General features: G+C 73.8%; 106 protein-coding genes, 1 tRNA gene and 1 pseudogene (2 of these 108 cut by a window edge). 35 read left to right on the forward strand and 73 right to left on the reverse strand.

All coding sequences use genetic code 11. The features are described 5' to 3' along the window. The 4 genes in view from ACZ5GH_RS07380 to ACZ5GH_RS07395 are tightly spaced (at most 13 nt apart) and all read right to left on the reverse strand, a layout consistent with a single transcriptional unit that may run on beyond the window. Window positions 1-418, reverse strand: partial view of an ABC transporter ATP-binding protein gene (locus tag ACZ5GH_RS07380; protein WP_387759912.1) — the 5' end (the start) only. The gene continues 581 nt to the left of window position 1, outside the view; the window shows 418 of its 999 coding nt (coding positions 1-418); the start codon lies at window positions 416-418; the stop codon falls past the left edge of the window. Then, window positions 418-1,404: an ABC transporter permease gene (locus tag ACZ5GH_RS07385; protein WP_464333750.1), complete on the reverse strand. Its 987-nt coding sequence runs from the start codon at window positions 1,402-1,404 to the stop codon at window positions 418-420. Before ACZ5GH_RS07385 ends, ACZ5GH_RS07380 begins: the two co-directional genes overlap by 1 nt. Continuing rightward, a complete protein-coding gene (locus tag ACZ5GH_RS07390; RefSeq protein ID WP_387759909.1) occupies window positions 1,401-2,525 on the reverse strand; it encodes an ABC transporter permease in 1,125 nt (374 codons plus the stop codon). The genes ACZ5GH_RS07385 and ACZ5GH_RS07390 overlap by 4 nt, the downstream gene beginning before the upstream one ends. 13 nt (window positions 2,526-2,538) lie before the next feature. Further along, window positions 2,539-4,287: an ABC transporter substrate-binding protein gene (locus ACZ5GH_RS07395; protein WP_464333751.1), complete on the reverse strand. Its 1,749-nt coding sequence runs from the start codon at window positions 4,285-4,287 to the stop codon at window positions 2,539-2,541. A gap of 161 nt (window positions 4,288-4,448) precedes the next feature. On the opposite strand from ACZ5GH_RS07395, the gene ACZ5GH_RS07400 reads away from it, so the two are divergent. Beyond that, window positions 4,449-5,900 carry an aminopeptidase P family protein gene (locus tag ACZ5GH_RS07400; protein WP_464333752.1) on the forward strand — a complete coding sequence of 484 codons (1,452 nt, stop codon included), beginning with the start codon at window positions 4,449-4,451 and terminating at the stop codon, window positions 5,898-5,900. A 16-nt stretch (window positions 5,901-5,916) separates the two neighbouring features. Here ACZ5GH_RS07400 and ACZ5GH_RS07405 read toward each other — a convergent pair whose 3' ends face one another. The 5 genes from ACZ5GH_RS07405 to ACZ5GH_RS07425 form a co-directional block, all read right to left on the reverse strand. Further along, window positions 5,917-6,222, reverse strand: a complete 306-nt coding sequence (locus ACZ5GH_RS07405) for a helix-turn-helix domain-containing protein (protein WP_464333753.1) — start codon at window positions 6,220-6,222, stop codon at window positions 5,917-5,919. 20 nt (window positions 6,223-6,242) lie between these two features. After that, window positions 6,243-6,614 carry a type II toxin-antitoxin system RelE/ParE family toxin gene (locus tag ACZ5GH_RS07410; protein WP_387759903.1) on the reverse strand — a complete coding sequence of 124 codons (372 nt, stop codon included), beginning with the start codon at window positions 6,612-6,614 and terminating at the stop codon, window positions 6,243-6,245. A gap of 100 nt (window positions 6,615-6,714) precedes the next feature. Continuing rightward, window positions 6,715-7,737, reverse strand: coding sequence for a nitronate monooxygenase (locus ACZ5GH_RS07415; RefSeq protein ID WP_464333754.1), 1,023 nt, complete (start codon window positions 7,735-7,737; stop codon window positions 6,715-6,717). Window positions 7,738-7,818: 81 nt separating this feature from the next. Next, window positions 7,819-8,451, reverse strand: coding sequence for a response regulator transcription factor (locus ACZ5GH_RS07420; RefSeq protein WP_464333755.1), 633 nt, complete (start codon window positions 8,449-8,451; stop codon window positions 7,819-7,821). Continuing rightward, window positions 8,448-9,653: a sensor histidine kinase gene (locus tag ACZ5GH_RS07425; RefSeq protein WP_464333756.1), complete on the reverse strand. Its 1,206-nt coding sequence runs from the start codon at window positions 9,651-9,653 to the stop codon at window positions 8,448-8,450. The genes ACZ5GH_RS07420 and ACZ5GH_RS07425 overlap by 4 nt, the downstream gene beginning before the upstream one ends. Window positions 9,654-9,817: 164 nt before the next feature. Here ACZ5GH_RS07425 and ACZ5GH_RS07430 point away from each other — a divergent pair, with 164 nt between their 5' ends. Both ACZ5GH_RS07430 and ACZ5GH_RS07435 read left to right on the forward strand, forming a co-directional pair. Then, entirely contained in the window at window positions 9,818-10,894 is a 1,077-nt protein-coding gene (locus tag ACZ5GH_RS07430) for an ABC transporter permease (protein WP_387759898.1), read from the forward strand. Then, window positions 10,891-11,571 carry an ABC transporter ATP-binding protein gene (locus tag ACZ5GH_RS07435; RefSeq protein WP_387759896.1) on the forward strand — a complete coding sequence of 227 codons (681 nt, stop codon included), beginning with the start codon at window positions 10,891-10,893 and terminating at the stop codon, window positions 11,569-11,571. The genes ACZ5GH_RS07430 and ACZ5GH_RS07435 overlap by 4 nt, the downstream gene beginning before the upstream one ends. 160 nt (window positions 11,572-11,731) lie before the next feature. On the opposite strand, the gene ACZ5GH_RS07440 is transcribed toward ACZ5GH_RS07435, so the two are convergent. Together ACZ5GH_RS07440 and ACZ5GH_RS07445 are read right to left on the reverse strand one after the other, a co-directional pair. Continuing rightward, complete coding sequence (locus tag ACZ5GH_RS07440) at window positions 11,732-12,442, reverse strand: GntR family transcriptional regulator (protein WP_387759894.1); 711 nt, start codon at window positions 12,440-12,442, stop codon at window positions 11,732-11,734. A gap of 181 nt (window positions 12,443-12,623) precedes the next feature. Further along, complete coding sequence (locus tag ACZ5GH_RS07445; RefSeq protein ID WP_387759892.1) at window positions 12,624-13,505, reverse strand: NAD(P)-dependent oxidoreductase; 882 nt, start codon at window positions 13,503-13,505, stop codon at window positions 12,624-12,626. Between the two features lie 227 nt (window positions 13,506-13,732). Here ACZ5GH_RS07445 and ACZ5GH_RS07450 point away from each other — a divergent pair, with 227 nt between their 5' ends. Together ACZ5GH_RS07450 and ACZ5GH_RS07455 are read left to right on the forward strand one after the other, a co-directional pair. Continuing rightward, window positions 13,733-14,290, forward strand: coding sequence for a TetR/AcrR family transcriptional regulator (locus ACZ5GH_RS07450; protein ID WP_464336802.1), 558 nt, complete (start codon window positions 13,733-13,735; stop codon window positions 14,288-14,290). Window positions 14,291-14,438: 148 nt separating this feature from the next. Next, window positions 14,439-14,768: a hypothetical protein gene (locus ACZ5GH_RS07455; RefSeq protein WP_387759890.1), complete on the forward strand. Its 330-nt coding sequence runs from the start codon at window positions 14,439-14,441 to the stop codon at window positions 14,766-14,768. A 4-nt stretch (window positions 14,769-14,772) separates the two neighbouring features. Here the strand turns inward: ACZ5GH_RS07455 and ACZ5GH_RS07460 are convergent, their stop codons facing one another. The 24 genes and pseudogenes from ACZ5GH_RS07460 to arc all read right to left on the reverse strand — a co-directional run bounded on the left by ACZ5GH_RS07460 (window position 14,773) and on the right by arc (window position 37,931). Further along, window positions 14,773-15,705, reverse strand: a complete 933-nt coding sequence (locus tag ACZ5GH_RS07460; protein WP_464333757.1) for an ornithine cyclodeaminase family protein — start codon at window positions 15,703-15,705, stop codon at window positions 14,773-14,775. A 56-nt stretch (window positions 15,706-15,761) separates the two neighbouring features. After that, on the reverse strand, window positions 15,762-16,790 hold the full coding sequence (locus ACZ5GH_RS07465) for a proline racemase family protein (RefSeq protein ID WP_387759888.1): 1,029 nt from the start codon (window positions 16,788-16,790) through the stop codon (window positions 15,762-15,764). After that, window positions 16,790-18,154, reverse strand: a complete 1,365-nt coding sequence (locus tag ACZ5GH_RS07470; RefSeq protein WP_464336803.1) for an aldehyde dehydrogenase family protein — start codon at window positions 18,152-18,154, stop codon at window positions 16,790-16,792. Before ACZ5GH_RS07470 ends, ACZ5GH_RS07465 begins: the two co-directional genes overlap by 1 nt. A 37-nt stretch (window positions 18,155-18,191) precedes the next feature. Then, entirely contained in the window at window positions 18,192-19,196 is a 1,005-nt protein-coding gene (locus tag ACZ5GH_RS07475; protein ID WP_387759886.1) for a proline racemase family protein, read from the reverse strand. 120 nt (window positions 19,197-19,316) lie between these two features. After that, window positions 19,317-20,180, reverse strand: a complete 864-nt coding sequence (locus ACZ5GH_RS07480; RefSeq protein ID WP_387759926.1) for a dihydrodipicolinate synthase family protein — start codon at window positions 20,178-20,180, stop codon at window positions 19,317-19,319. 130 nt (window positions 20,181-20,310) lie between these two features. Further along, window positions 20,311-21,720 (reverse strand): FAD/NAD(P)-dependent oxidoreductase, encoded by a 1,410-nt coding sequence (locus ACZ5GH_RS07485; RefSeq protein ID WP_464333758.1) that lies wholly within the window; start codon window positions 21,718-21,720, stop codon window positions 20,311-20,313. Continuing rightward, window positions 21,701-22,018 (reverse strand): (2Fe-2S)-binding protein, encoded by a 318-nt coding sequence (locus ACZ5GH_RS07490; RefSeq protein WP_355250421.1) that lies wholly within the window; start codon window positions 22,016-22,018, stop codon window positions 21,701-21,703. The genes ACZ5GH_RS07485 and ACZ5GH_RS07490 overlap by 20 nt, the downstream gene beginning before the upstream one ends. A gap of 97 nt (window positions 22,019-22,115) precedes the next feature. Beyond that, window positions 22,116-23,276 (reverse strand): NAD(P)/FAD-dependent oxidoreductase, encoded by a 1,161-nt coding sequence (locus ACZ5GH_RS07495; RefSeq protein WP_387759882.1) that lies wholly within the window; start codon window positions 23,274-23,276, stop codon window positions 22,116-22,118. 155 nt (window positions 23,277-23,431) lie between these two features. Beyond that, the gene (gene tatC, locus ACZ5GH_RS07500) at window positions 23,432-24,325 is read right to left on the reverse strand and encodes a twin-arginine translocase subunit TatC (RefSeq protein WP_464333759.1); all 894 of its coding nucleotides are present in this window, start codon (window positions 24,323-24,325) and stop codon (window positions 23,432-23,434) included. 163 nt (window positions 24,326-24,488) lie between these two features. Beyond that, window positions 24,489-24,788 carry a Sec-independent protein translocase subunit TatA gene (tatA, locus tag ACZ5GH_RS07505; RefSeq protein ID WP_387759879.1) on the reverse strand — a complete coding sequence of 100 codons (300 nt, stop codon included), beginning with the start codon at window positions 24,786-24,788 and terminating at the stop codon, window positions 24,489-24,491. A gap of 191 nt (window positions 24,789-24,979) precedes the next feature. Next, a complete protein-coding gene (locus ACZ5GH_RS07510; RefSeq protein WP_464333760.1) occupies window positions 24,980-25,192 on the reverse strand; it encodes a hypothetical protein in 213 nt (70 codons plus the stop codon). A 21-nt stretch (window positions 25,193-25,213) separates the two neighbouring features. Beyond that, on the reverse strand, window positions 25,214-25,420 hold the full coding sequence (locus tag ACZ5GH_RS07515) for a hypothetical protein (RefSeq protein WP_387759876.1): 207 nt from the start codon (window positions 25,418-25,420) through the stop codon (window positions 25,214-25,216). A gap of 27 nt (window positions 25,421-25,447) precedes the next feature. Next, entirely contained in the window at window positions 25,448-26,404 is a 957-nt protein-coding gene (locus tag ACZ5GH_RS07520) for a helix-turn-helix transcriptional regulator (protein WP_464333761.1), read from the reverse strand. Further along, window positions 26,401-27,375 (reverse strand): helix-turn-helix transcriptional regulator, encoded by a 975-nt coding sequence (locus ACZ5GH_RS07525; RefSeq protein WP_387759873.1) that lies wholly within the window; start codon window positions 27,373-27,375, stop codon window positions 26,401-26,403. Before ACZ5GH_RS07525 ends, ACZ5GH_RS07520 begins: the two co-directional genes overlap by 4 nt. Before the next feature lie 199 nt (window positions 27,376-27,574). Then, window positions 27,575-27,958, reverse strand: coding sequence for an FKBP-type peptidyl-prolyl cis-trans isomerase (locus tag ACZ5GH_RS07530; protein WP_464333762.1), 384 nt, complete (start codon window positions 27,956-27,958; stop codon window positions 27,575-27,577). Between the two features lie 159 nt (window positions 27,959-28,117). Continuing rightward, entirely contained in the window at window positions 28,118-29,428 is a 1,311-nt protein-coding gene (locus tag ACZ5GH_RS07535; RefSeq protein ID WP_387759871.1) for an FKBP-type peptidyl-prolyl cis-trans isomerase, read from the reverse strand. Window positions 29,429-29,642: 214 nt separating this feature from the next. Continuing rightward, window positions 29,643-30,632 (reverse strand): FKBP-type peptidyl-prolyl cis-trans isomerase, encoded by a 990-nt coding sequence (locus ACZ5GH_RS07540; RefSeq protein WP_387759869.1) that lies wholly within the window; start codon window positions 30,630-30,632, stop codon window positions 29,643-29,645. A gap of 124 nt (window positions 30,633-30,756) precedes the next feature. Next, window positions 30,757-32,118 carry a Pup--protein ligase gene (gene pafA / locus ACZ5GH_RS07545; RefSeq protein WP_387759868.1) on the reverse strand — a complete coding sequence of 454 codons (1,362 nt, stop codon included), beginning with the start codon at window positions 32,116-32,118 and terminating at the stop codon, window positions 30,757-30,759. A 121-nt stretch (window positions 32,119-32,239) separates the two neighbouring features. Next, the gene (prcA, locus tag ACZ5GH_RS07550) at window positions 32,240-32,995 is read right to left on the reverse strand and encodes a proteasome subunit alpha (protein WP_359819840.1); all 756 of its coding nucleotides are present in this window, start codon (window positions 32,993-32,995) and stop codon (window positions 32,240-32,242) included. Window positions 32,996-33,026: 31 nt separating this feature from the next. Then, window positions 33,027-33,824 (reverse strand): proteasome subunit beta, encoded by a 798-nt coding sequence (gene prcB / locus ACZ5GH_RS07555; protein ID WP_387759925.1) that lies wholly within the window; start codon window positions 33,822-33,824, stop codon window positions 33,027-33,029. Continuing rightward, a pseudogene (locus ACZ5GH_RS07560) lies at window positions 33,821-33,898 on the reverse strand (endonuclease VII domain-containing protein); the annotation flags it as partial. The pseudogene ACZ5GH_RS07560 and the gene prcB, both read right to left, overlap by 4 nt. 133 nt (window positions 33,899-34,031) lie before the next feature. Then, on the reverse strand, window positions 34,032-34,250 hold the full coding sequence (locus tag ACZ5GH_RS07565) for a ubiquitin-like protein Pup (RefSeq protein ID WP_355250385.1): 219 nt from the start codon (window positions 34,248-34,250) through the stop codon (window positions 34,032-34,034). 174 nt (window positions 34,251-34,424) lie between these two features. Continuing rightward, window positions 34,425-35,936 carry a depupylase/deamidase Dop gene (gene dop / locus ACZ5GH_RS07570; protein WP_387759866.1) on the reverse strand — a complete coding sequence of 504 codons (1,512 nt, stop codon included), beginning with the start codon at window positions 35,934-35,936 and terminating at the stop codon, window positions 34,425-34,427. Between the two features lie 228 nt (window positions 35,937-36,164). Continuing rightward, entirely contained in the window at window positions 36,165-37,931 is a 1,767-nt protein-coding gene (arc, locus tag ACZ5GH_RS07575; RefSeq protein ID WP_387759865.1) for a proteasome ATPase, read from the reverse strand. 286 nt (window positions 37,932-38,217) lie between these two features. Here arc and ACZ5GH_RS07580 point away from each other — a divergent pair, with 286 nt between their 5' ends. Continuing rightward, window positions 38,218-38,520: a ferredoxin gene (locus ACZ5GH_RS07580; protein WP_387759863.1), complete on the forward strand. Its 303-nt coding sequence runs from the start codon at window positions 38,218-38,220 to the stop codon at window positions 38,518-38,520. Window positions 38,521-38,528: 8 nt separating this feature from the next. Here ACZ5GH_RS07580 and ACZ5GH_RS07585 read toward each other — a convergent pair whose 3' ends face one another. The 3 genes from ACZ5GH_RS07585 to ACZ5GH_RS07595 all read right to left on the reverse strand — a co-directional run bounded on the left by ACZ5GH_RS07585 (window position 38,529) and on the right by ACZ5GH_RS07595 (window position 41,502). After that, window positions 38,529-39,143 (reverse strand): hypothetical protein, encoded by a 615-nt coding sequence (locus ACZ5GH_RS07585; protein WP_387759861.1) that lies wholly within the window; start codon window positions 39,141-39,143, stop codon window positions 38,529-38,531. Between the two features lie 128 nt (window positions 39,144-39,271). Beyond that, a complete protein-coding gene (locus ACZ5GH_RS07590; RefSeq protein ID WP_387759860.1) occupies window positions 39,272-40,231 on the reverse strand; it encodes a tRNA (adenine-N1)-methyltransferase in 960 nt (319 codons plus the stop codon). Window positions 40,232-40,290: 59 nt separating this feature from the next. Next, window positions 40,291-41,502, reverse strand: coding sequence for a site-2 protease family protein (locus ACZ5GH_RS07595; protein WP_387759859.1), 1,212 nt, complete (start codon window positions 41,500-41,502; stop codon window positions 40,291-40,293). A gap of 166 nt (window positions 41,503-41,668) precedes the next feature. On the opposite strand from ACZ5GH_RS07595, the gene ACZ5GH_RS07600 reads away from it, so the two are divergent. After that, a complete protein-coding gene (locus tag ACZ5GH_RS07600; RefSeq protein ID WP_387759858.1) occupies window positions 41,669-42,571 on the forward strand; it encodes a RecB family exonuclease in 903 nt (300 codons plus the stop codon). Beyond that, on the forward strand, window positions 42,572-43,243 hold the full coding sequence (locus tag ACZ5GH_RS07605) for a response regulator (RefSeq protein ID WP_188299078.1): 672 nt from the start codon (window positions 42,572-42,574) through the stop codon (window positions 43,241-43,243). It abuts the gene before it with no gap. Between the two features lie 96 nt (window positions 43,244-43,339). On the opposite strand, the gene ACZ5GH_RS07610 is transcribed toward ACZ5GH_RS07605, so the two are convergent. The 3 genes from ACZ5GH_RS07610 to metH all read right to left on the reverse strand — a co-directional run bounded on the left by ACZ5GH_RS07610 (window position 43,340) and on the right by metH (window position 49,522). Then, window positions 43,340-44,944 carry an ABC transporter substrate-binding protein gene (locus ACZ5GH_RS07610; protein WP_387759857.1) on the reverse strand — a complete coding sequence of 535 codons (1,605 nt, stop codon included), beginning with the start codon at window positions 44,942-44,944 and terminating at the stop codon, window positions 43,340-43,342. A 221-nt stretch (window positions 44,945-45,165) separates the two neighbouring features. Further along, on the reverse strand, window positions 45,166-45,870 hold the full coding sequence (locus ACZ5GH_RS07615; RefSeq protein WP_387759856.1) for an HAD family hydrolase: 705 nt from the start codon (window positions 45,868-45,870) through the stop codon (window positions 45,166-45,168). A 139-nt stretch (window positions 45,871-46,009) separates the two neighbouring features. Further along, window positions 46,010-49,522, reverse strand: a complete 3,513-nt coding sequence (gene metH, locus ACZ5GH_RS07620; RefSeq protein ID WP_387759855.1) for a methionine synthase — start codon at window positions 49,520-49,522, stop codon at window positions 46,010-46,012. Window positions 49,523-49,658: 136 nt separating this feature from the next. Here metH and ACZ5GH_RS07625 point away from each other — a divergent pair, with 136 nt between their 5' ends. After that, on the forward strand, window positions 49,659-50,759 hold the full coding sequence (locus tag ACZ5GH_RS07625; RefSeq protein WP_387759853.1) for a glycoside hydrolase family 18 protein: 1,101 nt from the start codon (window positions 49,659-49,661) through the stop codon (window positions 50,757-50,759). Window positions 50,760-51,080: 321 nt separating this feature from the next. Then, entirely contained in the window at window positions 51,081-52,034 is a 954-nt protein-coding gene (locus ACZ5GH_RS07630) for a PAC2 family protein (protein ID WP_387759852.1), read from the forward strand. Between the two features lie 115 nt (window positions 52,035-52,149). Here the strand turns inward: ACZ5GH_RS07630 and mshC are convergent, their stop codons facing one another. The 6 genes from mshC to ACZ5GH_RS07660 form a co-directional block, all read right to left on the reverse strand. Continuing rightward, window positions 52,150-53,379 (reverse strand): cysteine--1-D-myo-inosityl 2-amino-2-deoxy-alpha-D-glucopyranoside ligase, encoded by a 1,230-nt coding sequence (gene mshC / locus ACZ5GH_RS07635; protein ID WP_387759850.1) that lies wholly within the window; start codon window positions 53,377-53,379, stop codon window positions 52,150-52,152. Between the two features lie 242 nt (window positions 53,380-53,621). Then, window positions 53,622-54,458 carry a dioxygenase family protein gene (locus ACZ5GH_RS07640; RefSeq protein WP_387759849.1) on the reverse strand — a complete coding sequence of 279 codons (837 nt, stop codon included), beginning with the start codon at window positions 54,456-54,458 and terminating at the stop codon, window positions 53,622-53,624. Between the two features lie 126 nt (window positions 54,459-54,584). Next, on the reverse strand, window positions 54,585-55,514 hold the full coding sequence (locus ACZ5GH_RS07645) for an AraC family transcriptional regulator (protein ID WP_401104628.1): 930 nt from the start codon (window positions 55,512-55,514) through the stop codon (window positions 54,585-54,587). A 146-nt stretch (window positions 55,515-55,660) separates the two neighbouring features. Continuing rightward, a complete protein-coding gene (locus tag ACZ5GH_RS07650; RefSeq protein WP_387759924.1) occupies window positions 55,661-56,458 on the reverse strand; it encodes an SCO1664 family protein in 798 nt (265 codons plus the stop codon). Window positions 56,459-56,502: 44 nt separating this feature from the next. Beyond that, window positions 56,503-57,072 (reverse strand): DUF3090 domain-containing protein, encoded by a 570-nt coding sequence (locus ACZ5GH_RS07655; protein WP_387759846.1) that lies wholly within the window; start codon window positions 57,070-57,072, stop codon window positions 56,503-56,505. A gap of 196 nt (window positions 57,073-57,268) precedes the next feature. Beyond that, the gene (locus ACZ5GH_RS07660) at window positions 57,269-57,961 is read right to left on the reverse strand and encodes a histidine phosphatase family protein (protein WP_387759845.1); all 693 of its coding nucleotides are present in this window, start codon (window positions 57,959-57,961) and stop codon (window positions 57,269-57,271) included. A 191-nt stretch (window positions 57,962-58,152) separates the two neighbouring features. On the opposite strand from ACZ5GH_RS07660, the gene ACZ5GH_RS07665 reads away from it, so the two are divergent. Beyond that, window positions 58,153-59,133: a magnesium and cobalt transport protein CorA gene (locus ACZ5GH_RS07665; RefSeq protein ID WP_387759843.1), complete on the forward strand. Its 981-nt coding sequence runs from the start codon at window positions 58,153-58,155 to the stop codon at window positions 59,131-59,133. A gap of 34 nt (window positions 59,134-59,167) precedes the next feature. On the opposite strand, the gene ACZ5GH_RS07670 is transcribed toward ACZ5GH_RS07665, so the two are convergent. Continuing rightward, window positions 59,168-60,214 (reverse strand): LLM class F420-dependent oxidoreductase, encoded by a 1,047-nt coding sequence (locus tag ACZ5GH_RS07670; protein WP_387759841.1) that lies wholly within the window; start codon window positions 60,212-60,214, stop codon window positions 59,168-59,170. A 250-nt stretch (window positions 60,215-60,464) separates the two neighbouring features. Between ACZ5GH_RS07670 and ACZ5GH_RS07675 the strand changes: the two genes are divergently transcribed. Together ACZ5GH_RS07675 and ACZ5GH_RS07680 are read left to right on the forward strand one after the other, a co-directional pair. Beyond that, window positions 60,465-61,445 (forward strand): aldo/keto reductase, encoded by a 981-nt coding sequence (locus ACZ5GH_RS07675; RefSeq protein WP_387759839.1) that lies wholly within the window; start codon window positions 60,465-60,467, stop codon window positions 61,443-61,445. Window positions 61,446-61,503: 58 nt separating this feature from the next. Next, complete coding sequence (locus tag ACZ5GH_RS07680) at window positions 61,504-63,711, forward strand: helix-hairpin-helix domain-containing protein (RefSeq protein ID WP_464333763.1); 2,208 nt, start codon at window positions 61,504-61,506, stop codon at window positions 63,709-63,711. 154 nt (window positions 63,712-63,865) lie between these two features. On the opposite strand, the gene ACZ5GH_RS07685 is transcribed toward ACZ5GH_RS07680, so the two are convergent. Continuing rightward, complete coding sequence (locus ACZ5GH_RS07685; RefSeq protein WP_387759836.1) at window positions 63,866-64,471, reverse strand: hypothetical protein; 606 nt, start codon at window positions 64,469-64,471, stop codon at window positions 63,866-63,868. 365 nt (window positions 64,472-64,836) lie between these two features. Between ACZ5GH_RS07685 and ACZ5GH_RS07690 the strand changes: the two genes are divergently transcribed. Further along, a complete protein-coding gene (locus ACZ5GH_RS07690; RefSeq protein WP_360261758.1) occupies window positions 64,837-65,043 on the forward strand; it encodes a DUF5703 family protein in 207 nt (68 codons plus the stop codon). 179 nt (window positions 65,044-65,222) lie between these two features. On the opposite strand, the gene ACZ5GH_RS07695 is transcribed toward ACZ5GH_RS07690, so the two are convergent. The 3 genes from ACZ5GH_RS07695 to ACZ5GH_RS07705 form a co-directional block, all read right to left on the reverse strand. Further along, window positions 65,223-66,110: a chaplin gene (locus tag ACZ5GH_RS07695; protein WP_464333764.1), complete on the reverse strand. Its 888-nt coding sequence runs from the start codon at window positions 66,108-66,110 to the stop codon at window positions 65,223-65,225. 333 nt (window positions 66,111-66,443) lie between these two features. Then, window positions 66,444-66,680 carry a chaplin gene (locus tag ACZ5GH_RS07700; RefSeq protein ID WP_387759832.1) on the reverse strand — a complete coding sequence of 79 codons (237 nt, stop codon included), beginning with the start codon at window positions 66,678-66,680 and terminating at the stop codon, window positions 66,444-66,446. A gap of 258 nt (window positions 66,681-66,938) precedes the next feature. Beyond that, window positions 66,939-68,270 (reverse strand): M20/M25/M40 family metallo-hydrolase, encoded by a 1,332-nt coding sequence (locus ACZ5GH_RS07705; RefSeq protein ID WP_355267768.1) that lies wholly within the window; start codon window positions 68,268-68,270, stop codon window positions 66,939-66,941. 291 nt (window positions 68,271-68,561) lie between these two features. Here ACZ5GH_RS07705 and ACZ5GH_RS07710 point away from each other — a divergent pair. Then, window positions 68,562-68,646 (forward strand) — tRNA-Leu (locus tag ACZ5GH_RS07710). 195 nt (window positions 68,647-68,841) lie between these two features. Here ACZ5GH_RS07710 and ACZ5GH_RS07715 read toward each other — a convergent pair. Then, window positions 68,842-69,111 carry a hypothetical protein gene (locus ACZ5GH_RS07715; protein WP_387759830.1) on the reverse strand — a complete coding sequence of 90 codons (270 nt, stop codon included), beginning with the start codon at window positions 69,109-69,111 and terminating at the stop codon, window positions 68,842-68,844. Window positions 69,112-69,651: 540 nt separating this feature from the next. On the opposite strand from ACZ5GH_RS07715, the gene ACZ5GH_RS07720 reads away from it, so the two are divergent. Next, a complete protein-coding gene (locus ACZ5GH_RS07720) occupies window positions 69,652-70,155 on the forward strand; it encodes a MarR family winged helix-turn-helix transcriptional regulator (RefSeq protein ID WP_387759829.1) in 504 nt (167 codons plus the stop codon). Here ACZ5GH_RS07720 and ACZ5GH_RS07725 read toward each other — a convergent pair. From ACZ5GH_RS07725 to ACZ5GH_RS07735, 3 genes are all read right to left on the reverse strand, one after another. Further along, window positions 70,148-71,488: a chloride channel protein gene (locus ACZ5GH_RS07725; protein WP_464333765.1), complete on the reverse strand. Its 1,341-nt coding sequence runs from the start codon at window positions 71,486-71,488 to the stop codon at window positions 70,148-70,150. The two genes, ACZ5GH_RS07720 and ACZ5GH_RS07725, sit on opposite strands and share 8 nt — an antisense overlap. 145 nt (window positions 71,489-71,633) lie before the next feature. Further along, window positions 71,634-72,317, reverse strand: a complete 684-nt coding sequence (locus ACZ5GH_RS07730; RefSeq protein ID WP_387759922.1) for a TetR family transcriptional regulator — start codon at window positions 72,315-72,317, stop codon at window positions 71,634-71,636. A 145-nt stretch (window positions 72,318-72,462) separates the two neighbouring features. Beyond that, the gene (locus ACZ5GH_RS07735; protein WP_464333766.1) at window positions 72,463-73,614 is read right to left on the reverse strand and encodes an acyl-CoA dehydrogenase family protein; all 1,152 of its coding nucleotides are present in this window, start codon (window positions 73,612-73,614) and stop codon (window positions 72,463-72,465) included. Window positions 73,615-73,797: 183 nt separating this feature from the next. On the opposite strand from ACZ5GH_RS07735, the gene ACZ5GH_RS07740 reads away from it, so the two are divergent. Further along, window positions 73,798-74,238 carry a PhlB family protein gene (locus tag ACZ5GH_RS07740; protein ID WP_387758318.1) on the forward strand — a complete coding sequence of 147 codons (441 nt, stop codon included), beginning with the start codon at window positions 73,798-73,800 and terminating at the stop codon, window positions 74,236-74,238. A 108-nt stretch (window positions 74,239-74,346) separates the two neighbouring features. Here ACZ5GH_RS07740 and ACZ5GH_RS07745 read toward each other — a convergent pair whose 3' ends face one another. Together ACZ5GH_RS07745 and ACZ5GH_RS07750 are read right to left on the reverse strand one after the other, a co-directional pair. Beyond that, on the reverse strand, window positions 74,347-75,309 hold the full coding sequence (locus tag ACZ5GH_RS07745; RefSeq protein WP_464333767.1) for an electron transfer flavoprotein subunit alpha/FixB family protein: 963 nt from the start codon (window positions 75,307-75,309) through the stop codon (window positions 74,347-74,349). Window positions 75,310-75,354: 45 nt separating this feature from the next. Continuing rightward, on the reverse strand, window positions 75,355-76,140 hold the full coding sequence (locus ACZ5GH_RS07750) for an electron transfer flavoprotein subunit beta/FixA family protein (RefSeq protein WP_464333768.1): 786 nt from the start codon (window positions 76,138-76,140) through the stop codon (window positions 75,355-75,357). Window positions 76,141-76,512: 372 nt separating this feature from the next. Between ACZ5GH_RS07750 and ACZ5GH_RS07755 the strand changes: the two genes are divergently transcribed. Together ACZ5GH_RS07755 and ACZ5GH_RS07760 are read left to right on the forward strand one after the other, a co-directional pair. Then, window positions 76,513-77,784: a hypothetical protein gene (locus ACZ5GH_RS07755; protein ID WP_387758314.1), complete on the forward strand. Its 1,272-nt coding sequence runs from the start codon at window positions 76,513-76,515 to the stop codon at window positions 77,782-77,784. Next, window positions 77,781-78,512, forward strand: a complete 732-nt coding sequence (locus tag ACZ5GH_RS07760) for a hypothetical protein (RefSeq protein WP_464333769.1) — start codon at window positions 77,781-77,783, stop codon at window positions 78,510-78,512. Before ACZ5GH_RS07755 ends, ACZ5GH_RS07760 begins: the two co-directional genes overlap by 4 nt. Here ACZ5GH_RS07760 and ACZ5GH_RS07765 read toward each other — a convergent pair. The 4 genes from ACZ5GH_RS07765 to ACZ5GH_RS07780 all read right to left on the reverse strand — a co-directional run bounded on the left by ACZ5GH_RS07765 (window position 78,481) and on the right by ACZ5GH_RS07780 (window position 84,343). Beyond that, window positions 78,481-80,646, reverse strand: coding sequence for an ATP-binding protein (locus tag ACZ5GH_RS07765; protein WP_387758311.1), 2,166 nt, complete (start codon window positions 80,644-80,646; stop codon window positions 78,481-78,483). The genes ACZ5GH_RS07760 and ACZ5GH_RS07765 overlap by 32 nt on opposite strands. A 199-nt stretch (window positions 80,647-80,845) precedes the next feature. After that, window positions 80,846-81,643: a family 1 encapsulin nanocompartment shell protein gene (locus ACZ5GH_RS07770; protein ID WP_387758309.1), complete on the reverse strand. Its 798-nt coding sequence runs from the start codon at window positions 81,641-81,643 to the stop codon at window positions 80,846-80,848. A 26-nt stretch (window positions 81,644-81,669) separates the two neighbouring features. Further along, window positions 81,670-82,746 carry a Dyp-type peroxidase gene (locus ACZ5GH_RS07775; protein ID WP_464333770.1) on the reverse strand — a complete coding sequence of 359 codons (1,077 nt, stop codon included), beginning with the start codon at window positions 82,744-82,746 and terminating at the stop codon, window positions 81,670-81,672. A 142-nt stretch (window positions 82,747-82,888) separates the two neighbouring features. After that, window positions 82,889-84,343 (reverse strand): MFS transporter, encoded by a 1,455-nt coding sequence (locus ACZ5GH_RS07780; RefSeq protein WP_464333771.1) that lies wholly within the window; start codon window positions 84,341-84,343, stop codon window positions 82,889-82,891. Between the two features lie 109 nt (window positions 84,344-84,452). Here ACZ5GH_RS07780 and ACZ5GH_RS07785 point away from each other — a divergent pair, with 109 nt between their 5' ends. Then, complete coding sequence (locus ACZ5GH_RS07785) at window positions 84,453-84,878, forward strand: winged helix-turn-helix transcriptional regulator (RefSeq protein ID WP_387758306.1); 426 nt, start codon at window positions 84,453-84,455, stop codon at window positions 84,876-84,878. Window positions 84,879-85,003: 125 nt separating this feature from the next. Here the strand turns inward: ACZ5GH_RS07785 and ACZ5GH_RS07790 are convergent, their stop codons facing one another. Together ACZ5GH_RS07790 and ACZ5GH_RS07795 are read right to left on the reverse strand one after the other, a co-directional pair. Further along, window positions 85,004-85,627 carry an FMN reductase gene (locus tag ACZ5GH_RS07790; RefSeq protein ID WP_464333772.1) on the reverse strand — a complete coding sequence of 208 codons (624 nt, stop codon included), beginning with the start codon at window positions 85,625-85,627 and terminating at the stop codon, window positions 85,004-85,006. After that, a complete protein-coding gene (locus tag ACZ5GH_RS07795) occupies window positions 85,624-86,730 on the reverse strand; it encodes an LLM class flavin-dependent oxidoreductase (RefSeq protein WP_387758303.1) in 1,107 nt (368 codons plus the stop codon). Before ACZ5GH_RS07795 ends, ACZ5GH_RS07790 begins: the two co-directional genes overlap by 4 nt. A 147-nt stretch (window positions 86,731-86,877) precedes the next feature. On the opposite strand from ACZ5GH_RS07795, the gene ACZ5GH_RS07800 reads away from it, so the two are divergent. Beyond that, window positions 86,878-87,639, forward strand: a complete 762-nt coding sequence (locus ACZ5GH_RS07800) for a PP2C family protein-serine/threonine phosphatase (RefSeq protein WP_464333773.1) — start codon at window positions 86,878-86,880, stop codon at window positions 87,637-87,639. 86 nt (window positions 87,640-87,725) lie between these two features. On the opposite strand, the gene ACZ5GH_RS07805 is transcribed toward ACZ5GH_RS07800, so the two are convergent. Together ACZ5GH_RS07805 and ACZ5GH_RS07810 are read right to left on the reverse strand one after the other, a co-directional pair. Then, entirely contained in the window at window positions 87,726-90,008 is a 2,283-nt protein-coding gene (locus ACZ5GH_RS07805; protein WP_464333774.1) for a M9 family metallopeptidase, read from the reverse strand. Window positions 90,009-90,439: 431 nt separating this feature from the next. Next, entirely contained in the window at window positions 90,440-91,009 is a 570-nt protein-coding gene (locus ACZ5GH_RS07810) for a DoxX family protein (RefSeq protein WP_464333775.1), read from the reverse strand. A 212-nt stretch (window positions 91,010-91,221) separates the two neighbouring features. Here ACZ5GH_RS07810 and ACZ5GH_RS07815 point away from each other — a divergent pair, with 212 nt between their 5' ends. Further along, window positions 91,222-91,818, forward strand: a complete 597-nt coding sequence (locus ACZ5GH_RS07815) for a TIGR03086 family metal-binding protein (RefSeq protein WP_464333776.1) — start codon at window positions 91,222-91,224, stop codon at window positions 91,816-91,818. 128 nt (window positions 91,819-91,946) lie between these two features. Continuing rightward, window positions 91,947-92,426, forward strand: coding sequence for a hemerythrin domain-containing protein (locus tag ACZ5GH_RS07820; RefSeq protein WP_387758295.1), 480 nt, complete (start codon window positions 91,947-91,949; stop codon window positions 92,424-92,426). Between the two features lie 100 nt (window positions 92,427-92,526). Here ACZ5GH_RS07820 and ACZ5GH_RS07825 read toward each other — a convergent pair whose 3' ends face one another. Next, window positions 92,527-93,315, reverse strand: a complete 789-nt coding sequence (locus tag ACZ5GH_RS07825) for a VOC family protein (RefSeq protein ID WP_464333777.1) — start codon at window positions 93,313-93,315, stop codon at window positions 92,527-92,529. A gap of 121 nt (window positions 93,316-93,436) precedes the next feature. Beyond that, window positions 93,437-94,018, reverse strand: coding sequence for a Uma2 family endonuclease (locus tag ACZ5GH_RS07830; protein WP_387758291.1), 582 nt, complete (start codon window positions 94,016-94,018; stop codon window positions 93,437-93,439). A gap of 217 nt (window positions 94,019-94,235) precedes the next feature. Here ACZ5GH_RS07830 and ACZ5GH_RS07835 point away from each other — a divergent pair, with 217 nt between their 5' ends. The 3 genes from ACZ5GH_RS07835 (at window position 94,236) to ACZ5GH_RS07845 (ending at window position 97,304) form a co-directional block, all read left to right on the forward strand. Beyond that, a complete protein-coding gene (locus ACZ5GH_RS07835) occupies window positions 94,236-94,910 on the forward strand; it encodes a TetR/AcrR family transcriptional regulator (RefSeq protein WP_464333778.1) in 675 nt (224 codons plus the stop codon). Window positions 94,911-95,110: 200 nt separating this feature from the next. Beyond that, a complete protein-coding gene (locus ACZ5GH_RS07840; protein WP_464333779.1) occupies window positions 95,111-96,637 on the forward strand; it encodes an MFS transporter in 1,527 nt (508 codons plus the stop codon). A gap of 226 nt (window positions 96,638-96,863) precedes the next feature. After that, the gene (locus ACZ5GH_RS07845; RefSeq protein WP_387758285.1) at window positions 96,864-97,304 is read left to right on the forward strand and encodes a PPOX class F420-dependent oxidoreductase; all 441 of its coding nucleotides are present in this window, start codon (window positions 96,864-96,866) and stop codon (window positions 97,302-97,304) included. A gap of 157 nt (window positions 97,305-97,461) precedes the next feature. Here the strand turns inward: ACZ5GH_RS07845 and ACZ5GH_RS07850 are convergent, their stop codons facing one another. Next, window positions 97,462-97,731 carry a DUF1876 domain-containing protein gene (locus ACZ5GH_RS07850; protein WP_387758283.1) on the reverse strand — a complete coding sequence of 90 codons (270 nt, stop codon included), beginning with the start codon at window positions 97,729-97,731 and terminating at the stop codon, window positions 97,462-97,464. Window positions 97,732-97,909: 178 nt separating this feature from the next. Here ACZ5GH_RS07850 and ACZ5GH_RS07855 point away from each other — a divergent pair, with 178 nt between their 5' ends. From ACZ5GH_RS07855 to ACZ5GH_RS07870, 4 genes are all read left to right on the forward strand, one after another. Next, window positions 97,910-98,797, forward strand: a complete 888-nt coding sequence (locus ACZ5GH_RS07855; protein WP_464333780.1) for a YndJ family protein — start codon at window positions 97,910-97,912, stop codon at window positions 98,795-98,797. Continuing rightward, window positions 98,794-99,306 carry a DUF1990 family protein gene (locus ACZ5GH_RS07860; RefSeq protein WP_464333781.1) on the forward strand — a complete coding sequence of 171 codons (513 nt, stop codon included), beginning with the start codon at window positions 98,794-98,796 and terminating at the stop codon, window positions 99,304-99,306. Before ACZ5GH_RS07855 ends, ACZ5GH_RS07860 begins: the two co-directional genes overlap by 4 nt. A 1,165-nt stretch (window positions 99,307-100,471) precedes the next feature. Next, window positions 100,472-101,125 carry a hypothetical protein gene (locus ACZ5GH_RS07865; RefSeq protein ID WP_464333782.1) on the forward strand — a complete coding sequence of 218 codons (654 nt, stop codon included), beginning with the start codon at window positions 100,472-100,474 and terminating at the stop codon, window positions 101,123-101,125. Further along, window positions 101,122-101,859 (forward strand): hypothetical protein, encoded by a 738-nt coding sequence (locus tag ACZ5GH_RS07870; RefSeq protein WP_464333783.1) that lies wholly within the window; start codon window positions 101,122-101,124, stop codon window positions 101,857-101,859. The genes ACZ5GH_RS07865 and ACZ5GH_RS07870 overlap by 4 nt, the downstream gene beginning before the upstream one ends. On the opposite strand, the gene ACZ5GH_RS07875 is transcribed toward ACZ5GH_RS07870, so the two are convergent. The 3 genes from ACZ5GH_RS07875 to ACZ5GH_RS07885 are packed head-to-tail and all read right to left on the reverse strand — an operon-like array spanning window position 101,827 to window position 103,799. Further along, window positions 101,827-102,636, reverse strand: coding sequence for a zf-HC2 domain-containing protein (locus tag ACZ5GH_RS07875; protein ID WP_464333784.1), 810 nt, complete (start codon window positions 102,634-102,636; stop codon window positions 101,827-101,829). The genes ACZ5GH_RS07870 and ACZ5GH_RS07875 overlap by 33 nt on opposite strands. After that, a complete protein-coding gene (locus ACZ5GH_RS07880) occupies window positions 102,633-103,205 on the reverse strand; it encodes a sigma-70 family RNA polymerase sigma factor (protein WP_464333785.1) in 573 nt (190 codons plus the stop codon). Before ACZ5GH_RS07880 ends, ACZ5GH_RS07875 begins: the two co-directional genes overlap by 4 nt. 33 nt (window positions 103,206-103,238) lie before the next feature. Further along, window positions 103,239-103,799: a hypothetical protein gene (locus ACZ5GH_RS07885; RefSeq protein WP_464333786.1), complete on the reverse strand. Its 561-nt coding sequence runs from the start codon at window positions 103,797-103,799 to the stop codon at window positions 103,239-103,241. 22 nt (window positions 103,800-103,821) lie between these two features. On the opposite strand from ACZ5GH_RS07885, the gene ACZ5GH_RS07890 reads away from it, so the two are divergent. Then, complete coding sequence (locus ACZ5GH_RS07890; protein WP_464333787.1) at window positions 103,822-104,388, forward strand: thioredoxin family protein; 567 nt, start codon at window positions 103,822-103,824, stop codon at window positions 104,386-104,388. Between the two features lie 103 nt (window positions 104,389-104,491). Here the strand turns inward: ACZ5GH_RS07890 and ACZ5GH_RS07895 are convergent, their stop codons facing one another. After that, a complete protein-coding gene (locus tag ACZ5GH_RS07895; RefSeq protein ID WP_387758268.1) occupies window positions 104,492-105,454 on the reverse strand; it encodes a helix-turn-helix transcriptional regulator in 963 nt (320 codons plus the stop codon). A gap of 325 nt (window positions 105,455-105,779) precedes the next feature. Here ACZ5GH_RS07895 and ACZ5GH_RS07900 point away from each other — a divergent pair, with 325 nt between their 5' ends. The 4 genes from ACZ5GH_RS07900 to ACZ5GH_RS07915 form a co-directional block, all read left to right on the forward strand. Next, window positions 105,780-106,514: an alpha/beta fold hydrolase gene (locus ACZ5GH_RS07900; protein ID WP_387758266.1), complete on the forward strand. Its 735-nt coding sequence runs from the start codon at window positions 105,780-105,782 to the stop codon at window positions 106,512-106,514. 567 nt (window positions 106,515-107,081) lie between these two features. Further along, window positions 107,082-108,542 carry a dihydrolipoyl dehydrogenase family protein gene (locus tag ACZ5GH_RS07905; protein WP_387758264.1) on the forward strand — a complete coding sequence of 487 codons (1,461 nt, stop codon included), beginning with the start codon at window positions 107,082-107,084 and terminating at the stop codon, window positions 108,540-108,542. Between the two features lie 183 nt (window positions 108,543-108,725). Continuing rightward, entirely contained in the window at window positions 108,726-109,820 is a 1,095-nt protein-coding gene (locus ACZ5GH_RS07910) for a WD40/YVTN/BNR-like repeat-containing protein (protein ID WP_387758263.1), read from the forward strand. A 228-nt stretch (window positions 109,821-110,048) separates the two neighbouring features. After that, on the forward strand, window positions 110,049-110,666 hold the 5' portion of the coding sequence (locus ACZ5GH_RS07915; protein WP_464333788.1) for a GNAT family N-acetyltransferase. 135 nt of this gene lie beyond the right edge of the window; only the first 618 of its 753 coding nucleotides appear in the window; it begins with the start codon at window positions 110,049-110,051; the stop codon falls past the right edge of the window.

Here is a 110,666-nt window from a genome sequence, read left to right on the forward strand (position 1 = left end):
GGATGCCGACCTCGGCCAGCATCTCCACCGCCCGGGCCCGGCCGGCCCTGCGGCCGGCCCTGAAGTGCACCCGGTAGTGCTCGGCGATCTGCTCCCCGACCGTGTAGAAGGGGTGCAGGCTGGACAGCGGGTCCTGGAAGATCATCGCGATCCGGCGGCCCCGGACGGTGCCGAGCTCCCGCTCCCCCAGGCCGCCCAGCTCCTGTCCGTTCAGCCGGATCGAGCCGGTGACGGTGGCGCCGCGGTGCAGGCCCATGACGGCGAGCGAGGTGACGGACTTCCCGCTGCCCGACTCGCCGACCAGGCCGAGGGTGCGCCCGGCCCGAACGGTGAAGGAGATCCCGTCCACCGCCCGGACGCTGCCGCGCGGGGTGTCGAAGGCGACCTTGAGGTCCTCGACCTCCAACAACTCGGTCATCAGTACCTCACTCTCGGGTCGACGAAGGCGTAGAGCAGGTCGACCAGCAGGTTCGCCGCGACGATGAAGAAGGCCGCGAGCAGGGTGACCCCGAGGATGACCGGCTGGTCCGACCGGGCCAGGCCGTCGTAGAACAGCCGGCCGACGCCGGGCAGGCCGAAGATCGACTCGGTGATGACCGCGCCGGCCAGCAGGCCGCCGAGGTCCATCCCGAAGATGGTCAGGATCGGCGTCATCCCGGAGCGCAGCCCGTGCTTGACGGTGACCGTCCGCGGCGGCAGGCCCTTGGCCCGGGCGGTGCGGATGTACGGTTCGGCCATCGCCTCGATCATCGAGTTGCGGCTCTGCCGGGCGTACATCGCCGCGTACAGCAGGGCCAGCGCGATCCACGGCAACAGCAGGTTGGAGCCCCACCGCAGGGGGTTCTCGGTGAACTCGTGGTACGCGGGGTAGGGCAGCACTCCGGCCGTCCTGACGACGCCCCAGATCAGCATGATCGAGGTGAAGTAGACCGGCAGCGAGGCGGTGCCGACGGACAGCACCATCAGCGCCCTGTCGAGCGGCCGGCCCTTGCGCAGCGCCGAGGTGACGCCCGCGCCGAGGCCGAGGACCAGCCAGAGCACGGCCGCGCCGAGCGCCAGCGAGACGGAGACCGGCAGGCGGTCGGTCAGCAGGTCCCACACCGGCAGCCCGTACTCGTAGGAGTAGCCGAGGCAGGGGAAGCCGCAGTGCACCGCGCTGGGGCCGGAGCCGTACTCGCGGCCGGCGAAGATGCCGCCGAGGTAGGCGAGGAACTGCTCCCAGAGCGGCTTGTCCAGGCCCATCGCCGCCTTGACGTCGGCGAGCCGCTCGGGGCTGCAGGTCTTGCCGCAGGCGGCCGCGGCCGGGTCGTTGGGCAGCAGGTAGAAGATGGTGAAGGTGATGGCGCAGATGGCGAGCAGGATGCCCGCCACGCCGAGCAGCCGGCGGCCGAGGTAGAGGATCACGACCGGCCTCCCCGGGGGTCGAGGATGTCGCGCAGCGCGTCCCCGAGCAGGGTGAAGGCGAGCACGGCGACGAACAGGAAGGCGGTCGGGATCAGGAAGTAGGTCGGGTCGGTCTCGTAGTGCACGATGCTCTCGGCGATCATCTGGCCCCAGGACGCGGTCGGCGGGCGGACGCCCACACCGAGGTAGCTGAGCGCGGCCTCGGTGGCGATCATCCCGGGGATGAGCAGGGTGGTGTAGGCGATGATCGGGCCGGAGACGTTCGGCAGGATCTCGCGGGTGAGGATCCGCCAGGAGCGCGCCCCGCCGACCTTGGCGGCCTCGACGTACTCGCGGTGCTTGAGCGAGAGGGTCTGGCCGCGCACCACCCGGGCGATGCCGGGCCAGGTGAACAGCCCGATCACCAGGGTGATCAGCAGGATCCGGTTGACGTCCTTGGCCACCGACATCATCGCGATCATGAAGATCAGCGAGGGGAAGGACATCGTGAGGTCCATCAGCCGGGACAGCACGGTGTCGGTGCGACCGCCGAAGTAGCCCGCCGCGATGCCGGCCAGGGTCCCGACGACCACGACGACGGCGGTCGCGGTGAACGCGATCAGCAGGGAGACCTGCCCGCCGTGCAGCACCCGGGCGAACAGGTCGCGGCCGGTGATGGGCTCGACGCCCAGCCAGTGGCGGGCGCTGATGCCGCCGAAGTCGCCCCGGGGCAGGCCGCCCAGGTACGGGTCGACGGCGCGCTTGTCGAACTCCTCGGGGGTCCAGCCGCCGAGCGAGCCGAGCGGGCCGGCCAGCGCGGCGGCCAGCAGCAGCACGCCGACGGTGACCAGTCCGAACCGGGCCGGGCCCTTGGCCCACAGCTGGTCCCAGACCAGCCGCCAGGGCCCGCGCCCGGAACTCCTCCCGGCGCCCGGCGCCGTGGACCCGGCCACGGCGCCGGGCTCGGCCACGGCGACGGACTCGGCGACGGTGACGGGCTCGGCCGTCCCCCGCCCGGCTCCGGCCGCTCCCGTTCCGGTGCCGACGCTCCCCGCTCCGGCACCCTCCGCGCTCGCCCGTCGCTCGTCACGCTCGGCACCGGCGCGTCCTTCGGCTCCCGAAGGTGTGGTGGTGTTGCTCATCGCTGCCGGTCCCTCACTTGCCCTTGGCGGGGTCCTTGAGGCCGACCGTGGCCAGGTCGATCATGCCGGCGTAGCCCGAGTTGCCGAACGCGCCGGCCACGTTGGTGCCGACCAGCAGCGGGCGGCGCTGCCAGAGCAGCGGAACGGCCGGGGCCTTCCTCATCAGCTCCTCGTCCAGTTGCTTCCAGGCCTTGTTGGCCTCGTTGACGTCCGTCATGGCCGCGATCTGGTCCATCCGGTCCATCGTGGCCTGGTCCTTGAACTGGCTGTAGTTGCCCTGGTTGCCCTTCTCCTTGATGGTGCGGCCGTCGAAGAGGAACGGCAGGAAGGTCGCACCGGAGGGGTAGTCGGGGCACCAGCCGCTGAGGGTCAGCTCGGGGGCGTTCTTGATGTCGCCGACGGTGTCGGCGAAGGCGGACGCGTCGACGGTGTTCACGGTGACCTGGACGCCGGCCTTGGACAGCGACTGCTGGATCGCCTCGGCGCGGGTCTTGTCGCCGGTCGAGACGGTGAGCGAGACCTTGAGGTCGGTCCTGCCCGCGTCCTTGAGCAGCGACTTGGCCTTCTCCGGGTCGCCGGCCACCGGGATCTTCAGCGGGTCGGACTTGGCGCCGCCGGTCAGCGACGGCGGCAGGAAGGAGGTCGCCGCGTCGGTCACCGCGGGCCCGCCGAAGGCGGTCACCTGGGCCTCGCGGTCGACCGCCCACATCATCGCCTCGCGCACCTTCGGGTCGTCGAAGGGGGCCTTGGCGGTGTTCAGGTAGAGCATGTCGGTGCAGCCGGTCTGCTCGGCGACCATGCGGGCCCTGACATCCGCCTTGGGCAGCACCTTGGCGACGGTCTCGTGCTGCATCCAGGGCATGTTGATGGCGTTGGCGTCGGCGCCGTCGCTGGCGATGATCCGGTCGTCGGCCTGGCCGCCCTTGATGCCCTGGGTGACCACGACCCGGTCCGGGTAGGCCTTGCGGACGGTGTCGGTGGACTGGTCCCAGTTGGTGTTGCGGACCAGCACCAGCTGCTTGCCGCGGTCGTAGCTCTCGATCTTGTACGGGCCGGAGGAGAACGGCCGGGCGTCGTACTGGGTGCCCCTCTCCTGGGACTGCGGCACCGGGGAGAAGGTCGGCAGGGTGACGGTGTCCGAGAACTCGGCGACCGGGCGCTTCAGGTGGAAGACGATGGTGCGGTCGTCCGGGGTCTCGATGCTCGCCAGGTGCTCGCCGTTCAGCGGGCCCTTGTAGTTCTCGCCGCCCTCCATGTACTGGATCGCGTAGTCGGGGCCGCCGGTGAGGTCCGGGGAGAAGGACCGCTCGACGTTGTACTTGATGTCGGCGGACCGGATCGGCGTGCCGTCCTCGTACTTCAGGCCCTCCTTGAGGGTGAAGGTCCACACCTTGCCGCCCTCGGAGGACTTGCCCAGGTCGGTGGCGAGGTCCGGGACGATCTCGCTGCCGGCCGCGCCCGGCTCGGACTTGAAGGTGGTCAGGGTCCGGTAGATCAGCCGGGTGCCGAAGTCCATGTGCGGCACCACCCAGTTGCGGGCCGGGTCCAGGTGCGCGAAGTCCTGGTTGGTCAGGACGGTGAGGGTGCCGCCCTTGGCCGGGGTGCCGCCGACGACCGAGCCGGCCGCCGCGCCCGGGCCCCTGCTGTCGGAGGGGGCGGCGCCGCTGCCGCTGTCGCTCTTGTCGTTCGAGCAGGCCCCGAGGCCGAGAGTGATTGTCGCCGCGAGGGCCGCCGAGAGGGCGGCGTGGGTGCGCCTGGTCATGTGCAACTCCGCTGTGGGGGGCCTGATCGTCCGACCTGGCCGCTGCGCTGTGTGACCCGTAACATAGTAATGTGAAATTGCACTGCACAAGAGGTGACGCCACCCGTTACCGAGCTGTGTCCGTGCCCCGCATCTCCCCAGCCCCGCCTAGGAGTTCACCGGTGACCCTGCCCCCGACCGGCCTCAACACCGGGAGCCACGACCTCCCGGTCTCCCCCGCCCTCGCCTCCTACATGGCCACCCAGTGGGCCGCCACCCCCCTGCCCGCGGACCGGCGCGTGCCCGGCCACGACCGCTTCCCCGGCCGCCGCGCCCGGCTCTCCGCCGCCTTCCCCGGCGAGCGGCTGGTCGTCCCCGCCGGGCGCCTCAAGGTCCGCTGCAACGACCTCGACCACCGCTTCCGCCCGCACAGCGCGTACGTCTGGCTCACCGGCCTCACCGGCGAGGACCAGGCCGACCACGTCCTGGTCCTCGAACCGGCCGGGCCCGACGGCCACGAGCCGGTCCTCTACCTGCGCCCGCGCTCCCCGCGCGACGGCGGCGAGTTCTACCGCGACCGCCGCTACGGCGAGTTCTGGGTCGGCGCCCGGCCCGACCTCGCCGAGGCCGCCCGGCTCACCGGGGTGCGCACCGAACACCTCGACGACCTCGGCAAGCTGCTCACCGGCCCGCAGCCGCCCACCCGGGTGCTGGCCGGCACCGACCCGCTGGTCGACGAGGCCACCGGACGGCCCACCGGGGACCACCGGGACGGCGAACTGGCCGCCGTGCTCTCCGAGTTGCGCCTGGTCAAGGACCAGTGGGAGATCGGCCAGCTGCAACTGGCCGTCGACCACACCGTCACCGGCTTCGAGGACGTCGTCCGCGCCCTGCCCACCGCGCTGCGCCACCACCGCGGCGAGCGCTGGATCGAGGGCGTCTTCGACCTGCGCGCCCGCGCCGAGGGCAACGGCACCAGCTACACCACGATCGCCGCCTCCGGCGCCCACTCCTGCGTGCTGCACTGGATCCGCAACGACGGCGCCCTGGACCCCGGCTCCCTGCTGCTGCTGGACGCCGGCGTCGAGACCGACACGCTCTACGCCGCCGACATCACCCGCACCCTCCCGCTCAGCGGCACCTTCAGCCCGGTCCAGCGCCAGGCCTACGACCTCGTCCTCGCCGCCCAGAGCGCCGGCATCGCCGCCCTGCGCCCGGGGGCCCGGTTCCGCGACTTCCACCGCGCCGCCATGCGGGTCATCGCCGAGGGCCTCGCCGACTGGGGCGTCCTGCCCGTCTCCGCCGAGGAGGCCCTCGCCGAGGACAACGGCCTCTACCGCCGCTACACCCTCTGCGGCAGCGGCCACATGCTCGGCCTCGACTACCACGACTGCGCCAAGGCCCGCGCCGACCGCTACCTCGACGGCACCCTGGAGGAGGGCATGGTCCTCACCGTCGAACCCGGCCTCTACCTCCAGCCCGACGACGAGACCCTCCCCGCCGAACTCCGCGGCCTCGGCATCCGCATCGAGGACGACCTCGTCATCACCCCCGACGGCGCCCACCTGATGTCCGGCGCCCTCCCCCGCGAGGCCGGGGCCGTCGAGTCCTGGATGGCCGACCTGCTGAGCTGAGGCAGCGAGCGGACGATCAGGCCACCTTGATCGTCCGCTCGCCCCGCCGGACCGTCACCTCGACCTCGCCGCCGATCGCCGCGGAATACGCCCGCAGGTTGTCCAGGCTGTCCACCTGCCCGTGCTCGATCTGCGACACCCGCGCCTGGCTCACGCCCATCAGCGCGGCGACCTCCTTCTGGGTCAGCCCAGCCGTCTTCCGCATCTCGGCCAGCTCGTAGCCACGGATCCGAGCAAGCATCTCCTGGCGAACCAGCGCTCGCCTCGTCTCCGCCTCCGGCGTCACCAGCTCGGGAAACCGCTTCACGACCTCGGCTCGCACCTCGGTCCACCTACGCCCCTTCATCGGCGTGCTCCGTTCCGTTGCTCCTCGACGTAATCTGCGTAGCGCATCTCAGCCAACGGGATCGACTCGTCGTACCACTCGGACCAACGACCGGATTTGTCACCGGCCACCAGGATGATGGCCTCCCGTTCCTGGTCGAAGACGAATAGCATGCGCACCTCACTGGCGCCCGACGAACCCGGCCTCAGTTCTTTGAGGTTGTGCAAGCGGCTGCGGTGGATCCGATCCACCGCAGGCCGCCCCAGGGTCGGACCCTCGTCAGCCAACAAGTCCAGCGCCTCAAGAATGTTCTCCGCCGTTTTGGGGTCGTCCTCGCAGACCTGCAAGTACCACTCCTCAACCGGCGCCAGAAGCGTGATCTCCCACATACGGCTACGTTAAGTTGTCTCTTATACGTTACCGCGCGCTTCCCCGCTCAATCCACTCCTGCGAGGGACAACACCCACCGCCCAGCGCGCCCCCGGCGCGCTACCTCCGCGCCGCGTGCCAGAGGTCGGTGACGATGGTCTCCGCCGGGCCCGTGCGGGCGAGCTTGTGGGCGGTGCCGGCCCACAGGTGCATGGCGGACGTGTCGCCGCGGCGGGCGGCGGCGGTGCGCAGGGGGGTGGTGAGGTGGTGGACCTCGGGATAGGCGGGCGGGGCGTACGGGCCGTGGCGGTCGATGAAGGCGTTGCGCAGGCCGCGGGCCGGGCGGCCGGTGAAGGCGCGGGTGACGGCCGTCTCCGGGAGCTCGACGAGCGCCGCCCGGTGGGCGGCCGAGGCGCCGGACTCGTCCGACCGCAGCAGCGCCGTGCCCAGCTGCACCGCCACCGCCCCCGCCCGCAGCGCCGCCGCGACGGCCGCGCCGTCGCCGAGCCCGCCCGCGGCGACCAGCGGCAGCGCCGTCACCTCCCGCACGGCGCCCAGCAGTTCGAGCAGCGGCAGCTCCCCCGGCCGGTCCGCCACCCGGTGGGTGCCCCGGTGGCCGCCCGCCTCCGGGCCCTGCACGCACAGCGCGTCCATCCCGACGGCCTCCGCCGCCCGCGCCTCTTCCGGCGTGGTGACGGTGCCGACCTGGGTGCTGCCGGCCGCCCGCACCGCCGCCGCCTCCTCGGCCGTCGGCAGCCCGAAGGTGTACGAGACCACCGGCACCGGGTCCGCGAGCAGCGCGGCGAGCTTGGCGTCCCAGTCGTCCCGGTCCGGCCCGATCTCCTCCGGCAGCGTCACGCCCCACTGGTCGGCCTCGGGCCGCAGCCGCTCCCGGTACGCCGCGACGGCCGCCGCGTCCCCGGGCGGGCCGGGCACGAAGAGGTTCACCCCGTACGGCCGGTCGGTCGACCCCCGTACCGCGGCGATCTGCTCGGCCATCCCGGCGGCGGTCCTCATCCCGGCCGCCAGGAACCCCAGCCCGCCGGCCCGGTTCACCGCCGCCACCAGCTCGGGCGTCGAGGGGCCGCCCGCCATCGGGGCGGCGATCACGGGTACGGCGAGCCGGTCGAGCCGGACGGTCATCGGGCGCTCCTCACACTGCCGCGGGCACGGAACACTGCTGCGGGTCCGGACCGCTGCCGCGGGTACGGCCCGCTGCCCACCCTACGCTCGGCGGATCAGCCCCCGCCTCCGCGCCTCCCGCACCGCCGCCGTGCGCGAGTCCACCCCCAACTTGTTGTAGATGTGCACCAGGTGGGACTTCACCGTGGCCTGACTCAGGTGCAGCCGCTGGCTGACCTGCTGGTTGGTCAGCCCGTCCGCGACCAGCCCCAGCACCTCGGTCTCCCGGGCGCTGAGCGCCGCCGCCGGCGTCCGCATCCGCTCCAGCAGCCGGTCCGCCACGCTGGGCGCCAGCGCGCTGCGCCCGGCCGCGGCCGCCCGTACCGCCTGGGCCAGCTCCTCCGGCGGCGCGTCCTTCAGCAGGTAGCCGGTGGCGCCCGCCTCCAGGGCCGGCAGGGTGTCCGCGTCGGTGTCGTACGTGGTGACCACCAGCACCCGCGGCGCGCCCGCCCGGGCGGTGATCGCCGCGGTGGCCTGCGCCCCGTTCATCGCCGACCCCGGCCCGAACTGGAGGTCCATCAGCACCACGTCGACGCCCGCCTCGGCGGCCAGCTCGACGGCCCGCTCGGCGGTGGCCGCCTCCGCCACGATGGCGAAGTCCGGCTCGCACTCCAGCACCGCCCGCAGCCCGGCCCGCACCACCGGGTGGTCGTCCGCGATGAGCAGCCGGATCACGGGCCGGCCTCCGGGGCGACCGGCAGCTGCACCGCCACCGTCGTCCCCTGCCCGGGCGCCGACTCCACCGTGAAACCGCCGCCGAGCGCCCGTGCCCGGGCCCGCATCGACGGCAGTCCGAACCCGCCGTCCCCGCCGGCGCGGCCGGCGGCCGCCGCCGGATCGAACCCGGCCCCGTCGTCGTACACGTCCAGTGCCACCTCACCCTCCATGTAGCTGAGTGTCACCTCGGCCCGGGTGGCCCCCGCGTGCCGCACGGTGTTGCCGAGCGCCGACTGCGCGATCCGCAGCAGCGCGACCTCCTGCGCGGCCGGCAGCCGGACCGGGTCACCGGAGACGTGCAGGTGGACGGGCAGCGCGCCGTGCGCCGCCGTGGTGGCGCAGAGCCGCTCCAGCGCGACCGGCAGCGGGTCGCCGTCCAGCGCGGGCGGGGTGAGCGCCCGGACGAACCGCCGCGCCTCGTCCAGGTTGTCCTGGGCGGCCTGCCGCGCCTGCTCGACGTACCCGGCGGCGGTCTCGGTGCGCTCCGGCAGGGCCCGCTGGGCCGCCCGCAGCAGCAGCTGGACGGAGCTGAGGCCCTGCGCGAGGGTGTCGTGGATCTCCCGGGCGAGCCGCTCGCGCTCGGCCAGCACGCCGGCCGCGTGGTGCGCGGCGGCGAGGTCGGCGCGAGCGGCGGTCAGCTCGTCGATCAGCCGGCGGCGCTCCTCGCTCTCCCGGTACAGCGCCTGGTAGCCGAGCACGGTGGCGGTGGCGACGGCCGCGCCGAGCGCGGGCCCGATCGAGGCGGCGAAGCCGAAGCTCCGCTGGTGCCAGGACCACGCGGCGATCGCCGCGGCGGCGGTCAGCCCGACGGCGACCAGCCCGCCGCGCCGCCCCAGCAGGTGCAGCTCCAGGAAGTACAGCGGGAACGCCAGCCAGACCCCGTCCTGGGTGGCGATCAGCACGCCCGCCCAGGTGACGCCGAGCAGCGCCAGCCAGAGCGCGGCCGCCCGGCGCGAGCGGCGCACGGCGGCCAGCTGCGGTCCGACGGTGTAGACGGCGGCCATCGCGGTGGCCGCGGCGGCGACGGCGGCCGGATCGCCGCCCCGGTCGGCGAGGACGGCCCGGGCGACGGCGAGCGCCAGCAGGCCCGCCACGAGCAGGTGCAGGCAGACCTGGAGGACGCGGGCGACGGGGGTGGTCCTGGATCGTTCGGTCGCCATCCGTCCAGCCTAGGTTCCGCACTCGGAGCCCGGCATCAATCAAAAGGTTGAACTCCGCTTCTGCCCTTTGATGCCCAGGATGCAATCCCCGGCGCGATGCCTCCGGGCCCCCTGGTCCGGGACGGTGGAAGAGTCGAGAACACCTGTGCAGAGGAAGGCTCACCTTGTTCGTCGCCTGGAGGGACCTGAGGTTCGCCAAGGGGCGGTTCGCCCTGATGGGAACCGTCATCGTGCTGATCACCGTCCTGGTCGGCCTGCTGTCCGGGCTGACCGCCGGACTCGGCCGGCAGAACATCTCCGCGATCACCGGCCTGCCCGCCGACCACCTGGTCTTCGGGAGACCCGCCGACGGCCAGAAGCTCTCCTTCACCGACTCCCAGGTCACCCCCGAGCAGTGGCAGGCCTGGGCCCGCGAGCCCGGCGTCACCTCCGCCGAGCCGCTCGGCATCACCACCACCAAGGCCGCCGCCGGCCGGCGCACCGCCGCGCTCTCCGCCTTCGGCGTCCCGGAGGGCTCCGGGCTCGCCCCGCAGGGCGTCCGGATCGCCCCCGGCCAGGCCGTGCTGTCCAGGACCGCCGCCGAGAACCTGGGCGGCCTCGCCCCCGGCGCCGGCCTCACCCTGGCCGGGCACCCGCTGCGGGTCGCCGCCGTCGAGGGCGACGCCGCGTACAGCCACACCCCGGTGATCTGGACCAGCCTCGCCGACTGGCAGCAGGCCGCCCCCGGCGGCGCCGGCCACGCCACCGTCATCGCCCTCCGCACGGCCGGCGGCGCCGACCTGGCCGGCGCCGACGCCCGCCACGGCACCGAGACCCGCACCCGCGACGACGCCCTCACCGCGATCGGCTCCTACACCTCGGAGAACGGCTCCCTCCAGCTGATGCGCGGCTTCCTGTTCGCCATCTCGGCCCTGGTGATCGGCGCGTTCTTCACCGTGTGGACGATCCAGCGCAGCGGCGACATCGCCGTCCTCAAGGCCCTCGGCGCCTCCACCCGCTACCTGCTGCGCGACGCCCTCGGCCAGGCCGTCCTGCTGCTGGTCGGCGGCACGGTCGTCGGCACCGCGATCGCCCTCGGTGCCGGCTCGCTGATCGGCTCCGCCGTCCCGTTCGTGCTGGACGCCCCGACCCTCCTGCTGCCCGCGGCCGTCATGATCGCCCTCGGCGCGATCGGCGCGGCCCTGTCCATCCGCCGGATCACCTCCGTCGACCCGCTGACCGCCCTGGGGAGTGCCCGATGACTCTGATCCTCGACCGCATCACGCTGACCTACCCGGACGGCGACGGCCGGCTCACCGCGCTGGACGAGGTCTCGCTGACCGTCCCCGAGGGCTCGCTCACCGCCGTCGTCGGCCCTTCCGGCTCCGGCAAGTCCAGCCTGCTGGCGGTGGCCGCCACCCTGATCGCCCCGGACTCCGGGCAGGTCGTCATCGACGGCACCGACACCACGGGCCTCGACCGGGCGGAGCTCACCGCGCTGCGCCGCACCAGGATCGGCATCGTCTTCCAGCAGCCCAACCTGCTGCCCTCGCTCACCGCCGTGGAGCAGCTGCAGGTGATGGCCCACCTCGACGGCCGGGCCCCGCGCGGAGCGCTCCCCCGCGCCCTGGAACTGCTGGACGCCGTCGGCCTGCGCGACCAGGCCGCCCGCCGCCCGCACCAGCTCTCCGGCGGCCAGCGCCAGCGGGTCAACATCGCCCGCGCCCTGATGAACGACCCCACCGTCCTGCTGGTCGACGAACCCACCAGCGCCCTCGACCACGAACGCGGCGCCGCCGTCCTCGACCTGATCACCGACCTCACCCACCGCCGGGCCACCGCCACCGTGCTGGTCACCCACGACCGCACCCACCTGACGGCCGTCGACCAGGTCGCCGAGGTCCACGACGGGAGGCTCACCCTGCCCGCGGCGGTCTAGCCAGGCAAGGAGCTCCGCCGCCGAAAGCCTGCCCGGGAAAGGTCTCGAAGAGGTGCTCGGCCATGTCGAGCGCGTTGTTCCGCACGCAGTGATTCCTCTGCGCGCGATTCTCTGACGCCGACCATCGCCCAGTACTTCACCCGGACGGGCGGTTCGGCCCCTACCGGGACCGCAGGCGCAGGGCGGAGGGCTCCTGCTCGGCGGGCTTGTCCTCGCCGGCCCACAGGGAGCGGACGTGGCTGAGGTGGCGGGTCATGCAGGCCTCGGCCCCGGCCGCGTCGCCGGCCAGCAGCAGGTCCAGCAGCTCCAGGTGCTCCTCCGCCGAGGAGACCAGCTCGCCGCGCTCGTCGAGCCGGTTGAGGCCGTACAGCCGGGAGCGCTTGCGCAGGTCGCCGACCACCTCGACCAGCCGGGCGTTGCCGGCCAGCCCCAGCAGGTCCAGGTGGAACTGGCGGTCGGCCTCCAGGTAGCCGATCAGGTCGTGCTTGCGGGCCGCCGCGACGATCGCCTCGGCCTGCGGGCGCAGCCGCTCCAGCTGCTCCCTGGTGGCGGTGCGCGCGACCCGGCCGACGGTCGGGACCTCGATCAGGGCGCGGATCTCGGTGTAGTCGTCGAGGTCGCGGTCGGTCAGCTCGGTGACCCGGAACCCCTTGTTGCGGACGGCCTCGACCAGGCCCTCGCGGGCGAGGTCGAGCATGGCCTCGCGGACCGGGGTCGCGGAGACGCCGAAGTCGGCGGCGAGCGCGGGTGCGGAGTAGACGACGCCGGGGCGCAGTTCGCCGGAGATCAGGGCCGCCCGGAGCGCGTGGGCGACCTGGTCGCGAAGCCGCTCCTGTACGGAGATCAGGGTGCGGGATTTGAGGTCGGCCATGGTGTTCCTCCGGGTGGGTGCAGAACACCAGCGTACAATGTCACGTTACGTTGCGTACGCAACCGCCCATGATTCGAACACCCGCCACGGCAGGCTCTCGTGGCGCCGAAAGCCATGGTGGCAGTGGCCGTCGGCCGTGACAACGGCCGACGGCACACGACCTTCGGGTCCGCACGGAGGGCTACGCCCGGCGGAACCGGCCCACCAGCGTGGTCAGGCTGGCCGCACCGTCGCCGGCCGCCACGCCCCGGCGGACCGCCTCCGCCAGGACGGCCGGCAGCGCGCCGTCCACCCCGGAGGCCTCCGCGGTGTGCTGGACGTGCTCGATGCTCGCCAGCGCCATGGCCAGCCGGTCGACGTCCCCGCGGTGGTCCCCGGCGGTGATCCGCGGCGCGTAGAACTCCATCAGCCGCGGCACCAGCGAGGCGGTCGGGAGGGCGTACGGCAGGAACTCCTCGGCCGGGATGCCGTTGGCCTCGGCGATCGACATGGCGTGCAGGTAGCCGACCATCGAGGACCAGAACAGGTCCATCTGGATCTGGTAGTACAGCTGCGCCAGCCCGGGGTCGTCGCCCCGGTAGTCGGCCCCGGTGAGCACCTCCAGGGCGGCCCGGTGCCGCTGGAACAGCTCGACCGGGCCGCTGTAGAAGGTGGACGACTCCGGGCTGCCGATGCCCGACGGCGGCACCTGCACCCCGCCGGTCAGGTGTCCGGCACCGCGCTCGGCCAGCCAGCGGGCGGCCTCCCGGGCCCGCCCGGGGGTGTCCGAGCTGAGGTTGGCGATCACCTTCCCGCCGAGCACCGGCTCGACCGACTCCAGCACCTTGAACACCGCGTCGTAGTCGGTGAGGCTGAGCACCACCAGCTCGTTGGCGGCCACCGCCGCCTGCGCGCCGGACGCCTCCCGCGCACCCCGGGCGACGAGCTCGTCGGCCCGCCCGGCCGTGCGGTTCCACACCGTGACGGCGTACCCGGCGTCCAGGAACGCCCCGGCCATGGCGTGCCCCATCGGGCCGAGCCCGATCACCGTCACGGATCGCTTCGACTGCTGCTCCACGGACATGCGTCTTCCCCTCCTCTGGAACGAACGCTCTATTCAGAGCGCCGGAGCCGACGCTAGCACAGGACTGGAACGAACGCTCTACTCAGAATCTCGGCTAGGATCGCGACGTGAAGACGCCCGAGAGAGTCGCCGCGAAGACGGCCTCGAAGACAGCCGCGACGGCCGTCGCGAAGGCACGCGCGAAGACGACCGCGCAGGCCGAGGCGAAGCCCGGCACCCGCGAGCGGATCGTCCGGGCCACCTCGCGGCTGCTGCAGCGCCAGGGGTACGAGGGCACCGGGATCAAGCAGATCTCCCGCGAGGCCGAGGCCACCCTCGGCTCGGTCTACCACTTCTTCCCGGGCGGCAAGCAGGAGTTGGCCGCCGAGGCGATCCGGCACGGGGACGAGGAGTTCGCCGTCCTGCTGCGCGCCGGGTTCGACTCCTCGCCGGACCTGGGCGAGGCGATGACCGCCTGCACCCGGCTGCTCGCCGAGGAACTGCGCGCGTCCGACTGGCAGGACGGCTGCCCGATCACCAGCACCGCGCTGGAGACGGTCGGCCGGGTGCCGGTGATCGAGGAAGCGGTGACCGAGGCCTTCGCCAACTGGCAGGCCGTCGTGGCGGAACGGCTGAGCGCCGCGGGCATCGGCGAGGAGGACGCCCGCGAGCTGGCCGGCACCGTGATCAGCGCCCTGGAGGGCGCCGAGCTCGCCGCCCAGGTCGCCCGCAGCGAGGAGCCGCTGCTGGTCGCCGGCAAGCACCTGGCGCGGCTGCTCGGCTCCTACCTCGACGGTCGGCCCTGACACCCCGGCGCCGAACCCCCGCCGCCGCCACCGCCGCCACCACCGCCATCACCGTCGGAGAACGTGAGGAGCCGGCGCAGCGGGGGATCCCTTCCCGCTGCGCCGGCTCCGGTCTCACAACTCCCGACCTCGGCCAGGAGTAACGGACTTGTCGATCGATATCGCGCTGTACGACGGCCGCCCGAACAGCGGCCACCGGACCGCCCCCAGGATGCTGCACCTCTCCAGTCCGGGCGAGGCCCTCGACGACGCCCTGGCCCGGCACACCGATCCGGCCCGCCACCGGCTGGGCCGGATCGACCCGTACCGCGACACCCTGTTCAACGAGCAGGACGCCGGCGCGGCCTTCGAGGAGGCCACCGCCCTGCTCGCCCGCTGCACCACCGAGGCGCAGCGGGCGGCCGTCCGCGAGCTTCGCAACCTGCTCGCCAACTGCGCCGCCATCCCGGGCAGTTGGCTCGTCCTGCAGGGTGACTGAACGGCTACTGCCGCCGGTACGCCTCCGCCGCGACGGCCAGGTCCTCCCAGGCCATCCCGACGCTCTTGAAGAACCGCGGCCGCCCGTCCGGCACCAGCGCGTCGCCGCGCACCAGCTCCGCGAGGTTCCACAGCTGCCGCCCGGCCACGCCCGCCATCACCAGGTCCCCGGCCTCCCGGTCCACGACCGCGCGGGCCTCCACGTACAGCTCGGCCCGCTCCACCAGCAGCCCGTCCACTTCCCGCGCGTCCGGCTCGTGCGAGCCGACCGCCGCCACCGCCGCGTGCGCGGGCACCAGCCCGCCGTCGAACAGCGGCGTGCGCGCGGTGGTGCAGCAGACCACCAGGTCCGCGTCGCGGACCGCCCGCGGCCCGCCGACCTCGGCCGTCAGCCCGAGCTTGCGCGCGTACGCCGCCAGTGCCTCCGCCCGTTCGGCGTTGCGCGCCACCACGGTGAGCCGGCGCAGCGGCCGGACGGCGAGCAGCGCGTCCAGGTGCCCGTACGCCTGCGGCCCGGAGCCGAACAGCACCAGGTGCTCGGCCTCCGGCACCGCCAGCCGCCGCAGCGCGGCCGCGGTGACGGCGGGCGTGCGCAGCGCGGTGAGCGCGGCGCCGTCCAGCACGGCGAGCGGCTGCAGGGTGGGCCCGTCCAGCAGCAGGTAGCTGCCGGTGATCCGGGGCAGCCCCCGCTCCGGGTTGGCGGGCGCGACCCCGGCGATCTTCACGCCCGCGAACGGCCCGGCGGCGGCCGGCATCATCAGCAGTTCGCCGGCGGGCACCGGTACGGCCGATCGGGCGGGTGCCGCCTCCGGGTCGAACCCGTCCAGCAGCACCCGCTCGATCGCCCCCACCGCACCGGCGGGCCCGAGCCCGCCGGTGCCCGGCACGGTGTACTGGAGCGGCACAACCTCCGTACCGGGCGGTGCGGACGGGCTCATGGCGGCCGGCTCCCCGGCGGACGGGCTCGCGGCGGCCGGCTCCCCGACGGACGGGCTCACAGCAGGAACCCCGTTCCCAGCTCGTCGCCCGGCTCCAGGACGAAGCCGTGCTCGCCGGTGCGGAAGGCCGTCCCGCCGACCTCGGTGACCACGCCCGCGCCCTGCGGGTCGCCGCCCGCGAGGAAGCGGCCGGTGAACACCGTCCCGATGACCGACTCGTGGCGCAGCGGCTCACCCGGGGCCAGCCGGCCCTCGGCGGCGAGCACCGCGAGCCGGGCGGAGGTGCCGGAGCCGCAGGGCGAGCGGTCGATCTGGCCGTCGGCGAAGACGGTGACGTTCCGCTGGTTCAACACCCCGTCCTCGGAGGGGAGTTCGTCGTACAGCACGACCCCGTACACGCCCGACAGCCGGGCGTCCGTCGGGTGCGCGACCGCCGCCGACCCGGCCAGCGCCGCTCTGATCTCCCGGCCCACGGCAGTGAGTGCGGGCAGCTGAGCCGGTTCCACGGCGAGCCCCAGGGCGGCGGCCGGCACCGAGGCGTAGCAGGCGCCGGAGTGCGCCACGGCGACCTCCACGGTGCCGCGCGAGGTCTCCACCGGGAGCTTCAGCGCGGTCACCCGGCTGGGCACGTTGCGGAAGGTCACCCCGGTGGTCCGTCCGCCGCTCCGGTGCACCAGGGCGGTGACCCGGCCGGACGGCACGTCGATCCGCACCCGCGCCACGCCGTCCGCGGGGGCCGCCACGAGTCCGGACTCCACCGCCCAGGCGCCGAGCGCGATGGTGCCGTGACCGCAGGCGGTGGAGTAGCCGTCCTTGTGCCAGAAGAGCACGCCCAGGTGCGCCTCGTCGTCGTCCGGCGGCACCAGGAAGCCGCCGTACATCCCGGCGTGGCCGCGCGGCTCCCGGCTGAGCAGCTGCCGGACCTCGTCCAGCGCGCTGGGCCGGGGCGCGGTCGCGCTGCCGCCCGCGCCGAGCGCGATGGCCCGGCGCTCGGCGACGGTGTCGCCGGGGATCGGCGGCACGCCGTCCAGCACGATCCGGAACGGCTCGCCGGCCGTGTGGTAGTCGACGGTGCGGACGAACATCAGGCGCCACCTCCCGGCAGCACGCTGACGGTCCGGCTGACGGTGTAGAAGTCCAGGGCGGCCTGGCCCTGTTCGCGGTCGCCGTGGCTCGCGCCCTTGGCCCCGCCGAAGGGCAGGTGGAAGTCGACGCCGCTGGACGGGGCGTTGATCCGGATCATGCCCGCATCCAGCCGGTCGGCGGCGGCCAGCGCCACGTCCAGGCTGCCGGTGTGCACCGAGGTGGAGAGGCTGTGCGGGGTGTCGTTGGCGAGCGCGACCGCCTCGTCCAGGTCGGCGGCGGCGTGCAGCACCGCGATCGGGCCGAAGAACTCCTCGCGCGCCAGCGGGTGTTCGGCCGGCACGTCGGCGAGCAGAGTCGGCTCGACGTACCAGCCGGCCCGCTCGGGCACCCGGCCGCCGGTCAGCACGGTGGCCCCGGCCTCGACGGCCGAGGTGACGGCGCCGGTCAGCCGCTCGCGGGCGGCGGCGTTGATCACCGGCCCGCAGACCGCGTCGTCGACCGCGCCCAGCGCCTTGACCAGCGCCTCGCGCAGCGGCTCGTACGCGGCGCCGACCACGATCACCCGGCTGGTGGCGGTGCACTTCTGCCCGGCGTACCCGGCGACGGCCGCGGCGATGTGCCCGGCGGCCTGCGCGATGTCGGCGTCCGGCAGCACCAGCGCGGCGTTCAGCCCGCCGAGTTCGGCCTGCACCGGCACCCCGCGCTCGGTCGCGGCCCGCACCACGGCCCGGCCGACGCCGGTCGAGCCGGTGAAGGAGACCACGTCCGCGGACTCCACCAGCGCCGCGCCCTCCGCCGCCGCGCCGGGCAGCACGGTGAACACGTCCTCGGGCAGCCCGGCCAGCTCGGCCAGCCGCAGCGCGCAGGCCGTCGCCTCGGGCGCCGGCTTGAGCACCACCGCGTTGCCGACGGCCAGGGCCGGCGCGGCCTTCCAGGTCGGGATCGCCAGCGGGAAGTTCCACGGCGTGATCAGCCCGGCCACCCCGTACGGGCGGCGACGGGTGAGCAGCAACCCGGTCCCGGCGGCGGTCTCGTGCACCGCGCCGGAGGGCGCGTACGGCGCCTGGGCGTAGTAGCGCCAGATCGCCGCGGTGCGGGCGACCTCGCCGAGCGCCTCGGCCGACGGCTTGCCGACCTCGCGCACGATCAGCGCGGCCAGCTCGTGGGCGTGCGCCTCCACGGCGTCCGCGATCCGGCCGAGCGCCGCCGACCGGGCGCCCGCCCCGGCGGCGAGCCAGTCGCCCTGCGCCGCCCGGGCCCGCCCGACGGCGGCCCGCACGGCCTCGGCGCCGGGCTCCTCGACGGCGACCACGAGGTCGTCCGGGTCGGCGGGGTTGTACGAGGTGATGGTCACGGCCGGCAGCCCTTCGGAGGAGGTACGGGGAGCAGGTGGGAGGGGGTCAGAGCAGGAAGCCCGCCGGGAACGGGTCGCTCGGGTCGAGGAAGTACTGGGCGGTGCCGGTGACCCAGGCCCGCCCGGTGACGGTGGGCACCACCGCGGGCCGCCCGGCCACCTCGGTCTCCTCGACCAGCCGCCCGGTGAAGGTGGTCCCGATGAAGGAGTCGTTGCGGAAGTCCCGCCCGAGCGGCAGTTCGCCGCGCGCGTGCAGCTGGGCCATCCGCGCCGAGGTGCCGGTGCCGCAGGGCGAGCGGTCGAACCAGCCGGGGTGGATGGCCATCGCGTGCCGGGAGTGCTCGGCGGTGGAGCCGGGGGCGAGCAGCTGGACGTGGTGGCAGCTGTGGATGGACGGGTTCTCCGGGTGCACCGGCCGGTCCGGGCCCGCGTTGATCGCGTCCATCATCGCCAGGCCGGCGTCCAGGATCTCCTGCTTGCGCTCGCGCTCGAAAGGCAGCCCGAACTCGGCGAGCGGCAGGACGGCGTAGAAGTTGCCGCCGTACGCGAGGTCGTAGGTGACCGTGCCGTAGCCGGGCACCTCGATCTTGCGGTCCAGGGCCACGGAGTACGAGGGCACGTTGCGGATGGTCACCGCCTTGGCGGCGCCGTCCTCGACCCGCACCTCGGCGACCACCAGTCCGGCCGGGGTGTCCAGCCGCACGGTGGTGACCGGCTCGACCACCGGGACCATCCCGGTCTCGACCAGGACGGTGGCGACCCCGATGGTGCCGTGTCCGCACATCGGCAGCAGTCCGGAGACCTCGATGTAGAGCACGCCGAAGTCCGCGTCCGGCCGGGTCGGCGGCTGGAGGACGGCGCCGCTCATCGCCGCGTGGCCGCGCGGCTCGTACATCAGCAGGGTGCGGAAGTGGTCCAGGTGCTGCTGGAAGTGCACCCGCCGCTCGGCCATGGTGGCGCCGGGGATGACGCCGAAGCCGCCGGTGATCACCCGGGTCGGCATGCCCTCGGTGTGCGAGTCGACGGCGTGGAACACGTGACGGCTGCGCATGACTCACAACTCCCGTGCGAATTCGAATGGTTGGTGCGGGCCGGGCCGGCTGCCGCCGCAGCCGGCCCGGAGGCCCGGGATCGGACGGACGTCGGACGTCGGACGGACGTCGGACGGGGCTCAGACCAGCCCGTCGGCCAGCGCCTTCTCGGTGGCCGCGCGGACGGCCGCCTCGACCTCCGGGTCGAGCGGCCGGCGCGGGGCGCGCACCGGCCCGCCGGGGCGCCCGGCGATGTCCATGGAGAGCTTGATGGCCTGGACGAACTCGGTCTTGGAGTCCCAGCGCAGCAGCGAGTGCAGCGACTTGTAGAGCGGCAGCGCGTTCTCCAGGTCCTTGGAGACGGCGGCGTCGTAGAGCGCCACCGAGGCGGCCGGCAGGGCGTTCGGGTAGCCGGCGATCCAGCCGACCGCGCCGGCGAGCGCCAGCTCCAGCAGCACGTCGTCGGCGCCGATCAGCAGGTCGAGGCCGGGGGCCAGCTCGGCGATCTCGTACGCCCGGCGGACGTCGCCGCTGAACTCCTTGACGGCGACGATCGAGCCGTCGGCGTGCAGCTGGGCGAGCAGCGCGGGGACGAGGTCGACCTTGGTGTCGATCGGGTTGTTGTACGCCACGATCGGCAGCCCGGCCTTGGCGACCTCGGCGTAGTGGGCGCGCACCGAGGCGTGGTCGGCCCGGTAGGCGTTCGGCGGCAGCAACAGGACGGAGCCGGCGCCGGCCTCGGCGGCCTGCTCGGCCCAGCGGCGGGACTCGGCGCTGCCGTAGGCGGCCACGCCGGGCATCACCCGGGAGCCGTCGCCGGCCGCCTCGACGGCGACCTCGACGACCTTGGCGCGCTCCTCGGCGGTGAGCGTCTGGTACTCGCCGAGCGAGCCGTTGGGGACGACGCCCTCGCAGCCGGAGTCGATCAGCCAGCGGACGTGCTCGGCGTAGGCGTCGTAGTCGACGGAGTGGTCCGGGCGCAGCGGCAGCGTGGTGGCGACCATGATGCCGCGCCAGGGACGGTCGGTGTCGTGCTGGGTGATGGACACATGAGCTCCTTGATGAGGTGTGACATTTTACTAGAGGGGGCGGGCCGGAGACAAGGTCCCCGGCCCGCCGTCCGACGACGGGCCGCTACGGCGCCTCCGGGCCGGGCCCCGCCGCCAGCTGGGAGAGCGGCACCGGGCAGCCCAGCGGCCGCCGGTCCGGTCCGGGCTCACCCGGGCCGGCCAGGCAGGCCACGGCCGGACCGCACATCCGGCCCTGGCACCAGCCCATTCCGGCCCGGGTGAGCAGCTTGACGGTGCGCGGATCGCCCGCGCCCAGCTCCTCGACGGCCTCCCGGATCGCCGCGACCGGCACCTCCTCGCACCGGCAGACGTCGGTGTCCGGGCGCAGCCAGCCGGTCCAGCCGGCGCCCGGCCGGTGGGCGGCGGCCATCAGCTCCGCGAAGGCCCGCAACCGCGCCCGGCGGCGCAGCAGCGCGGCCGCGGGCGGCTCCCCGGCCACCGCGTGCGCGGCCAGCTCGCCCTCGGCGAGCGCGAGGTCCGCGCCGCCGACGCCGTTGGTCTCCCCCGCCGACCACAGGCCGGGCACGCTGGTGCGCAGCCGGGCGTCGACCTCCAGGGCCACCGCGCCGTCCGGCCCGGTGCGGGTCCGCGCGCCCAGCTCGGTGGCCAGGTCGATCTGCGGCAGCAGGCCGTGGCCGACGGCGAGCGCGTCGCAGTCGATCCGCCGTCCGGTGCCGGGCACCGGACGCCAGTCGGCGTCCAGCCGGGCCACCGTGACGCCGGTGACCCGGTCCGTCCCGTGCGCCTCGACCACCGCGCTGCGCGGGCGCAGCCGCACCCGGTGCCGCAGCAGCGCACCGCCGTGCCCGGCGCCCTCGACCAGCTTGCCGGGCACGCCCGCCAGCACGCCGGGGCGCCGCGCGTACCCGAGGTAGGCGGTGGCCTCGACCACGGCGGGCACCTCGGCCCCGGCGGTGACCAGCGAGGAGGCCGCCGCGAGCAGCAGCGGGCCGCTGCCGGCCACCACGATCCGCTTCCCGGGCAGCACCAGCCCGGCCTTGAGCATGGCCTGGGCGCCGCCCGCGGTGACCACCCCGGGCAGGGTCCAGCCGGGGAACGGCAGCTGCCGCTCGTACGCGCCGGTGGCGAGCAGCACCGACCGGGACCGGACGGTGGCCCGGTCGGTGCTCTCCGGCCCACGGGTGACGTGCACCGCGAAGCCGTCCCCGGTGCGTTCCAGCGCCCAGACCTGGTGCCCGGCCCGGAAGTCGGCCCGCCCGGCGCGCTCGTGCGCGGCGAGCCGGTCGGCCAACCCGGTGTAGGCGGACCAGCGGTGGTGCAGCCGGTCCGGCCGGGCCGCGCCGAGGCCGGGCGCCGGGTGGCGGTAGTACTGCCCGCCGGTGCTCTGCCCGCCGTCCAGCAGGGCGCAGCGCAGCCCGAGGTCGGCGGCGGTGACGGCGGCGGCCAGCCCGGCGGGGCCGGCGCCGACCACCACGAGGTCGAACGGCGGGGAGTCAGACGGCGAGGTCGGCACGGCCGTGGCCCTCCTGGGTGGTGACGGTGGTGCCGGGCTCGGCGGGGAGCAGGCAGGTGCGCTGGTTGGGGCGGCCGTCCACGGTGGCCAGGCAGTCGAAGCAGGCGCCGATCCCGCAGAACGCCCCGCGCGGCCGGCCACCGACCCGGGTGGTGCGCCAGGCGAGCACGCCGTCGGCCCACAGCGCGGCGGCGATCGACTGGCCGGGCAGCGCGGGGACGGGCCGCCCGTCGAACTCGATGTGGTGGGCGGGCCCGGGTTCGGCCTCGACCAGCCCGGCGGGGGTGCGGCGGCGCATCGGCGGCTTCTCCAATCTCGGATCACGGTGGACAGGCGGGAAGGGGTCGCGCGCGGAACGCGGACCCGGGCGGCCGGGCCGTCACCCGGCCGGGCTGCTACGTCGAGGGGAACCGGTCCGCCCGGAACGGCGCGAGGTCCAGCTCCGGCCGCTTGCCGGTGAGCTGCTCGCTGATCAGCAGCCCGGTCGCCGGAGCCAGCCCGATGCCGGCCCCCTCGTGCCCGCAGGCGTGGTACAGCCCGGGTACCCGGGCGTCCGCCCCGATGGCCGGCAGGTGGTCCGGCAGGTACGGGCGGAAGCCCCGGTAGGCGCGCATCACGGTGACGCCGGCGAGCACCGGGAACAGCTGGGCGGCCTGGGCGGCGAGCCGGCTCAGCACCTGCTGGGAGAGCGTGCGGTCGAAGCCGACCCGCTCCCGGCTGGCGCCGATCAGCACCGGCCCGCCCGGGGTGCCCTCGATCACGGCGGAGGTCTCCAGCCCGGCCGAGCCGCTGGCCACGTTCGCCACGTAGTCGGCGGCGTAGACCTTGTGCCGCACGACCCGCGGCAGCGGCTCGGTGACCAGCACGAACCCGCGCCGGGGCAGCACCGGCAGGTGGACCCCGGCCAGCGCGGCGATCTCGCCGCCCCAGGTGCCGGCCGCGTTCACCACGGCGGCGGCGGGCAGCGTCCGCCGGTCGGTCCGTACGCCGCGCACGGCGCCGTCCGGGCCCCGGTCGACGGCGGTGACGCTCTCCCCGGTGATCAGCTCGGCGCCCCTGCGGCGGGCCTCGCGCAGCAGGTGGGCGGCGGCGAGGGCGGGCTGGACCTGGGCGTCCTGCGGGTAGTGGAAGCCGCCGGCCAGGCCCTCGGCCAGGTGCGGCTCCAGCTCGCGCAGCCGCTCGCCGGGCACCTCCTCGGCCTCCACCCCGACGGCCCGCTGCCCGGCGGCGAAGGCCCGCAGCGCGTCCTGGCCGCCGGCGGTGGAGGCGACCACCACGCCGCCCTTGGGCTCGTACTCGATCGCCGGGCCGAGCAGCTCGGCGAGTTCGCGCCAGAGCCGGGTGCTGAGCAGGGCGAGGTCGAGTTCGGGGCCGGGCTCCTTGTCGGAGACCAGCAGGTTGCCCTCGCCCGCGCCGGTGGTGCCGCCGGCCACCGGGCCGCGGTCCACGACGGCGACGGCGAGGCCGGCGCGGGCGGCGTAGTAGGCGCAGGCGGCGCCGACCACACCGGCGCCGACCACGACGACGTCCAGGGGAGGTCTCTCGGTCTTCAGCACGCCAGTAATATGTCACATGCCATGCAACCTGCCAAGACCGCCCCGCCGAAACCCGGACCACCCCCGACCAGCACGAAGCCCCGGCCCACCGCTCGACGGAGCGACGGACCGGGGCTCCCTCAGGGCCCACCGGCTCGGGCCGGGGCCCTGCCGGCTCAGGTGATGTCGTCCATCTCCTCGCGGCGGGACGCCGGCACCACCGCGCCGGCCGCCGGGGCCGCCGAGGCCTGGACGGACTCCGCACCGGCCACCGGCTGCACCGAGAGGTCCAGGTGCGAGGCCTCCTCGTCGTCCAGCCCGGCGTCCGGGTTGCGGCGGGCCTTGCGCCTGTCGAAGAAGAGCGCGATCCCCACCGCGATGAAGTACAGCGCCCAGATCGGCGCGGCCAGGGCCAGCATGCTCAGCGGGTCGGCGCTCGGCGTCGCGAAGGCCGCGAAGATCGTGATGCCCATGACCATGCCGCGCCACCAGCCCAGCAGCCGCTTGCCGGTGACCACGCCGATGAGGTTCAGCATCACCAGCAGCAGCGGGAACTCGAAGGCCAGGCCGAAGACCAGCACCATCCTGGTCGCGATGTCGAAGTAGTCCTCGGGCGGCAGGATCGGCGTGGTGTTGTTCGGGGTGAACGAGATCAGCACGTCGATCGTGGTCGGCAGCACCAGGATGGCCACGGCCACACCGGCCAGGAACAGCGGCGTCCCGCAGAGCAGGAAGACGACCGTGTACTTCTTCTCGTGCCTGTGCAGACCGGGCGCCACGAAGGCCCAGACCTGGTAGAGCCAGATCGGCACCGTCCCGACCACGCCCGCCGTCAGGGCGACCTTGAGCATCCAGGTGAAACCGGCGGTCAGACCGATGTTGGAGACCTGGGCGCACTTGCCCTTGTAGTGCTCGGCCAGCTCCATGGTGTCGCACCTCGGCAGCGGCTTCAGGAGGAAGTCCTCCAGCTGCTTGTGGTAGACCGCCGCCACGATGGTGATCAACACGATCGCCAGGACCGACTTGACCACGCGGTTGCGCAGTTCCCGCAGGTGGTCGGCGAGGGCCATCCGCCCCTCAGGATCCTTTGACGCCTTCGGCGCCTTGGAGAGCTTGCTCAACCCCGGTCCTCAACTCGTGCGTCGGGGCCCGCCGGTCGGCGGGCCTCCGTGGTCGCGCGCGTCGCGCAGGTGGTGCGCGCGGCGCGCGTCGGGTGCCTCACGTGCGCCGCGTTCAGTGCGGGCGGTCGCCGTCGGGCGCGGAGGCCCCGGCGGCGGGCCCGCTCACCGGACGGGCCGTGGCCGACGCGCCCGGGGCGGCCTGGACGGTCCTGCCGTCGGCGCCGTCCACCGGGGCCGGCGCGGGCCGGGCCGGCTGCTCCGACCCGTCGTCCGAACGCATCGCCCGGGCCTCGCTCTTCAGGATCCGCATCGACTTGCCCAGCGAGCGCGCCAGGTCCGGCAGCCGCTTGGCTCCGAACAGCACGATGGCGAGAACCACGATCACCACGATCGCGGTCATCGAGATGCGCATGCGCGACCACCTTCAGTCATGGCGGCCCGACGGGCCGTCCGCTGCGGATGGTAACCGCTGCGGATGACGCCACGACGACGGCCGCCCGAACAGGACAGCGGCCCCCGGTTCGCGGTTCAGGAGCCATCTGAGAGCGTAACCCGCCCCTGCCCGCTCGCAGCAGTCCCCGTACCGCCACGGGCCCGGCCGTGCTACACGACCGGGACGGTCCGCTCCGCCGCCGGGGCGTCCGCACCCGGCACCGCGTCCGCCAGGTCCCCGGCCGCGGCGGCCAGCGCCCGCGAGGCCCGGTCCACGCCCTGGGCCAGCGCCCGCACGTCCAGCCAGAGCCGGATCGCGAGGACCCCGAGGACCAGCAGGCCCGCGGTGGCGAGCAGGACGGCGGCGACGAGCATCCAGGACATGCGCCCCACCCTATACGCGCACTACCCCTCGGCCGGGACGAGCCGCATGGTGCGGACCCCCGCCTCGGTGAGCGCCTCGACGATCTTCTCCCCGGCCGGCTTGCGCACCGCCGCCCCGCAGCGCGGGCAGGCGAAGCTGTAGTGCGCCTGGGCCGGGGTGCGGCCGAGGGTCAGGCGGAAGTCCTCGGCCGGGAGCTCCACCTTCTCCCGGCAGTCGGAGCAGTACACCTTGAATCTGGTCCCGGCTTCCACCGCTCAGGCCCGCCCCTCCCCGTAGGCGGCCAGCGCCTCCCGCGCGGCCGAACGCGCCTGCTCGGCCAGCTCGGGCGGCGAGACGATCCGGCCGTCCCGGCCCAGCCGCAGCGCCAGCGGGCGCAGCTGGGACGGGTCGGCGCTGCGCAGGGTGATCCGCAGCCCGCCGTCGGGCAGTTCCTCGGCCCAGTCGTGGGTGTAGTACTCGGCCACCCAGCGCCCGCCGGAGGAGACCTCGACGACCACCTCGGGGTCGTCCGCCGCCGGGTTGACCAGCCCGCCGCTCAGGTCGCGCGGCTCGCGCCGGGGCGGGTCGGCCGGGACGTCCAGGACGCGGATCTCGGCGACCCGGTCGAGCCGGAACATCCGGTGGTCCTCGGAGGTGCGGCACCAGGCCTCGAGGTAGGTGTGGCCCTCGGTGAGCAGCCGGATCGGGTCGACCTCGCGCTCGGTCATCCCGCCGCGCCCGTGCGAGTAGTAGCGCAGCCAGAGCCGACGGCCCTCGCTGAGCGCGCGGTCGATGTCGGCGAAGACGTGGCTCTCCGCCTCGAAGGTCACGCCGACCCGGGCGCTGCCCTCGGCGCTCTCCCCCGCCGCGTTCTCGATCTTGGCGACGGCCCGGGTGAGCGCCTCCCGGTCCCCGGCCCGCAGGCCCGGCAGGCCGGCCACCGCCCGGGCGGCCACCAGCAGCGCGGTCGCCTCGTCGGCGGCCAGCCGCAGCGGCTGGGCCACGTCGTCGACGTTGTGCCACCAGATCCGCTCGCCGTCGGTGTCGATGTCGAGCAGGTCGCCGCCGCGGAAGCTGGTGCCGCACATCGGCAGCACGTTGAGGTCGGCGATCAGCTCGCGCTCGCTGATCCCGAACGCCCGGGCCACCTCGGCGACCTCGGCCCCGGGCCGCTCGCGCAGGTAGGTGACCAGCGACAGCATCCGTCGCGTCTGGTCGATCGCATTGCTCATGCCCGCACATCCTCGATACCAGCGACCGCCCGCAGCCGGTCGACCACGTCCGCCCGCAGCTCCTCCGGCCCGAGCACCAGCACGTCCGGCCCGAACTCGGCCAGGTCCGCGCCCAGCCCGTTGCCGTACGGGATCTCCAGTTCGTCCCAGCCCTCGTCCACCCGGGTGCTGGCCAGCGCCTTGGTGCGCAGCGGGAACCCGGCGCCCCGGCGGACCCGGACGGTCGCGGTGGCGGTGGCCCCCTCCCCCGCGAACTTCGCCACGGTGGCCCGGACGTCCACGTGCTCGGGCACGGTGCCGAGGAAGGCCCCGGACCTCGCCTTCACCCTGCCGGTGATCCGGCTGAGCCGGAACACCCGGGCGTCGCCCCGGTCGCGGTCGTACCCGGCCAGGTACCAGTGCCCGCGCCAGCACTCCAGCGCCCACGGCTCGACGCTGCGCTGCTCGACGGCGGCGGCACCGGCCTTGCGGTAGTCGAAGGTGACCGGACGGCGGTCCCGGGCGGCGGTGAGCAGCGGCTCGAACGCGGCCTCCCGGGCGGGGATGCGCGGCTCCAGGGCGGTACGGCCCTCGGCCTCGGCGAACGGCACCCCGGCCGCCCGCAGCTTCTGCAGGGCTCCGCTGGCGGCGCCGGACATCTTGGCCTGCTGCCAGACCCGGGCGGCCAGGGTCAGCGCGGCCGCCTCCTCGGCGTCCAGGGCGATCTCGGGCAGCCGGTTGCGGTCGGCGCGGGCCAGGTAGCCGAGCTCGCCGTCCAGGGTGCTCTCGTCGACGTCGATCACCAGGCCGAGTTCGCGCAGGTCGTCCTTGTCCCGCTCGAACATCCGGTTGAAGGCGTCCTCGCTGCTGTTCTGCCAGGCCTCGCGGTACGCCTCGATGGATTCCCGCAGCTCCTTCTTGGAGAGCGGACGTCTGGTGTTCATCAGGCACAGGGCGAGATTCATCAGCCGCTCTGCCTTGGCGATCGCCATCGCTGACCCTTCCGGTGTGCCGCGCCGCGCGCGGGGTGCGCCAACCGGGCGCTCACCACCCGGCGGGACCGACCGTACCGGTAGCGGTACGCACTGCAAAAGCCGCGTCCCGCACCCCGGGCCCGCACCGTGCCGTTCGGGCCCGGACACGCCCGTGGGCCGGGCCCCCGGAGGGGTCCGGCCCACGGTGCGGGCAGGCTCAGACGGCCAGCAGGTCGACCACGAAGATCAGGGTCGAGCCCTTCGGGATCAGCGGCGACGGCGACTGGTCGCCGTACGCCAGCTTCGCCGGGATGGTCAGCTCGCGCCGGCCGCCGACCTTCATGCCGACGACGCCCTGGTCCCAGCCCTTGATGACGCGGCCGGCGCCCAGCGGGAAGCGGAACTCGTTGGGGCTCCGGTTCCAGCTGGCGTCGAACTCCTCGCCGGTCTCGAAGGTCACGCCGACGTAGCGGACGCTGACGTTCTGGCCCTTCTTGGCCTCCGCGCCGTCGCCGACGACGATGTCGCGGATCTGCAGCTCCGTCGGGGCGTCGCCGATCGGGAAGTCGATCTCGGGCTTCTCGTTGAGGTTGACGCTCACAGTCCCTCTTCTCACGTTCACTGGCATTCACGACCAAGCGGCGGGCGCCCGCACCCGGTCCCTCTCAGGACCACCGTACGGGCGCCCGCCGCCCGTCCGGGCCCGGCCACGCGGCCGGACCCGAAGGTCACACGTGCACCATTGTCACCCGAAAGCGGGTCAGCCCTGACCGGCGTCCAGGATGTCCACCACGAAGACCAGCGTCGCGCCGGGCGGGATGTCGCCCTGGCCCTTGTCGCCGTAGCCCAGCGCGGCGGGGATCACCAGCTCGACCCGGCTGCCGACGGTCTGGCCCTCCAGGCCCTGGTCCCAGCCCTGGATGACCTGGCCGCCGCCGACCGGGAAGGTGAACGCCTGGCCCTTGCTGAGCGAGGAGTCGAACACCTTGCCGCTGGAGAACAGCGCGCCGGTGTACTGGACGACGACCTTCTCGCCCTTCTCCACCTTCGGCCCGGTGCCCTTGATCAGGACGTGCGACTTCAGCTCGGTCGGGTCCTTCGCCCCGGCCACCGGGGTGATCTCGGCCGGCTTCTTGCCGTTGTCCTTGACCTGCGGGAAGTCCGCCGGCGGCGGGGTGACGGTCCCGCTCACCACGGCGTCCGGCGCGTTGGCGTTGCGGATGTCGATCACGAAGATCAGGTCGTCCTTGGCGCCGATCGACATGTCGGCCTTGCCCTGGGAGCCGAACGCGGCGGCCGGCGGGGCCACCACCAGCAGCCGGCTGCCGGCCTTCTTGCCGATCACGGCCTGGTCCAGGGCCGGGATCAGCGCGTCGGTGCCGGCCTGGAAGATCTGCGGCTTCCCGTTGGCGTCGTACGAGCTCGGGATGTCCTTGCCGGTGGTCCAGTCCTTGGCGGTGTAGTCCACCGAGGTCCAGGAGTTCTTCTCGACCTTGGCGCCGGTGCCCTCGGTGAGCACCTTGACGACGAAGGAGCCGTCGGAGGCCTCGCCCGGCACCTGGATCTCGGCCTTCTTGCCGAAGTCTCCGGCGACCGTGGGCAGCACCTTGGCGCTGTCCTTGATCGGCGGCACCGGGTCGGCGGTCGGCGTGGGCGGCGCGGTCTTGGCGGCGTCCGGCTTGGCCGCGGCGGTGTCCTTGGAGTCGTCCTTGTTCACCATGTAGAGCGTGATGCCGCTGCCGACCAGCAGCACCGCCAGCACCGTGCCGAGGATCACACCCAGCTTGCCGACGCCGGGCGGGTTCTCGTCGTACCCGGCCTCCGAGGTGTCGGACTTGCGCACGTTGGAGGCGAAGATCTGCGGGGCGTCGTCCGTCTTGGTCCCGCCCTGGACGCGCGGCGCCTCGCCGGGCTGCGCCCAGCCGGCCTGCTGCGCCAGGATCGCCGGGGGAACGACGATCGACTCGCGGTCCCCGACCGGGCCGCCGGGGCGAGAGGCGGCCGGGTCACCCGCAGAGCTGTCGTTCGCCGCGGTGCCGGCCCCGCCCGGGCTCGGCGTCTTCTCAGTCATGACTCCCCATCCATCTCGCCACGAGGTCTTCCAGGTCTGCGCCCGGCGTGGGCACGCCGGCCTGCGGTCGCACCGCCCGCCCCGGACCTCGGCACCGGGCGGCGCCTGCCACAGTGCGTGGGCAGTATGACAGCTCAGGATGAGGGCGGACGCTTCGCTGTACGAGCGTCCGCCCAAGCGTACGGAATCCCCGGGGTGACTTCGAGAGCCGGACCTAGACCGCTTCGAGAATGTCGATCACGAAGACCAGGGTCGAGTTCGCCGGCACCGAGCCCTGCGCCTTGTCCTGGTAGCCGAGCGCCGGCGGCACCACCAGCAGCACCCGGCTGCCGACGTTCTGCCCGACCAGGCCCTTGTCCCAGCCCTCGATCACGCTGCCGGTGCCGATCTGCACCGCCTGCGCTCCGCCGTGCGTCCAGGAGGCGTCGAACTGCTGGCCGTTGGCCCACAGCACCCCGGTGTACTGCACCACCAGGGTCTGCCCGCTCTTGACCTGCTTGCCCTCGCCCTTGATCAGCACCGCCTGCTGGAGGTCGGTGGGCGCGGCCTGCCCGGCCGGGACGGTGATCGTCGCCGGCGCCTTGCCGTTGTCCTTGACCTGCGGCAGCGTCGCGGCCGGCTCGGTCATCGCCCCGCTCAGCGTGGAGTCCGGCGGCAGGCTCTCCATGACGTCCAGCACGAACACCACGGTGTCGCCGTTGTTGACGCCCAGTTGGGTGGAGCCCTGCTCGCCGAAGGCGGCCGAGGGCGGGGCCACCACCAGCAGCCGGCTGCCCACCTTCTTCCCGATCACGCTCTGGTCCAGCGCCGGCACCAGCTGCCCGCTGCCGGCCTGGTAGAGCTGCGGCTTGCCGTTGGCGTCGTACGAGCTGGGCAGGTCCTTGCCCGTGGTCCAGTCCTTGGCGGTGTAGTTGACCGTCACCCAGTCGCCCTTGTCGACGGTCGTGCGCTCGCCCTCGGTGACCGTGTTCACCACGAACTGGCCGCTGGGCTGCTGGCCCTCGGGGATGGTGATGGTGGCCTTGCTGCCGAATCCGCCGCCCGAGAGCGTGGGCATCGGCGACGCCTCGCCGACCGGCGCGGGCACCGTCGGGGCGGCACTCGCCGGGGAGGGCGACGACGGGCCGGCCGCCTTGGGTGAGCTGCTGCAGGCGACCGCGAGCAGCAACGGCAGGGTGAGAAGCAAACCGGCGGTGCGGCGCACGGTGGTCCTAACTGTCGGTCGAAGTCGGCTCTCCGGACTCGACGGACAGCGTATGCCCGGCACGCGGCCGGCCCCGGTAGACACCACCGGGGCCGGCCGCCGCCTTGACCACGCCTCTTCGCGGCTACATCCCCGCGATCAGCTTCTCCACCCGCTCGTCCACCGAACGGAACGGGTCCTTGCACAGCACCGTGCGCTGCGCCTGGTCGTTCAGCTTCAGGTGCACCCAGTCCACCGTGAAGTCCCGGCGCTGCTCCTGCGCCCGGCGGATGAAGTCCCCGCGCAGCCGGGCCCGGGTGGTCTGCGGCGGGATCGACTTGGCCTCGAAGGTCTTGAGGTCGGTGGTCACCCGCTGCGCCTGGCCCTTGCCCTGGAGCAGGTAGAACAGGCCGCGGCGGCGGTGGATGTCGTGGTACGCGAGGTCGATCTGGGCCACCCGCGGGTTGGACATGCTCATCTGGTGCTTCTCGCGGTAGCGCTCGATGAGCTTGTACTTCATGATCCAGTCGATCTCCTGGGCCACCCCGTCCAGCCGCTCGGTGCGGACGGCCTCCAGGGTGCGGCCCCACAGGTCGAGCACCCGGGCGACGGTGCCGGTGTTGATGCCCTTGCGGTCGGCGAACTCCAGGGCCTTGGTGTAGTACTCCTCCTGGATGTCCAGCGCGCTGGCCTCCCGGCCGTTGGCGAGCCGCACCTGGTGGGTGCCGGTGAGGTCGTGGCTCACCTCGCGGATCGCCCGGATCGGGTTCTCCAGGGTGAGGTCGCGCATCACCACGCCGGCCTCGATCAGCCGCAGCACCAGGTCGGTGGTGCCGACCTTGAGCAGCGTCGTGGTCTCGGACATGTTGGAGTCGCCGACGATCACGTGCAGCCGGCGGTAGCGCTCGGCGTCCGCGTGCGGCTCGTCCCGGGTGTTGATGATCGGACGCGAGCGGGTGGTCGCCGAGCTGACGCCCTCCCAGATGTGCTCGGCCCGCTGGCTGACGCAGAACACCGCGCCGCGCGGGGTCTGCAACACCTTGCCCGCGCCGCAGATCAGCTGGCGGGTGACCAGGAACGGGATCAGCACGTCGGCCAGCCGGGAGAACTCGCCGTGCCGGGCCACGCAGTAGTTCTCGTGGCAGCCGTAGGAGTTGCCGGCCGAGTCGGTGTTGTTCTTGAAGAGGTAGACGTCCCCCGCGATGCCCTCCTCGTGCAGCCGCCGCTCGGCGTCCACGAGGAGCCCTTCGAGGATGCGCTCGCCGGCCTTGTCGTGCGTCACCAGCTCGACGACGTCGTCGCACTCGGGGGTGGCGTACTCGGGGTGGGAGCCGACGTCGAGGTAGAGGCGGGCGCCGTTGCGCAGGAAGACGTTGCTGCTGCGGCCCCAGGAGACGACCCGGCGGAACAGGTACCGCGCCACCTCGTCCGGGGACAGCCGTCGCTGCCCGCGGAACGTGCAGGTCACGCCGTACTCGTTCTCCAGCCCGAAAATCCGGCGGTCCATGAGCACTCCATTCTCTGTCGGAGCTGTCCGAAACCGCCTCCACGACGACTGGGCCGCCGCAGGGGCACCGGAGTCCCGGACGGCGGCGGCAGGGCCGCCGCACGGGACTCCGCAGGCACTGCTACACCGGCGTGCCGTCCGCCGGGTCGTCCTCGTCGTCCGCCTCGGCGGACTGGTCCCCGTCGAGCAGCCGGCCCAGCTGGTTGCCCAGGATCCGCTTGAACTTGCGCTGTTGGAACCGCTGGCGGTCGAGGACCGCCACCTCCAGCTGTTCCGGCGTGAGGCTGCGCGGGCTGCCCCCGTTGGGGTCGCGGGCGAGCGAGTCCACCGCGACCTTCACCGCCTCGGTGAGGCTCAGGCCGGCCCGGTGGCGCTGGCCCAGGTAGTTGCCGATCGAGTCGGCGTTGCCGCCGACCACCACGTAGTTCTTCTCGTCCACGACCGAGCCGTCCGGCGTGAGCCGGTAGATCTGGTCGTTGTCGGGGGTGCGGCCGACCTCGGCCACGATCAGCTCGACCTCGTACGGCTTCTCGCCGACCGAGGAGAAGATCGTGCCCAGGGTCTGGGCGTACACGTTGGCCAGGCCCCGGGCCGTGACGTCGGCCCGGTCGTAGGAGTAGCCGCGCAGGTCGGCGTAGCGGACGCCGCCGATGCGCAGGTTCTCGAACTCGTTGTAGCGGCCGACCGCCGCGAAGGCGATCTTGTCGTAGATCTCGGAGACCTTGTGGAGCGCCCTGGAGGTGTTCTCCGCGACGAAGACGATGCCGTCGGCGTAGGTGAGCACGACCACGCTGCGGCCGCGCGCGATGCCCTTGCGGGCGTACTCCGCGCGGTCCGCCATGGCCTGCTGGGGTGAGACGTAGAACGGTGTCGACACCGGCGGTCGTCCCCTTCCTGTGAGGTGGTGGCTAGATCAGCGGGGCCTGCGGACCGTTGGGCCGGGCCAGGCGCTCGTCGGTGATGGCCACGACGACCTCCGTGACCTCCTCCTCGGTGAGCCGGCGGAAGCCGTCCTCGGTGATCAGCGAGACGATCGGGAAGATCCTGCGGGCGAGGTCCGGGCCGCCGGTGGCGGAGTCGTCGTCCGCCGCGTCGTAGAGCGCCTGGACGACCATGGTGACGGCCTGGTCGGCCGTCAGGTCGTCGCGGTAGAGCTTCTTCATCGAGCCGCGGGCGAAGACGGAGCCCGAGCCGGTGGCGGTGAAGCCGCGCTCCTCGGACCGTCCGCCGGTGACGTCGTAGTTGAAGATCCGGCCGCGGCCGAGGTCCAGGTCGTAGCCGGCGAACAGCGGCACCACGGCGAGGCCCTGCATCGCCATGCCCAGGTTGCCCCGGATCATGGTGGTGAGCCGGTTCGCCTTGCCCTCCAGGGAGAGCGTGGCGCCCTCGATCTTCTCGTAGTGCTCCAGCTCCAGCTGGAACAGCCGGACCATCTCGATCGCGAGGCCCGCGGTGCCGGCGACGCCGACCGCGCTGAACTCGTCGGCCGGGAAGACCTTCTCCATGTCGCGTTGGGCGATCACGTTGCCCATCGTGGCCCGGCGGTCACCCGCGATCACCACGCCGCCGTCGAACACCGCGGCCACGATGGTGGTCCCGTGCGGGGCCTCGACCACGGCCCCCTCCGGGAGCCCGCGGTGGCCGGGGACCAGCTCCGGCCGGTGCTCGGCGAGGAAGTCGATGAACGAGGACGACCCCGGGGTCAGGAAGGCAGCCGGTAGACGCCCGGTGCCACGAGTGTTGGCTTCCACACGATTCCTTCCAGGTAGCTTGAAGCGCGCGCTGCCCGCACCCTACCCGCCCGACGATCACTGTCCACGGGTGGTGGGGCCGGTGCCGGGCGGCCGGGCGGTGCTCGCCGCCCGGCCGCCCCGGACGGTCGCGACCGTGAATTCGAAATGCCCGGTGCCGGGCTATTGCCCGCCCTTCTGGACGAATCCGCGCACGAAATCCTCGGCATTCGACTCGAGGACCTCGTCGATTTCGTCCAGCACCGCGTCCACGTCGTCGCTCAGCTTTTCCTGGCGCTCCTTGAGGTCCTCGGAATTCTGGCTTTCCGCGGCCTGCTCCTCGACCTCCTCGGAGGAACGGTTCGCCCGCTGCTGGCCGCCGCCGGTGTCCTTGCCCGCCATTTCCCTCACCCCGCTCGATTCGTCTGGCACGGTTCGGTCGCTGCTCGCTGCAACGACCCTATACACAGGGTGCGACTGCCGCTCCCGGTTTGCCGGTGGCGCTTCCTGTCCAACACCCGCTGCCACCCCGGATGATTCCCATTCGGCGGACGTTCACCCGTGGTGATCGAAAAGTTACCCGCCGGACAGCACCCGGAGCAGGTCCTCGGCCGTGCGGCAGCGGTCCAGCAGCGCCTTGACGTGGTTGCGGGTGCCGCGCAGCGGTTCCAGGGTGGGCACCCGCTGCAACGAGTCCCGGCCCGGCAGGTCGAAGATCACCGAGTCCCAGGAGGCCGCCGCGACGTGCTCCGCGTACTGCTCCAGGCAGCGCCCGCGGAAGTACGCCCGGGTGTCCTCCGGCGGCTTGGAGACGGCCCGCTCGACCTCGTCCTCGGTGAGCAGTCGCTCGAACCGCCCGCGGGCCACCAGGCGGTTGTAGAGCCCCTTCTCGGGCCGTACGTCGCTGTACTGGAGGTCGACCAGGTGCAGCCGCGGGTTGTCCCACTCCAGGGCGTCCCGGCTGCGGTAGCCCTCCAGGATCTCCCGCTTGGCGACCCAGTCCAGCTGCCGGGAGAGCGACATCGGGTCGCGCTCCAGCCGCCCCAGGACGTCCTCCCAGCGCGTCAGCACGTCCACCGTCTGCTCGTCCGCGTCGGTGCCGAAGCGGTCCTCGACGTACTTGCGGGCCAGCTCGAAGTACTCCAGCTGGAGCTGGACGGCGGTGAGCCGGCGCCCGTTGCGCAGGGTGATCAGGTGCTTGAGGGTCGGGTCGTGGGAGACCCGGTGCAGGGTGCGCACCGGCTGGTCGACGGCGAGGTCCGCGGCGATGAACGAGTCCTCGATCATCGACAGGACCAGCGAGGTGGTCCCCAGCTTGAGGTAGGTGGAGATCTCGGAGAGGTTGGCGTCCCCGATGATCACGTGCAGCCGGCGGTACTTCTCGGCGTCCGCGTGCGGCTCGTCGCGGGTGTTGATGATCGGGCGCTTGAGCGTCGTCTCCAGGCCGACCTCGACCTCGAAGTAGTCCGCCCGCTGGCTGAGCTGGAAGCCGTGCGCCGAGCCGTCCTGGCCGATGCCGACCCGGCCGGCGCCGGTGACCACCTGGCGGGAGACGAAGAACGGGGTGAGGTGGCGGACGATGTCGGCGAACGGTGTCGCCCGCTTCATCAGGTAGTTCTCGTGGGTGCCGTAGGAGGCGCCCTTGTTGTCGGTGTTGTTCTTGTACAGGTGGATGTTCTGCCCGTTGGGCAGCTCCAGCGCGCGTTGCGCGGCGGCGGCCATGATCCGCTCGCCGGCCTTGTCCCAGAGCACCGCGTCGCGGGGGTTGGTCACCTCGGGCGAGCTGTACTCGGGGTGCGCGTGGTCCACGTAGAACCGGGCCCCGTTGGTGAGGATGACGTTGGCGAGGCCGATGTCCTCGTCGGTCAGCTGGCTGGCGTCCGCGACCTCGCGGGCCAGGTCGAACCCCCGTGCGTCGCGCAGCGGATTCTCCTCCTCGAAGTCCCAGCGGGCCCGCCGTGCCCGGTGCATCGCCGCCGCGTACGCGTTGACGATCTGGGACGAGGTGAGCATGGCGTTGGCGTTGGGGTGCCCCGGCACGGAGATCCCGTACTCGGTCTCGATGCCCATCACTCGCCGTACGGTCATGCGGCCCTCCTTGCCCGGTGCACCGCCCCCGACGGGCGGCGCACTCTGACGTACCGCCGAACAACACCGACGCCGGGCCTCTGCCCGCGGACGGTGGGTCGAGCCTAGAACCCGGCGCCGAGCGGCGGGCCCGGAGACGCGCCGTCCGGCTGCGGGGCCGCGAGGCGCCACAGCCGGACGGGGTGCGTACAGCTCCGGGGACCGCTGCCGGCCCGGACAACCGCGTGCTTACAGGTACTGCCCCGTGTTGGCGACAGTGTCGATGGAGCGGCCGGACTCGGCGCCCTGCTTGCCGGTGACCAGCGTGCGGATGAAGACGATCCGCTCGCCCTTCTTGCCGGAGATGCGGGCCCAGTCGTCCGGGTTGGTGGTGTTCGGGAGGTCCTCGTTCTCCTTGAACTCGTCCACGCAGGCGGCGAGCAGGTGGGAGACGCGCAGACCGCGCTGACCGTGGTCGAGGAAGTCCTTGATGGCCATCTTCTTCGCGCGGTCGACGATGTTCTGGATCATCGCGCCGGAGTTGAAGTCCTTGAAGTACAGGACCTCCTTGTCACCGTTGGCGTAGGTGACCTCCAGGAAGCGGTTCTCCTCGGTCTCGGAGTACATCCGCTCCACCACCGACTGGATCATCGCCGCCACCGTCGCCTCGACGGAGCCGTCGTGCTCCTTGAGGTCGTCCGGGTGGAACGGCAGCGAGTCCTTGAGGTACTTGGAGAAGATGTCCTTCGCGGCCTCGGCGTCCGGGCGCTCGATCTTGATCTTGACGTCCAGGCGGCCGGGCCGCAGGATCGCCGGGTCGATCATGTCCTCGCGGTTCGAGGCGCCGATGACGATGACGTTCTCCAGCCCCTCCACGCCGTCGATCTCGGCGAGCAGCTGCGGGACGATGGTGTTCTCCACGTCCGAGCTGACGCCGGAACCGCGGGTGCGGAACAGCGACTCCATCTCGTCGAAGAAGACGATGACGGGCGTGCCCTCGCTCGCCTTCTCCCGGGCCCGCTGGAAGACCAGGCGGATCTGCCGCTCGGTCTCGCCCACGTACTTGTTGAGCAGCTCGGGGCCCTTGATGTTGAGGAAGTAGCTCTTCCCCTGGGGGCGGCCGGTGACCTCGGCGACCTTCTTGGCCAGCGAGTTGGCGACCGCCTTGGCGATCAGCGTCTTGCCGCAGCCGGGCGGGCCGTAGAGCAGCACGCCCTTGGGCGGGCGCAGCTCGTACTCCTTGAAGAGGTCGGCGTGCAGGTAGGGCAGCTCGACCGCGTCGCGGATCTGCTCGATCTGGTTGCTCAGGCCGCCGATCTGCCGGTAGTCGATGTCCGGGACCTCCTCGAGGACCAGCTCCTCGACCTCGGACTTCGGCACGACCTCGAACACGTAGCCGGAGCGGGGCTCCAGCAGCAGGGCGTCGCCCGCCCGGATGGTCAGCCCGCGCAGCGGCTCGGCGAGGCGCACCACGCGCTCCTCGTCGGTATGCCCCAGGACCAGGGCGCGCTCGCCGTCCTCCAGGAGTTCCTTGAGGGTGACGATCTCGCCGATGTTCTCGAAGGCCATCGCGTCCACGATGTTGAGGGCCTCGTTGAGCATCACTTCCTGGCCGCGCCGCACCTCGTCGAGGGCGACGTTGGGGCTGACGTTCACGCGGAGCTTCCGCCCGCCGGTGAAGATGTCCGCGGTGCCGTCCTCGTTCGCGTCGAGGAAGGTGCCGAAGCCGGCCGGGGGCTGTGCCAGCCGGTCCACTTCCTCCTTGAGGGCCACGATCTGGTCGCGGGCCTCACGCAGGGTGGAGGCGAGCCGGTCGTTCTGGGCGGTCACGCCCGCCAGGTTGGTCTGGAGCTCGACGATCCGCTCTTCGAGGATCCTCGAATTGCGCGGCGAGTCGGCGAGCTTGCGGCGCAACACGGCGATTTCCTGCTCAAGGTACGAGACCTGAGCGGCCTCGTCGGAACCACGAGCGGGCCTGCCGGTGCTGCGGTTGTAGTCGTCATCGTGGGCTGCCACGGTCCTCACCTCCTCCGGGGAGCTGGACGCTTCCAGACCCTACCTGGGACCAGGGGTCCGTAAACCCCTAGATCAAGAAAGATGGAACGGGCGTGTCCGATCTTCGCCCCAGCGTGCTTCCCCTCTGCTAACTGGGATACCCACCGCGCACCGCCCAAAGCGGGCCAGATGTATCGTCGACCGAAGCGATATCCGATCGCGACCACGAGTCTGGGTCCGATCGTTGTACGAATGGCGGGATTGCTCCAGGAATAGGGGCGACCCGGGACAGAAACGGCAGGGGACCATGTCGGTGACCGAGCAGACGGCGGCGGCCGAGGCGCTGGAGGTGTGGATCGACCAGGATCTGTGCACCGGCGACGGCATCTGCGCGCAGTACGCACCCGAGGTCTTCGAACTCGACATCGACGGGCTGGCCTACGTGAAGGGGCCGGACGACGAGCTGCGCCAGCAGCCCGGGGAGACCGCCCCGGTGCCGCTGACGATCCTTCAGGACGTGGTGGACTCGGCGAAGGAGTGCCCCGGCGACTGCATCCACGTGCGCCGGGTCGCCGACCGGGTCGAGGTGTACGGGCCGGACGCGCAGTAGCCGGTCCGTCACACGGCGGAGACCGGGGCGGCGGTCTGGGAGAGGTCCCAGCCGCCGCCCTTGCGCGTCCAGGTGAGGTCGAGTGAGATGTCGGGCCGGAACCGCGGCACGTCCTCGCTGGAATACCCCTGGGCGTGGCCGGTGATGGCGCCGTCCGAACGCACCGCTATCCGGCTCACGGTGAGGTTCTCGCGCTCGGCGAGCAGGGTGGCCACGACCTCCGGGCGCTCTCCCGGGCCGAAGCCGAGCAGGAAGACGGCGTCCGGCGGGGTGCCGGTCTCGGTGGCGCAGTGCGCGGCCACCACCGTGCCGGGGCGCCCGTCGCCGAGCCGGGCGGGCACGCTGAGCGCCGTCTTCACCGGGAACGGGCCGCAGTCCAGAGGAAGTTGGGCCCGGGCCGGATCGGGGGCCGCGGTCGCGGCGAGGGCCTGGGGGGTGCCGTGCGCGGGGACCGGGGTGCCGGTGGCCGGGGAGGCGGCCAGAGCGGCCCCCACCACCGCGCCGCAGCCGGCCAGGGCGACGGCCCAGTGCCAGGGGGCGGTGCGCGCGCGCCCGGGTCCGGAGCGGCCCCGCGGTCCGTGCTGTCCAGCCGTCGCCGTCGTCGTCCCGACCGCGGTCTCCACCAGGCGTCCCCTCCAGAGCTCCAAGCGCCAAGGCGTGAGCGAGCATCGTCCCACACGGCGTCCACGGCCGAAGAGGAAGGGGTGGTACGAGCAGAGCGCTCGTACCACCCCTTCCGTGGGTCCGGGGCTCAGCCCAGGTCGGGCTGGTCCGCCTCCGTGGCGCGGGCGGCCTTGCGGGCGGCGGCGCGCTCCTGGAGGGAGGGCTCGGGGGAGCCGTTGTCGTAGTCCTCGCCGTACGCGCCCTTGGCCGGACGGCGGCGGCGCAGCGGCGGCTCCACGCCGTCCGCCAGGCGGCGGGCGGTGAGCAGGAAGCCGGTGTGGCCGATCATCCGGTGGTCCGGGCGGACCGCCAGGCCCTCCAGGTGCCAGGTGCGGACCATGGTCTCCCAGGCCTGCGGCTCGGTGAAGGTGCCGTGGTCGCGCAGCGCCTCGACGGTCTTCGACATCTGCGTGGTGGTGGCCACGTAGCAGCAGATGAGGCCGCCGGGGACGAGCGCCCGGGAGGCGACGTCCAGGCACTCCCAGGGAGCCAGCATGTCGAGGATGACGCGGTCGACGTCGGTCTCGACCAGGTTGTCCTGGAGGTCGCCGACGGTCAGCTTCCACGCCGGGTGCGGGCCGCCGAAGTAGCGCTCGACGTTCCCCCGGGCGATGTCGGCGAAGTCCTGCCGGCGCTCGTAGGAGGCCAGCATGCCCTGCTCGCCCACGGCGCGCAGCAGGTACGTGCTGAGCGCGCCCGAGCCGACACCGGCCTCGACCACGCGGGCGCCCGCGAAGATGTCGGCCATCGCCAGGATCTGCCCCGCGTCCTTGGGGTAGATCACGGCGGCGCCGCGCGGCATGGACAGGACGTAGTCGGGGAGCAGGGGGCGCAGCGCGAGGTACGGGACGTTACCCGTGGTGCGCACGACCGTGCCTTCGGGGGCGCCGATCAGCTCGTCGTGGGGGAACGCACCCTTGTGGGTGTGGAACTGGTTCCCGGCCTGGAGCGTGAACGTGTAGTGGCGACCCTTGGGGTCGGTCAGCTGGACCTGGTCCCCGACCTGGAAGGGCCCGCGTCGGCGGGCGGCACCGGTCGGTTCGGACATGCGGCCAATCCTAAGGGAAGCGGACCGGCCCGCCGGACGCGGGTGATCGTCGGCGGCGGTCAGCGGCCGGTGACGGCGGCGGTGAGCCGCTGTTCGATGTCGCTGAGCGAGGCGACGCCGTACACCCGGCCGTCCGGCTCGACGACCAGGTACTCCCCCGCCGGGGTGGTCTGGACGGCCCGCAGCAGGTCCTCGCCGCCGAGGTCGGCGCTCAGCCGCAGCCCGGGTTCCAGGTCCCGGGCGAGCGGGCCGACGGCCACCCAGGGGCGGCGGTGCTCGGGCACCGACCGGACCGCGGACTCCCGTACGAGGGCGATCGGCTCGCCCCGGCCGTCCACCACGATCACCGCGCCGGCCTGGGCCTCGCGGGCCCGGCGCAGCGCCTCGCCGAGCGGGGTGTCGGCGGTGACCTCGACGGCCCGCCGGGCCAGCTCGCGCAGCCGCAAGCCGGGCAGCACCGCCTTGAGCCGGGCGTTGCGCAGGCTGCCGGTGGCGCCGTTCCAGATGATCGCGGCGAGCACCGCGGCCAGCACCGCGTCCACCAGGGTGTCGGTGGTGGTGCGCTCGACGCCGCGGGCGGCGCTCAGCAGCGGCAGGCCGACCAGCACGGCGACGGCCAGCCCGCGGCCGACCCAGGCGGCGGCCACCGTGCCGGTCATCGGCTTGCCGCTGACCGCCCAGACGACCGCGCGCAGCATCCGCCCGCCGTCCAGCGGCAGGCCCGGCAGCAGGTTGAAGGCGGCGACCACCAGGTTGGAGACCATCAGGCCGGTGAGCAGCACCCCGGGCACGGTGGACAGCTCCACCGCCCGCACCGCGAGGTAGAACACGCCGCCGAGCAGCAGCGAGAGCAGCGGGCCGACGAAGGCCAGCCAGAACTCCCGCCAGGGGGTCTCCGCCTCGTTCTCGATCTCGGAGACGCCCCCGAAGAACTGGAGCTGGATCCGCCGCACCCCGAGCCGGTAGCGCAGCGCGACCAGGGTGTGGGCGAGCTCGTGCACCAGGACGGAGGCGTAGAAGGCGACCGCGAAGAGGAACGCGACCAGGTAGCGGGCACCGCCGAGGTCGGGCAGCACCTCGCCAAGCTGCCCGCCGAACACCCAGGTGATCAGCGCGGCGATGACGAACCAGGAGGGGGTGACGTAGACGGGCACACCGAAGGGGCGGCCCATCAGGATGCCGCCGCGGCGCTCGGGCGGCGGCGCGGCCGGACGCCCGTCTTCCGCCTGCGGTGGCCGGTCGGAGGGCTGCTGCCCCCTGCTGTCGCTCACCGTGATCCCTTCGGTCGTCTCCCCCGTCGTGCCCGGTGCGCCCACGCTACGTGATCGCGGCCGTCCGGCGCTGCGCGGCCCTCCTCCCGGTTTCATACCCACACGGCCGCGCCTGTGGCAGCACCGTGGCAGCGGGATGACAGCGAAGGGCAATAGGGTCGTAGCCATGCACACCGAGACCAGCAGTGCCGCCGCGCGCCCGGCGGCACCCCCGACCGGCCTCTCGCCGTCCCGAGCGGGGGACTTCCTCACCTGTCCCCTGCTGTACCGGCTGCGGGTGATCGACCGGCTGCCCGAGCCGCCGAGCTCGGCGGCGACCCGGGGCACGCTGGTGCACGCCGTGCTGGAGCGGCTGTTCGACAGCCCGGCGGCCGAGCGGACGCCGGAGCGGGCGCTGGGCCTGCTGCGCCCGCAGTGGGAGCGGCTGCTGGGCGAGCGCCCGGAGCTGGCCTCGCTGTTCCCGGAGGACCCGGACGGCGCGGCGCTGACCCGCTGGCTGGCGGACGCCGAGAAGCTGGTCGGCCAGTGGTTCCGGCTGGAGGACCCGACCCGGCTGCACCCGGTGGAGCGGGAGCTCTACGTGGAGACGGCCCTGGAGTCGGGGCTGCTGCTGCGCGGCTACATCGACCGGGTGGACGTCGCCCCGACCGGTGAGGTCCGGCTGGTGGACTACAAGACCGGCCGGGCGCCCTCGCGGGACTTCGAGGGCAAGGCGATGTTCCAGATGAAGTTCTACGCGCTGGTGGTGTGGCGCTGGAAGGGCGTGATTCCCAAGCGCCTCCAGCTGGTCTACCTCGGCGGGGGCGGGGACGTGGTCAGCTACGACCCGGACGAGGCGGACCTGCTCGCCGTGGAGCGCAAGCTCCAGGCACTGTGGGAGCGGATCGGCCTGGCGGTGGCCACCGGGGACTTCCCGGCCACCCGCAACCGCCTCTGCGACTGGTGCGACCACCAGGCCAGCTGCCCGGAGTTCGGCGGCACCCCGCCGCCGTACCCGCTGCCGGTGCCGCCGGCCCGTACGTCGGATGAGAGTGATCCCACGGGGGATCCGATGAGCAAGGAGTCCTAGGTGACGATCCGAGTGCTGCTGGTCGACGACCAGCCGCTGCTGCGCACCGGTTTCCGGATGATCCTGGAAGCCGAGTCCGACCTCGTGGTGGTCGGGGAGGCCGGCGACGGCCAGCAGGCGCTGGACCAGGTGCGGGCGCTGCAGCCCGACGTGGTGCTGATGGACATCCGGATGCCCAGGATGGACGGCGTCGAGGCGACCCGCCGGATCGCCGGCCCGGGGCGGGACGGCCCGGCCAAGGTGCTGGTGCTGACCACCTTCGACCTGGACGAGTACGTGGTGGAGGCGCTGCGCGCGGGCGCCAGCGGCTTCCTGCTGAAGGACGTCCCGGCCGAGGAGCTGGTGCAGGCGATCCGGGTGGTCGCGGACGGCGCGGCGATGCTGGCGCCGAGCATCACCCGCCGGCTGCTGGACATGTACGCCACCAAGCTGCCCTCGGGCGACGAGGCGCCGCCGCAGGCGCTGAGCGCGCTGACCGAGCGGGAGCTGGAGGTGCTGAAGCTGGTGGCGCGCGGGCTGTCGAACGCGGAGATCGCGGCCGAGCTGTTCGTCAGCGAGACCACCGTCAAGACGCACGTGGGCCATGTGCTGACCAAGCTCCAGCTGCGCGACCGGGTCCAGGCGGCCGTGTACGCCTACGAGAGCGGGCTGGTGCGCCCGGGCGCCCTGTAGGCCCGTGGCGGCCCCGCGGGGCCGCCGGAACACGACGGCGGCCCGTCCGCTCCCCCGTACCGACGGGGAAGCGGGCGGGCCGCCGTGCTGCGGGCGCTACTTGTTGGTCCGGCTGATCTCCCAGAAGCGGAAGTAGCCGGTGGTGTCGACGGTGGACTCGACGCCGGTGACGTACGAGCGGGCCGCGAAGAAGGACTTGTTCTGGTACAGCGGGACCAGCGGCACGTTCTCGGCCTCGATCTGCTGGATCTGCGCGTAGGTGGCGGCCGCGGCGCTGCGGTCGGTCTGCTTGAGGCCGTCCGGCACCAGCTTGCCGCTGATCCGCGGGTCGTCCCAACCGTGGTGGTAGGCACCGCCGTTGACCAGCAGCGGGGCGAGGTAGTTGTCCGGGTCCGGGTAGTCGGCGAACCAGCCGATGACGTACGCCTGGTACTTGCTCTCGGCCCAGCCCTTGCGGTACGAGTCCCAGTCCGGCTCCTGGGCGAGCGTCACCTGGAAGAGGCCGCCGGTCTCCAGCTGCTTCTTCAGCGTCTCGGCCTCGTTGCTGCCGGCCCGCGAACGGGACCAGGTGAGGGTGAACTTGACCGGGGTCTGGACCTTGGCGTCGGTCAGGATCTTCTTGGCCTTGTTGACGTCCTGGTCGCCGTAGCGGTCGAAGAAGGCCGTGCTGTGGCCGGGCAGCCCGGCCGGGACCATGGAGTAGAGCGCCTGGACGGTGCGGGCGAAGACGTCGCGGGCCAGCGCCTTGCGGTCCATCATCTGGGCGATGGCCTGGCGGACGGCGACGTTGCTCATCAGCGGGTCCTTGGTGTTGAGGACCAGCGAACGGGTGTCGTTGCTGTCGCCCTCGGTCACCTGGAGGTCGGTCTTGCCGCCCTGCTGGTCGGAGCGGACCTGGGCGGCGGTGTTCGGCTCCAGGCTGTTGTCGGTGAGGTCGACCTCGCTCCGGTCCAGCGCGGCCTTCAGGTCCTCCGACTTGTCGAAGTACCGGACGGTGAACTTGTTGTTCCGCAGCTTGGCCTCGCCGCCGTACTTGTCGTTGGCCGACAGCACGACCTTGCCCAGCTGCTTGCCGCCGTTCAGGTTCTCGACCGAGTCGATGCGGTACGGGCCGGAGCCGATCAGCTTGTCGTTGGCGACGAGCTTGTCGGCGGGGTAGGCCTGGTGGTCCACGATGGCGCCGGCCGGGGTCGCCAGCTTCGCCGGCAGGGTGGCGTCGGGCGCGGAGAGGTGGAAGAGCACCTCGTTGTCGCCCTTGGCCTCGACGGACTTGATCGAGTCGAGCAGTTCGACCGGGCCGTTCGGGTCGTTGATCTTCTTGGTGCGCTCGATCGAGTAGACCACGTCCTGGGCGGTCATCGGGTGACCGTTGGAGAACTTCAGGCCGGGCTTCAGGGTGCAGTGGTACTCGGTGGCCTCGGCGCTGGTGAACTCGCAGGACTGCGCGGCGTCCGGGGAGGGCGAGCTGGCCGCGGCCTGGAAGGTGAGCAGCGACTGGAAGGTGTTGCGCAGCAACAGCCAGGATCCGGAGTCGTAGGCGGCGGCCGGGTCCAGGACACCGGTCAGCTGGCTGGTGCCCATGGTGATGGACTTGCCGCTGTCCCCCTTGACCACGTCGGTCACCGATCCGCAGCCCGCCACCGACACGGCGACCAGGCCGGCGCAACCGAGTACTGCCAGGCGTTCAGCTGAAGTCTTCACGAGGCGCGTCCTTCTGGGTGGCACGAACTGGAGTAGCGTGCCACATCGAACACGCACGACCGGTACCCGTGCAGATGACGTTTGGGACACGGTGGTTCAGGGCATCACGGCACGCCCGACGAGTTGTCAGCCAATGCCCGTTTTCTCCCCCGACGGCTTCGTCCCGGAGGCCCGCGAGGTCGCTTACCGGCCAGTAAGGCCGGGTCGCAATGAGACGACAATCACACTCGCGAGGTGACCAGGGAGCGCAACAGGTCGAGGTCGACCCGCTCCAGCGAGGGCAGCACCAGCCGCCCCGGAGCCGGCTCGATCGCCGCCACCGAGGGCACCGCGATCACCGGGCAGCCGGCCGCCTCGCCCGCCCGCACCCCGGTCGGGGTGTCCTCGATCACCACGCAGCGGGCCGGGTCCGCCCCCAGCCGCCGGGCCGCCTCCAGGTACGGGTCCGGGAACGGCTTGGTGCGCGGCACCTCGTCCCCGCCGATGGTGAAGGCGAAGTGGTGGGCGCCCAGCGAGCGCAGCACGATGTCGATCACGTGCCGGTGCGAGGCGGACACCATGGCGGCCGGGATGCCGTGCGCGGCAAGGGTGTTGAGCAGCCGTTCGGCGCCCGGCATGAGCGGCACCCCGCCTGCCAGCAGGTCGACGAAGCGCTGGTTGACCAGCACGCCGAGGTCGGCCGGCGCGATGTCCGCCCCGGTCCGGGCGACCAGGTAGTCCATCACCCTGGCCATCGGGCCGCCGACCACGTGGGCGCGGTCCGCCTCGTCCAGCTCGTGGCCCAGCTCGGCGAAGAGCGAGGCCTCGGCCTGCCACCAGAAGTCCTCGGTGTCCACCAGCGTCCCGTCCATGTCCAGCAGCACCGCCTGGAGCCCGCGGTCGTCCCCGTGGTCGAGGATGCGCGCGGAGGTGGGGCTGGTCGTCATGGCAGGTGTCCTTCCGGCAGGCCCGGGGCGTTCCGGGGAAGGCACGGGCCGGCCCGCTGGTGAGCGGACCGGCCCGTTCAGGATCATCCAGGATACGCCCGCTTCGCCCGGAAGGAGCGAACGCGGCACGAACCGGGCGTTACCGGGCGTTGAAGTACTTCGCCTCGGGGTGGTGGATCACGATCGCGTCGGTGGACTGCTCCGGGTGCAGCTGGAACTCCTCGGAGAGCACCACGCCGATCCGCTCCGGCTTCAGCAGCTCGGCGATCTTGGCGCGGTCCTCCAGCTCGGGGCAGGCCCCGTAGCCGAGCGAGAAGCGGGCGCCGCGGTACTTGAGCGCGAACATGTCCTTGACGTCCTGCGGGTCCTCGCCGGAGAAGCCCAGCTCGTAGCGGACCCGCGCGTGCCAGAACTCGGCCAGCGCCTCGGCCAGCTGCACCGACAGGCCGTGCAGCTCCAGGTAGTCCCGGTAGGAGTTGCCGGCGAACAGCTCGTTGGCCGCCTCCGAGATCCGGTTGCCCATGGTGACCACCTGGAGGCCGACGACGTCCCGCACCCCGGACTCCTCCGGGCGGAAGAAGTCGGCCAGGCAGAGCCGGCGCCCGCGCCGCTGGCGCGGGAAGGTGAAGCGGGTGCGCTCGGTGCCGTCCTCGTGGAAGACGATCAGGTCGTCGCCCTTGGAGTTGGCCGGGTAGTAGCCGTAGACCACGGCCGCCTCCAGCCAGCCCTCGGTCTGCAGCCGGTCCAGCCAGGCCCGCAGCCGCGGCCGGCCCTCGGTCTCCACCAGCTCCTCGTACGAGGGGCCGTCGCCGGTGCGGGAGGCCTTCAGGCCCCACTGCCCCTTGAACAGCGCGTCCTCGTCCAGCCAGGAGGCGTAGTCGGCGAACGGGATGCCCTTGACGATCCGGTCGCCCCAGAACGGCGGGGTCGGCACGGTGTTGTCGACCGCGACGTCGGAGCGGATCTGGCCGAGGTTGACCTCGGGCTCCGGCTCCTCCACCTCGACCCGGGCGTGCCGGCGCTGCTTGAGCTCCGGCAGGGCCGCGCCGGGCACGCCGCGCTTGACCGCGATCAGCGCGTCCATCAGCCGCAGGCCCTCGAAGGCGTCCCGGGCGTAGCGGACCTCGCCCTCGTAGATCTCGTGCAGGTCCTGCTCGACGTAGGCCCGGGTGAGCGCGGCGCCGCCGAGGATCACCGGGTAGCTCGCGGCCAGCTTGCGTTGGTTCAGCTCCTCCAGGTTCTCCTTCATGATCACGGTGGACTTCACCAGCAGCCCGGACATCCCGATGACGTCCGCGTTGTGCTCCTGCGCGGCGTCCAGGATCGCCGAGACCGGCTGCTTGATGCCCAGGTTGACCACGTTGTAGCCGTTGTTGGACAGGATGATGTCGACCAGGTTCTTGCCGATGTCGTGGACGTCGCCCTTGACGGTGGCCAGCACGATGGTGCCCTTGCCCTCGCTGTCGGACTTCTCCATGTGCGGCTCCAGGTGGGCCACCGCGGTCTTCATCACCTCGGCGGACTGGAGCACGAACGGCAGCTGCATCTGGCCCGAGCCGAACAGCTCGCCGACCACCTTCATGCCGGCCAGCAGGGTGTCGTTGATGATCTCCAGCGCCGGGCGCCCGGCCAGCGCCTCGTCCAGGTCGGCCTCCAGGCCGTTCCGCTCGCCGTCGATGATCCGGCGCTGCAGCCGCTCCTCCAGCGGGAGCGCGGCCAGCTCCTCGGCCTTGGAGGCCTTGACCGAGGCGGCGGAGACGCCCTCGAACAGCTCCAGGAGGCGCTGCAGCGGGTCGTAGCCGTCCCGGCGGCGGTCGTAGACCAGGTCGAGCGCGGCCTCGCGCTGGTCCTCCGGGATCCGGGAGATCGGCAGGATCTTGGAGGCGTGCACGATCGCCGAGTCCAGGCCGGCCTCCACGCACTCGTGCAGGAAGACCGAGTTGAGCACCACCCGGGCGGCCGGGTTGAGGCCGAAGGAGATGTTCGACAGGCCGAGCGTGGTCTGCACCCCGGGGTGGCGGCGCTTGAGCTCGCGGATCGCCTCGATGGTCTCGATGCCGTCCCGGCGGGACTCCTCCTGGCCGGTGGCCAGGGTGAAGGTGAGGCAGTCGACCAGGATCGAGCCCTCGTCGATGCCGTAGTCGGTGGTGAGTTCGGCGATCAGCCGCTCGGCGATCGCGACCTTCGCCTCGGCGGTGCGGGCCTGGCCCTGCTCGTCGATGGTCAGCGCGATCAGGCCGGCGCCGTGCTCGCGGGCCAGCGAGGCGATCCGGCCGAAGCGCGAGTCGGGGGCGTTGCCGTCCTCGTAGTTGACCGAGTTGAGCACCGCGCGGCCGCCGAGCGCCTCCAGGCCGGCCCGCAGCACGGGCGGCTCGGTGGAGTCCAGCACGATCGGCAGGGTGGAGGCGGTGGCCAGTCGGCCGGCGATCTCCTTCATGTCGGCGACGCCGTCGCGGCCGACGTAGTCCACGCAGAGGTCCAGCAGGTGGGAGCCGTCCCGGATCTGGTCGCGGGCGATCTCCACGCAGGCCTGCCAGTCGCCGGCCAGCATCGACTCGCGGAACTTCTTGGAGCCGTTGGCGTTGGTGCGCTCGCCGATCGCCAGGTAGGAGGTGTCCTGGCGGAACGGCACCGCCTGGTACAGCGAGGCCGCCGAGGGCTCCGGCCGCGGGTCGCGCGGGGCGATCGGACGGCCCTGGACCCGCTCGACCACCTGGCGCAGGTGCTCGGGGGTGGTGCCGCAGCAGCCGCCGACCAGCGAGAGGCCGTACTCGCGGGTGAACACGTCGTGGGCGTCGGCCAGTTCGGCCGGGGAGAGCGGGTAGTGGGCGCCGTCCTTGCCGAGCACCGGCAGGCCCGCGTTCGGCATGCAGGACAGGCCGATCCGGGCGTTCTTGGCCAGGTAGCGCAGGTGCTCGCTCATCTCGGCCGGGCCGGTGGCGCAGTTGAGGCCGATGTAGTCCACGCCCAGCGGCTCCAGCGCGGTGAGCGCGGCGCCGATCTCGGAGCCGAGCAGCATGGTGCCGGTGGTCTCCACCGTCACCTGCACCAGCACCGGCAGGTCGAGCCCGGCCTCGGCCAGGGCCCGCTTGGAGCCCAGGATGGCGGCCTTGGTCTGCAGCAGGTCCTGGCTGGTCTCCACCAGCAGCGCGTCGGCACCGCCGGCGATCAGCCCGGCCGCGTTCTGCTGGAAGCCGTCGCGCAGCGTCGCGTACGGGGCGTGGCCGAGGGTCGGCAGCTTGGTGCCGGGGCCGATCGAGCCCAGCACCCAGCGGACGCGGCCGTCGGCGGCGGTGTGGGCGTCGGCCGTCTCGCGGGCGATCCGGGCGCCGGACTCGGACAGCTCGAAGATCCGCTCGGAGATCTCGTACTCGCCCAGCGCGCTGAAGTTGGCGCCGAAGGTGTTGGTCTCCACGCAGTCCACGCCCACCCCGAAGTAGGCCTCGTGGACGGACCGGACGATGTCCGGGCGGGTGATGTTGAGGACCTCGTTGCAGCCTTCGAGGTTCTGGAAGTCCTCCAGCGTCGGGTCCTGCGCCTGGAGCATGGTGCCCATGGCACCGTCGGCGACCACCACCCGGGTGGCGAGCGCTTCACGCAACGCGTTCGCGCGGCTCTGCTGAGTGATGGACGGGGTGGCTGCTGTGGCCATGGGGCTTCTCCCTGGTGCGACGGCTGTCGGCTTTGCGCACCCGCTTGGTCGGGCGCGCACGTGGCCAGGGTATCCGGCCCACCGGTCGGCCCGCCGTGCCATTCCGTATCCTGAGCGCTCGATCGCGAGGGGGAGCATGCGCGTGACCAGATTCCGGACCTCCGCGCAGCGTGTCGGCCGGGCCGTGACGGCCCCGTTCCGCATGCTGCGCGACCGCTGGCGGGCCTGGTCCCGGTGGCGCCGGGCCCTGCTGGTGCTGGTGCTGGTGGCGGCCGTCCCGGCCACCGCGCTGGGCTCGGCGTTCGTGGTGTTCCGGCTGCACTACACCGGCGAGCCCGCCGCCGACGCCCGTACCCGCGGCCGGGACGCGCTCTGGCTCGGCCACGCCTGGGTGGACGGCCGCAAGACCGAGGCCGACGTGGCCGCGCTGGTCCGGCAGCTGGCCGGCACCGGCATCCGGGACCTGTACGTGCACACCGGCCCGCTGGAGCACGACGGCTCGCTGCCGCCCGCCGTCCACCCCCGGGGTCGCTGGTTCACCGACGCCGTCCACCGGGCGCTGCCGGGCGTGCGGCTGCAGAGCTGGCTGGGTGACGAGGTCAAGCCGGAGAAGGACGCCCTGGACCTGGAGGACGCGCCCACCCGGGACCGGGTGACCGCCTCCGCCCGGCAGGTGCTGGACCTCGGCTTCGACGGCGTGCACTTCGACATGGAGCCGATCCGCCCCGGTTCGGCCGGCTGGCTGGCCCTGCTCGACCAGGTCCGGCCGGTCACCGCGGCGCGCGGCGCCCAGCTGTCGGTGGCGGCCCCGCAGATCGACCCGGTCCCGGGCCTGCACACGGCCGGCATCCTGCTCACCGACCACGGCAAGTGGTGGGACCGGGCGTACTTCACCGAGACCGCCCGCCGGGTCGACCAGATCGCGGTGATGAGCTACGACACCTCGATGCCCACCGAGCCGCTGTACGGCGGCTACGTCGCCCGGCAGACCGAACTCGCGCTGCGGTCCACCCCGGCCGACGTGGACCTGCTGATGGGCCTGCCGTTCTACTGGGACGACAAGTGGGGCCACTGGGGCGACGCCGAGACCGTCCGGGCCGCCGTCCGGGGCGTGCGACTGGGCCTGGGCCGGGAGGACCGGCGGCGGGCCAACTTCGGCGTCGCGCTGTACGTGGACTTCGCCTCGCTGCCGGAGCACTGGGCGGCGTACCGCAGCGGCTGGGTGGGCACGCCCTGAAGGGTGCCCGAGCGCCCGGCACCCGGCCGCCCCGTCGCTCCGCGCCACCGGACGGGCACGGTCCGCACCCGAACCGGTGGCTGACGAACCGTCAGCCCGGGGCCTTCCGATATCCGGTGGATCCCGGCCGTCCGCTCCCCCAGACTGTCCCGGTGCCCGGCCGTGGTGCGCATCAAAGCCCGTAGGCTGGGCAGGTAGGGACCGTGGAGCGAGGCGTTCCACGGGAGACGAGAGGTTCGACAGTCGGCAGCCGGCCGTCGGCGCCCCGGCAGGCCAGCCGGGGCGGCGCGGGTCCGACCGCCGACCGGAGGGAGACGCTGGGTGATCGAGTTGGAAGATGTTCCCGAGTTGATCGACCCGGTGATGGTCTGCGCGTTCGAGGGCTGGAACGACGCGGGCGACGCCGCCTCCGCGGCTCTGGCGCACCTGGACGAGACCTGGAGCGGCAAGGTGTTCGCCGCCCTGGACGCGGAGGACTACTACGACTTCCAGGTCAACCGGCCCACGGTCTGGCTGGACGGCGGCGTCCGCCGGATCACCTGGCCGACCACCCGGCTCTCGGTGGTCCGGGTGACGGAGCCGACGACCAGGGACGTCGTGCTGGTCCGCGGCATCGAGCCGAGCATGCGCTGGCGCTCGTTCTGCAACGAGCTGCTCGGCTTCGCGCACGAGCTGGGCGTCGAGCTGGTGGTGATCCTGGGCGCGCTGCTCGGCGACACCCCGCACAGCCGCCCGGTGCCGGTGAGCGGCGTCACCTCCGACCCGGAGCTGGCCCGCCGGCTGGACCTGGAGGAGAGCCGCTACGAGGGCCCCACCGGCATCGTCGGGGTGCTCCAGGAGGCCTGCACCCACGCCGGCGTGCCGGCCGTGACGCTCTGGGCCGCGGTGCCCCACTACGTCTCGCAGCCGCCGAACCCCAAGGCCACGCTGGCCCTGGTCAACAAGCTGGAGGACCTGCTGGACCTGCGCATCCCGCCGGGCGAGCTCGCCGAGGACGCCCGGGCCTGGCAGCTCGGCGTGGACCAGCTGGCCGCCGAGGACAGCGAGGTGGCCGAGTACGTCCAGCAGCTGGAGGAGGCGCAGGACACCGCGGAGCTGCCGGAGGCCTCCGGCGACGCGATCGCCCGCGAGTTCGAGCGCTACCTGCGCCGGCGGGAGAACGTCGGGCCGACCGGCGAGAAGCCGGTGGCCGGGCACGCCACGGCGGAGCGGCCGGCCGAGCCGGAGGCGCCGGGCGGCGCCCGGGAGGGGCAGGACGGCTCCGAGGAGGAGTGACCTCCGCACGACCGCCGTGCGACAGGCCGTCCGGCCCGCCGTACGACGGGCCGGACGGCCGAAGGGGCGTCAGGACATCCGGTCCTGACGCCCCTTCGGCGTGTGGTGCGGGGTGTTACAGCGCGACGCCCAGCAGGGCGTCCACGGTGCGGGTCACCAGGCCGGGCGCGCCGGTGTCGGTGCCGCCGTCGGCCTCCTGCCGGGCCGCCCAGCGGTCGACCGCGGCCAGCGCGGCGGGCGCGTCCAGGTCGTTCGCGAGCGCCGCGCGCACCTCGGTGAGCAGCTGCTCGGCCGCCGGACCGTCCGGGCGGGAGACCGCGGCGCGCCAGCGGGCGAGGCGCTCGACGGCGTCGTCCAGGGTGCTCTTGGTCCACTCCCAGTCCGCGCGGTAGTGGTGCGAGAGCAGCGCCAGGCGGATCGCCGCCGGGTCGACGCCCTCGCGGCGCAGCGCCGAGACGAAGACCAGGTTGCCGCGGGACTTGGACATCTTGTGGCCGTCCAGGGCGACCATGCCGGCGTGCACGTACGCCTTGGCGTACGGGTGGGTGCCGGTGGCGACCTGGGCGTGCGCGGCGCCCATCTCGTGGTGCGGGAAGGAGAGGTCGCTGCCGCCGCCCTGGATGTCGAAGGACATGCCGAGGTACTGCAGCGCGATGGCGACGCACTCGATGTGCCAGCCGGGGCGGCCGTGGCCGAGCTCGGTGTCCCAGGCGGGCTCGCCCGGGCGGGCGGCCAGCCAGAGCAGGGCGTCCAGCGGGTTGCGCTTGCCGGGGCGGTCCGGGTCGCCGCCGCGCTCGGCGAAGACCGGGCGCATGGCCTCGCGGGTCAGCCCGGAGACCTCGCCGAAGTGCGGGTCGGCGTCGACCGAGAAGTAGATGTCGCCGTCCACCTCGTAGGCGGCGCCGGAGGCCAGCAGCTTCTGGACGATCGGGACGATCCACGGGATCGACTCGACGGCGCCGATGTAGTGGGCCGGCGGCAGCATCCGCAGCGCGGTCATGTCCTCGCGGAACAGGGCCGTCTCGCGCTCGGCCAGGGCGGTCCAGTCCTGCCCGGTCTCGACCGCGCGGGCGAGCAGGGGGTCGTCGACGTCGGTGACGTTCTGGATGTACAGGACGTCGTGACCGGCGTCCCGCCAGACGCGCTGCACCAGGTCGAACGCGTTGTAGGTGGCGGCGTGGCCCATGTGGGTCGCGTCGTAGGGGGTGATGCCGCAGACGTAGATCCGGGCGGTGCCGTCCAGCGGCACGACCTCCCGGACCGTGCCCGCTGCGGTGTCGTGGATACGAAGGGGGAGCCCCTGACCAGGCAGGGCGGGAACCTCGGAGGCGGGCCAGGCATGCATGGCAACAACTTTAACCTTGCGAACATTTGAAAGCCTAACCAGTGCGAAAGATCGACTGGATTCGCTTCCTGCCGTTGCCCGGCGGTTTCCCGACTGGTAATGCACGGGATCCGGCCGCCGTTCCGGGCGCGCCCGGCCCTGCTCGGGGCACCCGTGGCCCCGGTTCCGGACACGGTTGAGCGCCCGGCCGGCCCTGCCGCCGACCGGGCGCCCGGCGCCCCCGGGGGACGCGGTCGGAGCCGCTACGACCGCTTCCAGAGGGCCGGCACGTTCGGCGGCTCCCAGCCGGCCATGGCGGTGTGCGCCTGGAGGCAGGTGTAGGAGACGCCGGAGTAGGTCACGCGGTCGCCCGCGCTGTACGAGGTACCCGCAGCCCAGGTGCCGCCCGGCGGCGTGGTCGGGGTGGAGGTGGCGGTCGGGGTGGGCGTGGGCGTCGGGCTCGGCGTGCCCGGGGTCTGCGGCACGTTCAGCACGAAGTCGAAGGTGCCCTCGCGGGTCGGCCCGTTCTGCCGGACGTTCATCAGCAGCCGGGCGTCGTAGATGGTGTCCGTGCTGTTGCGCGGCTCCCCCGGGAAGTACAGCTGGGTGGTGACGATCGGGCGGCCGGGGGCCTGGAGCTTGACGTGGATGTGCCGGGTGCGGCCCGGGTAGAGGCCGGGCACGATGGTGTCCAGCTTGTACGCGCCGTTGGCGTCGGTGAACTGGTGGCCGCGGAAGGTGTAGGTGACGTTGTCGTAGTCGCCGTCGTTGTCCGCCTGCCAGAAGTCCAGCAGCACGCCGGAGATGGGCCGGCAGGCGCGGCCGAACACGTAGCCGCTGACGACCAGGTGGGTGCCGGGGCCGTCGTTGACCATCGAGCTGCGCAGCGGGGAGTTGGGCTTGAAGTACGGGCCCTCGGTCTGCTCGATGGTGGGGGCGTCCCCGTCGTGGCACTCGGGGGTGAAGCCGAGCGGCTCGCCGCTGCTGATCCGGTCCCGGGCCAGGGCGACTCCGCCGCCGACCAGCAGCGGGGCGGCGCCCAGCGCGGCGGCGGCCTTCAGGACGGTCTTGCGGCTGATCATGCCGTCGGGCGTGGGCATGCGCCGTCTCCTTTTCGTGAGGCGGGGAGGTGGGGGGCGGCCCTTGCCATGGTGGGGGCATGACAAGGGCCGAACCGGCGACCCGTTCGCGCGCGCCGGACCGGCCACCGGTGGCCAGCAGCAAAGTTACGGGCCGTCCGGCGCGACCGCGATGGACATGATCCGGGGATCGTGGTGATTTCCGTCGACCCTGGACCGGAACTCCCCCGGGGTCATCCCGGTCTCCCTGCGGAAGAACCGGCAGAAGTACGCCGGGTCGGCGAAGCCCGCCTCCTTGGCGACCTGGCGGATGGTCAGATCCGTGCAGGCCAGCAGCCGTTTGGCCTCCAGGGTCTGCTGGCGGCGGATCAGTCCGCCCGGAGTCCGGCCGGTGGCCTGCTTCACCAGGGTCTGCAGGTGCCCCGGGGAGACCCCGAGCTCCTGCGCGGTGGACGCCACCGAGTGCCGCACTCCGCCCGGCCGGGCGATCAGCCGGGTGAAGGCGGCGGCGACTTCGGCCGGCCGACTGGGCACCGCCGGACGGTCGGCCGGGGCGCTGGCGCGCAGCGCCCGGACGATCAGGATGTGCAGGCTGGCCCGCAGCACACCCTGGTAGCCGGGCGCTCTGGTCCGGTACTCGTACTCCATGTCGGCGAGCAGCCCGGCGACCGCGTCGGCCTGTTCGCCGAGGGCGAGGGCCGGGCGGGTGGCCAGGGCCCGCAGGGCGGCGAGGTCCTGGGGGTGGCCGAGCAGGAAGTCCTCGTTGAACAGGACGACCCGTCCGACCAGGTCCTCGGTGTCCGCCCAGTAGTGCACCTGGCCGGGGGTGATCACGCACAACTGGGGCGGCGCCAGCGGCCGGTGCACGAGGTCCAGGACGTGGGCGCCGTGGCCGCCGGTGACGTGGACGATCTCGTAGAAGGAGTGCCGGTGGGGGAAGCCGGCCCGGGACAGCGGGCCGATCGCGTCGAAACTGCCGATGGCGAAGGGGAGGAGCTGGGGCAGCGGGACCTGTAGCCGGTGTAACGGCAGGTCCGGCGCGGTTCGGGGGGTGGGGGTGGTCCGTCGCACATCCATCGGAGCAGTGTGCGACCTGTTCCGGGGACAGGTCCAGACCATCTGTGCGCCGTTTTCCCGAACCGGTCCAGACCACCGTCCGGACCGGTCCGGACCACCGGCGCTCCCGAGGCGGCGAGGGCCCGTCCCGGGGGCGGGCCGCCCGGCTACACCGGCGGCCAGGGAATCGCGGGCCAGTCCTCGGGCGGCAGCGGATGCCGTCCGGAACCGCGCAGCCCGGCCACCCGGGCCCGGGTCGCGTCCAGTTCGGCCGCCGTCAGGTGCGGGGCGAGGCGCTCGGCGAGCTCGCCGTCCAACTGCTCGGCCAGCCGGGCCAGCACCTCCAGCGCCTCGGCCGGCAGTGGGTCACCGGCCCAACCCCAGAGCAGGGTGCGCAGCTTGTCCTCGGTGTTGAAGGTGACGCCGTGGTCGATGCCGTACACCCGGCCGTCGGCGGCCGGGATCAGGTGGCCGCCCTTGCGGTCGGCGTTGTTGAGCACCGCGTCCAGGACGGCGAGCCGGCGCAGCCGCCGGTCGTCGTGGTGCACCAGCAGGGCCGTCCGCCCGCCCTCGACCTCGGCCCGGACGATCGGCAGCCAGCCCGCCTCCGGACCGCGCGGGTCCTGGAGCGCGAGCAGCGGCTCGGCCCCCGGGTCCGGCTCGACCCACAGCTGCACCATGCCCGGGCCGTGCGGGCCCTCGCGCAGCACGGTGGGCGGCACCAGCCCCCAGCCGGTCGCGGCGGACAGCTCGTACGCGGCGACCTCGCGCCCGGCCAGCGTGCCGTCCGGGAAGTCCCACAGCGGGCGTTCGCCGGCCACCGGCTTGTAGACGGCCTGGGCGCTCAGCGAGCCGTGCGCCACCGTGCAGTACAGCGCGGCGTTGGAGGCGTCGGTGAGCCGGCCGTGCACGGTCAGCTCGCCCTGGCGCAGCAGCGCGAGGGCGGTGGGCACGTCGGCGGCCAGCGCGGCGGCCGCCGACGGGTCGGCCTGCGGCGGGGTGTCGGTGTTCAGCGCCGGTAGCCGTTCGCGCGCGGACACAGGTGGCCCTCCGGGTCGAGCGGCAGGTTGCAGAACGGGCAGGGCTTGCGGCCGGCCGCGACCAGGTCCAGCGCGCGCTTGGCGAAGACCCGGGCCATCGCGCCGGACAGCCGCACCCGCAGCATGTCCGGGCCGGTGTCGTCGTCGGTGAAGACCGCCTCGGCGGCCTCCTCGTCCTCCTCGTCCTCGACCAGCGCCTGGGCCTCGACCACCAGGCAGCTCTCCACGCTGTCCCAGGCCAGGGCCATCGTGCCGACCCGGAACTCCTGCTCCAGCGGGAGGTCCAGCGGGGCGGTGTCGAGCAGGTCCTTCGGGGCGGCGGCCGGGATGGCGGCGTCGCCGCCGCTGCGCCGCAGCGCCTCGTCCAGGACCTCCTCGATGCGCTCGGCGAGCGCCGCGACCTGGTTCTTCTCCAGCAGCACGCTGGTGATCCGGCCCCGGGCGCTGGCCTGAAGGTAGAACGCCCGGGCGCCGGGCTGGCCGACGGTGCCGGCCACGAACCGTTCGGGCTGGTCGTAGAAGAAGACCTGACGGGGCACGCTCTCGCTCCGGATCGTGTCGGTCGGCGCGGTTCCGCCGGGGGCGGGTCGCGGCCGGATGGACTCGTTAGTCACCCTACGACCTCCGGGCTCCGGCCGGGGAGCCGAGCCGACGGCCGCGGGCGGGGTGGCACCCGGGGAAGCGGACGGTGCCGCCCGGACGGCGCCTCCCCGGACGGCCCGTCGGCGGCGCGGGTCAGACGGTGCCGCCGACCACCGCGTCGCCGGCCGGGGTGGCCGCGGCGGGGCCGGGCTTCGGGGCGAGCGGGCCGAGGTCGCCGGTGTCGCCCATCCTCAGCACGAAGGGCCGCTGCGGGGTGTAGCGGATCGCGGTGACCGAACAGGGCTCGACGCTGATCCGCTGGAAGTGGTCCAGGTGGAGCCCGAGCGCGTCGGCCACCACCGCCTTGATCACGTCGCCGTGCGAGCAGGCGATCCAGACCGCGTCCTCGCCGTGTTCGGCGGCGATCTTCTGGTTCCACTCGCGCACCGCGTCCACCGTGCGGTGGCTCAGCGCGCGCAGCGACTCCCCGCCGGGGAAGGCGGCCGCGGCGGCGTGGTCCTGCACGGTGCGCCAGAGCGGCTCCTTGGCCAGCTCGGCCAGCGGGCGGCCGGTCCAGTCGCCGTAGTGGCACTCCCCCAGCCGCTCGTCCGCGGCCGGCGGGCCGAGTTCGGGCCGGACCGCCAGCAGCGGTTCCAGCGTCTGCCGGCAGCGCTCCAGCGGGCTGCTGACCGCCTGCACCAGCGGGATGCCGGCCAGCCGGCCGGCCAGCGCGGCGGCCTGGTCGCGCCCGGTGTCGTCGAGGTCCACGCCGGGGGTCCAACCGGCCAGGATCCCGGCGGTGTTCGCGGTGGAGCGGCCGTGACGGACGAGCAGCAGGGTGGGCATGGGGTCAGCCTACGGCCTCCGGGCCCGGCCGTGGGGCCCGGTTCTCCGCCCGGCCGCACGGTCGGGCGCCGGCCCGGGCGCCGCGGGCCAGCGGACGGGGCACCGGTCGGGTGCCGGGGACGGGTGGACCGGTGGACCGGTTCCTCCCGCGTCCTCGCCGGACGGCCCCGCCCCGGGTGACAATGGCCCGCATGATCGTCCACTGCGCCGCCTACCACGACGGCCGCCGGATCGAGGCCCCCGAGGACCTGGCCGGCGCGCTCGCCGCCGCCCGCGCGGCCGGTCCGGACGGCTTCGTCTGGATAGGCCTGTTCGAGCCCACCACCGAGGAACTCGACCAGGTGGGCCAGGAGTTCGCACTGCACCCGCTGGCCGTCGAGGACGCCGTCAGCGCCCACCAGCGCCCCAAGGTGGAGGCCTACCAGGGCTCGCTGTTCGTCACCCTGAAGACCCTCGGCTACCACCCCGGCGCGCACGTCGTCACGGTCGGCGAGGTGATGGTCTTCCTCGGCCGGGACTTCGTGATGACCGTCCGGCACGGCGAGGACAGCCCGCTCAGCGGCCTCCGCGCCACCCTGGAGCAGGATCCCGAACTGCTGCGCTACGGGCCCAGCTCGGTGCTGCACTCGGTCTGCGACACCATCGTGGACGGCTACATGGACGTGGCCACCGCGCTCCAGAGCGACCTGGACGAGCTGGAGGCGGACATCTTCGCCCCCGGCCGGGTCGGCCGCGACACCGCCGGCCGGATCTACGGCTACAAGCGCCAGGTGATGTCCGTGCGCCGGGCCACCGGCCCGCTGCTGGAGCCGATGCTCGCCCTGGAGCGCGGCGCCCGCTTCGTCCGCTCCGAGACCGCGCCCTACCTGCGGGACGTCGCCGACCACGTGGCCCGGGTGAACGACCAGGTGGACGGCATGGACCGGCTGCTGTCCGACATCCTGAGCGCCAACCTGGCGCAGGTCAGCGTCCAGCAGAACAACGACATGCGGAAGATCTCGGCCTGGGCGGCGCTGGCCGCCGTGCCGACGATGATCGCGGGCGTCTACGGGATGAACTTCGACGACATGCCCGAGCTGCACCAGGCCTGGGGCTACCCGGCGGTGCTGGTGCTGATGGTGGTGGTCTGCCTGGTGCTGCACCGGGTGTTCAAGCGGCACGACTGGCTGTAGCGCCGGTCGTGCCGCCCGCCCGCCGCCCGTCCGGTCAGGCCAGCCCGGCGCGCTCCAGCGCCTCGACGCCGGTGCGCAGCGCCAGGATCCGCTCGTCCAGGGTGAACCCGGCCGGGGCCAGGGTGAGCGTGCTGACGCCCGCGTCGGCGTAGGCCTGCATCCGGTCGGCGATCCGGGCGGTGTCGCCGATCAGCGAGGTGGCGTCGATCAGGTCGTGCGGGACGGCGGCCGCGGCGCCCGCGTAGTCCCGGGCGAGGTACTTCTCCTGGACCTCGTCGGCGGCCTGCTCGTAGCCCATCCGCCGGGCGAGCTGGTTGTAGAAGTTCTTCTCCTTGCTGCCCATGCCGCCGATGTAGAGCGCGGCGTACGAGCGCAGGGCGTCCACGCCGGCCTTGACGTCCTCGCCGACCGCGAGGTTCACGGTCGGGCAGAGGTCGAAGCCCTCCAGGGTCCGCCCGGCCTTGGCCCGGCCGGCCGTCAACGGGTCCAGGGAGAGCGCGGCGTGCTCGGGCGAGAAGAAGATGCCGAGCCAGCCGTCGGCGATCTCGCCGGTCAGCTCCAGGTTCTTCGGGCCGATCGCGGCGATGTACAGCGGGATGTGCTCGCGCACCGGGTGGACGGTGAGCTTGATCGGCTTGCCGGGGCCGCCGGGCAGCGGCAGCGTCCAGTGCGCGCCCTCGTGGACCAGGCGCTCGCGGGACATCGCCTTGCGGATGATCTCCACGTACTCGCGGGTGCGGGCCAGCGGCTTGTCGAACTTCACGCCGTACCAGCCCTCGGACACCTGCGGGCCGGAGACGCCGAGGCCGAGCCGGAACCGGCCGCCGGACAGGGTGTCCAGGGTCGCGGCGGTCATCGCGGTCATCGCCGGGGTGCGGGCCGGGATCTGGAAGATGGCCGAGCCGACGTCGATCCGCTCGGTCTTCGCGGCGACGAAGCTGAGCACCGTCGCGGCGTCCGAGCCGTACGCCTCCGCCGCCCAGCAGACCGAGTAGCCGAGCCGGTCCGCCTCCTGGGCCACGGCGATGTTGTCGGCGTCCATGCCGAGCCCCCAGTAGCCGAGGTTGATCCCGAGTCGCATCTGCCGCACCTTCCAGTGGGTTGGGGTTGTGGCGAGGGTAACCGCGCCCGCGCCGGACATGCTACTGACGGGTAGTGGTGGGCTGGGTCACACTCGCCCGGGTTTCCGCCCCGGTGATCGTTCTGCGGGTCGGCACCCGTGTCCGGGTACCGGCCGCTACGCTCAGCCGACGTGGGGAGTGCTCTTCCCACCTGCGCGTTTACCGGCCTCCGGGGCTCCCGGGGCCACCGGCCAGTGGAGGGCCCGTCCGATGGAACAACGTCACCTCGGCCGTACCGGCCTCCAGGTCTCCCGGCTCGGCCTCGGCACCATGACCTGGGGCCGCGACACCGACGAGCACGAGGCCGCGGAGCAGCTGAAGGAGTTCGTGGACGCCGGCGGCAACCTGGTCGACACCGCCGACGTGTACGCGGACGGCGGCGCCGAGTACCTGCTCTCCCGGCTCACCGACAGCCTGATCCCGCGCTCCGAGCTGGTCATCGCCACCAAGGCCGGCAGCGTCCCCGAGTCCGCCCGCCGCTTCGACGGCTCGCGCGGCCACCTGCTCGCCGCCCTGGACGCCTCGCTGCGCCGGCTCGGCACCGACTACGTCGACCTGTGGCAGGTGCACGCCTTCGACCCGGCCACCCCGGCCGAGGAGACGCTCAGCGCCCTCGACATCGCCGTCGCCTCCGGGCGCGCCCGCTACGTCGGGGTCTGCGACTTCAGCGGCTGGCAGCTCGCCAGGGCCGCCACCTGGCAGCGCGCCCACCACGGGCGGGTGCCGCTGGCCGGGGCGCAGCTGGAGTACTCGCTGCTCCAGCGCGGCATCGAGCGGGAGGCGATGCCCGCCGCACTGGACGCCGGGGTCGGGGTGCTGGCCGGCTCGCCCCTCGGGCGCGGGGTGCTCACCGGCAAGTACCGGCATGGCATCCCCCAGGACTCGCGCGGCGCCTCGCCGTACCTGACCGGGTTCGTCCAGCCGTACCTCGGCGAGCGCTCGCGGCGGATCGTGGACGCCGTCGCCACCGCCGCCGACGGGCTCGCCAGCACGCCGCTGGCGGTCGCGCTGGCCTGGGTCCGGGACCGGCCCGGGGTGGCGAGCGCCCTCGTCGGGGCCCGGACGGTGGCCCAGCTGCAGGCGGCGCTGTCGGTGGAGGCGCTTACGCTTCCGGATGAGATCCGTGGTGCGCTGGACGACATCTCGTCGCCGGTGCACCACTACCCGGACCAGGGGTGGACGGAGCTGTGACCCCCGGCCCTGGCTGTCGAGCAGAACCTGCAGTGGAGTGACCTTGGAGCGGACGACGATGACTGACACGGGCAACGGCGCTCCGGAGGTGACCGCCGGGGGCCGGCTGAGCCCGGAGACGAAGGCGGCGAAGTTCGCGGAGCTGGCCCAGCGGATCCGCGGCATGCAGTCGGAGGACGCCGCGGCGAGTGCCGCGCGGGCGGGTGCCGCCCGGGCGGAGGCCTCGATGGCGGAGGCGTCGACGGCAGAGGCGTCGACGGCAGAGGCTGCGGAGCCCGAGGGGTCGGAGCCCGCCGCCCCGACCGCCCCGGCGCCTGCCCCTGCCGCCCCGACCGCTCCGGCGCCCGCCCCTGTCGCCCCGACCCCTGCCAGGGCCGTGACGGTCCCCGCCCCGGCCGCTCCCGCCCCGGTGGTGTCCGACCGGCAGCGCGCCGAGGCGATCCGCGCCACCGCCGAGGTGCTGGCCGCCGGCGGCGCCCCGGCCGAGCTGGCGGCCGCCGCCGTGGCCGAGTTCGGTGAGGAGGCCCCCCGGCGGCTGCGCGAGGACCCGTGGGCGGTGCTGGGCCTGCCCGGTGTCCGCCCCGAGCACGCGGACGGCTTCGCCCGTGAGCTGCTCGGCCCCGAAGCCGGCCCGGGCGACGAGCGTCGTGCCCGGGCGCTGGTCGCGTGGCTGCTGGAGCAGGCGGCGCTGCGCGGGCACTCGGCCCAGGAGGCGGCCGAGGTGGCGGCCGGGCTCGAACGGCTCCGGATGCCCGACCCGGGCGCCGCGATCCAGGCCGCCGTCGCGGACGGCCGGGTGCTGCCCTTCCAGGAGGAGCTGACCGGCGCCGAGGCGCACGCGGCGGGGGGCGGCGAGGAGGACGAGGCGCCGACCCGCACGCTGCTCGCCCTGGAGGGGCTGGCGATGGCCGAGGACAGCCTCGCCGAGAAGCTGCTCCAGCTGATGGCCACCTTCGTGCCGGGCGAGGACCCGGCCGACGAGGCCACCGACCCCGACGAGGCCGAGGAGGAGGCCGGGGAGAGCGGGGCCGCCGAGGACTCCGCCGAGCGGGCCCCCGCGGCCCCCGGCCCGACCGCCTGGGCGGCCGCCGCCGAGGCCGCCCCGTCCTCCTCCGCGACCGCCCTGATCACCGCCGCCGCCGAGCACGCCCTGGTGCTGCACACCGGCGGCGAGGCCGCCCGCGCCGAGCCGGCCGCGCTGGTCACCGCCGCCCGGGGCCTGGGGCTGCGGGCCTGGGCCGCCACCTGGACCGACCAGGGCCGGGACTCCCTCACCGCGCTCGCCGGGGCCGGCACCGGGGCCGAGGCCCCCGTGGTCACCCTCGCCGAGCTGCTCTCCGGCGCCGCCGGCCCCGGCCGCGCCCCGGACGGCACCCTCGCCCTGGACCTGCTGGTCCTCCTGGACGCCCCGCTGCTGGACGTCGAACTGGCCGCCACCGTCCTGGAGTCGCTGGCCGACGGCACCCGGCTGGTGCTCAGCGGGGACCCGGGCCAGCTCTGGTCGGCCGGGCCCGGCCGGTTCTTCGCCGACCTGCTGGCCGCCAGGGCCTGCCCGGCGGTCGCCTCCCGCACCCCGGACTTCGGCCCGATCGGCGAGCTGGTCTCCGGCATCGGCATCGGCGAGCTGCAGCCGGTCGAGGCGCCGGACAAGGAGGTGGTCATCCTGACCGCCAAGGACGCCGGCGAGGCCGTCCACCGTGCCATCCAGCTGCTCACCGACTCCATCCCGCGCGCGCTGGGCATCCCCGTCGAGCAGGTGGTGCTGCTCACCCCGGGTCACGGCGGCGCGGCCGGCACCCGCGCGCTGAACGCCGCCGCCAAGGCCCGGCTCAACCCCGGCCCCGGCCGGTTCGGCGGCTTCGACCCGGGTGACCGGGTGGTCGACTCCCCCGCCCCCGGCGTCACCCGCCCGGCCCGGGTGCTGGACGGCGACGCCACCGGTCTGCACCTGGAGTACACGGACGGCTCGCGCCGGACGGTCCCGCCGGCCGAGGCCGCCCGGCTGCGGCACGGCTGGGCGCTGACCGTCCACCAGGCGCTCGGCCGGCGCTGGCCGGGCGCGGTCGTGGTGCTGCCGGAGGACGCCGCCCCGGCGCTCACCCGGCAGTGGGTCTACACCGCCTTCGGGCGCGGCGAGCGGCACCTGTCCGTGGTGCACGCGGCGGGCCCGGCGCTCGCCCAGGCCGTCGCCGAGCGCCCGGCGCAACCGCGCACCACCCGGCTGCGGGCGGTCCTCGCCGAGAACACCGCAGCCTCGGAGAACTGACCGGCGTTCCGGCGGGCCTCGCGTCGTGCGTCCCGGCCGGCCCCGTCGCGTCGTGCGTTCCGGCCCGCCGGCCGGGACGCACGCGCCGGGCCGGAACGCACGACGGGCGGGCCCGGTGGTCCCGGGCCCGCCCGTCGGCTCGTCCTGGACGGCGTCAGTCGTCCGGGTCCTCGTCGTCGTAGACCTCGCTGACGTCGAACCGGCAGATCAGCAGCTGCGGGTCGGCGTGCTCGAAGGGCTCGGGCAGCCACTCGCCCGGCTCGGTCGGCTCGGCGGCCGCGACCCAGAGCGTCGAGTCGGCCTCCTCCAAGCCGAACTCCTCGCTGCGGGCGGCGATCTCGTCGGGCTCGTACTCGCCGAACAGCACGCCGATCGCGGCGTTCACCTCGCCCGCGCCGACTTCGCCCGGAGTCAGCGACTCGTCCAGCCGCTCCGCCTGGGCACGCAGCCGCTTGGGGTCGACGACGTGGTAGTCGCGGCGGATCAACACACTGATCGCCTCGGGCTGTTCGGGGCCGTGGTAACCGCCGGGGCCCTCGTCCCCGGGGATCTCGAAGGGCGTCACCTCGTCGTAGGCCTCGTACAGGAGCTGGTCGTAGGCGATGGCCGCCGTGGCGAGCTGCTCGTAGGCGGCGGACACGGCGGGATCATCGGCTGCGTTGGGGCTTGACACCGCTTCCAGATGACGGTCGATGGCGGCCTTGACCGCCTCAGCGGCGGCGCGTACCTCGGCAATGGTGGGCTGCGCGGCATCAGACATGGTGCAGACGCTATCTCCCCGCGGCGCCGGTACGCACAGCGGTTGTCACCTACACCCGCGATTTCACCGCAACTTCCGCCCTGATGTCCGATCCCTTCCGTTTCGTCCTCCGGTGACACCGGCGCGAAGCGGGCGCGCAGGGCGCGCGCCGGGCCCGCCGAGGCCGCCCGGGTGCCGCTTCGCGCGCCGGGATCGGGGTATTCCCTTCACAGCGGCAACAGAACTGATGGACTGTCAGTCGACCGCGCGGGTCGTCGCCCTCCGGGCCGCCGCCTCCGCGCGGGAGGACGGCCGGAAATACCCGGGCCGACTGTCCGGGGCAGGCCGTAGGCTTGCCCGAGGTGATCCCCAGGAGGAGCGTTTTGATCCCACGGAAGCCGGTCCGGCAGCCGGAGTACGAGTACCAGTCCCTGCGCATGCCGCGCGGCACCACGCGCAACGCGGCGCGCCAACTGCTCACCGAGCACGCCGAGTACGGGCACTGGGAGCTCGACCGGCTCAGGTTGTTCCCCGACGGCAGCCGGACGGTCCGGTTGAAGCGGCGGATCATCCGGCAGGTCCGGAGCTGGTGACGGGCGGGGCGCCGCGGCCCCGGGCAGGGCTCGCCCCGAGCCCTCACCCACCCGCGGCCGCCCGTTCGCTCGGCGGCCGCGGGTGCGTCGTTCCGCGGCGGGCGCGCGGGCCGGGTCCGGCACGCACCCCGAGGGCCTTCCTCAGGCCCCGGGCCTGTCGACGACAGGCCCTCAGCGGGTCAGCGGGCGCCGGCCCGGGCCCGGCGGTAGAGCACGCCGCCGCCGAGCAGCAGCGCGAGACCGGCGGCACCGAGCAGCTCGACGCCGCCGGCCCCGGTGGAGGCCAGCTGGGCGGCCGGAGCGTCCGCGGCGGCGGGCGCCGCGACGACCGCCGCGGTGGACTCGCCGCCGATGCGCGGGTTCGTCACCTCCTCGGCGGAGACCTGCGGCGGGGTCGGGCAGGCCTCGGCGCAGCCCTCGGCCGGCGGGGCCGGGGTGGGCGGCACGACCTTCTCCACGTTGGCGCAGTGGTTGCCGAACGCCGGGTTGGCGACGCCGACCACGTTCACCGAGTTGCCGCACGCGTTGACCGGGACGTCCACCGGCGCCTGGACGCTGTTGCCGGAGATCACGCCGGCCGAGTTGGTGGCGGTGCCGGAGGCGCCGGCGCCCGGGACGTCGACGCCCGGAACGCCGGCACCCGGGAGGTTGGCGCCCGGCACCGTGGTGCCCGGAACGCCGGTGCCCTGGCTCCCGCCGGTACCCGAGCCGTCGACGCCGCCCGCGCCACCACCGGTGTGGCCGCCGCCACCGCCGGTGGCCCCCGAGCCGCCGCCGGGCTGGCCGCCCTGGGCGGGCTTGCCCGCCGGGTGGCCTCCGCCGTTGACGTTGGCGCAGTGGTTGCCGAAGGACGGGTTCAGCAAGCCGACCACGTCGATCGTGTTGCCGCAGGCGTTGATCGGCACCTGGATCGGCACCTGGACCGAGTTGCCCGAGACGACGCCGGGCGAACCGGCGGCCACCCCCTGTGCCTCGGCTCCCCCCGCATAGGCGTAGCCGGCGGTCGAGGCCAGCACACTGCCGGTGGCCACGGCCGTGAGGATCCCCTTCTTGGCTACATTCCTCATGTTTTCCCCTGACATTTCGAGACGACGTGTCGACCTTGACGTGAACCTTCAAGAAAGTCGGAATTTCGGTATATCCGTAAATCACGCAAGGGCTTCGGCTGCACACGGGTTAACGAGGGGCCAACCGGGAGGTTGAGCCGAACGAATCAGCTTCACCCGATCGAGCGATCGTGTCGGGTGCCGTGTATCCGGCGGCCCCGGGAGGACCGCCGGCCGGCAGCCGACGGGCGCCGACGGGCCGCCGGGAACGCGAAGGCCCCCGGCGCGGCGCGTCCGCCGCCCGGGGGCCGTTCCGAGTTCGGCTCAACAGGCCTCGGCGGCCCGGAGGTCGACTCAGACGTTGGCGCAGTGGTTGCCGAAGGCGGGGTTCAGCACGCCGACGACGTCCACGGTGTTGCCGCAGAAGTTGATCGGGATGTGCACCGGGACCTGGATCTGGTTGCCCGACAGCACACCCGGGGAGCCCGCGGCCACACCCTCGGCGCCCGCGTGAGCGGACGCGACACCGGCGGCGGCGAGCACCAGACCACCGGTGGCGGCGGTGACAGCGGCGATCTTCTTGACCTTCATCATTCCTCCTGTATGGACAACGCAACCCGTTCGGCGGGCTGCACAGGGATGAACGACGCTGCGGCAAACGGGGTACGGAGTGGATCTCCCATTCACCCGCAACGGTGAGGTCTCGCACAAATGATCAACCAGGAAATTCCGGAGGAACCGTTTCTGTCGATCTCCTTCTCCCGGTCCCACAATCATCCGCTCGGACAATGCGGCCGGCCCGCCCCCGGCGCTCCGGGAACGGGCCGACCCAGTCGCCTGATCAGGAATTCAGCAGGCGTCGATGAAGCGGTCCAGCACCCGGGCGCCGAACTTCAGGCCGTCCACCGGCACCCGCTCGTCCACGCCGTGGAACATCCCGGCGAAGTCCAGGTCCGGCGGCAGCTGGAGCGGCGCGAAGCCGAAGCAGCGGATGCCCAGGTCCTGGAAGGACTTGGCGTCCGTCCCGCCCGACAGGCAGTACGGGACCGCGCGGGCGATCGGGTCCTCGGCCCGCAGCGCGGTCTGCATCGCCTCGACCAGGGCGCCGTCGAAGCCGGTCTCGATCGCCTTGTCCGAGTGGATGCTCTCGCGCTTCACGCGCGGGCCGAGCACGCTGTCCAGCTCGGCCAGGAACTCCTCCTCGTAGCCGGGCAGGAAGCGCCCGTCCACGTGCGCGGTGGCCTGACCGGGGATCACGTTCACCTTGTAGCCCGCGCCGAGCATGGTCGGCTGGGCGGTGTTGCGCAGGGTGGTGCCGATCATCTTGGCGATGCCGCCGAGCACCCGCAGCGTCTCGTCCATGTTCTCCGGGTCCAGCTCGACCCCGAGCGCGTCCGACAGCTCGTCCAGGAAGGCCCGGACGGTCTTGGTGATCCGCAGCGGGAACTGATGCCGGCCGAGCCTGGCGACCGCCTCGCACAGCTCGGTGATCGCGTTGTCGTCGTTCTCCATCGAGCCGTGGCCGGCCCGGCCCTCGACCGTCAGGCGCATCCAGTGCATGCCCTTCTCGGCCGTCTCCACCAGGTAGAGCCGGACCTGGTCGTTGACCGTGAAGGAGAAGCCGCCGACCTCGCCGATCGCCTCGGTCACGCCCTCGAACAGTCCCGGGTGCTTGTCCACCAGGAAGCGCGCCCCGTAGGTGCCGCCGGCCTCCTCGTCGGCGAGGAAGGCCAGCACGATGTCGCGCGGGGGCTTGCGCCCGGTGCGGAGCCGGTCGCGGATGACCGCCAGGGTCATCGCGTCCATGTCCTTCATGTCGACCGCGCCGCGCCCCCAGACGCAGCCGTCCGCGATCTCGCCGCCGAACGGGTCGTGGGTCCAGTCCGCGGCGTTGGCCGGCACCACGTCGGTGTGGCCGTGGATCAGCAGGCCCGGACGGGAGCGGTCCTCGCCCTCGATCCGGACCACGGTCGAGGCCCGCCCCTTGGCCGACTCGAAGATCTTCGGTTCGAGGCCGAACTCGGCGAGCTGCTCGGCCACGTACTCGGCCGCCTTCCGCTCGCCCGGGCCGGAGCCGTCCCCGTAGTTACTGGTGTCGATCCGGATCAGATCGCGACAGATCTCGGCGACCTCCGACTCAGCCGTCACCTTCGGGGCCGCCGACTCGCTCCGCTCGCTCACGGTCACTCCTCGTCTTGGGCCCGCACCGACGCACCAGCGCGCCACCCCCAGGACCTGCACCCGGGCCGTACGAGCACGTCCGCCCATCCTCCCCCAGCCCCGTATCCCGATCCAGCCCCCGCACGCTCCCGAAACCCCCTGGTCACGCTCCCGCCACAGACTGCCCCTCGCCGCCGCCACCGGCCCCGCTCCCCCGCCGGGAACCGTTTTGGGAGCCCAAGCCGATCTTTGCTACAGTTACATCTGTCAGCGCGACGGACGAGAGATCGGAAGCCGCGAGGACGACACCCGGTCCGGGTGGCGGAATGGCAGACGCGCTAGCTTGAGGTGCTAGTGCCCTTTATCGGGCGTGGGGGTTCAAGTCCCCCCTCGGACACCGACGGAAGGCCCCAGTTGATCTGGGGCCTTCCTGCTTTTCGGCTTCTTCCGGCACGGCTTTCCGCCGGGGCCTCCCCCACCGCTCTCCACTGGGTCCGACCGGCCGGATGCCCGGCCGGTGGGTACCGGCCGGGCATCCGGGGTGGGTCTGATCCGACGGGACGGTGCCCGGGTCAGGCCCGAGCGGGTCGGGTCAGCTCTCGACGAAGGTGGCGCCCGAACCCGTGAAGGAGCCGGAGACGCCGTTGTCGTCGGCCCAGATCCAGAAGTCGGCGTGCGAGACGCCGTCCGGGCCGACGTGGGATTCGACGGCCGCGAGACCGGCACCGTTCTCGTTCGCGGTGAAGTAGCCCTTGCCGTAGTTCGCGTCGATGCCTTCGGCGGCCGACGCCAGGCCGGCGCAGCCGAGGACGAGCGGGACGGTGAGAGCGCCGACAGCCACGACTCGCTTGAGAGCACGCATGAAGATCTCCTCCACGGAGTTTTCCGGATCTGGTGGCGGCGCCGGTCGGCCCCGCCGCGATTCAGACAGCCACGGCCCGCATCCCGTCGCAACCGGCGCCGCACCCCGTCCGGCCTCGCGTCCCGTCGGAATCGCCGCTCTCACCAGCAGAAATACAGTTCGTATGCCCATCTCACAGGATCATTCGGCCGGAGCACACCCGCGTCACTCTCCGTGCCGACCACGGCCGCGACGCCGGCCCGCGGTCGCGCCGCCCCGATCCCCGGCGGCATCATTCGAACGGCCCGATACGCGGCTCGGACGTACGGGAACAGTTGGCTAGCACCTCGGGACCGACGGGTCCCCGCAGGGGCTCACCTCCGATCCCCGCCGAAGTCTCCGCCATGGCCGACGAGTCGGCGGGCCACCCCTTGACAGGCGTTCCGAGCAGTGCAGAATGACTTCATTATGAAGCAGGTAAATAACTCAGGGGAAGCGGCGACCGGCCCGTTGGGGCGGGATGACGAGGGCCGGCTGTACGACAGCAGGGTGCGGACGGCCATGGGCATGTTCACCAAGGGCGGGGACACCCTGGCGCTGGAGGCGGCGGCCGCCGCGCGGTCGGCGTTCCACGCGGTGGAGAGGCTTCGGGCGCACGGATCACGGGGACGGGGGCTGAGCGCGGGGGCGCTGGACGTGCTGGTACGGCTCGGTGCGGCGGGTGGGGCCGGGGAACCGGGGCTGACGGTGGGCGAGTTGGCCCGGGCCGGCGGGGTGACCCCGCGCAACGCGACCGGGCTGGTGGACACCCTGGAGCGGGAGGGGCTGGCCCGCCGCTCCCCCGACCCGAAGGACCGGCGGGCGGTGCTGGTCACCGCGACGGCCGAGGGGCTGGCCTGGCTGGAGGAGTTCCGGGTGCCCACCGAGCGCGCGATGGCCGCCGTCTTCCGCGGCTTCAGCCCCGAGGAGCTGGCCCAACTGCGGCACCTGTGCCTGCGGTTGGTGGAGAACCAGCAGCAGATCGAGCAGTACCTCGGCGCGGGCCCGGAGGCCGATGTCAGCTGACGGCCGGGGTGGCGTCCCGCTTCGGCCGGCCGCGCAGCGACTGCGCGGTGACGAAGGCCGCCACCGTGGACACGATCAGCAGCGGCATCGAGTTCGCCGCCTCGCCGCCGAGCAGCATGGCGGCCAGGACGGTGCTGGTGACCGGCAGTCCGGTGACGGCGGCGCTGGAGGCCGCGAGGCCGACGGCCAGGGCGGGCGCGGCGCCGAGGCCGGGCAGCGGCGCACAGGCCGTGCCGAGGGCCGCACCGAGCAGGATCGCCGGGAAGATCGGGCCGCCGCGCAGACTGCCGAGGGCGATCGACCAGGCCAGCCCCTTGCAGAGCACCAGGGCGAGCAGCGCCCCGACCGGCCAGGCGGCCGGGTCGGCGGCGAGCGCGCCCAGGGTGGCCTGCCCGGAGAGCGCGGCCTCCTCCGGGGAGCGGCCGGTGAGCAGCGCGTAGGCTGCGAGGCAGCCGCCGACGGCGACCGCGCCCAGCACCGTGCGCAGGGCGGTCTGCCGTGCTGTGCCGGTCGCGGTGAGGGCCTTCACCCGGCGGCCGACGCCCTGCCCGGCCACGCAGACCACGGCGATCGCGACCGCCAGCGGGACGCCCCAGAGGAAGTCCCCCGGGTCGGGCACCCCGCTCTTCGGCAGGCGCGGCAGCGAGAGCGCGCCGATCGCCAGGCCGGTCCAGTGGCCGAAGCCGGTGAAGACCAGCGCCCCGAGCCCGCCGGCCAGCAGGCTGGGCAGGATCATCGCGATCAGCTGCGGGCCGCCCAGCCCGGCCGCCTCGATCAGCATCACGGCGGCCACCAGCGGGCTGCCGAAGATGGTGGAGATCGCCGCCGCCGCACCCGCCGTGCCCAACACCGCCACCAGCCGCGGATCTTCGGCCCTCCTGGCGGAGCGGACGGCGAGCAGGGCGAGGCCGCCGCCGAGCCCCATCAGCGGCGCCTCCGGGCCGAGCACCACGCCGAGCGGCAGACCGGCGAGCGCGGCCAGCACCACGCCGGGGACGGCGGCCGGCGGTGTGGGCGGGCCGCCCAGCCCGTCCACCGGGACGTGGCCGCCGCGCCCGGGCAACCGGGTCACGACCGGGGCGAGCAGCAGGCCGGCCAGCAGCAGCGCCGGCAGCGGCCACCACCAGGGCGCCCGGCGGTAGCCGGCCGCGGTCGGCAGGCTCTCCCAGACCCAGTGCTGGAGTTGGTGTTCCAGGCCGACGAAGCCGAAGGCCGCCAGCGAGACCGGGATGCCGACCAGGGCCGAGATCAGCAGCAGCCGGAGGTAGCCGCTGTGCGGCAGCGGCTCGCGCAGGGGCGGGCCGCCGCCCGGCTGCCGGGACGTCGTCGGCATCGCCGCTCCCTCGCGCTCCCGGGCCGCCCGCCGCCCGGGAGGCCCCGTCCTGCGGCCGAGTCTCGCCCCGGGCCGGAAGCCCCGCACGGCGCGGGGGCCGTCGCCCGGGGCCACGGCGGCCCCGGCTGCGCCGTACGGGTGATGGTCAGACCTGGCGGGCGTCGGTGCCCAGCGCGCTCTCGATGCCCTGGACCATCCGCCACAGCGGCGCCCGGCGGCTGGCGACCAGCACCACGACGTCGTCGGAGTCGCCCTCGGCGGCGGCCTCGGCCGGGCGGTCGCTCCAGGTGCCGGTGACGAAGGCCATCGCCGCGTCCACCTCGGCCACCCAGTCGCTCTCCCCACCCGAGCGCAGCCAGGTGCGCAGGGCGTGGTTGTGCGCGGCGACCACGGCCGCGGCGGTCACGTCCGCGCGCAGCGGGCCGTCCGGGCGGTCGGCGTAGCGGCCGCGCAGGTAGGCGGCGAGGGTGTGCTCGTAGCGCCAGACCACGGACAGCTCGTACGCCCGCAGGCCGGGCACCTTGCGGGTCAGGCGGTAGCGCTGGACGGAGAAGGACGGCTGCTCGGCGTACATCCGCAGGACCAGGCGGGCGGCGTCGCAGGCGTGCTTGACCGGGTCCTCCTCTCCGGTGCCGGAGTCCAGGAACTCCGTCATCTCGGCGAGGCTGCGCTCGTGGTCGGGGAAGACCACGTCCTCCTTGGCCGGGAAGTAGCGGAAGAAGGAGCGCCGGCCGACACCGGCCAGCGCGACGATGTCGTCGACGGTGGTCTGTTCGAAGCCGCGCTCCAGGAAGAGCTCGAAGGCCGCGGCCACCAGCGCCTCGCGCATCGCCGGCTTCGAGGGCCCGTCAGTCATGGGCTGGTCCTGCTCTTCCTTCTCGCTCATCCACCGGAACCTAACATCCGCGCCCAGGGGGCGGCGCCGACGGCCGGGCCTCTCGCGGGCCCGGCCGTCGGTGCACGTCCCGAGCGGGTTACGGGAGGTTGCGGGCCATCACGATCCGCTGGACCTGGTTGGTGCCCTCGTAGATCTGCGTGATCTTCGCGTCCCGCATCATCCGCTCCACCGGGTAGTCCCGGGTGTACCCGTACCCGCCCAGCAACTGCACCGCGTCCGTCGTGATCTCCATCGCCGCGTCCGACGCGTAGCACTTCGCCGCCGCACCGAAGAACGTCAGGTCCGCGTCCCCGCGCTGCGACTTCGCCGCCGCGACGTACGTCATCTGCCGCGCCGCCTCCAGCTTCATCGCCATGTCCGCCAGCATGAACTGCACACCCTGGAACTCCGCGATCGCCTTCCCGAACTGCCTGCGCTCCTTCACGTACCCCTTGGCGTAGTCCAGCGCCCCCTGCGCGATCCCCACCGCCTGCGCCGCGATCGTCACCCGCGTGTGGTCCAGCGTCCGCATCGCCGTCGCGAAACCCGTACCCTCCGCACCGATCATCCGGTCCGCCGGAATCCGCACGTTGTCGAAGTACACCTCACGCGTCGGCGACCCCTTGATCCCCAGCTTCTTCTCCGGCGCACCGAACGACACCCCCTCGTCGCCCTTCTCCACCACGAACGCCGAGATGCCCTTCGACCGCTTCTCCGGGTCCGTCACCGCCATCACCGTGTAGAACTCCGACACCCCCGCGTTGGTGATCCACCGCTTCACACCGTTCAGCACCCAGAAGTCACCGTCCCGCACGGCCCGGGTCCGCATCCCCGCCGCGTCCGAACCCGCCTCCGGCTCCGACAGGCAGTACGAGAACATCCCCTCCCCACGGGCCAGCGCCCCCAGGTACCTCGCCTTCAACTCCTCCGAACCCGACAGCTGCACCGGCAGCGAACCGAGCTTGTTCACCGCCGGGATCAACGACGACGACGCGCACACCCGCGCGACCTCCTCGATCACGATCACCGTCGCCAGCGCGTCCGCCCCCGCACCGCCGTACTCCTCCGGCACGTGCACCGCGTGCAGATCAGCACCCTGCAGCGCGTCCAGCGCCTCCTGCGGGAACCGCCCCAGCTCGTCCACCTCCGCCGCGAACGGAGCGATCTTCGCCTCGGCCAGCGAACGCACCGCCTCACGGAGCATCCCGTGCTCCTCGGAGATACGGAAGAGATCGAAGTCCTGGCTCATGATCGCCACTCCTGTTTCACGACGGTACTCAGTACCCTTCATTATGCATGCGCGAGGCAAAAAGGGAACTCAGTGCCTTCCCTTCGCGGCACTGAGTTCCCTATCCTTTTCGTGCCGAACTTCTGGCGTACTTCCGCCGTACTTCTGCCGAACGAGCCGGCCCGAGCGCAGGGAGATGACAGCGTGGTCCACTCAGCCATCGCCGAAGCCGACACCCGGAGCACGACGCTGTACTTCCAGCGCTGCGCGTGGTGCAACAACCCGACCTTCCAGCGGCTGCTCTGCCCCACCTGCGGATCCACCGACCTCCGACTGGAGCCCAGCGAGGGCACCGGCGTGGTGCGGCGCTGCGCGGTCGAGCAGGCCCGGACGCCGCTGGTCCGTCAGAAGTCCCTGATCCGGATGGCGGAGGGCTTCGACGTCTGGTGCATCGTGGACGGGATGCGCAGCACCGTCCCGGTCGGCACCCGGGTGCGGCTGCTCTCCTCCCCCGACTCCGACCAGCCGGAGCTGCGGCTGCTGCCGGTGGAGGAGCCGCCGGTGCCCCAGGACCCCGAGCCTCGCCCGCTGCCGCCCGCCCAGGGCGGCTTCACCCAGCACCTCGCGGCCTTCGTCACGGAGTGAGCCGTACGGCGACCGGGACGGGCGGCGCGCCGGGGCGCCGCCGGGAGACGACGGAGGGCGTGGCACCGAGTACCCCTCGGTGCCACGCCCTCCTCGGTCGTCCGGGGATCAGGCCTTGCGGGCCTTCACCTCGGCGGTGAGCTGCGGCAGCACCTCGAAGAGGTCGCCCACCACGCCGTAGTCGGCGAGCTCGAAGATCGGGGCCTCGGGGTCCTTGTTGACGGCCACGATGGTCTTCGAGGTCTGCATGCCAGCCCGGTGCTGGATGGCGCCCGAGATGCCGTTGGCCACGTACAGCTGCGGGGAGACCTGCTTGCCGGTCTGGCCGACCTGGCTGCTGTGCGGGTACCAGCCGGCGTCCACGGCGGCGCGCGAGGCACCGACGGCCGCGCCCAGCACGTCGGCGAGCTCCTCGACCACGCCGAAGCCCTCGGCGGCACCGACGCCGCGGCCGCCGGAGACCACGATGGCGGCCTCGGTCAGCTCGGGGCGGCCGGAGGACACCCGCGGGGTGCGCTCGACGACCTTGGCGGCGTTGCCGGTGAACTCGACGGCGACGTTCTCCACCGCGCCGGCGGCCGGGGCGGCCTCCGGGGCGACGGCGTTCGGCTTGACGGTGATGACCGGCACGCCGTTGCTCACCCGGGAGTCGACGGTGTACGAGGCGGCGAACACCGACTGGGTGGCGACCGGGCCCTGGTCGCCGGCGCGCAGGTCGACGGCGTCGGTGATGATGCCGGAGCCGAGGCGCAGCGCGACGCGGGCGGCGACCTCCTTGCCCTCGCCGGAGGACGTCACCAGCACGGCGGCGACGTCGTTGGCCTTGGCGATCTGGGCCAGGGCGTCCACCTTCGGGACGACCAGCTGGTCGGTGAACTCGGCGCCGTCGGCGACGTACACCTTCGCCGCGCCGAACTCGCCGGCCTTGGCGGCGATGTCGGCCGCGGCCGCACCGGCGCCCAGGACGACGGCGGACGGCTCGCCGATGCGGCGGGCCAGGGTCAGCAGCTCCAGGGCCGGCTTGCGGACCGCACCGTCGGCGTGGTCCACCAGGACGAGAATCTCAGCCATTGCTCAATGTCTCCGTGTTTCGCTGGGTCGGGGGGTGGGGGCGGCTCAGATGAACTTCTGGTCGGCGAGGAAGGCCGCGAGCGACTTGCCGCCCTCGCCCTCGTCCTTGACGACCGTGCCCGCGGTCCGCGCCGGACGCGCCGCCACCGACTCGACCGCCGTCCACGAACCCGCCAGGCCGACCTCGTCCGCCTCGATGCCCAGGTCGTCCAGGTCCAGCGACTGCACCGGCTTCTTCTTCGCCGCCATGATCCCCTTGAACGACGGGTAGCGGGCCTCGCCCGACTGGTCCGTCACCGAGATCACGGCCGGCAGCGGAGCCTCCACCAGCTCGGTCGCCGCGTCACCGTCACGACGGCCCTTCACCACGCCGCCCTCGACCGACACCTCCGACAGCAGCGTCACCTGCGGCACGCCCAGACGCTCCGCCAGCAGCGCCGGCAGCACGCCCATCGTGCCGTCCGTCGACGCCATGCCGCCGATCACCAGGTCGAACCCGACCTGCTCCAGCGCCTTCGCCAGGACCGCCGACGTCCCGATCACGTCGCTGCCGTGGATGTCGTCGTCGTTCACGTGCACGGCCTTGTCCGCGCCCATCGACAGCGCCTTGCGCAGCGCGTCCTTGGCGTCGTCCGGCCCGACCGTCAGCACGGTGACCTCGGCGCCCTCGTTCGCCTCCGCGATCCGCAGCGCCTGCTCCACGCCGTACTCGTCGAGCTCCGACAGGAGGCCGTCCACACCCTCCCGGTCGGTGGTGTGGTCGTCCGCGAAACGACGGTCCCCCGTCGCGTCCGGGACGTGCTTCACACAGACGACGATCCTCAAGCTCATGAGCGGTTCTCCTGTCACGGGTGCACGGATGCACTGGATCCATGGCCTCAGGCATGCCGAGGGTACTGAGTGCCAAGTCCGGCCCCGGCGCGACCCGCGCACCGCAAGCGCCACCTGGACCGGCATACCGTGTCGGCTCTCTTCGACTGGCGTCAGAGGCTCCACGGAGAGAATACGGCACTCAGTACCCCTCGTAAAGGAACTCAGTACCCTTGCGGCCCCCGCGCCCGGACGGGCGGGCCCCGGAAAGCGGACACAAGGTTTCCGCAAGGGCCGACCAGGTCGCGTCATGGAATCCGCCAGACGGCCCGGGGAGCATCGACCCCGGGGCCGGCCGACGGCTCCGGCCTGGGATCAAGGAGGGGGAGAACGATGACCTTGGTGCACGGGGAACAGGACGTCACGACGACGGACGGCGGGCGCGGGACGACGGCGGCCCGGAGCAACAACGGGCCGTGGGAGACCCTGCGGGACCGCAAGGAGGTGCTCGTCGTCGCGCAGACGATGGTGTACGCGAAGCGCCTGCACGACTTCTACTCGCTGCTCGCCGCCGACCTGCGGGTCCACGTGCAGTTCACGGTGGCGCCGCACGTGTTCAACGGGGGTGCGGCGGAGATCCTCCGGGCGCTGGGCGGCACCGTGCTGCCGTGGGAGCAGGCGGTCCGACGCGAGTTCGACCTGGTCCTGGCCGCCGGCTCCCAGGGGATGGAGCAGTTGCACGGCCCGGTCGTCCGGCTGCCGCACGGGGCCGGCAACATCAAGCTCTCGCGGCGCGGCGCCCCGGGCGGCGAGCGGACGGCCATCGGGCTCGGTCCGGACTACCTCTACTGGGAGGGGCGGCTCGTCCCCGCCTCGTTCGCGCTGGCCCACGAGGAGGAACTGGTCGAACTCGGGCGCGGCTGCCCGGAGGCCCTGCCGATCGCCGAGGTGGTCGGCGACCCGTGCTACGACCGCATCGCCGCCGCACTGCCGCACCGGGAGCGCCACCGGGCCGCGCTGGGGCTGCGGCCGGAGGAGAAGCTGGTCGTGGTCTGCTCCACCTGGGGCGACGGCTCGCTCTTCACCCGGCTCGACGCCGTGCTGCCGAGACTGACCTCGGAACTGCCCCGGCACGGCTACCGGGCGGTCCTGCTGACCCACCCCAACATCGCGGCCCAGCACTCGGCCTACGCGGTGCGCTCCTGGGCGACGGCCACCGCCCGGGGGGCCGTCACGGTGGTCCCGCCCGAGACGGACTGGCGGCCGCTGCTGGTCGCCGCCGACTTCGTCATCGGGGACCACGGCTCGGTCACCCTGTACGGCGCGATGACCGGCGCCCCCGTCCTGCTCGCCGAGTACCCGCACCGGCACGTCAACCCGCGCTCGCCGGCCGCGCAGCTCGCCCGCACCGCGCCCGCGCTCGCGCCCGGGCACCCGCTCACCGGCCAACTCGCGTACGCCGCCGAGCAGTACCGGCCGGAGGACTACGCGGCGATCGCCGCCCGGATCAGCTCCGAGCCGGGCCGCTTCGACCGGAACGCCAGGCGGCTGCTGTACCGCGTCCTCGGGCTGGGCGAGCCGGCGCACACCCCGGATCCGGAGCCGCTCCCGCTGCCCGAGCCGCTGGACGCGATCGCGGCGGCCGGGGAACGGCGGGCCGGATGACGGCCGCGCTGCACACGGTGCGGCTGGTGCCGGTCGGCGGTTCGGCGGGCCCCGGCTCCCCGGGCCGCGACGGTTCCTCGGCCTGCGGCGGTTCCTCGCACCGCGGCGGCTCGGTGGCCTGCGGCGGCTCGGCGGCCGCGCTGTTCGAGGCGCGGGTGATGTCCACGACCGGGATCCATCGCGGGCTGCTGGCCGCGGACCCGGCGTGGCCCACGTCCTCGGCGTCCCCGGCGTCCCCGGTTCCGGGCGGACGGTCGGGGCCCGGGTTCGTGGACGAGCACCTGGTGCTCGACCTCACCGGGCCCGGGGGCCTGCGCTGGCGCCGGCACGCCGACGTGCTGCACCTCGGGCCGATCCCGGCGGCGGGCGCCCACGTGCGGCTCGCGGACCTGCTGTCCGCCCACCCCGGGTGCGCGGTGGCCACGGCGGAGCACCGTCCGGGGGCGCTGCTGGTGCTCGCCCGGACCGGGGCACGGCTCGTCCTACGGGCCCGGGGCCCGGCCGGTGGGCCGCTCCCGCCGTCGGCCCTCGGCTCGCTGGCGCACGCCTGGCTGGCGGCCGGGCGGGCGCTGGGCGAACTCGACCGGATCAGCGCCGCCAGGTGGTACGGCCCGGGCGCCGGGTGGCACGCCCAGAGGTCCGGGTGGCGCGCCCCGGGCTGCGGGAAGCACGCCCCGGGCTCCGGGTGGCGCCGGCTCACGCCTCCGGATCGTCCGGACGCGGGGTGACGGCGGAGTCCGCTCCGTACGCGGCGAGGCGGTCGGCCAGTCTGGCCGCCTCGGCCGCGGCACCCACCTCCCGGTACCGGGCCATGGACTGCTCGAACCGGGCGCGGGCCGCGTCCGGACGGCCGCGCAGCTCCTCGACCTGGCCGGCGAACTCCAGCGTCCGCGCCTCCCAGTGGGCGGACAGCCGGGCCCGGAAGCCCGCGAGGGCGTCCTCGATGCGGGCCTCGGCCGGCTCGAACGCGCCCAGCCGGCCGTGCGCCAGACCCAGGAAGGCCATCGCGCGGGCCGCCTCGTAGTCGTCCTCGATCGAGGCCAGCTCGCGGCCCGCCCGCTCGATCGGCTCCACCGCCTCGGCCGCCCGGCCGGCCAGCAGCAGCACCTCGCCGTACGCCAGCCGGGCCAGCGCCGAACCGCGCAGGTAGCCCTCGGCCTCGCGGAGCCGGACCACCTCGTCCAGGCACTCGGCGGCCGCGTCCAGCCGACCGGCCATCCGGTGGGTCTGGCTGAGCCCGTACAGCGCGTCCGCCTGGGCCGGCGGACGGTCGGCCTCCCGGGCGAGGGCGAGGGCGGCGGTGAACCAGTCCGCCGCCTCCACCGCCTCGCCCGCGTTCCGCAGGCCGTTCCCGCCGCTGGTGAGCATCCGCAGCTCGCCGCTGCGGGAGCCGTCCGCGCGGGCGGCCCGCAGGCCGATCCGGTGGGCCTCGACCCACAGCCGGCCCGGGCGCAGCCGGAGGAACAACGGCCACATGGCGTCGGCGAGTTGCCAGGCCGCGGCGGGGCGGCCCAGCTCCTCGCACCAGCGCAGGACGTCGGCGAGCCGGTCGCGTTCCGCGTCGAGCCACTCCACGGCCGGCACGTCGCCCGTGAACTCCCGGGCCGGATGGGCGGCGCGGGTGCGGTAGTCGCGGGCGAGGGTGCGGTGGCTCGGCGAGACGACCGCCTCGGCCGCCGTGGCCGAGGCCAGGTACCAGTCGACGACCCGGTCGAGCGCGGCCGCCGCGGGCGGGGTGCCGCGGACCAGCTCCCCCCGCGCCCGGGCGTGCAGCCGCACCAGGTCGTGGAAGCGGAACCGCTGCGGGCCGGTCTCCTCCAGCAGGTGCACGTCGATCAGGCCGTCCAGCAGCCGATCCGCCCCGGCCGGGTCCAGGTCCGCCAGCACCGCGGCGTTCTCCAGGGTGAACTCGGCGAAGGGCAGCAGGCCGAGCAGCCCGTAGAGCCGGGCGGCGTCCGGCTCCAGCACGCCGTAGGAGGCGTCCAGCAGGTCCCGCACCGTCTCCCCCTCCACGTCCAGCGCCGCCAGCCGGTCGGTGCCGCGCCCGAGCATCTCGGCGGTCGCCGCGAGCGACTGGGCCGGGCGCGCCGCGATGCGGGCCGCCGCCAGGCAGATCGCCAGCGGCAGCCCGGCGCAGGCGTCCACCACCTCGGCCGCGGCGTCGCGTTCGTCGACCACCCGGCTCCTGCCGACCCGCGCGGCGAGGATCTCGGTTGAGGCCTCCGGGGCGAGCGGGGCCAGCGGCCGGAACACCGCGCCGTCGATGCCCAGCCCGGTGAGCCGGCGCCGGCTGGTCACCACGACCACGGTGTGGTCCGAGCCTGGCAGCAGCGGCCGCACCTGGGCGGCCGTCGAGGCGTTGTCCAGCAGCACGGAGATCCGCCGCTCCGCCGCCAGCGAGCGCCAGAGCGCGGCGCCCTCCGCCAGGCTGCCGGGCACCGGGGAGATCCCGAAGGCCCGCAGGAAGCCGCCGAGGGCCTCGGCCGGGTCGGCGGGGCCGTCGGGCGCGTAGCCGCGCAGGTCAGCGTACAGCTGGCCGTCCGGGAAGCGGTCGGACTGCCCGCGCAGCCACTGCGCGGCCAGGGCCGTCTTGCCGACCCCGGCGGGGCCGGTCACCACGACCGTGACGTCCGCCGCCCCGGCATCCGGGTCCAACGAGGAGTCAAGCGAGGCCAGTTCGGCCTCCCGACCGATCAACCGCCGCGGGCAGGGCGGGAGTTGCCTGGGTGTCGGCAACGCGGACGGCCCGTGCAGGTGCAGTCCGCCGTGGATCGCGCCAGCCTGCACCACCGGGCCGGAGACCGTCGTGGCGCCGGCCAGCGAGTTCCGCACCGCTCCGTGCGGCAGCTTGGCGTCGTTCACCGGCACCCGCCGGCCACGGTCGATCCTGTCACTGGCTCCCCCGGCCTCGGACGAATGATCGCTGTGCCGCTAGCATATGACGCATCGCCATGTCGAGATTATGGCCAAAGGGGCGGCCGCGGAACCCCTGCGGCGGTATGGGCGAATGCCGGGCGCCTGCCGTGCTCACCCGGATCCTCACGTCGGTCCCGCTGCGGTGCTAACCCCGTAGGACGACGGCCGCCTCGCCCGTGTACACCCGGAACGTGAGCGTCTCCTGCAGGTACAGGCGAATCGTTTCGGCGTCGTGGGAGAGGTAGCCCACCGAGGCGTCCTGGCCGAGGAACAGTTCGAAGTCCCCGCCGCGGGCGGACAGCAGGTAGGCGCCCTCGATGGCCGGGGCCCAGATGATGTCGCCGTCGAGGAGCCGGGCGATGTGGTTGTGGACGGGGTAGCCGTGGTCGCTGGTCTCGTTGACGGCGGTGAAGGCGGCCGCGCCGAGCAGGAGCGAGTAGGGGCCGCCGACGCCGGCGAGGCGCAGGGCGGTCAGGGCCCGGCTGACCGCCTCCGGGTACTCCCGGACGTCGTCGGGGAGCTGGACCGGGGGGTTGGTGGAGGCGGCCCGGATGCCGTCGATCGCGGCGGCGCGGTAGCCCTCGAACACGGCGCGGTCCTCGGCCAGGGCGAGGGTGCGGGCCGCGTCCTTGACGGGCTGCCAGTCGCTGTCCTTGGAGCCGCGTTCGACGTCGTCCACGGCGTCCCGGCGGACGGTGAAGGGGACGCGCAGCTCGACCACCGGCTGGGCGGCCCGGGCGCGGGCCTGGACGCCGTCCGCCGGGGGGTCGACGGCGGTCAGGTGGCCGGTGCCGACGGCCGCGAGGGTGGCGCCCTCGGGGCCGGTGAGGTCGACCACCCGGCGGCCGGCGATGTGCAGCTTGAAGGTCTGGCGGGCCTCCTCCTCGATCTCCTCCCACGCGGCGGCGGAGATCGGGGCGAGGTCCCGGTGGAGGTTGTTCATGTGCGCGGTCCTGTTCGACGGGGCGGTCAGGGGCTCTGCTTGAGGCTGCCGATGCCGAGCGAGCCGTCCCCGGCGGCGGACTCCGGGGCGGCGGCGGGCACGACGGGCGCGGAGGCGGCGCCGGGCACAGCGGGGGCGGGGGCGACGGAGGGCGCCGGCGGCGGGGAGTCGAGGAAGTCGGCGGTGGGGACGAAGAACAGCCCGCCGGTCACGGCGGTGGAGAAGTCGAGCAGCCGGTCGGTGGTGCCCGGCGGGTCGCCGACGAACATGTTGCGCAGCATCTCCTCGGTCACCCCGGGGTCGGCCGCGTAGCCGATGAAGTAGGTGCCGGCCTCGCCGCCGCTCCCGGCGGAGCCGAACGTGCCGTACGGCATGTTGAAGCGGACGATCTTCCGCTCCTCGCCGTCCGGTCCGGTGATCACGGTGAGCGCCACGTGCGAGTCGGCGGGCTTGACGTCGTCGTCCAGTTCGATGTCGGTGAGCTTGGTGCGGCCGACCGCGCCCTCCTGCTGCTCGACGCTCAGCGCGTTCCACCCGTCCATGTCGTGCACGTACCGCTGCACGACGACGTAGCTGCCGCCGGCGAACGCCGGGTCCTCGGCGCCGACCAGGGCGGCCCGCTCGGCGGCCCGGCCCTCCGGGTTCTCGGTGCCGTCGACGAAGCCGAGCAGGTCCCGGTCCTCGAAGTACTTGAAGCCCTGGACGGAGTCGACGACGGTGGCCGCCCCGGCCAGCCGCTCGGTGAGCTGCGCGGCCAGCTCGAAGCAGAGGTCCATCCGCTCCGCCCGCAGGTGCAGGAGCAGGTCCCCGGGGGTGGCGGGGGCCCGGTGGCGGGGTCCGACCACCTCCTGGAGGGGGTGCAGGGAGGCGGGCCGGGGGCCGTCGAAGAGGCGGTCCCAGAGTTCGGAGCCGATGCCGGTGACGCAGGTGAGGGCGCCGTCGGGGGCCCGGAAGCCGACCGCGCGGCGCAGCCCCGCGAGTTCGGGCAGCAGGTCGCGGACGACCGCCTCCCGGCCGGGTTCGACGGTGAGGACCAGGAAGACGGCCGCGCTGGTCAGCGGAGAGAGTACGGCTTGCGGTTCGGCCCGCACGGTCGTGATCATGCGAACGATTACACCGCAGAACGGACGATCCGGCGCGGCCGGCGCACAGCCGAACGGCCCCACCGGGCAGGCCGGACGGCCCCGCCGGAGTGCGTTCCGACGGGGCCGTCCGGCTGACGCGACCGGCCCTTCCGAGTGAACGTCAGGCGCGTCGCCGCCCGGCGCCGGTGGCGGCCACCACGGCCCCCAGCACCGCGGAGACGACCGGCACCACCAGGGCGGCCCGGAAGCCCTCCAGCGCGGTGGCCCCCGACCCCAGCGCGGCCAGGTCCACCGTGGTCACCACCGAGAGGCCGAGCGCCGCCCCGAACTGGAACGAGGTGTTGAGCAGCCCGCCGGCCAGCCCCTGCTCCTCCTCCGCGATCCCCTCGGTGGCCGCGATGGTCAGCGGCCCGTACGCGAGGGCGAAGGCCAGCCCGGTCAGCAGCATGGTCGGGAACATCATCGGGTACGTCCAGTCGACGCCCACCGGCAGGAACAGCCCGTACGAGAGCGCGGCCAGCAGGAAGCCGCCGAGGATCACCCGGGCGTTGCCGAAGCGCTCCACCAGCTTCGGGGTGAGGGTCGGCGCCAGCACCGAGTCCACGCCGACGGCGAGCAGCGCCAGGCCGGTCTGGAGCGGGGACCAGCCGCGCAGGTCCTGGAGGTAGAGGGTGGCGGTGAACTGGAAGCCGAAGAACGAGCCGGCGAACAGCACCGCGCCGAGGTTGGCCCGCAGCAGCGGCCCGGAGCGCAGCACGCCCAGCCGCACCAGCGGCGCGGGCGAGCGCCGCTCGACCACCGTGAACACCGCCAGCAGGGCGAGCCCGCCGGCCAGCACCGCGGCGGTGGTGCCGGCCCGCGCGCCCGGCTCGCCGATCCGGACCACGCCGTACACCAGCAGCAGCATCGCCCCCGTCGCGGCCGCCGCTCCGGCCAGGTCGAAGCGCCCGCCGGCCCGCCGCGGCGCGGCCTCGCGCGGGATCAGCGGGACGGCGGCCGCCAGCAGCGCCCCGGCCAGCAGCACCGGGGCGAAGAACACCCAGCGCCAGCTGACCGCCGTCAGCAGGCCGCCGACCACCAGGCCGAGCGAGAAGCCCGCCGCGGCCGTCCCCGCGTACACCAGCAGCGCCCGGTTGCGCCGCGGGCCCTCGGGGAAGGCGGTGGTGATGATCGACAGCCCGGCCGGGGTCATGAAGGCCGCCGACAGACCGGTGACGAAGCGGGCCAGGATCAGCACCCAGCCCTCGGTGGCCAGCCCGCCGAGGCCGGAGAAGAGCACGAAGACGGTCAGCCAGCACAGGAACATCCGACGCCGGCCCAGCAGGTCGGCCGTCCGGCCGCCGAGCAGCATGAAGCCGCCGTAGCCCAGCACGTACGCGCTCAGCACCCAGGACAGCGCGCCGGTGGACATCCCCAGGTCGGCGCGGATCGAGGGCAGCGCCACGTTCAGCATGGCGACGTCGATGCCCTCCAGGAAGATCGCGCCGCAGAGCACGGCCAGCACGGCGGCGGAGCGGCCGCCGAGCCGGGCCGGGGGCTCCGGCGGCGCCGGGCGATCCCCGGGTCCGGGAACGGCCTCCCGGCTGTTTTCGGGCAGGGCTGATGACACGGACACCTGGGGCTCCTCGGGGAGAACGGGGGTGGCGAGGGCCCCGGACGGTTCTTCCCCGTCCGGTCGGTTCCCTCTTGTAACCACTCGTCATCCTCGGGCAGCATCGGGAGGCATGGAAGAAGGCACTTCGAAGGAACCGACGCACTGCGCGGGTACCGAGGACGGCTACGACGTCCTCCAGTGGGACGTCCGGGAGGACTGCGAGGTGCGGCAGATCCTGGACCGGATCGCCGACAAGTGGTCGCTGCTGGTGATCTCCCTGCTGGACCGGCGGTCGCTGCGCTTCACCGAGCTGCGCCGGGCGATCGACGGGGTCAGCCAGCGGATGCTCACCGTCACGCTGCGCCAGCTGGAGCGGGACGGCCTGGTCGAGCGGACGGTGCACCCGGTGGTGCCGCCCCGGGTCGACTACGCGCTGACCCCGCTCGGGCGGACGCTGCACGCCACCATCCAGTCGCTGGTCACCTGGACCGAGGCGCACCAGCGCGAGATCGCGGCGGCGCGGGCCGCGTACGACTCCCGGGAGAACGCGTCCTGAGGCGCGGACGTGCGACGTGTCCTGGGACGCGACGCGGGGCGGGCGCGCCTCGTCGCGCACCCGCCCCGCGTCCGCCCCACGTCCGCCTGCCGCCCGCAGGCCGCCCCTCGCGGCCTCGGCCCGGCTCAGACCCGCAGCGCCGCCAGCTGCTCGGCGAACGGCACCACCTGCTCGGGCCGCGCCGGCGCCGCCGGGCCGCGCCCGGCCAGCAGGGCCGCCAGCTCGCCGGCCGCCCGGTCGATCCGGCGCGGCAGGCCGTCGGTGAGCCCGTCCCCCGCCGCGCCCCAGTCGTCGGTGGCCGCGTAGACGGCGGTCGGCAGCACCACCGCGCGCAGGTAGCTGAACAGCGGACGGACGGCGTGTTCCAGGGCGAGCGAGTGCCGGGGCGTGCCGCCGGTGGCAGCGATCAGCACCGGCTTGCCGGTGAGCGCGTCGTTGTCGACCACGTCGAAGAAGGACTTGAACAGACCGCTGTACGAGGCCGTGAAGATCGGCGTCACCGCGATCAGGGCGTCCGCCTCCGTCACCGCCTCGATCGCCGCGCGCAGCCCGGCGCCGGGGAAGCCGGTGACGAAGTTGTTGGCGATCTCCACCGCCAGGTCCCGCAGTTCGACCACGGTGACGTCCACCTCCCGCCCCTCCTGGGCGAGTCGGCGCACGGTCGAGTCGGTGAGCCGGTCCGCCAGCAGCCGCGTCGAGGACGGCTTGCTCAGCCCGGCACTCACCACCACCAGCTTGAACGCGGTCACTTGGCCACCTCCGTCGTCTCGTTCTCGCGCGCGTCGCGGGCCGCGACCAGCGCGGTGTGGGTCGGTCCGTCCGGCACCTCGGCCGGGCGGCCCTTGGCGAACTCCTCGCGCAGCACCGGCACGACCTCCTCGCCGAGCAGGTCCAGCTGCTCCAGCACCGTCTTGAGCGGCAGGCCGGCGTGGTCCATCAGGAACAGCTGGCGCTGGTAGTCGCCGAAGGTCTCGCGGAACGTCAGGGTCTTCTCGATGACCTCCTGCGGGCTGCCCACGGTCAGCGGGGTCTGCTCGGTGAACTCCTCCAGCGAGGGCCCGTGGCCGTACACCGGCGCGTTGTCGAAGTACGGGCGGAACTCGCGCACCGCGTCCTGGGAGTTCTTCCGCATGAACACCTGCCCGCCGAGGCCGACGACGGCCTGCTCGGGCGTGCCGTGGCCGTAGTGGGCGTAGCGCTCGCGGTAGAGGTCGATCAGCTTCTGGAAGTGCTCCTTGGGCCAGAAGATGTTGTTCGCGAAGAAGCCGTCGCCGTAGTAGGCGGCCTGCTCGGCGATCTCGGGGCTGCGGATCGAGCCGTGCCAGACGAACGGCGGGACGTCGTCCAGCGGGCGCGGGGTGGAGGTGAAGCCCTGGAGCGGGGTGCGGAAGCGGCCCTGCCAGTCCACGACCTCCTCGCGCCACAGCTGGTGCAGCAGCGCGTAGTTCTCGATCGCGAGCGGGATGCCCTGGCGGATGTCCTGGCCGAACCACGGGTAGACCGGGCCGGTGTTGCCGCGGCCCATCATGACGTCCACCCGGCCCTCGGCCAGGTGCTGGAGCATCGCGAAGTCCTCGGCGATCTTCACCGGGTCGTTGGTGGTGATCAGCGTGGTCGAGGTGGAGAGGATGATGCGGTCGGTCTGCGCGGCTATGTAGCCGAGCATGGTCGTCGGCGAGGACGGGACGAACGGCGGGTTGTGGTGCTCGCCGGTCGCGAAGACGTCCAGGCCGACCTCCTCGGCCTTGCGGGCGATCGCCACCATCGCCTTGATCCGCTCGTGCTCGCTCGGGGTGCGGCCGGTGGTGGGGTCGGTCGTCACGTCGCCGACGGAGAAGATTCCGAACTGCATGCTGATCACCACGTCCCAGGTAGTCCAACTTTCAACCACCCTAGCATCCGGCCGCCGCCCGGTATTCCCTCCGGGCGCTCGCCGTGCGGTGCGACGACAATGGAAGGCGCGGAGAGGCAAGGGAAGGCTCCGGAAGGGCGGCGGACGATGGGTCCGTACATCGCGGTGAGCGCGCTGAGCCACGAGGGCCTGGTGCGCGGGCACAACGAGGACAGCCTGACGGTCGGGCCGTGGACGCTCTGCGCCACCGTGACCACCAACCCGCAGACCCTGCTCTTCCCGCTCGGCCCGCCCTGCGTGGTCGCGGTCGCCGACGGCCTGGGCGGCCACCCCGGCGGCGAGGTGGCCAGCGCCCTGGTCGCCCGCCGGCTCGCCGCCGACGGGGGCGCGCTGGACGACGAGGACTCCGTCCGCGAGGAGCTCCAGGGCTGCAACCGGGCCGTCTACGCGGCCGCCGCCGAGGAGCCCGAGCTCGCCGCGATGGGCACCACCGTCGCCGGGCTGGTGCTGCTGCCCGAACGGGCCCTGGTCTTCAACGTCGGCGACAGCCGGGTCTACCGGATCACCGGGGACGGGCTGCGCCGGGTGAGCGTGGACGACAGCCCGCCGCTGCCGCCCGGGCAGCGCACCACCTCGGTGGTCACCCAGACCCTGGGCGGCTCGCTCGGGCTCACCTTCGTCGAACCGCACGTCCGGGCGGCGCCGCTGGCCGCCGGGGACCGCTACCTGGTGTGCAGCGACGGGCTCACCGACCCGGTGCCCGAGGAGGAGCTGGCCGGGCTGCTGGAGCGGTCGTCGGAGGGGGCGGACCGTTCGGACGGCAGGGCGGCGTTCGAGCTGTGGAAGGCGGCGATCGAGGCCGGCGGGCCGGACAACATCACCCTGGCGCTGGTGCGGGTCGGCGCGTAGGGCTCCCCGACGGCGCGGACCTGCCCCGGGCGGGGCGCCGTAGCGCTCCGCCCGGGGCGGTCACCTGTCCGTTCGCCGTACTCGGCTCAGATCTCGCTCGTGACGCTCACCCCGCTGAAGCCCTGCTGGGCGTGGAGGCTGAAGTAGACGTAGCCCGCCGGCGGGTTCGTGACGGTCAGCGTCTCGGAGTTGTCCGGGTTGGTCGACCGCGCGGTGTTGGCGTTCGTGTAGGCCCAGCCCGCCGCGTTGTAGTAGAGGTCGCCGTTGCCGGTGCCGCCGCTGGTGGTGATCTTCACCTGCTTGGTGCCGGCCGGCACCAGCAGGTAGAAGTGCGCGTAGTTGCCGGTGCTCGCCGCGACGTTGCTGCGGGCGCAGTTGGCGTCCAGCTGCCGGGTGTCGGCGGCGCTGCACTCGGGCACCTGCGGGATGGTCGGGGTGGTGCCGCAGGCGCCGCTCGCGCACTTGGTCAGCCAGCTGTCGAAGTCGGCGTCGTAGCGGGTGCCGATGGTGGTCTTCAGAATGGCGCGGGCGCCGTCCCAGTCACCGGCGCGGTACTTGGCGAGGACCGCGTCCACGTCGGAGCGGTGCTGCTCCATCATGTAGCGGACGGCCAGGTAGCCCCAGCGGTAGACCCGGTCCTGGTCGCCGTAGCCGGTGTCGAAGAGGTCGCTCAGCCGGTAGGTGTGACGGCCGGCCGCCGCGACGGCGGCGTCGTTGGCCACCTTGCGGTACGAGTAGGACACGTACTCGGCGAAGCCCTCGACCCACCAGATGGTCGGCGTCTTCATGCCGGCGTTGAAGTCGCCGTACATGTCGAACCGGCCGTCGAGGTAGTGGGTGTACTCGTGGTTGAGGTTCCAGATCTCGAAGGACGGACGGGCCCACTCGGCCTCGTAGCAGAGGAAGCGCGGCTGGTTGCCGGCCTTGGCCGGGTCGCCCTCCAGGTACATGCCGCCGTTGTTGGTGTCGATGCCGTAGATCGCGGCGGCCAGCACCTGGTAGTCGAGCGAGGAGTGGAAGACCACGACCTCGATCGTGGTGTTCCGGTCGTCCTTGACCGCGCCGTTGTCCTTGGCGACCGAGTGGAAGTACGCGTCCTGGCCGTTCAGGCTGGTGCAGGCGGTGCCCAGCTGGGTGCTGTCCAGCGCCTGGGCGAGCAGGGTGATGCTCGGGCTGCAGGTGTGCTTGACGGTCAGCACGCCGGCCTTGAGCTGGTCGGACTTGTTGCAGGTGCCGTAGTACGAGCAGTTGCCGACGTCGTAGTAGTCGACCGCCTCGGCGACGGCGGCCCACTGGTAGACGGTGCGGCCCTTCGGCTCCGACTTCTGGACCAGCGCCTTGGCCAGCGGACGGACCTTGGCCTGGAGCGCCGTGTCCTTCAGGAAGCGGCTCAGTTCCTTGGTGGCGTTGTAGACCAGCACGCCGTAGGTGTCGCCGAGCAGGGCGTTGTTGCGGGTCGCGAAGTCGGACAGCGCGTCCAGCACGCTCGGGTCGGCCTCGACGGCCGCGTCGAAGCCGGGCACCTGGTGGCCGCGGAACAGCACGGTGAACACCGGGTTGACCGCCCACGCCATGCCGGCCGGGTTCCAGGTGTCGGCCTTGTAGTCGCCCAGCAGCCGCTTGACCACCGGCAGGTAGCGGACGTTCTCCTGCGCGCTGTCGATCAGGGTGACGGCCTCGCCCAGGATGGGCGCGTTGCCCGCCGCGACGTCGCGCGAGTGCGCGCTGTTGAAGAAGGCGTCCAGGCCGGACCGGATCGCGGTCTTCAGGCCGGCGCCGTACTCGCCGACGTCCTCCTTGTGGTACCACTGCACGAAGTAGCCGGCGCGCAGGAAGAGCACCAGCTGCTCCACGGAGGTGGAGTTGTCACCGGGGTAGCCGGCCGCCGCGTCGCGCAGCGCGTAGGCCACCGTGCTCATCTGCTCCTCGCGGAACGCGCCCCGCGCGTCGCCGCCGGTGAGCTTGAACAGCGAGTTGACGCACTGGAGGTCGGCGTCCTTGATGTGCTGGACCAGGTCGCCGCCGGTCCGGCCGGTGAAGTCGCCGGTGTTGCAGGGCTTTTCGGCCGCCGCGCCGAGGCCGAAGGCCTTGGCGGTCGAGCGGACCTCGGCCGGCCGGGTGTCGACCGGGAGCGGGGCGCGCTCGTCGACCGAGGCCAACTGCTGCCCGCTGTCGGCTCGTTCGGGCGCGTCGATGCCCGGCTGCGGGGCCGGTCCGGCGGGGGGCGGGGCAGGCGCGCCACCGGCGGCGGGGCCGGCGGGGGCGGCCTGGGACTGGGGGGCGAACAGGCCGACCGCCAGGAACAGGGACAGGACGAGCGTCAGCAATCGTGCCAGCTGCGGGAGTCGCAGCAGACGTGAAGGACTCACGTGGGGGCCTCCGGGCCGTCGTCGGCCGCGACTTGGGGGCGCGGCCGGTGGGGGTGGCGAGGACCGTTGGTGACGGCGCCGCGTGGGGGCGGTTCCGTCGGGCACGGCGGGGGGTGTGACATGTACCATGGCACACATCACATGCCTCTGGGAACCCGCCGCGTTGTGTACGGTTCGCGGGGAACGGAGGCGGGATCCGTGATGACGGGTCGTCAGGCCACCGGCTCGGGGCGGGGCGCTCCGCCCCGCCCGGGGGCCGCCCGTCCCGCAACGACGGGAAGGGCATGGCGACGAGTCGTCACCATGCCCTTCCCGTCCGCGGAACAGCTGCTTGCGGAGCGGTTGCCGGCGGCTGCCGGGGTTGCCTGCGATTGCTCGCGGTTGCCTGCGGTTGCTCGCGGCCGTTTGCGGTGCGGCCGCACCGCGGCGGACTACTTGCGGAGCAGCAGGATCACGCCCGCCGTCGCCAGGCCGACCACGACGGCGGCCGCGCCGTACGCCAGGCGGTGTGCCCGCAGCACCGGCAGGAAGCGGTCCACGGCGTAGCGGCCGGGGCCGGTCAGGGCGAGCGCGGCGGCACCGGCGGTCAGCAGCAGCTCGTACTCGCTGCCCTTCGGGGCGAAGAAGCCGCCGCCCCAGGTGACGGCGATCGCGTTGACCATCGTGCCGACGATCGCGGCGCCCGCCAGCGGGGTCAGCAGGCCGACGGCGAGGGCGAGTCCGCCCAGCGTCTCGGTGAGGCCGGCCACCACGGCCATGGCGTCGCCGGCCGGGTAGCCGCTCATGGTGAAGAACTGACCGGTGCCGTCGATCCCGCCGCCGCCGAACCAGCCGAACAGCTTCTGGCTGCCGTGCGCGGCCATGGTCAGGCCGAGGACGAGGCGCAGGAGCAGGAGTCCGACGTCGTAGGCGTGCGGGGAGGTCGTCGCGGGCCCGGCGGCGTCCCGGGCCGGGCTGACGGTGGTGGTGGCGGCGGTCGTGCTCGGGCTGCTGCTCGGCATGCGCGTCTCCATCGATCGGGGTTCGGTCGTCGTCCGGCGCGGCCGGACGTGGTCACAGGTCGTGGTGTGCGGCGGGCGGGCGGGGGTCGCCCCCGCGCCATTGTTCAAATTTGAACGGCCGCTCTTCCGACCGTACCGCGAAGTTCGAATTTGAACAACTGACGGGGCGTCGACAACTCGCGGGCCCCCGCCGGGCCGGGGAGGGTGGAGGCATGGCTCAACACAGGCAGCACCGACGGGAGGCACGGACGGGCACCCCGTACGCCGAGGCGCTGGACGCCTTCGGCGAGCGCGTCCGACTGATCGGCCCCGGCCAGTGGGACTCGCCCACCCCGTGCAGCGACTGGTCCGTCCGCGACCTGGTCAACCACCTCACCGCCGAGCAGCTCTGGGTGCCCGAACTGCTGATGGGCGCCACCATCGGCGAGGTCGGCGGGCGCTTCGACGGCGACGTGCTCGGTGACGACCCGGTCACCGCCTGGACCGAGGCCGCCGAAGCCGCCCGGGAGGCCTGGGCCGTCCCCGGCGCCACCGAGCTGACCGTCCACCTCTCCTACGGGGACGTCTCCGGCCAGTACTACCTGGACCAGCTCACCACCGACCTGGTGATCCACACCTGGGACCTCGCCGAGGGCATCGGCCGGCGCACCCGGCTCCCCGCCGGGCTCGTCGAGTTCGCGCTCGACGAGTTCGGCGGGTACGGGGACCTCTCCGGCAGCGGGCTCTTCGACCCGCCGGTGCCGGTGCCCGAGGACGCCGCCCCGCAGACCCGGCTGCTCGCCCTCACCGGGCGGCGGGACGGCGGGTGAGCGGGGGCGACCTCGGGTGAAGGGCAGCGGGACGGAGGGTGAGCCCGGGCACGACTCCGGGTGAGCGGCCCGGCGCCGGATACTGGAAGGCGGCGGGGGAAGTCTTCCGTGCGAGAGGCGGGCGGGCCATGAGCCGCAGGCCTGACATCCTCGGCGAGTTCACCGCCGACCACCGGGCGGCCACCGAGCTGCTCGACCGGATCGAGGCCGCGCCGGCCGACGACCCCGGGCGCGGCGAGCTGGTCGCCCGGCTGACCGACCTGCTCTTCGCCCACTGCGCCGCCGAGGAGGAGCACCTCTTCCCGGTGGTGCAGCACGACGTGCCCGACGGCGGGGCCCTGGTGTTCCGCAGCATCCACGACCACCTGGCGATCGGGCAGTACCTCGCCGACCTCCAGGGGCTCGAACCGGCCGACCCGGTCTTCGGCACCCTGCTGCGCGGCCTCGCCGAAACCCTCCGGCGGCACCTGCGCGGCGAGGAGGAGCAGCTCTTCCCGGCCGCGCGCAAGGCGCTGCCCGCGGCCGCCCGCACCGCGCTGGGCGACCGGCTGCGGGCGGAACGGGCGGAGCTGGAGGCGCCCGAGGGGCCGGCCGGGCCTTCCGGCTGATCGATTCTTCCTGCCGATCGATCCTTTTCGGTCGATCCCCGTCGGTCGATCGATCCCTTCCGGCTGATCAGTGGCCGATCAGCGGTTGGTCGGCCACTGATCAGCCCTTCGGCCCGATCACCGCGAACCGGGCGCCGTCGCGGTCCCGCAGCCGGGCCACCCGGCCGTACGGGGAGTCGAAGGCCGGGCCGACGGACGCGCCGCCCAGCTCCACGGTCCGGGCCAGCGCCCGGTCGGTGTCCGGAACGGCGAAGGACACCTCCCAGTGCGGCGGCGTCCCGGCCGGTCCGCCCGCCTGCTCCTTGGCCAGCGCGGCCACGCTGTGCCCCTCGGCCCGCAGCACCACCCGGTCGTGCTCCCAGCGGACGTCGAAGCGCTCCGGGTCACGGCCGTCCCAGCGGAACACCTCGCCGTAGAACAGCGCCGCCGCGAACGGGTCCGGGGTGCGCAGCTCGATCCAGACCGGCGCCCCGGGCAGGTCCAGCCGCCGGGCCCAGCCCAGCGGGCCCTCCCAGATGCCGAACGCCGCGCCCGCAGGGTCCGCCGCGAAGGCCACCCGCCCGGCGTCGAAGGCCAGCGGCCCGACCGCCAGGGTCGCGCCGCGCTCGCGCACCGCGTCCGCGGCGGCGTCGGCACTCTCCGTCCCGAAGTAGCTGGTCCACGCGCGCGGGATCGCCCCGCCGCCGGCGACGCCCAGCCCGGCCACCGCCTCCCCGCCGGTCACCGCGTGCACGTACGGACCGAAGCGGTCCGCCACGGGCTCGAACTCCCAGCCGAGCAGCGGACCGTAGAACTCCTCGGCGTCCTCCAGGTCCCGGGCCATCAGGCTCACCCAGCACGGTACGGCCGCCACACAGCGCACCCTCGCGGCCGTCTCACCGCTGCCCATCGCGAACCTCCTCGCCCACCCGGCCGCCGGGCCCCTCCCGACTCCCACGGCCCACCGGCCGCCCGGGACACCCACACCCTAGGCCGCCACCCGCACCGCCCCGGGGAAGCCATGCCCGGGATCAGCGCACCCAGTTCTTGAGGGGCTCGGTGTCCAGGGAGATCCCCACCGGGTCGGGCAGGTGGACGGTCCTGCCGAACGGAACGGTCCGGACGGTCTCGTAGCGGACGCCGTCGGGCTGGCTGTGGACGACGACCTCCGCGGAGTCCCGGTCGATCAGGAGGTAGACCGGGATGCCGGCCTCGGCGTAGGCACGGGGCTTCTCGACGCGATCACGACGGTCGGTGTCGGAGTCGTAGGAGGTGACCTCCGCAACCATCAGGGCCCCGCCGGTCGGCGCCCAGTCGCCGCACCCGACGAAGGCGTCCGCATCCGCGAGCGTGCCGTCCGGGCGGGCGCGCCCGTCCCGGTAGCCCTCGAGCCTCAGGCCTTGATCATGCAGGTAGAGCTCCGGCCGGGCCTGGATGCAGATCCGCAGGAGCCACTGGACGATGCGGCCGTGGTCGCCGTCCGGCACGGGCTTGATCCCCAACTTCCCGTTGATGAACTCCAGCCGGATGCCTTCGACGGTTCGACCCAGGTGACGGGCGAACTCCTCGAACTGCTCGGGCAGCATCTGCGGGCGCTCGGAGATCACAGTCACGGGCCTTCCTCCTTCGCCTGGACACCCTCCGGGTGAACGAGTTCACCGGCGGGGCGGTTACGGCCGTCCGCTTCCGACCATAGCCGAGCCGATCGACCCGGTCATCGATGTGGCACAGGACACATCACCGGCGGAAATTCCGGGGACGGATTCCCCGTTTTCGAGTACGTTGGCAGAAGCGGGGAGAATTTCCCCGGTATCCTGAGGAGCAGTCGTCGTGACCACCACCGCCGAGTCGGGCCGTCCCGCCGGGAGCGCGCGTACGCCGAAGTTGCGTGCGGACGCGAGCCGGAACCGGGAGCGGATCGTGCTGGCGGCCCGGGACGCGTTCGTCGAGTACGGTGCGGACGCGCCGCTGGACGAGATCGCGAAGCGGGCGGGGGTCGGCAACGCCACGCTGTACCGGAACTTCCCGGACCGGATGGCGCTGATCCACGAGGTGGCGTTGCTCGTCAAGAACCGCATCCTGGCCCTCGCCGAGGCGGCGACGGCGGAGGCGGACGCTCCTGACGGCAGCGGCCCGTTCGACGCCCTCCAGCGGTTCGTGCACGCGTCCGTCGGGGAGAAGATCGGCGGGCTCTGCACCCTGTTCAGCACCCATGTCGACCCGTTCGGCCCGGAGTTGACCGAGATCCGGGAGCGTCTGCAGGCCGCCGTGGGCGGGCTGATGGAGCGCGCCCGGGCCACGGGCGAGCTGCGGGCCGACGTCGAGCACGGCGACCTGTTCATCGCGATGAGCCAGCTGACCCGGCCGCTGCCGAACACCTCCTGCCGGCTCGACGACTTCGTCCACCGGCACCTGCAGATCTTCCTGGACGGCCTGCGCGCACCGGCGCCTTCGGCCCTGCCCGGCCGGTCCGCGACCTTCGAGGACTTCCAGCCCCAGAACTGACCGACCACCAGCACCGACCGCCCGTGCCGAACACCGGCACCCAGCACCAGCACCGACCACCAGTACCGGCCGTTCCGGCGGCGCCCTGCCGCGCCCCGGCGCGCCCTGACACCGCACCTTCCCGTACGGCGACCAGCCGTGTCCCCGTACGGCGCTCGACCGTTCACGCACACCACACGCACCGTGAAGTGAGTACCCCCATGCCTCAAACCGACGCCCGACCGGCGACGCTGCCCGATCCCCGGCGCTGGAAGGCGCTGATATTCATCGGCCTCGCCCAGCTGATGGTCGTCCTCGACGCGACCATCGTGAACATCGCCCTGCCGTCCGCGCAGCAGGACCTGGGCATCTCCGACGGCAACCGCCAGTGGGTGATCACCGCCTACGCGCTGGCCTTCGGCGGACTGCTGCTGTTCGGCGGCCGGATCGCGGACCTGTGGGGCCGCAAGCGGACCTTCATCGTCGGCCTGGCCGGCTTCGCCCTCGCCTCCGCGCTCGGCGGCGCCGCGGCCAACACCGCGATGCTGCTCGGCGCCCGCGCCCTGCAGGGCGTGTTCGGCGCGCTGCTCGCGCCGGCCGCGCTGTCGCTGCTCGCGGTGACCTTCACCGAGGCCAGGGAGCGCGCCAAGGCCTTCGGCATCTACGGTGCGATCGCCGGTGGCGGTGGCGCCATCGGTCTGATCCTCGGCGGCCTGCTCACCGAGTACATGAACTGGCGCTGGACCTTCTTCGTCAACATCCCGTTCGCGATCGTGGCAGCCGTCGGCGCCGTCATGGTGATCCGCGAGCCCGCCGAGGGCCGCAACCGCAACAAGCTGGACGTCCCCGGCGTGCTGCTGGTGACCGCCGGCCTGGTCTCGCTGGTCTACGCCTTCACCCGCGCCGAGTCCGACGGCTGGTCCTCCGCCAGCACCGTGGGGCTGTTCGTCGCGGCCGCCGTGCTGCTGACCGCCTTCGTGCTGGTGGAGCGCCGGGTCAAGGCCCCGCTGCTGCCGCTGCGCGTGGTGCTCGACCGCAACCGCGGCGGGGTGTACCTGTCGCTGGGCATGGCCGTGATCGGCATGTTCGGTCTGTTCCTCTTCCTGACCTACTACCTGCAGATCGTGCTCGGCTACAGCCCGGTGCTGACCGGCGTCGCCTTCCTGCCGATGGTGGCGGGCATGATCACCGGCTCGACCCAGATCGGCGCCCGGCTGATGACCCGGGTCCCGGCCCGCTACCTGATGGCGCCCGGCTTCCTGGCCGCCTCGGTCGGCATGTTCCTGCTGGCCCACATCGGCGTGGACACCTCCTACCCGGCGCTGATCCTGCCCGGCCTGGTCCTGATGGGCCTGGGCATGGGCACCGCGTTCATGCCGGCCATGAGCCTCGCCACGCACGGCGTCCAGCCGCGCGACGCGGGGGTGGCCTCGGCGATGGTCAACACCTCGCAGCAGGTCGGCGGCGCCATCGGCACCGCGCTGCTGAACACCATCGCGGCCAGCGCGACCACCGGCTGGCTGGCCTCGCACGCCACCGCCGCGGCCGCCTCGCCGGAGGCCGCCAAGGCGCTCCAGTTCCAGGGCATGGTGCACGGCTTCTCCACCGCGATCTGGGTGTCCTTCGGGATCCTGGTGGCGGCCGCCGCGGTCGCCTTCACCTTCGTCAACGCCGGCCGGCCGGGTGCCGCGGCGGGCTCGGACACGGGCGCGGCGAAGGAGAACGAGGTGCCGGTGCTGGTGCACTGACGCCCAGGGGTTGCTCGGGTGCGTACGCGGCCCGTCCGGTGTCCTCCACGACACCGGGCGGGCCGCTCGCCGTTTCCGGGCCCGCGTGTTTTGCGGGCCCGCGCACCCGGCTCACGGCGCACGAACAGCCCCGCCCTCTCGAACAGGCCGCCGCGGTCGACGAGAATGGAGTGGCCCGCCCCGCGGGCGTGCTCACCCGCACCCCCCGACGGCACAGGGAGGACAGGTGCACCACCGAACCGACGGGCTCGCCGACAGCAGGTACCTCCTGCTCACCACGTTCGACCAGGACGGCGGCCGCATGGACTCGCAGCTCTGGGTGGTGCCCGACGGCACGGCCCTCGGGGTCTGGGCCCCGGCCCACTCCGGCGAGGCCGAACGGATCCGCCGCCACCCCCGGGTACTGATCGGGCCCTGCGACGCCCGCGGGCGCCCCACCGGCCGCCAGGTCCCGGCCCGGGCACGGCTCTGCGACGCCGACGACACCGCCCGCTACCGCACCTCGCTGATCAACAAGTACGGCCTGACGGCGCTGATCGCGCTGGCCCGCAGCCGGTTCCGGGTGGGGCTGGCGGGGACGGTCGGGATCCGGATCACGCCGAACGAACTGGAACAGCGGCTGGTCGGGCCGGAGTGGCAGCCGCCGACGGGCTACTGCGCGAACTGACGGACCGTCAATTCGCTGGGCACGCCGAGCGTCCAGGAGTGGCGACCCCGGCGCTCGGCGCCTCCGGGGCCGCCCTCGGGACTGCCTCCGGCGCCTCCCGGGGCACCGCTCGACCGTCGAGCGAGCACCGACCCGTCGCCGACCGGCCGCGGGGAAGTCAGGACAGCGGGTGGGTCGGGACCGGACTGACCTCCTGGATCTCGCCGTGGGCCTTGGTGAGCAGCTGCGAGGCGAGCTCGTTGAGCGCGCGGGCCCCCGCGATCTCCTCGCCGACCCTCAGCTGCTCCGGGTCGGAGGGGTGACGGCTGCTGTAGCCGTGGGCGCGTAGTTCGGTCCCGTCGCCGAGCCGCAGCAGTGCGGCGGCGCTGGTCCGCGGGCCGTCTTCGCGGAACTCCATCTCGATGTGCCAACCGACCAGAGTCTGCATGGCGGATCACCTCCATCGGTTACTCCTCCAGGGTGCGCCGCACCCACCGTGAACACCAGGCCAGCCGATCCGGACGGCTCCCGGGCCGGCGCCCGGGGGAGGGTTGAACGCGTTCAATTCAGCCGCGTAGAGTCGGTGAGGGAAGCCATTTGAACGCGTTCAAGGGGGTGTGCCCACCATGGGCAAGGGCACCACGGAACTGGTCGACCTGCTGATCCTGCTCGGCATGGGCGCCGTCGTCCCACTCGGCCTCGCCCTGGTCGACGAGCCCGGGCTCGCCCGGGTCCGCCGGTTCTGGCCGATCGCCGCGGTACCCGGCGCGCTCTCGCTCTGGCTGCCCCGCGGCGGCCTGGCCACCGGCAGCGCCGTGCTCTACGCGCTCGGCACCCTGGCGATCGCCCTGCACGCGCCGCTGCGGCTGGCCCGCACCCGTTCGCTCGCGCCCGCCGAGGTCGCGGTGCTCACCGCGCTCGCCGCGCCCTCGGTGGCCGGGGTCGCCCTGGTCGCCGAGCGCTCCGGCTACCCGCTGTTCGGCTTCGAGCCACACATCCTGGCGCTCACCGTCCCGCACTTCCACTACGCCGGGTTCACCGCCGCCCTGGTCGCCGGACTCGTCTGCCGCACCGTCCGCCCCGGTTCCGGCGCGGCCCGCTGCGCGGCGCTCAGCGTCCCCGCGGGCACCCTGCTGGTGCTGGCCGGGTACTTCCTCGGCAACTGGTGGCAGTTCGCCGGGGCCGCCGTACTGAGCGCCGGGATGTGGCTGGTCGGCCTGGTCACCTGGCGCGAACTGCGGCCCCGCGGCGGCGACCGGGCCACCGCCCGGCTGCTCGCCGTCTCCTCGGCCGTCCTCGCGCTCACCATGGTGCTCGCCCTGTGGTGGGCCCTCGGCCGGGCGGCCGGACTCCCCCACCCCACCCTGACCTGGATGGCCGCCACCCACGGCGTCGGCAACGCGCTCGGCTTCGCGCTCTGCGCCCTGCTCGCCTGGCGCCGAATCACCGCCGGCCGTACCAGCGCCGACCGGGTCACCACCACCCCGACCGAGGCCCGGGAGGCCGCCCGATGAACGACTACAGCTACCCCGAACAGGGCGCCAGCCTCACCGGCGAACTGCCCGCCGGCTACAACCACCTGCGGCACAGCGCGCTGATCGGCCGCGGCCGGCCCGCCCTGGCGGCCGCCGGAGCCGCCCTGCTCGAATGGCGGATGCACCGGCTCGCGGGCGTCCGGATCGACGCGGCGGCCGACCGCGCCGCCCCGGACGTCGCCGTCCACTGCGCCATCGGCCTCAGCTCGCTGCGGGCCGGCGCCCCCAACCGGGTGCTGGCCGTGGTCGACGGCCCGGACCGGTACGGCTTCACCTACGGCACCAGGGCCGGGCACCTGGCCCAGGGCGAGGAGACCTTCCTGGTCGAGCTGGCACCGGACGGCGGCGTCCGGTTCTCCGTCACCGCCTTCAGTCGACCGGTCGCCTGGTACGCCCGGCTGGCCGGCCCGCTGCTCCCCCTCGCCCAACGCGCCTTCGCCCGCCGCTGCGGGCGCGCACTGGCCCGGATCGCCGCCGACGCGGGGTGAGCGCCGGGAGCCGCCCGGGGAGCGGATAGCGGACGGCGGGGGCCGGCATCCCGCCAGCGCCGTCAGCCAGTCGATCACCGGACACGCCCGGCTCGCGGCCTCCACCGCGCAGGCACCTGCGCCCGCCATGGAGGGCCCACACCGGGCCCCCTCGCGACCCGGGCCGGGCGAGGGCCCGTTCCCCCGCCCACCGCCATCAACCAACAGTCGCCTGGCACACCTGGCTTGCCCGGCGCCCGCCGCCCGCCGCCCGCCGCTACGAACGCGCCCTGCCCTGGATCACGGCAGAACCAGTGGAACAGCGCAGGCCGGTCGAGCGAGGCCGGCCGTGGCTGCGGACCCGGTCCCGCAGCCGCCGCCTTCAGCCGGCCGCTCGTCCGACACTCCCGACTCGCCCACCCACGGCCTCCAGCGCCGGGGCATCTTCGCCCGCCACCGCGGACACGCACCGGCCCGCACCACGGCGCCCTGGCCGGTTGCGCGGCAGCGAAGTGGTCGAGACTCCGGAGCCGAGTACGGCGGCGGAGCGCGGCCAGGCCCAGCGCGCGGCGGGTCGCGGGAGGCGGCCGATCGGGAAGTGGGGCCCGGCTCTCCCGCGCCGCCTCCGGTCGGCCAGGCGCCCCACGCCCGCCTGGCCGGCCCGCTGCTCCCGCTCGCCCAGCGCGTCTTCGCCCTCCCGTCCGAGCCCTGGCCCGGATCACAGCGACCGGTCGAGCGAGCCAGGCGGCGGGCCGGACCCCCGCCGCGCCGCCGCTTCCGGCCGGCCGGTCGCCTGCTACGCCCGCCTGGCCGGCATGCTGCTCCCGCTCGCCCAACGTGCCTTCGCCCGCCGCTGTGGGCGCATGTTCCCCGCGGCGCCCTGGCCGGTTGTGCGGCGGCGGAGCGGTCGAGACACCGGAGCCGAGTACGGCGGCGGAGCGCGGCCAGGCCCGGCGCCGGGTGCACGGTGGCGTCCGATCAGGCACGGGAACCGGGCTCCGGTGCTGCCTCCGGTCGGCCGGTTACCTGGCACACGAACTCGCCGGACCGCTGCCGCGCCCTCCCGACGTGCCGTAGCCCGACCGCAGACCCGCCCTGGCCCGCACGCGGGCAGGGCGGGCGGAGGCCGACCGGGGCGGGCGTAATCGCGCTGGTCAGGACGGGGGCCGTTCGGCATGATCGGCGGATGATGTCGATGCGACCGGTCCTGGAGATCTCCGCCCCCGACGACTTCACGCTCTGGCCGACGGGCGGCCACGAGCCGTGCGGAAGCCTCACCCTGGACGGGCGGCTGACGCCGGACGAGGTGGACACGGCGGTCTGGTGGCTGGCCGAGCGCAACGACGTCGAGGGCGAGGAGCGCGGGGCCCGGCCGGCTGAGCCGCTGGGGGCCTTCCTGCACGGGCTGCTCACCGAGTCGCACCCGTACGCGCCCGGCGGGCTGGTCGTGACGGACTCCGCCACCGGTGCCGTCTTCGAGCCGGGCTGCTGCAGCGGCCTGGAGGACTGGCGCGACTGGCTGAACGTCACGGACGGCTCCGGCACCGCCTGGTTCGGCCACGACCCCGACGCCCGGGCCGAGTGCGTCGGCCGGGTCGTGCGGCTGACCCAGGATGCCCAGGAGGCCGAGAACGCCGAGGACGGTGGGGGCAGTGGGGGCGGCGGCCCGGTGATCGAGCTGCCGGTGGACGAGCTGCGCCGACTGCTCGCCGGCGCCGAGCGGGACCTGCGCGACTTCCTCGCGCTCGCGGCGCGCTGGGCCGAACGGCAGGTGCCCGGGTACGCCGCCGCCGTCACCGCCGCGCTCGCCCGCGCCCTGGACCTGGAGCCGCCGTCATGACCAGCTTCCACACCCACCGGGCCCGGGTGCACGACGCCTCGCTCCCGCCGTACCGGCGACACTCCGCGCTGCGCACCTGCCTGACCCGCTTCGCCCCGTACAGCCTGCGGGCGACGTACCACCACCTCACCGTCAGCGCCCGGATCCCCCGCTGTCTGGAGACCGACCCGGACGCGCTGGTCCGCGCGGTGGACGAACTGCACGAGGCGCGCGAGCTGTGGCGGGTCCGGGCCGAGGAGTACGGGGCGCGGCGCCGGGCGGAGAAGCGGGAAGGGCGGCGGCAGCCGCCGGAGACCGCTTGGTGGCACCGGCGCTGGTGGGGCTCGCCGGACGCGGCCTGGCAGCACGACCCTTTCCTGCACCCGCCGTTGAGCCTGCCCGACTACGTCCGGCGGCAGAACGCGCTGCTGGACGGCGTCGAGCTGCCGGGCTGCCCGGCCTGCGGGGAGCAGGGCCCGCCGGTGCGGATCCCGACCTGCCACGGCAGCGGCCACGCCGGGCTGTGCCGCTGCTGCGCCCGGGTGCTGGTGCCCTGCGGCTGCGGGCGGTGGCACAGCTTCGAGCCCGCGCTGCGGGTCGGCTGGAGCCGGACCTGGCGGCGGGAGCACATGACCGCCACCGGCGGTGCCAGCCCGCACTGGCCCGGGGTCCGGGGGACGGCCCGGGTGGAGCGGTTGGAGTCGTACACGGTCCGCTGGGAGTCAGGCGTGGTGTGTCGGGATCGCGACCAGTAGCGCGCCGCCGTCCTGGACCCGGACCTCGAAGTGGTCGATGTCCCCGGGCTGGAGCGCCGTGCCGCCGGTGGTGCGCACGGTGCCGTCCCCGCCTCCGTTCCCGTAGCCGCCCGCCGGGACGGACCAGGTGGTGACGGTCTGCTGCTCGCCGGTTCGCGAGACGGCGACCAGCCGGCAGGTCAACGGGCCCTGGACGCCGCCGAGTTGCAGGCTGATCCGGCTGCCCCAGGTGGCGCCGTCCACGCCGACGGTGGCGTGCGCGCCGGTGCCCGGGTCGGTGGCGCTGTACTGCTGGGCGGCCGCGACGACGGCGGGCGTCTGCTCGGCGATGAGGACGGCGGCGGTGACGGCGGGGCCGGCCGCCACCATCACGGTCGCGGCCAGAGCGAGCACCAGCCGCCGCACCCGGCCCCGCCGCCGGGTGGCGCCGACCTCGGCGACCAGCCGGTCCAGCAGTCGCGGATCCGGTTGCGGGCCGGGGCCGGCCGGGTCCGTTCCGGCCGCCCGCGCGGTGGCCGCGTACTCGGCCAACAGCGGCTCCACCGGGCGGAGCCGGCCCACCTGATCGGCGCACTGCGGGCAGTCGGCGAGGTGCCGTTCGAAGGCGGCGCGCTCGGCGGGCTCCAGCAGGCCGAGGACGTACGCGCCGGCGTCGACGTGCTCCGGGCCGGGGGCGTGGCGAGGTGCGCCGGAGGCGTCGCCGGGCGGGACGGCGTCGCCGGGCAGACCGTCGGGCAGCCGGTCGGGGGCCGGCTCGGGGTCGGGGTGCCTGGTCACGATGTCACTCCCCGTTCCTCCAGCGCGAGCCTGAGCGAGCGCAGCGCGTAGAACACCCGCGAGCGCACCGTCCCGGCCGGGATGCCGAGTTCGGCGGCCGCCTCGTTGGCCGTGCGGCCCTTCAGGTAGGTCTCGACGATGATCTCCCGGTGTGCGGGCGAGAGGTCGCCGAGCGCGTCCGCGACGGTCATCATCCGCAGCGCCCGGTCGGTATCGTCCTCGGCGGGCAGCTGGTCCAGCGCCGAGGCGTCCACCTCGCGCGGCCGGGCCAGGGCGCTGCGGTGGCCGTCGATCACGATCCGCCGAGCGACCGTGACCAGCCAGGGCCGCAGCGAGCCGCCCTCCGCGTCGAGCCGGTGGATGTTGCGCCAGGCGCGGACCAGCGTCTCCTGCACGACGTCCTCGGCCCGCTGCCGGTCCCCGGCGACCAGGTGGAGCACGAAGCCGAACAGCGGACCGGCGTGCTCCCGGTAGAGGGCTCGCATCAGGTCCTCGTCCGGCGCCCCCGCGCCGTGACCGCCGGAGCGACCGACGGGGTGCTCCTCGGTCACCACATCATCGTTGCGCACCCGGGCCTCCTGGTCGAGGGCGGTCGGAACCGGTCAGTAGCCCGGGGTGCCGGGCATCGGGCTGCCGGGATTGCCGGGGCCGGCCGGGTTCGGTGTGGAACCGCCCGGGGTGCCCGCCCTGTCGCCGCCCGGGGTCAGCGCGAACCAGGTGCCGCCGACACCCTGGCCCTTGGTGTCGCCGGGCTTGGTGTCCGGCGAGTAGCGGTACGCCGGCCAGCCGTTGAGGGTGACCTGTTCGGTGCCGTCGGCACGGGTGACGGTGCCGACCAGCTTGCTGTCGATGCCCTTCACCGTGACGTCGCCGTCGGCGTGCTCGGGCGGCCAGACGACGGCGCAGCTCCCGTTGCAGGAGGACTCCGGCGGGCTGTTCCGGTCCTGGTCGAAGCGGTAGAGCGTGAAGCCGGCGCTGTCGGTGACGATCGTGCCCAGCTTCGGGTCCTGGGCGGTCTGCAGGGTGACGCCCGCCGGGGCGCTAGGCCTGCTCGACGAACCCGAGGAGCCGCCGGACGACCCGCAGCCGGCGATCAGGGCGGCTGCCGCGATGCCGGACGCGGCCAGCACGGCGGCCCGGCGGGTGCGGAGTGTGCTGCGCATGGGGTGCCTCCCGCGCGGGGGAATGGATCGGGACGGACCGGACACCCTCCTGTACGGGCGGCGGCCGCCGGCTGCTCGATCCCGGACGCCGGGACTACCGGCACCCCGTCCGGAATACCCCGCCGACCGGGGCCGTTGTGGCGGGCACCAGGCCCGAACCGGCCCGGACCGCCACCTCCGGAAGGGAAGGAAGCGCGAGATGAGCAGCACGGTCGAGCTGACCAAGGAGAACTTCGACGAGATCGTCCCGGGCCCGGAGGGCAAGGACTTCGTCTTCATCGACTTCTGGGCCGGGTGGTGCGGGCCGTGCCGCCAGTTCGCCCCGGTGTACGAGAAGGCGGCCGAGCGCCACTCGGACCTGGTCTTCGCCAAGGTGGACACCGAGGCGCAGCAGGAGCTGGCCGCCGCGTTCGACATCCAGTCGATCCCGACACTGGCGATCATCCGTGAGGGCGTGCTCGTCTTCTCGCAGCCCGGAGCGCTGCCGGAGGCGGTGTTCGAGGACCTGATCGGCCAGGCCCGCGGCCTGGACATGGCCGAGGTGAAGCGCAAGGTCGCCGAGGAGCAGGCGGCCGGCGGCCAGGCCTGATCCGGACGTCCGAGGGCCCGGGGAGCATCGTCTCCCCGGGCCCTCGCCGTTCCCGGCCTCCTGTCGGCCCCCGCGCGTGGCCGCCGCGCCCGGGCTCCGGGCGTCAGTCGGGGTCGGCGCCCCAGGCGGCGAGCCGGGCCGCGAGCGCCCGTACCTCGGCGCGCAGCGCGGCGGGCTCCCGGACGGTGAACGGCCACCCCAGCCCGGCCAGCAGCACCGCGACGCCGTCCAGGTTCTGCGCCCGGGCCCGCAGCAGCACCCGATCCTCGGCGAGTCCGGTCAGCGTGCCGACGGCGGGCGGCAGCCGGCGGCGGGCCTCGGCGAGGGTGGTCTCCAGCTCCACCTCGACCCGGTGCCGCCAGGGCACCCCGGCCAGTGACTCCACCACCCGCTGGACCGGGTCGAAGTCCTCGGGCGGCTCGAAGCCGGTCTCGCCCTGCTCGACCCGGGTGATCCGGTCCAGCCGGAAGGTGCGCGGCTCGCCGCTGCGGTGGTCGAGCCCGGTGGTGTACCAGCGCCCGGAGTGGAAGACCAGCCCGTACGGGTCGAACTCGCGCTCGCTGGGCCGGTCCTCGCGGTCCCGGTAGGAGAGCCGCACCCGGCGCCGCCGGCGGGCCGCCTCGGCCAGGGTGAACAGCGCGGCGGCGGCCGGGCCGGGTCCGGTGGCGGGGAGGGCGGTGAGACCGAGGGTCTGTTCGACGGCGGAGACGCGTTCGCGCAGCGGCGGCGGCAGGACCCGCTGGATCTTGGCGAGGGCGGTCTCGGTGGCCCCCTCCCCCACCGACAGGCCGGAGCTGCGGCCGGCCAGCAGGCCGAGCACCACGGAGGCGGCCTCGTCCGGGTTGAGCATCAGTGGCGGCAGCCGGTAGCCGGGCCGCAGGCGGTAGCCCCCGTAGCGGCCCCGGTCGGCCTGGACGGGGATGCCGAGTTCGGCCAGCCGGGCGGCGTAGCGGCGGACGGTGCGCTCGTCCACGTCCAGCCGGGCGGCCAGTTCGGCGCCGGTCAGGCCGGGGCGGTCCTGGAGCAGTTCCAGCAGGGCGAGGACGCGGCTGACCGGGTGCTCCACCGCGTGCTCCTCTCCGTCTCCGCGCCGCTCTTCGTGGCCGGCCCCGCCGCTTTCCGTACCGGCCCGTGCCGCTCTCCGTGCCGCGTCCGTGCCGTTTCCTGAGGTCCTTCCGGGCGCCCGGCGGCGACGCGGGGGAAATCCGGGCGACTTCTGTCCGGATCCGATCCTAGAGTCGGCGGTGAAGGAGGCCCCACCGGGGCGATGCCCTCCGCGGGCCCGTCGAGGCCGTCGAAGCATGCCGGGGCTCGACCGGCCCGCCGGCTCGGCTCGTCCCGGCTCGCCGAGGCCTCCGCGACATCCCCACCGACGAATGGAGTGATCCGCCATGAGCACGTTCGTACTGGTCCCCGGTTTCTGGATCGGCGCCTGGGCCTGGGACGAGGTCGCCGAAGCGCTGCGCGCGGACGGCCACCGGGTGTACGCCGTCAGCCTGCCCGGAGTGGCCGAACGCACGGGTGAGGAAGGCGAGTTCGGATTGGAGGACCACATCGCCGACCTCGCCGGGCTGCTGGTCCGGGAGGACCTGTCGGACGTCGTCGTGGTGGCGCACAGCGGCGCCTGCGCCCCGGTCGGCGGGCTCGCGGACCGGCTGCCGGAGCGGATCCGCCGGGTGGTCTACCTGGACAGCGGCCCGCTGATCGACGGCTCTGCGCTCTTCGACGTCTGGCAGCCCGACTACCAGCGGGCGGCCGAGGCCTCGGTGGTCGACGGCCGTCTGCCGATGCCGTCCTGGGAGTTCCTGGCGGAGCACGGCGCGAGCGTGGCCGGGCTGGACGAGGCCACCCTCGCCCGCGTCCGCTCCCGCGCCACCCCGCACCCGGCCGGGGTGTACCGGGACCGGCTGCGGCTGACCGGTGCCGGGGCCGCGCTGCCGCAGGCGCTGGTCTCCTGCTCCTTCCCGCTGTCCCAGGTGCGCGAGCTGATCGCCGCCGGGCACCCGTACTTCGCCGGGATGTCCGGGCCGAACTGGGAGCTGCGCGAACTGCCCACCGGGCACTGGCCGATGTTCTCCCGCCCGGCCGACACGGCGGCGGTGCTGGCGGAGCTCGCCGCGCTCTGAGCCCGGCGGTCCGTCCGGTGGCGCGTCCGCCGCTCGGGCCGCCGTCACCGGCCGCCGCTCCCGGCCGCCACCGGCCCCGGGACTGTCCCGTCCGCGTCCGGCGGTGTTCCGACGGCGCCCTCGGCATGTCCGTCCGTCGCGCGAGCGCGCCCGGACCGGCAGGATGGGGCCCACGCCGTACCCGAGCGAAGAGCGAGCACCCGTGCGCGAGCAGCCCAGCCGTACCGAACCGCCGGACTCCGGACCGGAGTTCCGGTCGGACGGCGGTGCGGGGCGGGGTGCCCCGCCGGGCACCCCGCCCGGCTCCCGCACCGTGGTCACCCCACGGCTGCGCCACGAGCGGGAGAAGTGGCCGCGGCAGGCGGTCCGGTTCAGGCTCGGGTACGGGTACGGGAACGGGAACGGCGGCGGCCGCGGCCCGAGCTCCCGGAGGGCCGCCCCGCCGGGCGGACCGACCGGTGGGCCGGCCGCGGACCGGCACGTCCGACCGCACGACAACCGCGAGCGCACACCCGCCACCGCCGCCCCACGGACCGGGGCGGCCATCGAGACGACGGAGGACCGGGCATGACCAGCACCGCCGAGGAGTACGACGTCATCGTCCTGGGGGCCGGCCCGACCGGCGAGAACGTGGCCGACCGGACGGTCGCCGCCGGGCTGCGCACCGTGATCGTGGAGGCCGAGCTGGTCGGCGGCGAGTGCTCCTACTGGGCCTGCATGCCCAGCAAGGCGCTGCTGCGGCCGGTGGCCGCGCTGGCCGACGCCCGTGCGGTGGCCGGCTCCCGCGAGGCGGTCGGCGACCGGCGGCTGGACCCGGCCGCGGTGCTCGCCCGGCGGAACTCCTTCGCCTCCGACTGGCAGGACGACGGCCAGGTGCAGTGGCTGCGGGACACCGGCATCGAGCTGGTCCGCGGCCACGGCCGGCTGGCCGGCGTGCGGACGGTGACGGTGGAGGCCGAGGACGGCAGCGAGCGGGTGCTCACCGCCCGGCACGCCGTCGCGGTGTGCACCGGCAGCCGACCGGTGCTGCCCGCGCACGTGCCGGGGCTCGCCGAGGCCCACCCGTGGACCAACCGGGAGGCGACCGGCTCGCAGTCCGTCCCCGGGCGGCTGGCGGTGGTCGGCGGCGGGGTGGTCGGGGTGGAGATGGCCGCCGCCTGGCGGGCGCTCGGCTCCGAGGTGGTGCTGCTGGTGCGCGGTGACGGGCTGCTGCCGCGGATGGAGCCGTTCGCGGGCGAGCTGGTCGCGGAGGGCCTGCGGGCGGCCGGGGTGGACCTCCGCTTCGGCACCGAGGTCACCGCGCTGGAGCGGGCGGACGGCTCCGGGCCGGTGACCCTCACCCTCGACGGCGGCGGGACGCTGACCGTCGACGAGGTGCTGTACGCGACCGGCCGGGCACCGCGCACCGCCGACATCGGGCTGGAGCAGGTCGGCCTGAAGCCGGGCGACTGGCTGGAGGTGGACGACAGCTGCACGGTGCTCAACGTGGACGGGGCGGACGGCGAGGGCGGCGAGTGGCTCTACGCCGCCGGGGACGTCAACCACCGGGCGCTGCTCACCCACCAGGGCAAGTATCAGGCCCGGATCACCGGCGCCGCGATCGCCGCCCGCGCCCAGGGGCGCCCGCTGGACACCTCGCGCTGGGGCGCGCACGCCGCGTCCGCCGACCTCGCGGGCGCTCCCCAGGTGGTGTTCACCCAGCCCGAGGTCGCCGCCGTCGGTCTGACCCGGGCCGCCGCCGAGGAGGCCGGACTGCGGGTGAAGACCGTCGACCACGAGATCGGTTCCGTCGCCGGGGCCTCGCTCTACGGCGACGACTACCGCGGCCGGGCCCGGGTGGTCTTCGACCTGGACCGGCAGTTGATCGTCGGCGCCTGCCTGGTCGGCCCCGGGGTGGCCGAGCTGCTGCACTCGGCCACCGTCGCGGTGGTCGGCGAGGTCCCGATCGACCGGCTCTGGCACGCGGTGCCCGCGTACCCGACGATCAGCGAGGTCTGGCTGCGGCTGCTGGAGGACTGCCGGGGCTGACCCCGAACGGGGGCGGCCCCCGGCCGCGAACGGGCGGCCCCTCGACCCGAACGGGCGGCCCCTCGAACGGATGTCGGCCTCCCGGGTGACCGGCGCGGCGAGATGTGACCACCGGTGGACGGCGGGACACTGGCAGTCGGGGGCGTCCCGGGGGGCCGTACTCGTGACCAGGTGGTGTGTGGCATGTCCGAGGTGCTGTTGGCGGTCGGAACCGAGAAGGGCCTCTTCCTCGGCCGCAGCCGCGACCGGCTGACGTGGGAGTTCAGCGGGCCGCACTTCCCGATGAACGCGATCTACTCCGTCTCGATCGACCGCCGCGACGGCCGGACCAGAGTGCTGGTCGGCGCCGACAGCAGCCACTGGGGGCCCTCGATCTGGCGCTCCGACGACCTCGGCGAGAGCTGGTTCGAGCCGCCGCAGCCGGCCATCCGCTTCCCGGAGTCCACCGGCGCCTCGCTCACCCGGGTCTGGCAGCTCCAGCCCGCCGGCGCGGAGGCCCCCGGCGTCGTCTACGCGGGCACCGAGCCGGCCGCGCTGTTCCGCTCCACCGACGGCGGCGAGACCTTCGCGCTGGTCGAGCCGCTCTGGAACCACCCCCAGCGGCCGCAGTGGGGAGCCGGTTACGGCGGCCAGGGCCTGCACACCGTCCTGACCGACCCGCGCGACCCGCAGCGGCTGCTGATCGCCGTCTCCAGCGGCGGCGTCTACCGCAGCAAGGACGGCGGCGACAGCTGGCAGCCCTCCAACACCGGCCTGCGCGCCGAGTTCTTCCCGGAGGAGAGCCAGTACCCCGAGTTCGGCCAGTGCGTGCACAAGATCGCCGCGGACCCGGTCCACCCGGACCGGCTCTACCTCCAGAACCACGGCGGCGTCTACCGCAGCGACGACTGGGGCGGCAGCTGGCAGTCGATCGTGGACGGGCTGCCCGCCGAGTTCGGCTTCGCCGTGGCCGCCCACCCGCGCCGGGCGGACACCGCCTACCTCTTCCCGCTCGGCGGCTCGGACGACCGCATCCCGCCCGGCCGCCGCTGCCGGGTCTTCCGCACCACCGACGGCGGCACCAGCTGGCAGCAGCTCGCCCAGGGCCTGCCCGGCGAGGACCACTACGGCATCGTGCTGCGCGACGCCCTGCGCACCGACGACGCCGACCCGGCCGGGATCTACTTCGGCAACCGGACCGGCGACGTGTACGGCAGCCGGGACGAGGGCGAGAGCTGGTCGCTGCTGATCTCCCACCTGCCGGACGTGCTCTGCGTCCGGGCCGCGGTGGTGGCCTGACCCGGGGGGCGCGCCCGGGCCTGGCGACCGGCACCGGTGGACCGGCGCCGGTGATCCCACGACGCTGACACCGCGCCGGTACCCCACGACGGGGCCCATGCCGGGAGCTCCGTCCGGGGACCCCGCGCCGGCGGACCGGAATAACCGGTTGCCGGACGGCAGGCCCTCGGTGAGCATGGCCGCCGACGGACGACCGCGGGATCCGACCGCGAGATTGTGGGGTGGGCCATGGCCGAGGACTGGGTGGTCAGGCGGGGTGCCGACGGCGAGCCGGTGCTGCGCTACGTGCTGGACGAGCGGGAGGGCCGGCCCTGGGCCGACCTGCTGGAGGTCCTGGACGAGTCGGTGGACGCCGCCGCGTTCATCCGGGCCGAGCTGCCCGGCTGGGTGGTCTCCGGCGCTCCCGGGCTCGGCCGGGAGCTGGTGGCGCAGGGCGCGCGGGTGCTGCGGCACGCCCACACCTTCCGCCGCGACCTGCGCGCCGATCCCCCGCCCGCCGACTGGGCCGGGGCCCCGCTGCGCGAGGGCCTGCGGGCGGTGCCCTGCGACCGCGCGCCCGAGGAGCTGTACGAGGGCTGGCGGGCCGCCTTCCCCGCCGGCCACGTCGACCACTACCCGGGCGAGGACGCCCGGGTGCTGGCCGAGCGGCTCGCTCCCCTGCTCGCGGGCAAGGTCATCGGCCCGGTGCTGCCGTCCAGCGTGCTCGCCGTGGACGCGGAGGACCGCGTGGTCGCCGGGCTGGTCCTCACCGACCGCGACGGCCGGCCCTGGGTCGCCGACGTCTTCCGCCACCCGGAGCGCGGCTACCGCGGCCTCGGCGCCGACCTGCTGCGCCGGACGCTCGGG

The organism is Kitasatospora sp. Xyl93 (assembly GCF_055383135.1).

Excerpts from the sequence above, each read along its gene's own strand:
- ACZ5GH_RS07390 (WP_387759909.1), bottom strand. The coding sequence starts at position 2,525 with ATGAGCAACACCACCACACCTTCGGGAGCCGAAGGACGCGCCGGTGCC.
- ACZ5GH_RS07395 (WP_464333751.1), bottom strand. The coding sequence starts at position 4,287 with ATGACCAGGCGCACCCACGCCGCCCTCTCGGCGGCCCTCGCGGCGACA.
- ACZ5GH_RS07410 (WP_387759903.1), bottom strand. The coding sequence starts at position 6,614 with ATGTGGGAGATCACGCTTCTGGCGCCGGTTGAGGAGTGGTACTTGCAG.
- ACZ5GH_RS07415 (WP_464333754.1), bottom strand. The coding sequence starts at position 7,737 with ATGACCGTCCGGCTCGACCGGCTCGCCGTACCCGTGATCGCCGCCCCG.
- ACZ5GH_RS07425 (WP_464333756.1), bottom strand. The coding sequence starts at position 9,653 with ATGGCGACCGAACGATCCAGGACCACCCCCGTCGCCCGCGTCCTCCAG.
- ACZ5GH_RS07435 (WP_387759896.1), top strand. The coding sequence starts at position 10,891 with ATGACTCTGATCCTCGACCGCATCACGCTGACCTACCCGGACGGCGAC.
- ACZ5GH_RS07440 (WP_387759894.1), bottom strand. The coding sequence starts at position 12,442 with ATGGCCGACCTCAAATCCCGCACCCTGATCTCCGTACAGGAGCGGCTT.
- ACZ5GH_RS07445 (WP_387759892.1), bottom strand. The coding sequence starts at position 13,505 with ATGTCCGTGGAGCAGCAGTCGAAGCGATCCGTGACGGTGATCGGGCTC.
- ACZ5GH_RS07460 (WP_464333757.1), bottom strand. The coding sequence starts at position 15,705 with ATGAGCCCGTCCGCACCGCCCGGTACGGAGGTTGTGCCGCTCCAGTAC.
- ACZ5GH_RS07465 (WP_387759888.1), bottom strand. The coding sequence starts at position 16,790 with ATGTTCGTCCGCACCGTCGACTACCACACGGCCGGCGAGCCGTTCCGG.
- ACZ5GH_RS07475 (WP_387759886.1), bottom strand. The coding sequence starts at position 19,196 with ATGCGCAGCCGTCACGTGTTCCACGCCGTCGACTCGCACACCGAGGGC.
- ACZ5GH_RS07480 (WP_387759926.1), bottom strand. The coding sequence starts at position 20,180 with ATGGTCGCCACCACGCTGCCGCTGCGCCCGGACCACTCCGTCGACTAC.
- ACZ5GH_RS07490 (WP_355250421.1), bottom strand. The coding sequence starts at position 22,018 with ATGCGCCGCCGCACCCCCGCCGGGCTGGTCGAGGCCGAACCCGGGCCC.
- tatC (WP_464333759.1), bottom strand. The coding sequence starts at position 24,325 with ATGGCCCTCGCCGACCACCTGCGGGAACTGCGCAACCGCGTGGTCAAG.
- tatA (WP_387759879.1), bottom strand. The coding sequence starts at position 24,788 with ATGCGCATCTCGATGACCGCGATCGTGGTGATCGTGGTTCTCGCCATC.
- ACZ5GH_RS07510 (WP_464333760.1), bottom strand. The coding sequence starts at position 25,192 with ATGTCCTGGATGCTCGTCGCCGCCGTCCTGCTCGCCACCGCGGGCCTG.
- ACZ5GH_RS07520 (WP_464333761.1), bottom strand. The coding sequence starts at position 26,404 with ATGAGCAATGCGATCGACCAGACGCGACGGATGCTGTCGCTGGTCACC.
- ACZ5GH_RS07525 (WP_387759873.1), bottom strand. The coding sequence starts at position 27,375 with ATGGCGATCGCCAAGGCAGAGCGGCTGATGAATCTCGCCCTGTGCCTG.
- ACZ5GH_RS07535 (WP_387759871.1), bottom strand. The coding sequence starts at position 29,428 with ATGACTGAGAAGACGCCGAGCCCGGGCGGGGCCGGCACCGCGGCGAAC.
- pafA (WP_387759868.1), bottom strand. The coding sequence starts at position 32,118 with ATGGACCGCCGGATTTTCGGGCTGGAGAACGAGTACGGCGTGACCTGC.
- ACZ5GH_RS07565 (WP_355250385.1), bottom strand. The coding sequence starts at position 34,250 with ATGGCGGGCAAGGACACCGGCGGCGGCCAGCAGCGGGCGAACCGTTCC.
- dop (WP_387759866.1), bottom strand. The coding sequence starts at position 35,936 with ATGACCGTACGGCGAGTGATGGGCATCGAGACCGAGTACGGGATCTCC.
- ACZ5GH_RS07580 (WP_387759863.1), top strand. The coding sequence starts at position 38,218 with ATGTCGGTGACCGAGCAGACGGCGGCGGCCGAGGCGCTGGAGGTGTGG.
- ACZ5GH_RS07590 (WP_387759860.1), bottom strand. The coding sequence starts at position 40,231 with ATGTCCGAACCGACCGGTGCCGCCCGCCGACGCGGGCCCTTCCAGGTC.
- ACZ5GH_RS07600 (WP_387759858.1), top strand. The coding sequence starts at position 41,669 with ATGCACACCGAGACCAGCAGTGCCGCCGCGCGCCCGGCGGCACCCCCG.
- ACZ5GH_RS07615 (WP_387759856.1), bottom strand. The coding sequence starts at position 45,870 with ATGACGACCAGCCCCACCTCCGCGCGCATCCTCGACCACGGGGACGAC.
- metH (WP_387759855.1), bottom strand. The coding sequence starts at position 49,522 with ATGGCCACAGCAGCCACCCCGTCCATCACTCAGCAGAGCCGCGCGAAC.
- ACZ5GH_RS07625 (WP_387759853.1), top strand. The coding sequence starts at position 49,659 with ATGCGCGTGACCAGATTCCGGACCTCCGCGCAGCGTGTCGGCCGGGCC.
- mshC (WP_387759850.1), bottom strand. The coding sequence starts at position 53,379 with ATGCATGCCTGGCCCGCCTCCGAGGTTCCCGCCCTGCCTGGTCAGGGG.
- ACZ5GH_RS07640 (WP_387759849.1), bottom strand. The coding sequence starts at position 54,458 with ATGCCCACGCCCGACGGCATGATCAGCCGCAAGACCGTCCTGAAGGCC.
- ACZ5GH_RS07645 (WP_401104628.1), bottom strand. The coding sequence starts at position 55,514 with ATGGATGTGCGACGGACCACCCCCACCCCCCGAACCGCGCCGGACCTG.
- ACZ5GH_RS07660 (WP_387759845.1), bottom strand. The coding sequence starts at position 57,961 with ATGCCCACCCTGCTGCTCGTCCGTCACGGCCGCTCCACCGCGAACACC.
- ACZ5GH_RS07665 (WP_387759843.1), top strand. The coding sequence starts at position 58,153 with ATGATCGTCCACTGCGCCGCCTACCACGACGGCCGCCGGATCGAGGCC.
- ACZ5GH_RS07670 (WP_387759841.1), bottom strand. The coding sequence starts at position 60,214 with ATGCGACTCGGGATCAACCTCGGCTACTGGGGGCTCGGCATGGACGCC.
- ACZ5GH_RS07675 (WP_387759839.1), top strand. The coding sequence starts at position 60,465 with ATGGAACAACGTCACCTCGGCCGTACCGGCCTCCAGGTCTCCCGGCTC.
- ACZ5GH_RS07680 (WP_464333763.1), top strand. The coding sequence starts at position 61,504 with ATGACTGACACGGGCAACGGCGCTCCGGAGGTGACCGCCGGGGGCCGG.
- ACZ5GH_RS07685 (WP_387759836.1), bottom strand. The coding sequence starts at position 64,471 with ATGTCTGATGCCGCGCAGCCCACCATTGCCGAGGTACGCGCCGCCGCT.
- ACZ5GH_RS07695 (WP_464333764.1), bottom strand. The coding sequence starts at position 66,110 with ATGAGGAATGTAGCCAAGAAGGGGATCCTCACGGCCGTGGCCACCGGC.
- ACZ5GH_RS07700 (WP_387759832.1), bottom strand. The coding sequence starts at position 66,680 with ATGAAGGTCAAGAAGATCGCCGCTGTCACCGCCGCCACCGGTGGTCTG.
- ACZ5GH_RS07715 (WP_387759830.1), bottom strand. The coding sequence starts at position 69,111 with ATGCGTGCTCTCAAGCGAGTCGTGGCTGTCGGCGCTCTCACCGTCCCG.
- ACZ5GH_RS07720 (WP_387759829.1), top strand. The coding sequence starts at position 69,652 with ATGGGCATGTTCACCAAGGGCGGGGACACCCTGGCGCTGGAGGCGGCG.
- ACZ5GH_RS07725 (WP_464333765.1), bottom strand. The coding sequence starts at position 71,488 with ATGCCGACGACGTCCCGGCAGCCGGGCGGCGGCCCGCCCCTGCGCGAG.
- ACZ5GH_RS07730 (WP_387759922.1), bottom strand. The coding sequence starts at position 72,317 with ATGCGCGAGGCGCTGGTGGCCGCGGCCTTCGAGCTCTTCCTGGAGCGC.
- ACZ5GH_RS07735 (WP_464333766.1), bottom strand. The coding sequence starts at position 73,614 with ATGAGCCAGGACTTCGATCTCTTCCGTATCTCCGAGGAGCACGGGATG.
- ACZ5GH_RS07745 (WP_464333767.1), bottom strand. The coding sequence starts at position 75,309 with ATGGCTGAGATTCTCGTCCTGGTGGACCACGCCGACGGTGCGGTCCGC.
- ACZ5GH_RS07750 (WP_464333768.1), bottom strand. The coding sequence starts at position 76,140 with ATGAGCTTGAGGATCGTCGTCTGTGTGAAGCACGTCCCGGACGCGACG.
- ACZ5GH_RS07755 (WP_387758314.1), top strand. The coding sequence starts at position 76,513 with ATGACCTTGGTGCACGGGGAACAGGACGTCACGACGACGGACGGCGGG.
- ACZ5GH_RS07760 (WP_464333769.1), top strand. The coding sequence starts at position 77,781 with ATGACGGCCGCGCTGCACACGGTGCGGCTGGTGCCGGTCGGCGGTTCG.
- ACZ5GH_RS07770 (WP_387758309.1), bottom strand. The coding sequence starts at position 81,643 with ATGAACAACCTCCACCGGGACCTCGCCCCGATCTCCGCCGCCGCGTGG.
- ACZ5GH_RS07775 (WP_464333770.1), bottom strand. The coding sequence starts at position 82,746 with ATGATCACGACCGTGCGGGCCGAACCGCAAGCCGTACTCTCTCCGCTG.
- ACZ5GH_RS07785 (WP_387758306.1), top strand. The coding sequence starts at position 84,453 with ATGGAAGAAGGCACTTCGAAGGAACCGACGCACTGCGCGGGTACCGAG.
- ACZ5GH_RS07795 (WP_387758303.1), bottom strand. The coding sequence starts at position 86,730 with ATGCAGTTCGGAATCTTCTCCGTCGGCGACGTGACGACCGACCCCACC.
- ACZ5GH_RS07800 (WP_464333773.1), top strand. The coding sequence starts at position 86,878 with ATGGGTCCGTACATCGCGGTGAGCGCGCTGAGCCACGAGGGCCTGGTG.
- ACZ5GH_RS07810 (WP_464333775.1), bottom strand. The coding sequence starts at position 91,009 with ATGCCGAGCAGCAGCCCGAGCACGACCGCCGCCACCACCACCGTCAGC.
- ACZ5GH_RS07815 (WP_464333776.1), top strand. The coding sequence starts at position 91,222 with ATGGCTCAACACAGGCAGCACCGACGGGAGGCACGGACGGGCACCCCG.
- ACZ5GH_RS07820 (WP_387758295.1), top strand. The coding sequence starts at position 91,947 with ATGAGCCGCAGGCCTGACATCCTCGGCGAGTTCACCGCCGACCACCGG.
- ACZ5GH_RS07825 (WP_464333777.1), bottom strand. The coding sequence starts at position 93,315 with ATGGGCAGCGGTGAGACGGCCGCGAGGGTGCGCTGTGTGGCGGCCGTA.
- ACZ5GH_RS07840 (WP_464333779.1), top strand. The coding sequence starts at position 95,111 with ATGCCTCAAACCGACGCCCGACCGGCGACGCTGCCCGATCCCCGGCGC.
- ACZ5GH_RS07850 (WP_387758283.1), bottom strand. The coding sequence starts at position 97,731 with ATGCAGACTCTGGTCGGTTGGCACATCGAGATGGAGTTCCGCGAAGAC.
- ACZ5GH_RS07855 (WP_464333780.1), top strand. The coding sequence starts at position 97,910 with ATGGGCAAGGGCACCACGGAACTGGTCGACCTGCTGATCCTGCTCGGC.
- ACZ5GH_RS07860 (WP_464333781.1), top strand. The coding sequence starts at position 98,794 with ATGAACGACTACAGCTACCCCGAACAGGGCGCCAGCCTCACCGGCGAA.
- ACZ5GH_RS07865 (WP_464333782.1), top strand. The coding sequence starts at position 100,472 with ATGATGTCGATGCGACCGGTCCTGGAGATCTCCGCCCCCGACGACTTC.
- ACZ5GH_RS07870 (WP_464333783.1), top strand. The coding sequence starts at position 101,122 with ATGACCAGCTTCCACACCCACCGGGCCCGGGTGCACGACGCCTCGCTC.
- ACZ5GH_RS07885 (WP_464333786.1), bottom strand. The coding sequence starts at position 103,799 with ATGCGCAGCACACTCCGCACCCGCCGGGCCGCCGTGCTGGCCGCGTCC.
- ACZ5GH_RS07890 (WP_464333787.1), top strand. The coding sequence starts at position 103,822 with ATGGATCGGGACGGACCGGACACCCTCCTGTACGGGCGGCGGCCGCCG.
- ACZ5GH_RS07900 (WP_387758266.1), top strand. The coding sequence starts at position 105,780 with ATGAGCACGTTCGTACTGGTCCCCGGTTTCTGGATCGGCGCCTGGGCC.
- ACZ5GH_RS07905 (WP_387758264.1), top strand. The coding sequence starts at position 107,082 with ATGACCAGCACCGCCGAGGAGTACGACGTCATCGTCCTGGGGGCCGGC.
- ACZ5GH_RS07910 (WP_387758263.1), top strand. The coding sequence starts at position 108,726 with ATGTCCGAGGTGCTGTTGGCGGTCGGAACCGAGAAGGGCCTCTTCCTC.